General features: G+C 63.0%; 96 protein-coding genes, 2 pseudogenes and 1 riboswitch (2 of these 99 only partly in view). Of the genes and pseudogenes, 58 read left to right on the top strand and 40 right to left on the bottom strand.

From position 1 onward, the window contains the following. The 5 genes from FJV77_RS15590 to ugpC form a co-directional block, all read left to right on the top strand. Window positions 1-159 carry the final stretch of an ABC transporter substrate-binding protein gene (locus tag FJV77_RS15590; RefSeq protein WP_142867676.1) on the top strand. 1,197 nt of this gene lie to the left of the window's left edge, so 159 of the gene's 1,356 nt are visible here — the last part of the coding sequence; its start codon lies off the left edge, out of view; it ends in the stop codon at window positions 157-159. Between the two features lie 218 nt (window positions 160-377). Further along, window positions 378-1,391, top strand: a complete 1,014-nt coding sequence (locus FJV77_RS15585) for a sugar ABC transporter permease (protein ID WP_142867675.1) — start codon at window positions 378-380, stop codon at window positions 1,389-1,391. Between the two features lies 1 nt (window position 1,392). Beyond that, entirely contained in the window at window positions 1,393-2,547 is a 1,155-nt protein-coding gene (locus FJV77_RS15580; protein WP_142867674.1) for a carbohydrate ABC transporter permease, read from the top strand. A gap of 5 nt (window positions 2,548-2,552) precedes the next feature. Continuing rightward, window positions 2,553-4,214, top strand: coding sequence for an alpha-glucosidase family protein (locus FJV77_RS15575; protein ID WP_142867673.1), 1,662 nt, complete (start codon window positions 2,553-2,555; stop codon window positions 4,212-4,214). Window positions 4,215-4,279: 65 nt separating this feature from the next. Next, window positions 4,280-5,392, top strand: a complete 1,113-nt coding sequence (gene ugpC, locus FJV77_RS15570) for a sn-glycerol-3-phosphate ABC transporter ATP-binding protein UgpC (protein ID WP_142867672.1) — start codon at window positions 4,280-4,282, stop codon at window positions 5,390-5,392. A 195-nt stretch (window positions 5,393-5,587) separates the two neighbouring features. On the opposite strand, the gene FJV77_RS15565 is transcribed toward ugpC, so the two are convergent. From FJV77_RS15565 to FJV77_RS15555, 3 genes are all read right to left on the bottom strand, one after another. Continuing rightward, the gene (locus FJV77_RS15565) at window positions 5,588-5,827 is read right to left on the bottom strand and encodes a DUF680 domain-containing protein (protein WP_142867671.1); all 240 of its coding nucleotides are present in this window, start codon (window positions 5,825-5,827) and stop codon (window positions 5,588-5,590) included. A 116-nt stretch (window positions 5,828-5,943) separates the two neighbouring features. Then, a complete protein-coding gene (locus FJV77_RS15560; RefSeq protein ID WP_142867670.1) occupies window positions 5,944-6,147 on the bottom strand; it encodes a DUF680 domain-containing protein in 204 nt (67 codons plus the stop codon). Between the two features lie 67 nt (window positions 6,148-6,214). Then, a complete protein-coding gene (locus tag FJV77_RS15555) occupies window positions 6,215-6,421 on the bottom strand; it encodes a DUF680 domain-containing protein (RefSeq protein ID WP_142867669.1) in 207 nt (68 codons plus the stop codon). A 502-nt stretch (window positions 6,422-6,923) separates the two neighbouring features. After that, window positions 6,924-7,127: riboswitch (cobalamin riboswitch) on the top strand. A 115-nt stretch (window positions 7,128-7,242) separates the two neighbouring features. Between FJV77_RS15555 and FJV77_RS15550 the strand changes: the two genes are divergently transcribed. Together FJV77_RS15550 and FJV77_RS15545 are read left to right on the top strand one after the other, a co-directional pair. Further along, a complete protein-coding gene (locus FJV77_RS15550; protein ID WP_142867668.1) occupies window positions 7,243-8,490 on the top strand; it encodes an aromatic ring-hydroxylating dioxygenase subunit alpha in 1,248 nt (415 codons plus the stop codon). A gap of 79 nt (window positions 8,491-8,569) precedes the next feature. Next, entirely contained in the window at window positions 8,570-9,670 is a 1,101-nt protein-coding gene (locus FJV77_RS15545) for a hybrid-cluster NAD(P)-dependent oxidoreductase (protein WP_142867687.1), read from the top strand. A 14-nt stretch (window positions 9,671-9,684) separates the two neighbouring features. On the opposite strand, the gene FJV77_RS15540 is transcribed toward FJV77_RS15545, so the two are convergent. From FJV77_RS15540 to FJV77_RS15515, 6 genes are all read right to left on the bottom strand, one after another. Next, window positions 9,685-10,422: an FAD-binding oxidoreductase gene (locus FJV77_RS15540; protein WP_142867667.1), complete on the bottom strand. Its 738-nt coding sequence runs from the start codon at window positions 10,420-10,422 to the stop codon at window positions 9,685-9,687. Further along, a complete protein-coding gene (locus FJV77_RS15535; RefSeq protein WP_142867666.1) occupies window positions 10,419-11,030 on the bottom strand; it encodes a molybdopterin-dependent oxidoreductase in 612 nt (203 codons plus the stop codon). Before FJV77_RS15535 ends, FJV77_RS15540 begins: the two co-directional genes overlap by 4 nt. A gap of 135 nt (window positions 11,031-11,165) precedes the next feature. Beyond that, entirely contained in the window at window positions 11,166-12,698 is a 1,533-nt protein-coding gene (locus FJV77_RS15530; protein ID WP_142867665.1) for a DegQ family serine endoprotease, read from the bottom strand. Window positions 12,699-12,907: 209 nt separating this feature from the next. Continuing rightward, window positions 12,908-13,672 (bottom strand): MBL fold metallo-hydrolase, encoded by a 765-nt coding sequence (locus FJV77_RS15525; protein WP_142867664.1) that lies wholly within the window; start codon window positions 13,670-13,672, stop codon window positions 12,908-12,910. Beyond that, on the bottom strand, window positions 13,672-14,838 hold the full coding sequence (locus FJV77_RS15520) for a diphosphate--fructose-6-phosphate 1-phosphotransferase (RefSeq protein ID WP_142867663.1): 1,167 nt from the start codon (window positions 14,836-14,838) through the stop codon (window positions 13,672-13,674). The genes FJV77_RS15525 and FJV77_RS15520 overlap by 1 nt, the downstream gene beginning before the upstream one ends. Before the next feature lie 163 nt (window positions 14,839-15,001). Beyond that, window positions 15,002-15,769: a L,D-transpeptidase gene (locus FJV77_RS15515; protein ID WP_142867662.1), complete on the bottom strand. Its 768-nt coding sequence runs from the start codon at window positions 15,767-15,769 to the stop codon at window positions 15,002-15,004. A 227-nt stretch (window positions 15,770-15,996) separates the two neighbouring features. Here FJV77_RS15515 and FJV77_RS15510 point away from each other — a divergent pair, with 227 nt between their 5' ends. Then, complete coding sequence (locus tag FJV77_RS15510; protein ID WP_142867661.1) at window positions 15,997-16,620, top strand: LysE family translocator; 624 nt, start codon at window positions 15,997-15,999, stop codon at window positions 16,618-16,620. A gap of 51 nt (window positions 16,621-16,671) precedes the next feature. Here the strand turns inward: FJV77_RS15510 and FJV77_RS15505 are convergent. Next, window positions 16,672-19,457 (bottom strand): annotated as a pseudogene (locus tag FJV77_RS15505) (autotransporter outer membrane beta-barrel domain-containing protein). Between the two features lie 227 nt (window positions 19,458-19,684). On the opposite strand from FJV77_RS15505, the gene FJV77_RS15500 reads away from it, so the two are divergent. Continuing rightward, entirely contained in the window at window positions 19,685-21,007 is a 1,323-nt protein-coding gene (locus FJV77_RS15500) for a tetratricopeptide repeat protein (RefSeq protein WP_142867660.1), read from the top strand. An 82-nt stretch (window positions 21,008-21,089) separates the two neighbouring features. Then, entirely contained in the window at window positions 21,090-22,544 is a 1,455-nt protein-coding gene (xylB, locus tag FJV77_RS15495; RefSeq protein WP_142867659.1) for a xylulokinase, read from the top strand. A gap of 197 nt (window positions 22,545-22,741) precedes the next feature. Here the strand turns inward: xylB and FJV77_RS15485 are convergent, their stop codons facing one another. Beyond that, window positions 22,742-23,104: a nuclear transport factor 2 family protein gene (locus FJV77_RS15485; RefSeq protein ID WP_142867658.1), complete on the bottom strand. Its 363-nt coding sequence runs from the start codon at window positions 23,102-23,104 to the stop codon at window positions 22,742-22,744. A gap of 113 nt (window positions 23,105-23,217) precedes the next feature. Between FJV77_RS15485 and xylA the strand changes: the two genes are divergently transcribed. The 3 genes from xylA (at window position 23,218) to FJV77_RS15470 (ending at window position 26,264) form a co-directional block, all read left to right on the top strand. Beyond that, the gene (gene xylA / locus FJV77_RS15480; protein WP_142867657.1) at window positions 23,218-24,543 is read left to right on the top strand and encodes a xylose isomerase; all 1,326 of its coding nucleotides are present in this window, start codon (window positions 23,218-23,220) and stop codon (window positions 24,541-24,543) included. A 389-nt stretch (window positions 24,544-24,932) separates the two neighbouring features. Then, complete coding sequence (locus FJV77_RS15475; RefSeq protein ID WP_142867656.1) at window positions 24,933-25,691, top strand: SDR family NAD(P)-dependent oxidoreductase; 759 nt, start codon at window positions 24,933-24,935, stop codon at window positions 25,689-25,691. Window positions 25,692-26,060: 369 nt separating this feature from the next. After that, entirely contained in the window at window positions 26,061-26,264 is a 204-nt protein-coding gene (locus FJV77_RS15470) for a hypothetical protein (RefSeq protein ID WP_142867655.1), read from the top strand. 60 nt (window positions 26,265-26,324) lie between these two features. Here FJV77_RS15470 and FJV77_RS15465 read toward each other — a convergent pair whose 3' ends face one another. After that, window positions 26,325-27,305, bottom strand: coding sequence for a GlxA family transcriptional regulator (locus FJV77_RS15465; protein WP_142867654.1), 981 nt, complete (start codon window positions 27,303-27,305; stop codon window positions 26,325-26,327). A 135-nt stretch (window positions 27,306-27,440) separates the two neighbouring features. Between FJV77_RS15465 and FJV77_RS15460 the strand changes: the two genes are divergently transcribed. From FJV77_RS15460 to FJV77_RS15420, 9 genes are all read left to right on the top strand, one after another. Then, a complete protein-coding gene (locus FJV77_RS15460) occupies window positions 27,441-28,364 on the top strand; it encodes a 3-keto-5-aminohexanoate cleavage protein (RefSeq protein ID WP_142867653.1) in 924 nt (307 codons plus the stop codon). Window positions 28,365-28,378: 14 nt separating this feature from the next. Further along, window positions 28,379-29,008 carry an HD domain-containing protein gene (locus tag FJV77_RS15455; RefSeq protein WP_142867652.1) on the top strand — a complete coding sequence of 210 codons (630 nt, stop codon included), beginning with the start codon at window positions 28,379-28,381 and terminating at the stop codon, window positions 29,006-29,008. Next, window positions 29,005-30,108 carry a carnitine 3-dehydrogenase gene (locus FJV77_RS15450; RefSeq protein ID WP_142867651.1) on the top strand — a complete coding sequence of 368 codons (1,104 nt, stop codon included), beginning with the start codon at window positions 29,005-29,007 and terminating at the stop codon, window positions 30,106-30,108. Before FJV77_RS15455 ends, FJV77_RS15450 begins: the two co-directional genes overlap by 4 nt. Before the next feature lie 4 nt (window positions 30,109-30,112). Further along, a complete protein-coding gene (locus FJV77_RS15445; protein WP_112565613.1) occupies window positions 30,113-31,276 on the top strand; it encodes an acyl-CoA dehydrogenase in 1,164 nt (387 codons plus the stop codon). Window positions 31,277-31,340: 64 nt separating this feature from the next. Next, window positions 31,341-33,419 (top strand): acetate--CoA ligase family protein, encoded by a 2,079-nt coding sequence (locus tag FJV77_RS15440; protein WP_142867650.1) that lies wholly within the window; start codon window positions 31,341-31,343, stop codon window positions 33,417-33,419. Beyond that, a complete protein-coding gene (locus FJV77_RS15435; RefSeq protein WP_142867649.1) occupies window positions 33,412-34,194 on the top strand; it encodes a carnitinyl-CoA dehydratase in 783 nt (260 codons plus the stop codon). The genes FJV77_RS15440 and FJV77_RS15435 overlap by 8 nt, the downstream gene beginning before the upstream one ends. A 116-nt stretch (window positions 34,195-34,310) precedes the next feature. After that, entirely contained in the window at window positions 34,311-35,246 is a 936-nt protein-coding gene (locus FJV77_RS15430) for an alpha/beta hydrolase (protein WP_142867648.1), read from the top strand. Between the two features lie 426 nt (window positions 35,247-35,672). Continuing rightward, entirely contained in the window at window positions 35,673-37,610 is a 1,938-nt protein-coding gene (locus FJV77_RS15425) for a hypothetical protein (RefSeq protein ID WP_246691271.1), read from the top strand. 10 nt (window positions 37,611-37,620) lie between these two features. Beyond that, the gene (locus FJV77_RS15420) at window positions 37,621-41,466 is read left to right on the top strand and encodes a DUF11 domain-containing protein (RefSeq protein WP_142867646.1); all 3,846 of its coding nucleotides are present in this window, start codon (window positions 37,621-37,623) and stop codon (window positions 41,464-41,466) included. Window positions 41,467-41,573: 107 nt separating this feature from the next. Here FJV77_RS15420 and FJV77_RS15415 read toward each other — a convergent pair whose 3' ends face one another. Beyond that, the gene (locus tag FJV77_RS15415; protein WP_142867645.1) at window positions 41,574-42,128 is read right to left on the bottom strand and encodes a dihydrofolate reductase family protein; all 555 of its coding nucleotides are present in this window, start codon (window positions 42,126-42,128) and stop codon (window positions 41,574-41,576) included. A gap of 193 nt (window positions 42,129-42,321) precedes the next feature. On the opposite strand from FJV77_RS15415, the gene FJV77_RS15410 reads away from it, so the two are divergent. The 4 genes from FJV77_RS15410 (at window position 42,322) to FJV77_RS15395 (ending at window position 47,930) form a co-directional block, all read left to right on the top strand. After that, window positions 42,322-44,280 (top strand): hypothetical protein, encoded by a 1,959-nt coding sequence (locus FJV77_RS15410; protein ID WP_142867644.1) that lies wholly within the window; start codon window positions 42,322-42,324, stop codon window positions 44,278-44,280. Between the two features lie 141 nt (window positions 44,281-44,421). Beyond that, on the top strand, window positions 44,422-45,099 hold the full coding sequence (gene rpe, locus FJV77_RS15405; RefSeq protein WP_142867643.1) for a ribulose-phosphate 3-epimerase: 678 nt from the start codon (window positions 44,422-44,424) through the stop codon (window positions 45,097-45,099). A gap of 493 nt (window positions 45,100-45,592) precedes the next feature. Continuing rightward, complete coding sequence (locus tag FJV77_RS15400) at window positions 45,593-46,324, top strand: GntR family transcriptional regulator (RefSeq protein WP_142867642.1); 732 nt, start codon at window positions 45,593-45,595, stop codon at window positions 46,322-46,324. A 91-nt stretch (window positions 46,325-46,415) separates the two neighbouring features. Then, entirely contained in the window at window positions 46,416-47,930 is a 1,515-nt protein-coding gene (locus FJV77_RS15395) for a malonyl-CoA synthase (RefSeq protein WP_142867641.1), read from the top strand. Window positions 47,931-47,997: 67 nt separating this feature from the next. On the opposite strand, the gene FJV77_RS15390 is transcribed toward FJV77_RS15395, so the two are convergent. The 6 genes from FJV77_RS15390 to FJV77_RS15365 form a co-directional block, all read right to left on the bottom strand. Beyond that, window positions 47,998-50,049: an ABC transporter ATP-binding protein/permease gene (locus FJV77_RS15390; RefSeq protein WP_142867640.1), complete on the bottom strand. Its 2,052-nt coding sequence runs from the start codon at window positions 50,047-50,049 to the stop codon at window positions 47,998-48,000. 66 nt (window positions 50,050-50,115) lie between these two features. Then, window positions 50,116-51,228, bottom strand: coding sequence for an NAD(P)/FAD-dependent oxidoreductase (locus FJV77_RS15385; protein ID WP_142867639.1), 1,113 nt, complete (start codon window positions 51,226-51,228; stop codon window positions 50,116-50,118). Window positions 51,229-51,237: 9 nt separating this feature from the next. Continuing rightward, entirely contained in the window at window positions 51,238-52,413 is a 1,176-nt protein-coding gene (gene nagA / locus FJV77_RS15380) for an N-acetylglucosamine-6-phosphate deacetylase (protein WP_142867638.1), read from the bottom strand. Then, a complete protein-coding gene (locus tag FJV77_RS15375) occupies window positions 52,410-53,441 on the bottom strand; it encodes an SIS domain-containing protein (RefSeq protein ID WP_142867637.1) in 1,032 nt (343 codons plus the stop codon). The genes nagA and FJV77_RS15375 overlap by 4 nt, the downstream gene beginning before the upstream one ends. Continuing rightward, window positions 53,438-54,220 (bottom strand): GntR family transcriptional regulator, encoded by a 783-nt coding sequence (locus tag FJV77_RS15370; protein WP_142867636.1) that lies wholly within the window; start codon window positions 54,218-54,220, stop codon window positions 53,438-53,440. Before FJV77_RS15370 ends, FJV77_RS15375 begins: the two co-directional genes overlap by 4 nt. Beyond that, a complete protein-coding gene (locus FJV77_RS15365; RefSeq protein ID WP_142867635.1) occupies window positions 54,217-55,095 on the bottom strand; it encodes an N-acetylglucosamine kinase in 879 nt (292 codons plus the stop codon). The genes FJV77_RS15370 and FJV77_RS15365 overlap by 4 nt, the downstream gene beginning before the upstream one ends. Before the next feature lie 198 nt (window positions 55,096-55,293). On the opposite strand from FJV77_RS15365, the gene FJV77_RS15360 reads away from it, so the two are divergent. The 7 genes from FJV77_RS15360 (at window position 55,294) to FJV77_RS15330 (ending at window position 62,072) form a co-directional block, all read left to right on the top strand. Beyond that, complete coding sequence (locus tag FJV77_RS15360) at window positions 55,294-56,250, top strand: N-acetylmuramic acid 6-phosphate etherase (protein WP_142867634.1); 957 nt, start codon at window positions 55,294-55,296, stop codon at window positions 56,248-56,250. Between the two features lie 2 nt (window positions 56,251-56,252). Further along, on the top strand, window positions 56,253-57,512 hold the full coding sequence (locus FJV77_RS15355; RefSeq protein ID WP_142867633.1) for an ABC transporter substrate-binding protein: 1,260 nt from the start codon (window positions 56,253-56,255) through the stop codon (window positions 57,510-57,512). Between the two features lie 227 nt (window positions 57,513-57,739). Next, window positions 57,740-58,669 carry a sugar ABC transporter permease gene (locus FJV77_RS15350; RefSeq protein ID WP_112561217.1) on the top strand — a complete coding sequence of 310 codons (930 nt, stop codon included), beginning with the start codon at window positions 57,740-57,742 and terminating at the stop codon, window positions 58,667-58,669. Window positions 58,670-58,679: 10 nt separating this feature from the next. After that, window positions 58,680-59,519, top strand: coding sequence for a carbohydrate ABC transporter permease (locus FJV77_RS15345; protein WP_142867632.1), 840 nt, complete (start codon window positions 58,680-58,682; stop codon window positions 59,517-59,519). After that, window positions 59,516-59,983: a DUF4304 domain-containing protein gene (locus FJV77_RS15340; protein ID WP_142867631.1), complete on the top strand. Its 468-nt coding sequence runs from the start codon at window positions 59,516-59,518 to the stop codon at window positions 59,981-59,983. Before FJV77_RS15345 ends, FJV77_RS15340 begins: the two co-directional genes overlap by 4 nt. Before the next feature lies 1 nt (window position 59,984). Then, on the top strand, window positions 59,985-61,040 hold the full coding sequence (locus FJV77_RS15335) for a Gfo/Idh/MocA family oxidoreductase (RefSeq protein WP_142867630.1): 1,056 nt from the start codon (window positions 59,985-59,987) through the stop codon (window positions 61,038-61,040). Between the two features lie 33 nt (window positions 61,041-61,073). Then, window positions 61,074-62,072, top strand: coding sequence for an ABC transporter ATP-binding protein (locus tag FJV77_RS15330; protein ID WP_142867629.1), 999 nt, complete (start codon window positions 61,074-61,076; stop codon window positions 62,070-62,072). A gap of 26 nt (window positions 62,073-62,098) precedes the next feature. Here the strand turns inward: FJV77_RS15330 and FJV77_RS15325 are convergent, their stop codons facing one another. The 5 genes from FJV77_RS15325 to FJV77_RS15305 are packed head-to-tail and all read right to left on the bottom strand — an operon-like array spanning window position 62,099 to window position 66,955. Further along, complete coding sequence (locus FJV77_RS15325; RefSeq protein WP_142867628.1) at window positions 62,099-62,992, bottom strand: ROK family protein; 894 nt, start codon at window positions 62,990-62,992, stop codon at window positions 62,099-62,101. After that, the gene (locus tag FJV77_RS15320; RefSeq protein ID WP_142867627.1) at window positions 62,989-63,792 is read right to left on the bottom strand and encodes an alpha/beta hydrolase; all 804 of its coding nucleotides are present in this window, start codon (window positions 63,790-63,792) and stop codon (window positions 62,989-62,991) included. Before FJV77_RS15320 ends, FJV77_RS15325 begins: the two co-directional genes overlap by 4 nt. After that, entirely contained in the window at window positions 63,789-64,625 is an 837-nt protein-coding gene (locus FJV77_RS15315; protein ID WP_142867626.1) for a sugar phosphate isomerase/epimerase, read from the bottom strand. The genes FJV77_RS15320 and FJV77_RS15315 overlap by 4 nt, the downstream gene beginning before the upstream one ends. Then, the gene (locus tag FJV77_RS15310) at window positions 64,625-65,704 is read right to left on the bottom strand and encodes a Gfo/Idh/MocA family oxidoreductase (RefSeq protein ID WP_142867625.1); all 1,080 of its coding nucleotides are present in this window, start codon (window positions 65,702-65,704) and stop codon (window positions 64,625-64,627) included. The genes FJV77_RS15315 and FJV77_RS15310 overlap by 1 nt, the downstream gene beginning before the upstream one ends. Before the next feature lie 15 nt (window positions 65,705-65,719). After that, window positions 65,720-66,955, bottom strand: a complete 1,236-nt coding sequence (locus FJV77_RS15305; RefSeq protein ID WP_142867624.1) for an ROK family transcriptional regulator — start codon at window positions 66,953-66,955, stop codon at window positions 65,720-65,722. A gap of 499 nt (window positions 66,956-67,454) precedes the next feature. On the opposite strand from FJV77_RS15305, the gene FJV77_RS15295 reads away from it, so the two are divergent. From FJV77_RS15295 to FJV77_RS15285, 3 genes are all read left to right on the top strand, one after another. After that, window positions 67,455-67,940, top strand: a complete 486-nt coding sequence (locus FJV77_RS15295; RefSeq protein ID WP_142867623.1) for a hypothetical protein — start codon at window positions 67,455-67,457, stop codon at window positions 67,938-67,940. Window positions 67,941-68,107: 167 nt separating this feature from the next. Then, window positions 68,108-69,547, top strand: coding sequence for an aldehyde dehydrogenase family protein (locus FJV77_RS15290; protein ID WP_142867622.1), 1,440 nt, complete (start codon window positions 68,108-68,110; stop codon window positions 69,545-69,547). A 15-nt stretch (window positions 69,548-69,562) separates the two neighbouring features. Next, window positions 69,563-70,144 carry a DUF1349 domain-containing protein gene (locus FJV77_RS15285; protein ID WP_142867621.1) on the top strand — a complete coding sequence of 194 codons (582 nt, stop codon included), beginning with the start codon at window positions 69,563-69,565 and terminating at the stop codon, window positions 70,142-70,144. A gap of 21 nt (window positions 70,145-70,165) precedes the next feature. Here FJV77_RS15285 and FJV77_RS15280 read toward each other — a convergent pair whose 3' ends face one another. Beyond that, a complete protein-coding gene (locus FJV77_RS15280; protein ID WP_142867620.1) occupies window positions 70,166-70,558 on the bottom strand; it encodes a nuclear transport factor 2 family protein in 393 nt (130 codons plus the stop codon). 112 nt (window positions 70,559-70,670) lie between these two features. Between FJV77_RS15280 and FJV77_RS15275 the strand changes: the two genes are divergently transcribed. Further along, window positions 70,671-71,606 (top strand): LysR family transcriptional regulator, encoded by a 936-nt coding sequence (locus FJV77_RS15275; RefSeq protein WP_142867619.1) that lies wholly within the window; start codon window positions 70,671-70,673, stop codon window positions 71,604-71,606. Here FJV77_RS15275 and FJV77_RS15270 read toward each other — a convergent pair. Further along, window positions 71,603-72,382: a LuxR C-terminal-related transcriptional regulator gene (locus FJV77_RS15270; RefSeq protein ID WP_142867618.1), complete on the bottom strand. Its 780-nt coding sequence runs from the start codon at window positions 72,380-72,382 to the stop codon at window positions 71,603-71,605. The genes FJV77_RS15275 and FJV77_RS15270 overlap by 4 nt on opposite strands. A gap of 110 nt (window positions 72,383-72,492) precedes the next feature. Here FJV77_RS15270 and FJV77_RS15265 point away from each other — a divergent pair, with 110 nt between their 5' ends. The 5 genes from FJV77_RS15265 to FJV77_RS15245 all read left to right on the top strand — a co-directional run bounded on the left by FJV77_RS15265 (window position 72,493) and on the right by FJV77_RS15245 (window position 79,840). Further along, entirely contained in the window at window positions 72,493-74,634 is a 2,142-nt protein-coding gene (locus FJV77_RS15265; protein WP_142867617.1) for a hydantoinase/oxoprolinase family protein, read from the top strand. Between the two features lie 14 nt (window positions 74,635-74,648). Continuing rightward, window positions 74,649-76,853, top strand: a complete 2,205-nt coding sequence (locus FJV77_RS15260) for a hydantoinase B/oxoprolinase family protein (RefSeq protein ID WP_142867616.1) — start codon at window positions 74,649-74,651, stop codon at window positions 76,851-76,853. Beyond that, on the top strand, window positions 76,850-77,335 hold the full coding sequence (locus FJV77_RS15255; protein ID WP_142867615.1) for an acetone carboxylase subunit gamma: 486 nt from the start codon (window positions 76,850-76,852) through the stop codon (window positions 77,333-77,335). Before FJV77_RS15260 ends, FJV77_RS15255 begins: the two co-directional genes overlap by 4 nt. A gap of 96 nt (window positions 77,336-77,431) precedes the next feature. Further along, window positions 77,432-78,259, top strand: a complete 828-nt coding sequence (locus FJV77_RS15250; protein ID WP_142867614.1) for an SDR family NAD(P)-dependent oxidoreductase — start codon at window positions 77,432-77,434, stop codon at window positions 78,257-78,259. A gap of 297 nt (window positions 78,260-78,556) precedes the next feature. After that, window positions 78,557-79,840, top strand: coding sequence for an O-antigen ligase (locus FJV77_RS15245; protein ID WP_142867686.1), 1,284 nt, complete (start codon window positions 78,557-78,559; stop codon window positions 79,838-79,840). Between the two features lie 107 nt (window positions 79,841-79,947). On the opposite strand, the gene FJV77_RS15240 is transcribed toward FJV77_RS15245, so the two are convergent. From FJV77_RS15240 to FJV77_RS15230, 3 genes are all read right to left on the bottom strand, one after another. Further along, window positions 79,948-81,039 (bottom strand): acyltransferase, encoded by a 1,092-nt coding sequence (locus tag FJV77_RS15240; RefSeq protein WP_142867613.1) that lies wholly within the window; start codon window positions 81,037-81,039, stop codon window positions 79,948-79,950. Window positions 81,040-81,155: 116 nt separating this feature from the next. Next, window positions 81,156-82,376 (bottom strand): polysaccharide biosynthesis/export family protein, encoded by a 1,221-nt coding sequence (locus FJV77_RS15235; protein WP_185970332.1) that lies wholly within the window; start codon window positions 82,374-82,376, stop codon window positions 81,156-81,158. A gap of 206 nt (window positions 82,377-82,582) precedes the next feature. Beyond that, window positions 82,583-83,260, bottom strand: a complete 678-nt coding sequence (locus FJV77_RS15230; protein WP_112560555.1) for a sugar transferase — start codon at window positions 83,258-83,260, stop codon at window positions 82,583-82,585. Between the two features lie 606 nt (window positions 83,261-83,866). Here FJV77_RS15230 and FJV77_RS15225 point away from each other — a divergent pair. Further along, window positions 83,867-84,139 (top strand): exopolysaccharide production repressor exox, encoded by a 273-nt coding sequence (locus tag FJV77_RS15225; RefSeq protein WP_142867611.1) that lies wholly within the window; start codon window positions 83,867-83,869, stop codon window positions 84,137-84,139. A 54-nt stretch (window positions 84,140-84,193) separates the two neighbouring features. Here the strand turns inward: FJV77_RS15225 and FJV77_RS15220 are convergent, their stop codons facing one another. The 6 genes from FJV77_RS15220 to FJV77_RS15195 all read right to left on the bottom strand — a co-directional run bounded on the left by FJV77_RS15220 (window position 84,194) and on the right by FJV77_RS15195 (window position 90,032). Continuing rightward, entirely contained in the window at window positions 84,194-86,029 is a 1,836-nt protein-coding gene (locus tag FJV77_RS15220) for an ABC transporter ATP-binding protein (protein WP_142867610.1), read from the bottom strand. 5 nt (window positions 86,030-86,034) lie between these two features. After that, window positions 86,035-87,012, bottom strand: coding sequence for a serine kinase (locus tag FJV77_RS15215; protein ID WP_142867609.1), 978 nt, complete (start codon window positions 87,010-87,012; stop codon window positions 86,035-86,037). Continuing rightward, the gene (locus FJV77_RS15210) at window positions 87,009-88,928 is read right to left on the bottom strand and encodes a lasso peptide isopeptide bond-forming cyclase (RefSeq protein ID WP_142867608.1); all 1,920 of its coding nucleotides are present in this window, start codon (window positions 88,926-88,928) and stop codon (window positions 87,009-87,011) included. Before FJV77_RS15210 ends, FJV77_RS15215 begins: the two co-directional genes overlap by 4 nt. A gap of 3 nt (window positions 88,929-88,931) precedes the next feature. Further along, the gene (locus FJV77_RS15205) at window positions 88,932-89,306 is read right to left on the bottom strand and encodes a lasso peptide biosynthesis B2 protein (RefSeq protein ID WP_246691270.1); all 375 of its coding nucleotides are present in this window, start codon (window positions 89,304-89,306) and stop codon (window positions 88,932-88,934) included. A gap of 127 nt (window positions 89,307-89,433) precedes the next feature. Beyond that, a complete protein-coding gene (locus FJV77_RS15200; protein WP_142867606.1) occupies window positions 89,434-89,733 on the bottom strand; it encodes a PqqD family protein in 300 nt (99 codons plus the stop codon). 146 nt (window positions 89,734-89,879) lie between these two features. Continuing rightward, window positions 89,880-90,032 (bottom strand): lasso RiPP family leader peptide-containing protein, encoded by a 153-nt coding sequence (locus FJV77_RS15195; protein WP_023684233.1) that lies wholly within the window; start codon window positions 90,030-90,032, stop codon window positions 89,880-89,882. Between the two features lie 514 nt (window positions 90,033-90,546). Between FJV77_RS15195 and FJV77_RS15190 the strand changes: the two genes are divergently transcribed. The 9 genes from FJV77_RS15190 to FJV77_RS15150 all read left to right on the top strand — a co-directional run bounded on the left by FJV77_RS15190 (window position 90,547) and on the right by FJV77_RS15150 (window position 101,205). Next, entirely contained in the window at window positions 90,547-91,674 is a 1,128-nt protein-coding gene (locus FJV77_RS15190) for a nucleotidyltransferase family protein (protein WP_142867605.1), read from the top strand. Window positions 91,675-91,831: 157 nt separating this feature from the next. After that, window positions 91,832-92,848: a glycosyltransferase family 2 protein gene (locus FJV77_RS15185; RefSeq protein ID WP_185970326.1), complete on the top strand. Its 1,017-nt coding sequence runs from the start codon at window positions 91,832-91,834 to the stop codon at window positions 92,846-92,848. A 127-nt stretch (window positions 92,849-92,975) separates the two neighbouring features. Continuing rightward, complete coding sequence (locus tag FJV77_RS15180; protein ID WP_142867684.1) at window positions 92,976-93,371, top strand: hypothetical protein; 396 nt, start codon at window positions 92,976-92,978, stop codon at window positions 93,369-93,371. A 123-nt stretch (window positions 93,372-93,494) separates the two neighbouring features. Beyond that, complete coding sequence (locus FJV77_RS15175; RefSeq protein WP_142867604.1) at window positions 93,495-94,376, top strand: family 16 glycosylhydrolase; 882 nt, start codon at window positions 93,495-93,497, stop codon at window positions 94,374-94,376. 55 nt (window positions 94,377-94,431) lie between these two features. Continuing rightward, the gene (locus FJV77_RS15170; RefSeq protein WP_142867603.1) at window positions 94,432-95,763 is read left to right on the top strand and encodes a UDP-glucose/GDP-mannose dehydrogenase family protein; all 1,332 of its coding nucleotides are present in this window, start codon (window positions 94,432-94,434) and stop codon (window positions 95,761-95,763) included. A gap of 31 nt (window positions 95,764-95,794) precedes the next feature. Beyond that, on the top strand, window positions 95,795-96,874 hold the full coding sequence (locus FJV77_RS15165; protein ID WP_142867602.1) for a glycosyltransferase: 1,080 nt from the start codon (window positions 95,795-95,797) through the stop codon (window positions 96,872-96,874). Window positions 96,875-97,112: 238 nt separating this feature from the next. Then, window positions 97,113-98,354, top strand: a complete 1,242-nt coding sequence (locus FJV77_RS15160) for a glycosyltransferase (RefSeq protein ID WP_142867601.1) — start codon at window positions 97,113-97,115, stop codon at window positions 98,352-98,354. A 56-nt stretch (window positions 98,355-98,410) separates the two neighbouring features. Continuing rightward, window positions 98,411-99,745: a glycosyltransferase gene (locus tag FJV77_RS15155; protein ID WP_246691269.1), complete on the top strand. Its 1,335-nt coding sequence runs from the start codon at window positions 98,411-98,413 to the stop codon at window positions 99,743-99,745. After that, window positions 99,742-101,205 carry a lipopolysaccharide biosynthesis protein gene (locus FJV77_RS15150; protein WP_142867600.1) on the top strand — a complete coding sequence of 488 codons (1,464 nt, stop codon included), beginning with the start codon at window positions 99,742-99,744 and terminating at the stop codon, window positions 101,203-101,205. The genes FJV77_RS15155 and FJV77_RS15150 overlap by 4 nt, the downstream gene beginning before the upstream one ends. Before the next feature lie 225 nt (window positions 101,206-101,430). Here FJV77_RS15150 and FJV77_RS15145 read toward each other — a convergent pair. From FJV77_RS15145 to FJV77_RS15135, 3 genes and pseudogenes are all read right to left on the bottom strand, one after another. Beyond that, window positions 101,431-102,483, bottom strand: a pseudogene (locus FJV77_RS15145) (polysaccharide pyruvyl transferase family protein); the annotation flags it as partial. A 330-nt stretch (window positions 102,484-102,813) separates the two neighbouring features. Further along, window positions 102,814-103,608, bottom strand: a complete 795-nt coding sequence (locus FJV77_RS15140) for a family 16 glycosylhydrolase (protein WP_142867599.1) — start codon at window positions 103,606-103,608, stop codon at window positions 102,814-102,816. A gap of 282 nt (window positions 103,609-103,890) precedes the next feature. After that, entirely contained in the window at window positions 103,891-105,177 is a 1,287-nt protein-coding gene (locus tag FJV77_RS15135) for a glycosyltransferase family 4 protein (protein WP_142867598.1), read from the bottom strand. A gap of 484 nt (window positions 105,178-105,661) precedes the next feature. Between FJV77_RS15135 and FJV77_RS15130 the strand changes: the two genes are divergently transcribed. From FJV77_RS15130 to FJV77_RS15105, 6 genes are all read left to right on the top strand, one after another. Continuing rightward, window positions 105,662-106,834 (top strand): glycosyltransferase, encoded by a 1,173-nt coding sequence (locus FJV77_RS15130; protein WP_142867597.1) that lies wholly within the window; start codon window positions 105,662-105,664, stop codon window positions 106,832-106,834. Between the two features lie 44 nt (window positions 106,835-106,878). Continuing rightward, window positions 106,879-107,877 (top strand): glycosyltransferase family 2 protein, encoded by a 999-nt coding sequence (locus FJV77_RS15125; protein ID WP_142867596.1) that lies wholly within the window; start codon window positions 106,879-106,881, stop codon window positions 107,875-107,877. Beyond that, window positions 107,874-108,824, top strand: coding sequence for a glycosyltransferase family 2 protein (locus FJV77_RS15120; RefSeq protein WP_142867595.1), 951 nt, complete (start codon window positions 107,874-107,876; stop codon window positions 108,822-108,824). Before FJV77_RS15125 ends, FJV77_RS15120 begins: the two co-directional genes overlap by 4 nt. After that, window positions 108,814-109,764 (top strand): glycosyltransferase family 2 protein, encoded by a 951-nt coding sequence (locus FJV77_RS15115; RefSeq protein WP_246691268.1) that lies wholly within the window; start codon window positions 108,814-108,816, stop codon window positions 109,762-109,764. The genes FJV77_RS15120 and FJV77_RS15115 overlap by 11 nt, the downstream gene beginning before the upstream one ends. A 143-nt stretch (window positions 109,765-109,907) precedes the next feature. After that, window positions 109,908-110,804 carry a UTP--glucose-1-phosphate uridylyltransferase GalU gene (gene galU, locus FJV77_RS15110; protein ID WP_142867593.1) on the top strand — a complete coding sequence of 299 codons (897 nt, stop codon included), beginning with the start codon at window positions 109,908-109,910 and terminating at the stop codon, window positions 110,802-110,804. A 183-nt stretch (window positions 110,805-110,987) separates the two neighbouring features. Further along, entirely contained in the window at window positions 110,988-113,366 is a 2,379-nt protein-coding gene (locus FJV77_RS15105; RefSeq protein WP_142867592.1) for a polysaccharide biosynthesis tyrosine autokinase, read from the top strand. 71 nt (window positions 113,367-113,437) lie between these two features. Here FJV77_RS15105 and FJV77_RS15100 read toward each other — a convergent pair whose 3' ends face one another. Together FJV77_RS15100 and FJV77_RS15095 are read right to left on the bottom strand one after the other, a co-directional pair. Continuing rightward, complete coding sequence (locus FJV77_RS15100) at window positions 113,438-114,145, bottom strand: metallophosphoesterase family protein (protein WP_185970325.1); 708 nt, start codon at window positions 114,143-114,145, stop codon at window positions 113,438-113,440. Between the two features lie 288 nt (window positions 114,146-114,433). Beyond that, window positions 114,434-115,343, bottom strand: partial view of a propionyl-CoA synthetase gene (locus FJV77_RS15095; RefSeq protein ID WP_142867590.1) — the final stretch only. It continues 992 nt past the right edge of the window; 910 of the gene's 1,902 nt are visible here — the last part of the coding sequence; its start codon lies beyond the right edge, outside the window; it ends in the stop codon at window positions 114,434-114,436.

The following is a 115,343-nucleotide window of genomic DNA, read 5'->3' as shown; positions in this document are numbered from 1 at the left end:
CTGGCCAACGCTTCGACCTTCCGTTTCGACGGCTCGGACTTGATGCCGGGCAAGATCGGCGCCGGCGCCTTCTGGACCGGCATGATCGACCTGGTCGGCGGCAAGTCGGCGCAGGATGTCGCCACCGACATCCAGAAGAGCTGGGACGCGATCAAGTAATCAGCCGCCACGTAATCACGGCGAGTCAGCAGCCGCTCAGGCTGCAGTTTTTAGGACGTCCTCCACAGACTGGATCCGGGCCTTGTTGGCCCGGATCCGACCGGCGCCGTACGCCGGACCGATTTGCGTTCGTTCGTTCCGAATAACTTAAATCGACGCATCGCCACATCGCCAGGGCTGTTCAAGGCCCGGCCGATCATGCGCAGGGAGAGGGACCCATGGCGGCTCAGATCTTATCGGCCATTTTTGTCATCATCATCGGCGTCGGCGGCTGCGTCGCCTATTTCTGGGGCGCCAACAAGCTGGTTGACCTGATATTCCCGTCGCGCGGCGTCGCCGGGGCTGCGGCCATCGACAATCTGCGCCGGCAAGGGCTGGTCCGTCCGTGGCTGTTCGTCGGCCCAGCGATGATCATCCTCACCGTCTATCTGATCTACCCGGTGGTGGCGACGCTCTGGCTGTCCTTCCTCGACCGCGGCGGCCAGCATCTTGTCGGCTTCGCCAACTATGAATGGGCGTTCGGCGACCGCGAGTTTCGCAACTCGATCCTCAACAACATCATCTGGCTGGCAGTGGTGCCGGCGGCCTGTACCTTCCTCGGGCTGATCATCGCCGTGCTCACCGACAAGATCTGGTGGGGCACGATAGCCAAGAGCCTGATCTTCCTGCCGCTGGCGATTTCCTTCGTCGGCGCCAGCGTGATCTGGAAATTCATCTACGAATATCGCGGCGAGGGCCAGACGCAGATCGGCCTGCTCAACGCCATCATCCAGTATTTCGGCGGCCAGCCGCAGGTCTGGATATCGCTGCCGTTCTGGAACAATTTCTTCCTGATGATCATCCTGATCTGGATCCAGACCGGCTTTGCCATGGTCATCCTGTCTTCGGCGCTACGCGGCATCCCCGAGGAGACACTCGAAGCCGCGGTCATCGACGGCGCCAATCCGTTCCAGATCTTCTGGAAGATCATGGTACCGCAGATCTGGGGCACCATTGCCGTGGTCTGGACGACGATCACCATCCTGGTGCTGAAAGTGTTCGACATCGTGCTGACCATGACCAACGGCCAGTGGAACAGCCAGGTGCTGGCCAATCTGATGTTCGACTGGATGTTCCGCGGCGGCGGCGATTTCGGCCGCGGCGCAACAATAGCCATCATCATCATGATAGCGGTCATCCCGATCATGGTCTGGAACATTCGCCAGGCGAACAAAGAGACGGGAGGACATTGAGATGGCCGTCGCGACCGGAAAATCCTTTGCCAGCCGTTTCGGCGTCCACATCGCCGTGCTCATCTTCGTCGCCATCTGGACCGTGCCGACGCTCGGCATCCTTGCCTCGTCGCTGCGCGACAAGGACCAGATCATCGCCTCGGGCTGGTGGAATTCCTTCTCCAGTTCCACCCAGACTGAAGCCGGCCGGTTGCCGCCGGCGTCGGCGCAGGTCGAGAAGGACGGCAAATTCGTGCTTGCCGGCAACATCTTTGGCGACGCTGCCGCCCGCAACATCAGCGCTTTCGGCGTCAAGTCGGCGGCACCGACGCAATATCCGGCCGGCACGACTGCCGATCTCGGCGACGGAGTCACGCTGCAGCTCAATGCCGACGGGACTTTCGTCATGTCGTCGCCGAAAGCCTTTGAGGGCGACCGTGGCCAGCGCGTCTATTATGCCTCGTCGGCGCCGCCGAAATTCACCACCGACAATTACAACACGGTGCTGTTTTCGGAAGGCATCGGCCGCTCGTTTATGAACTCGCTGACCGTCACCATTCCGTCGACCGTCATCCCGATCCTGATCGCGGCGTTTGCCGCCTATGCGCTGGCCTGGATGCGCTTTCCCGGCCGCGCGCTGCTGATCGCGGTCATCATCGGCCTGCTGGTTGTGCCGCTGCAGATGTCGCTGATCCCGTTGCTCAAACTCTACAACGGCGTCGGCACTTTCTTCGGCGTGCCGTCGAAAACCTATCTCGGTATCTGGCTGGCGCATACCGGCTTCGGCCTGCCCTTCGCCATCTATCTCTTGCGCAGCTATATTGCCGGTCTGCCGCGAGAGATCATGGAATCGGCGCGCATCGACGGCGCCAGCGATTTCGAGATCTTCGTCAAGATCGTGCTGCCGCTGTCGTTCCCGGTGCTGGCCTCCTTCGCCATCTTCCAGTTCCTGTGGGTGTGGAACGATTTGTTGGTGGCGATGGTTTTCCTCGGTACCGAGGGCGATCAGATCGTGCTGACCGCCAAGCTCAATGCGCTGCTCGGTTCGCGCGGCGGCGACTGGGAGATCCTGACGACATCGGCCTTCGTCACCATCATCGTTCCGCTGATCGTGTTCTTCTCGCTACAGCGCTATTTCGTCCGCGGGCTGCTGGCCGGCTCGGTCAAAGGAGGTTGAGACTGATGCAATCCGCTTTGAAGGCGACTTCGAAACCCGATCTCGCCGTCGATCGCGACTGGTGGCGGGGCGCGGTGATCTACCAGATCTATCCGCGCTCCTACCAGGACTCCAATGGCGACGGCATAGGCGACCTCAAGGGCATAATCCGCAGGCTGCCCTACATCGCCTCGCTGGGTGTCGATGCCATCTGGATTTCGCCCTTCTTTAAGTCGCCGATGAAGGATTTCGGCTACGACGTCTCGGACTATTGCGACGTCGACCCGATGTTCGGCACGCTCGCCGATTTCGATGCGCTGGTGGCGGAAGCCCATCACCTCGGTCTCAAGGTGATGATCGACGAAGTGCTGTCGCACACGGCCGACATCCATCCATGGTTCAAGGAAAGCCGCAGCAACCGCAGCAACCCGAAGGCTGACTGGTATGTCTGGGCCGACGCCCGGCCGGACGGCACGCCGCCCAACAACTGGCTGTCGATCTTCGGCGGCTCAGCCTGGCAGTGGGACACAAGTCGCCAGCAATATTATCTGCATAACTTCCTGTCCGAGCAGCCGGACCTCAACTTCCACAACAGGCAAGTCCAGGACGCGTTGCTCGACGTCACCCGCTTCTGGCTGGAGCGCGGCGTTGACGGCTTCCGCCTCGACACCATCAATTTCTACTTCCACAGCCAGGGACTGGAAAACAACCCGCCGCTGCCGCCGGAAGAGCGCAACGACCAGACCGCACCGGCGGTCAATCCCTACAACTACCAGGACCATATCTACGACAAGAGCCGGCCGGAGAACCTCGCCTTCCTCGAACGGTTCCGGGCGCTGCTCGACGAATATCCGGCAACCGCCGCCGTCGGCGAAGTCGGCGATTCGCAGCGCGGGCTGGAAGTGGTCGCCGCCTACACGGCCGGCGGCAAGCGCGTCCATATGTGCTATTCCTTCGACTTCCTGGCACCGGAAAAGATCAGCGCCGCCAAGGTGCGTCAGGTGCTGGAAGCCTTCGGCAAGGTCGCCAGCGACGGCTGGTCATGCTGGGCCTTCTCCAACCATGACGTGATGCGTCCGGCTTCGCGCTGGGCTGCCGATGAGGCCGATCCGGCCGCCTATCTCAAGGTGATCTCGGCGCTGTTGATGTCGCTGCGCGGTTCGGTCTGCCTCTATCAGGGCGAGGAGCTTGGGCTGGACGAAGCCGAGCTTAAGTTCGAGGATCTGCAGGACCCCTACGGCATCCGCTTCTGGCCCGAATTCAAGGGTCGCGACGGCTGCCGCACGCCGATGGTGTGGGATGCGACAGCCAGCAATGCCGGCTTTTCGACGGCCAAACCGTGGCTGCCGGTGCCGGGCAAGCATTTGTCGCAAGCGGTCAATGTTCAGCAGGGCGACGCCGCCTCGCTGCTCGAGCACTACCGGCGCTTTCTCGGCTTCCGCCGTCAGCATCCGGCGCTGGCCAAAGGCGACATCGAGTTCATCGAAAGCGAAGGCGACACCGTCGCCTTCACCCGCCGCGAGGGCAATGAGCAAATCGTCTGCGTCTTCAATTTGGGCAGCAGGCCGGCCGAGGTCGATCTCGGCCAGGCGCTGCAGCCATTGGCCGGGCACGGTTTTTCGGGACAATCCGGCACAGGTTCGATCCGCCTCGGCGGCTACGGCGCCTGGTTCGGGCGCATCGATTGAGTTTTGACGAAACGGAATTTCTTGAGGAAATCTGGGTTCTCTAGGGAAATCACTGGGAGGAAATCATGGCCGATGTCACGCTGAGACAAGTGAAGAAATCATACGGCAACCTGCACATTCTCCATGGCATCGACCTCGACATAAAGTCGGGCGAGTTCATCGTCTTCGTCGGTCCGTCGGGCTGCGGCAAGTCGACCTTGCTGCGGTCCATCGCCGGGCTTGAGGAAATCACCTCCGGTGACCTCAAGATCGCCGGCGAGGTGGTGAACGATGTGCCGCCCTCGAAGCGCGGCATCGCCATGGTGTTCCAGTCCTATGCGCTCTATCCGCACATGACCGTCTACGACAACATGGCCTTTTCGATGAAGATCGGCAAGGAAAGCAAGGCCGAGATCGACAAGCGGGTGCGGCAGGCCGCGGAAATCCTGCAGCTGACCAAATATCTCGACCGTCTGCCCAAGGCGATGTCGGGCGGCCAGCGCCAGCGCGTCGCCATCGGCCGCGCCATCGTGCGCAACCCGAAAGTGTTCCTGTTCGACGAGCCGCTGTCGAACCTCGACGCCGCACTGCGCGTCGCCACCCGCATCGAGATCGCCAAGCTCAAGGAATCGATGCCCAACACGACGATGATCTACGTCACCCACGACCAGGTCGAGGCGATGACACTGGCCGACCGCATCGTGGTGCTGAAGGACGGCCATATCGAACAGGTCGGCACGCCGATGGACCTCTACAAGAAGCCCGGCAATCTGTTCGTCGCCCAGTTCATCGGCTCGCCGGCCATGAATATCTTGCCAGCGACAATCGACAAGACAGGCGATCCGACCATCGTCAGCCATGTCGGCGGCCGCAAGGCGACGGTGCCGATTGCGACGCCGGCGTCCGCCAAGGGCGCGGCGGTCAGCTTCGGCGTGCGGCCGGAGGATCTGTCGGTCGCCACCGGCACGGAATATCTTTTCGAGGGCGTGGTGGACTATGTCGAGCAGCTCGGCGAGGTCCAGCTGGTCTATGTCGACATCGGCCGCGCCGACCTGCCGCTGGTGACCAAGCTGCCCGGCAATGTCGAGGTCAAGCGCGGGGCAAAGCTGCGGCTGACCGCGGACGCCGGCGACCTGCACATCTTCGACGCCGACGGGCATTCCTTCTCGCTCAAGCCGGTGGAAGTGAAGGCGGCCTGAGATCGGCGCGTCGTATCGATAAAAAAAGAGCGGCGGGCCAGGCCCGCCGCTCTTTTTTCAAACTTCGGCTGTTAGAGCAATTCCAGGAAAAGTGTGAGCGGTTTTCCCGGGAAAAGCGCGCAGCGCTTTCCCTTGGGAATTGCGAAAAACAAATAGCTAGAGCGGTTCGCCGTTTCTGTGAAACGGTGAAACGTTCTAGCGATTGCCGAAGAGGTTCCGGTCGCTGCCTTGCGGGGCGGGCTTCTGTACGTCGCCCGACGAGTTCAACAGCTTGTAAACCGGCGAGCTGGTGTTCGGCACCGACGACGTCCGGGTGTTGTCGACGTTGACGGTCGCCTGGTTGTCGACGGCGCCAGAGCCGACATTGTCGTTGCGGGCATAAGCACTGCCTGCGGCAACCAAAAGCGCAGCGGCAGCAAGAGCAATCTTCTTCATTTCAGGTCTCCTGAGTTTCATCATGCGGCAAAGCGGCTGTCCGCCGCTCTGTGTTTTTGTTCGATGTTCGACTGGGATCGTTGTTTTAAAACCCTGAGGTCGGATCCCGATCGGCCTTAGCGGCCGAAGAGGTTGCGGTCGGCGCCCTGTGCAGGGGCCTGAGCAGCCGAATCCGACTTCACAACCGAAGCCGTGTGGCCACTGTCGGTCGACGTAACCGCAGGCTGGTTGGCGCCGTTCGAACCATAGTTGTCACTGGCGGCGAAAGCGCTGCCGGAAACGGCCAGAACGGCGGCGGCAGCAAGGATGATCTTTTTCATTTTAAATACTCCTGAATTTTTTGAGATCCCAAGAGCGGCGAGCTGGCCGCTCTTCGTTTGGTCGGGATCAGCGATTGCCGAAGAGGTTGCGGTCGCTGCCCTGAACGAGGGGCTGCTTGTCAGCGGGCGCCGACTTCTGAATGGAAGCCGTATACGAGCTGTCAACCGCGGCAGCGGGCTGGTTCGCACCATTGGAACCATAATTGTCGCTACCAGCGAAGGCGCTGCCAGTGATGGCCAAAACGGCCGCGGCAGTAAGGATGATCTTTTTCATTTTTAGTACTCCAGTTTTGCTGTCCGTCTAGCGGCGTGTGGTGGGAGCAATTCGCGTCGTTCGGACCGCCCCGATGTGGGAAAGCCATAGGCTTGTTTCCAATCACGAAGTTGTTCCAGCTGGGCCATGATTTCACCCCTTGTAATTTTCATAAGCATGCCTATCATCTTATTTTGTTTAAATAATACAAAGGCTTATGTAACAATACCATCCGGCTCACCGAGTGTGTCCGGGCGTCAGCGTTCACACCGTCCTGCACGCATTGTCAACAGAAACGAACCGTTCGGTTCGATTTTAGAAACTGCTAATAGTCACTTTTCGATACCGTTGACGTGTTTTTCCTTAATCGGCAGTCTGAGTCGAGGTGATTTGCGATGGCCGCGATCCGTCCCCGAAAACAACGCCGTCGGCCCCACGATCATCGGCCGCTGCGTTCGTCGCGCGTGTCGCGCCGCATGGAGGCGATGTCGCTTTCATGCCGATGTCGCGATCGCTGCCGTGATTAGATGCTTCCATCTCAGGTGCCGCTTCGTGACGACGCAGCGGAGAATTGGGAAGCCGGTCAGAATCCGGCGCTGCCCCCGCAACGGTGGTGGAGTTCAAGTCGCAACGGGAGACCACTGGGCAAGAAGCCTGGGAAGGTGTCGCGATGGTCCGCAAGGACAACTCCAGAGCCCGGAAACCAGCCCGAGATGCTTGAACTCGACTGATCGCGGTGGGCGGTCAAGAGGTGGATAGCGCATGCCCGGCTGTTGCCGGCCTGCGGCCGATCCTTCCTCCATCACCACCAAGTTCAGTCCTTAAACCACGAGGACAGAACTATGGATGCGCGCAACGACATGCTGAGGCTCTTGAACGGCCGCAAGCAAGGCTTTTCGCTCGAACAGCCCTTCTACACCGACCCGGACTATTTCAAGGTCGACATGGAGCTGATCTGGTATCGCGACTGGCTGTTCATCGGCCATGATTGCGAACTGCCGAAGCCCGGCAGCTACATCACCGTGCAGATCGGCGACTATCCGGTGGTGCTCGTTCGCGACCAGAAGGGCAACATCAACGCCTTTCACAATTCCTGCCGGCATCGCGGCAGCCGCGTCTGCAATACCGAGAAAGGCACGGCGGCAAAGCTGGTCTGCCCCTATCACCAGTGGACCTACGAGCTGGATGGCCGACTGCTGTTTGCCCGCCAGATGGCCGAGGGTTTCGACAAGAGCCAGTTCGGCCTGAAGCCGGTCGCCTGCGAAAGTGTGGCCGGTTACATCTTCATCTGCCTCGCGAAAGAACCCGCAGACTTCGCGCCGATGCGGGCCATGATCGAACCGTACCTCAAGCCGCACCAGCTGAATGAAGCCAAGGTCGCCTTCGAGTCGACGATCATCGAGAAGGGCAACTGGAAGCTGGTCTGGGAAAACAATCGCGAGTGCTACCACTGCGCCGGCAATCATCCCGAGCTGTGCAAGACATTCCCGGAAGCGCCGACCGTGACCGGCGTGCAGGGCGCCGACAGCGACCCGGAGATGCTGTCGCACTGGGCAAAATGCGAAGCGGCGGGCCTGCCGAGCAAGTTCCGCATCGATCCGGCCGGACAGTACCGCGCCACCCGCGCGCCGCTTTTACGCGACGCCGTCAGCTACACGATGACGGGAAAGCGCGCGGTGACGAAGAACCTCTCCGACACCGTGTCCGCCGACCGCATCGGCACCTTGATGCACTACCACTATCCGACGACCTGGAACCACATCCTCATCGACCATGCAGTGACCTTCCGGGTGCTGCCGATCAGCGCCACGGAGACTGCGGTGACGACCAAGTGGCTGGTGCACAAGGATGCTGTCGAGGGCGTCGACTACAACCTTGAAGAGCTCACGCATGTCTGGACCGAAACCAATGACCAGGACCGCCGCATCGTCGAGGAAAATGCCTTCGGCATCCTGTCGCCGGCCTATGAGCCAGGCCCCTATTCGGAGTTGCACGAGGGTGGCGTGATCCAGTTCGTCGAATGGTACGCGGCCTTCATCGGCCCGCGCCTCGCCGAAGGCGGCCGGCCGGCGCTGCGCAGCGTCGCGTGAGCTCATGTCGCCCAAAAGTGTATCGCGGTTTTGGGATCACGACATGAGCAGAGCAAAAAGGACTTGAGGGATGAATGCGATGACGGATCTTGGGCTCTATCGCCATCTCGACCAGATGGCGCCGTGGAACGACAGGCTGCAGGTGCTGGAAGTGATCGGCGTCAGCGACGAGGCGCCGGACGTCAAGACCTTCACCTTCCGCTCCGATAACCAGACCTGGTTCCGCTACAAGCCGGGCCAGTTCGTGACGCTGGAGCTGCCGACACCGGACGGGCCGCAGATGCGCACCTATACGCTGTCGTCCTCGCCGTCGCGGCCGTTTTCGATTGCGGTGACGGTGAAGGCGCAGGCCGGCAGCATCGGCACACGCTGGATGTTCGATCATCTGCTGCCCGGTTCGCACGTCAAGGCCTATGGGCCGGCCGGCGACTTCTCGTTGCACAGCCACCCCGCAGCCAAATATCTGTTCATTTCTGCCGGCTCCGGCGTGACGCCGATGATGTCGATGCTGCGCTGGCTCAACGACTGTGCGCCATGGACAGATGTCGGCTTCGTCAATTGCGCGCGGCGTGCGGAAGAGATCATCTTCCGCAAGGAACTCGAACTGCTCGGCGGTCATATGCCCGGCCTGTCGCTCGGCTTCATGATCGAGGAGCGGTCGAGCCGCGAAGGCTGGTACGGCCATATGGGCCGTATCGACGCGATCCGGCTGCCGCTGCTGGCGCCCGATTTCCGCGAGCGCGAGATCTTTTGCTGCGGCCCCGATCCGTTCATGCGCGCAGTGCGCGGCATGCTGGATGCCACCGGCTTCGATATGACGAAATATCATCAGGAGAGCTTTGCCGCGCCCGCGGTGGAGGAAATCCCGGCGCCGTTTGCCTCACCCGCTGAAGACGGCACTGCTGTCCCTGTCGAAGCCGTCACGCCGATCCGCTTCTCGCTTTCGGAGGTCGACGCCGACTGCGTCGCCGGCCAGACCGTGCTGCAGACGGCGCGCAGCTCGGGCGTGCGGATACCAGCCGCCTGCGAGTTCGGCCTGTGCGGCACCTGCAAGGTGAAGAAGGTCTCCGGCGCTGTCGAGATGAGCCACAATGGCGGCATCCTCGACCACGAGATCGATGACGGCTTCATCCTTGCCTGCTGCTCGAAACCGCTGTCGGCGCTCGAAATCGAGGCCTGAGCGGCGCCGCCCGTTCAGACGCCGTAGCGCTCGGTGCGGATGATGTCCGCTGATATGCCGGCGTCGATCAGCGCCTGGGCGGCCGCCGACACGAAGGCGTTCGAGCCGCAGACGAAGGCGAGCGCCGGCGGTTGCGGCAGCCGCGCGAGCGCCTGCATGACCATTGCCGTGTCGATGCGCCTTGAATAATCGGACGGGCGGTGTGGGGCCTCGCGGGTCAGCGTCAGCACCAGGTCGAAACCGTCACGGCGATCGTCGAGACCGATCAGCTCGTCGCGGAAGATCACCTCGTCCCAGACCCGCACCGAAAACATCAGCGCGACCGGCGCCACGGATTTGCGCAAGGTCCGGTGACGCACCATCGCCATCAGCGGCACCACGCCGGAGCCGCCGCCGACCAGAAGCAGTGGCCCGCCATCGCTGTCGGACCAGACGAAATGCCCGCCAAGCGGCCCGCGCAGCTCGATCTCGTCGCCGACCACCGCCACCTCGTGGAAAAAGGGCGACACTTCACCGTCGTCGAGTTTTTCGATCGCCAGCTCGATCGTGACGCTCTCCGGCGCCGAGGCGATAGAATAGGAACGGCGCGCCTGATAGCCGTCAGGCGCCGTCAGCCTGACGTCGACATGCTGTCCGGCGCGATAGGCGAAAGGCCGCGACAGCGCGAAGAAGAAACTGGTGACGCGTGGCGTGCGCTTTTCGATCCGGGTGATTTTCGCCGTCTGCCAGGGAGATTGCGGCGCTTCGCTCATGGATCGCCGCTATAGCGCTGCTCGCGCCACGGGTCGCCATAGATATGATAGCCGCGCAATTCCCAGAAGCCCGGCTCGTCGCGCTCGGTGAACTGCAGGCCGTTCAGCCATTTGGCCGACTTCCAGAAATAAAGATGCGGCACCAGAAGCCGCGCCGGACCGCCATGGTCGGGCGTGATCGGCTTGCCTTCATAAAGCAGCGCCACCATCGCCTTGCCGGTGGTGAGATCCTTTGCCGGCACGTTGGTGGTGTAGCCGTCATATCCATGCGCCAGCAGGAAGCCGGTCGGCGCTTCGATGCCGGCATCGGCGAGGATGTCGTCGACCAGCATGCCTTGCCATGCCGTATCGAACTTGGTCCAGGCGGTGACGCAATGGATGTCGCGCGTCATCTTGGTCAAGGGCAGCGCGTTGAACTCGGCCCAGTTCCATTTCTTGATCGGGCGCGGCCCGTGCTTGAGTGTGAACGACCAGTCCTCGGTGCGCACCCGCGGCGTCGGTCCCGCCGACAGGACCGGAAAACCCTGTTCGAGATACTGCCCGGGCGGGATGCGCGCGTCGGTCTCGGCTGGAGGCTTTCGACCGGAGGAAAAACCGCGGGTGACCATCTCGGACTATCCGTTTGCAGCAGGCCATTACCGACCCTGCCGCAGTGTTCTCGAAGATGTGCTAGCGGGCAACAGGAATCTTGGGCGGCGCGGCAGGCCCACCAGGATCACCCCGGCGGCCTGCCGCATCGTGCCTCAGCCGGCGGCGAAGGGCACGGCGACGAAGATCTGCGCGTCGCCACGGTCGACCAGAAGCAGCACCGACTTCCGGCCCGACCTGCCGGCCTCGGCGATCGCCTGGTTGGCCTGCCTTGCGTTGCGCACCGGAGACTGGTCGACGGCGACGATGACATCGCCCGGCTGCAGGCCGGCATTGGAAGCCGCCTTGTCTGGATTGACGCGCTCGACCACGGCGCCGCGCTGGTTGGCCGCCAGGTTCAGCTCCTCGCGTATATCGGGCGTCAGATCGGTCAGGCCGAGGCCGAGCGATGGCACGCGAAGCGCCTGGCCGGCCGAGGGTTTTTGATTGTCGCCCTCGGTCGAGGCCGACTTCACATCGTCGCTGTTGCGGCCGACATCGGCGGATATCTGCACCGTCTTGCCGCCGCGCCAGACATCGAGCGTTTCCTTCGCGCCGGGCGCGACATCGGCGACGGCGCGCGACAGATCCTTGGGATCCTTGATCGGATCGCCGGCGAAGCTGGTGATGACGTCGCCGGTCTTGATCCCGGCCTTCGCCGCCGGCGATCCCTCGGTGACCTCTGAAACCAGCGCGCCGCCGGGATGGTCGAGGCCGACAGCGCCGGCCACATCCGGCGTCACCGGCTGGATCTGCACGCCGAGATAGCCGTACTGGATGTTGCCGCCCTTCATAAGCTTGGCGACGACTTTTTGCGCCTGGTCCGAGGGAATGGCGAAGCCGACGCCGACGCTGCCGCCGTTCGGTGAAAAGATCGCCGTGTTGATGCCGACGACATTGCCACTGACATCGACCAGCGGGCCGCCGGAATTGCCGTGGTTGATCGGCGCGTCGATCTGGATGAAGTCGTCGAACGGGCCGCTGTTGAGGTCGCGACCGCGTGCCGAGACGATGCCCGCGGTGACCGTGGTGCCGATGCCGAACGGATTGCCGAAGGCGAGTATCTGGTCGCCCGCCATGAGCTTGTCGGAATCGCCCCATTTGACGGTCGGCAAAGGCTTGCCGGACTTGACCTTGAGCACCGCGAGGTCGTTCTTGGCGTCGCGGCCGACCAACGTGGCGGGAAGCTCGGTGCCGTCGTCGAGCGTTACCTTGATCGACGTGGCGCCGTCGACGACATGGTTGTTGGTCACGATGGTGCCGTCGGCGCCGACGATGAAGCCGGAGCCGAGTGCCTCAGCGCGCTGTGCCTGTTGCTGCGGCGACGTTTTCGGCATGGGTATGCCCTGATCGCCAAAGAACTGCCGGAATTGCTCGTCGAAAGGCGAGCCGCCGCCGTCGAAGGGAGACTCCTCGCCCATGGTTTGCGGCGGTGCCTTCATCACCGTGGTGACCGTCACTACCGCCGGCTTGTCGGTCGCCACGATCGGCGCGAAGGAGCCGTTGGGCACCGTTATGCCGGCAACAGGGGTCTGGGTCGTCGCAACGGCGTTGCTAGCACTTTCAGCAAGAGACATGACGAAGGGGGATATGATCAGCGCAGCGCCCAGCAAGGCCGCGACGCGATGTCTGCGAAGGATGTCTGACATGGTCGTTTGTCCGGGCGAGAGATGATCCGGCGCCGTGGCCGTTCGCGGGGAAACAGCCATCCGGCGTGTCGACGGTCGCGGTTGCCCGTCTCGCCTGGCATGGCAGCGGCCCAGATCGACAGCCCTGCATTTAGGGCAGAGATCGGTCCGATTTAGGGTTTTTGCGCTATCTTACGAAGATTTAATACCGGGGCTGCGCCTGGCCAAGATCAAACCCCGCCGGTCCGCCTGAGATAGGCGGTGGCAATCTCGCGCATGCGCTTGCCGTCGAAGCTCGGCCCATGGCCGCCATGGCCGAGGCGGACAGGCAGGTCGATCAGCCGCTGCATGGTACGGCGATAATCGGGCCTGGAGGAATCCGGCAGGTCGTCGATCAGCATGGAATCGTAGATGGCGTCGCCGGCAAAGAACAGGCCGTCGACCTCATCGAACAGCGCGATCGAATCCGGCGAATGGCCGGGCAGATGCAGCACGCGGAATTGCCGGTCGCCAAGATCAACTATGTCGCCTTCGGCCAGTGTGCGCGTCAGCGGCGCCGGCGGGATCTTGTAATCGGCCGCCGCCCAGCCCGGCGCCGGCAGTTTCGAAACTGCGCCGTCGAGGTTGGTGAACATGTAAGCGTAGGTAACCGCCTCATCCATGGTGCTGAAGGTCGGGGCACTTTGGATCGGCCCGAGCCGCAGTGGGAATTCGTGCAGCGAGCCGACATGGTCGAGATGGATGTGGGTGGCGACGACGATAAGCGGCTTGCCCTCGGGCGTGTCGATCTGCGGCGCCAGCGGGCAAATCCCCATGCCGGTGTCGACCAGCAGGTCGGCGTCGCGGCCTTTGAAGTGCCAGATGTTGGCGCGCACGAAATCATGCACAAACGGTTCGGTCAGCATCGTTGTACTGGCATCGATGACGGTCTTGCCGAACCAGTCGCCGACGACACGTTCGCCACCAAAACGGGCGCCGCCAAAACGGTCGCCCATCAGACGAAGGGCTTTCCGACCTTGTATTTTTCCGGCACCAGCCGCTTGAGATAGGCCATGCCCGCTTCCGACAGCTGGTTGACATCCGGCTTCATGAAATCGTCGGGCATATGGCGCGTCTTGCCGGCGACGTTTTTCAGCGGCACCTTCTTCAGCACGGTTTTGGTGCCGTCATATTGCAGCGCCACCGAACCGCCGCCTTCTCCAGCGACGGCAACCGCGAAGGCGCCGGCATCGAAGGCCTCTTGCGCGTCCACGGCGCTGATCGCGCCGATATAGCCGCGCGGCATGTAGCCCAATGCGTCGACCCGCGCACGCTTGCCCGGCAGGCCTTCGGCCAGTGCCCGCTCGAGGGCGGCCGGCAGGTCACTGCCCGACAGCTTGACGTTGCCATGCGCGTCGCGCTCGAGCTTCTCCGGCGGCACCAAGCTTTCGACCAGCGCCTTGCCGTCGGCGGTGCTGACGCCTTCGGAGACAGCGACGATGCAGCGCTTGTGGCGGTCGAGCGAGGCGCGCACGTCCTCGATGAAGCCGGCGGCTGAAAATGGCCGTTCCGGCACGTAGACGAGATGCGGGCCGCTGTCGGGATCGAGCTGCCATGCAGCTGCGGCGGCGGTAAGGAAGCCGGCATGGCGGCCCATGACGATGCCGACATAGATGCCGGGCAGGGCGCGGAAATCGAGATCGACCGACAGGAAGGCGCCGGCAACGAATTCGGCCGCCGAGATGAAGCCCGGCGTGTGGTCGTTCTCCTCGAGATCATTGTCGATGGTCTTTGGCGCATGCACGAAGGCGATGCTGCCACCGGCGGCATCGGTCAGGATCTGCTGCGTGCCCGACGTGTCGTTGCCGCCGATATAGATGAAGGCGTCGGCGCCAGCCTTCTTGAGGCCGTTGAGTATGACCTCGCAATAGGCGGCGTCCGGCTTGTCGCGCGTCGAGCCGAGGGCGGCACTCGGCGTTCCGGCGATCAGTCGCAGACGGTCCTCGGGGATGGCGGAGAGGTCGACATAATTGCCGTCACGAATGCCGCGCACGCCGTGGATGGAGCCCAGCACCTTGGCGCCGGGATGGCGCTTGCGGATCTCCAGCGTGGCGCCGACGACCGTCTGGTTGATGACGGCGGTCGGGCCGCCGCCCTGTGCGATGACAAACGTTCCAGCCATGCTTGATGTCTCCCGGCGTGATGGTTTTCAAGGCACCTTGGCCTGTCTTGCCGCATCGCGCAACGGGAGTACAGCAGCATGATCCCGAAAAGTGGAAACCGGTTTTCGGATAAGGTCATGCTCTAACAAGAAGATCGAGCGGCGCCAAACCGCCGCAGAAGGATCAGACGACGACGACCGGGTTCTTCTTGGAAACGCGGCTGTAGAGGTCGATGATGTCCTGGTTGATCAGGCGCACGCAGCCCGACGACATCGCCTGGCCGATGCTCGCCCATTCGGGCGAACCGTGGATGCGATAGCCGGTGTCCTTGCCGTCCTGGTAGATGTAAAGCGCACGCGCGCCGAGCGGATTGGTGAGGCCACCGGGCTGGCCGTTCTGCCACTTCACCAGTTCCGGCTTGCGCTGGATCATTTCCGGCGGCGGCGTCCACACTGGCCATTCCTTGCCGTACTGGATGTTGGCGCGGCCGGACCAGCGGAAGCCGTCCTTGCCGATGCCAACGCCGTAGCGGATGGCGTCGCCGCCCTCCTGCACGAGATAGAGCTTACGCTCCTGCAGATGGACGACAATGGTGCCGGGCGCTTCGCCGGTCTCGTTGACGACGATCTGCCGGCGGAACTCCGGCTTCACCTTGTGATATGGCACGGCCGGCACTTCAAAACCGCCATCGGTAAGAGCGGCGTACATGACGTCGGGGCCGGTGATGTTCTTGTCGACACTGATCGCCGGGCGGATCGGCCGCACCGAGCCGGTGACGGTGTCGTCCAGCTGCAGCTGCGGCAGTTCGAGCGTCGAGGTGCTGCAGCCGGCCATGCCGAGCAGCGCCATGGCGCCGGCGCCCGACAGGACGAAGCGGCGGGAATAACGATGTTCGGTTTCGATTGCGTCGCCATTTGCAGGCGGCGTCAGATTCTGCGGCAACTCACGCATGCACCCAAACCCTACGCTGTCGGCGGGAAACACGGTCCGGCCGGATTTGAGGCAGTTTCGCCAAACATGGTTGAAAAAGGGTGAAGGTCTTCAGGCTTGCCTTAACCCTATACCCTGTATGCCAACGTCGCCGCGCGAAACGGCAGGCCGCGCATTTTTTGAGATGGCTCTTTACATTCCCGCGCACCGGAGGATTTATCCTTTTCTTTGCGCTCAAGGAGACAAAGATGTCGTTCGAAAACTGGGCCGCCTTCGCCGCCGCCTCCACCGTTCTGCTCGTCATTCCCGGTCCGACCATTCTTCTGGTCGTGTCATACGCGTTGGGGCAGGGATGGCGCACTGCGCTGCCGATGGCCGTCGGCGTGGCGCTGGGCGACTTCACCGCCATGACATTGTCGATGCTCGGCATCGGCGCCCTGCTGGCCGCATCGGCGAGCGTGTTCACCATCCTGAAGCTGATCGGCGCCTGCTATCTGATCTATCTCGGCATAAAACTGTTTCGCGCCGGCGGCGCGCTGAAAGCCGAACCGCACACCGACGCCGTGTCGGCGGCCAAGATGATGGCGCATGCCTGGCTGGTCACCGCGCTCAACCCGAAAAGCATCACCTTCTTCGTCGCCTTCCTGCCGCAGTTCCTCAACCGCGACGCCGATTTCTGGCCGCAGATGCTGATCTTCGAGGCGACCTTCCTGGCGCTCGCCTTCGCCAATGCCTTCGGCTACGCGCTGATCGCGGCACGTGCCCGCAATGTCGTGCGCAACCCCAAGGCGATCCGCATCTTCAATCGCACCGGCGGCACGCTGCTGGTCGGCGCGGGGATTGCCACGGTGGCGATGCGTTCCGGGAATTAGGCTCTCTTTCTAACATGATCCCGAAAACCCGTTTCGGGGTCATGTTAGACCTCACCACTTGACGCTGAAGCCTAGATTGCCTTCCAGCACGCGCCGTTTGTCGCCGCCGAGATTGGTCGTGTAGTCGCCGGTGGCGAAGAGGCTGACCTTGTCGGTCACCTTGGCGACCACGCCACCGCCGAATTCCAGCGACGTCGACTTGCCTTCCGTCGAGATATCGGTTGCGCCGAAATTGACGTGGTTGGTGCCGCCGAAGTCGTGCCAGAGATTGGCCTTGAGGTAAGGCTGCAGCGCGATGCCGTTCAGTACCGTCTCGCCCTGCAGCCGCAACCCCAGCCTGCCGCTCACTTGATCGTCGAGGTCGAAGGAGACCGACGAGAACCGGTCCTTGGCGTCGTCAAGCGACAGATGCTGCCAGACCAGTTGCGCCTGCGGTTCCAACGTCCAGCCTTGCGCCAGCGCTATGGGATAGCCGCCCTCCAGGGAAGCCGTGATGCCGGTTCCGTCGATGTCGATGCCGATGTCGCGCGACGACGTTGCCGAGCCGCTGAAGAAAGTCGCCATGAGCACGCCGTCGAGATACCAGCCGCCTTGGCCGATGCGCGTCCAGTAAGCGCCGACATTGGTGCCGCCGAGATCGATCCCGCCGACGGAAAGGCTGTCCTGACCCAGCGCCTGGCCGTGCACATCGCCATTCATGCTGCCATAGCCGATAAACAGGCCGGCGCGATCGACGCTGCCTGACGCGGTCTCGCGTCCGAACACATCGAAACCGGCCTGCAAGCCGAACAACGTGCCGTAAAGGACGGGGACACCGTTCCCGACCAGGCCATTTTGGTGTCCTGGCCGAAAATGCGGCCCCAAACCGGCGACATCTCGGCGTTCGACAGCAGGCTCTGTTCGCCGCGCCGTTCGTGGAAGGTGCCGAGCATGCTCATCGTCAGGTGCTCGGCCACCGGAGGCAAGGCCGAATAGACCGGCACCTCGATGCGGTAAAGCAGGATTTCCTCACCCGGCGCCGGGGTCGGCAAATCGGGCACGTCTGTCGGAACCGGGGGCGGCGGTGGCGGTGGATCGGCCGGCGGCGCCTCGACCGGCGGCGGCGGTGGTTCGGGTTCCGGATCATTTGCCTGCACCGGCGGCGTCGGATCGGTTGGCGGATTGTTGATATCGCCATCGCTCGGCACCGGCACCGGCGGCAATTCTGACGGCGGTGGCGGCGGTTCGGTTTGCGGAGACTCCGGCTGAAGTGCCGGCGATGGCTCATTTCCCGACGGTGCCGCCGCCGGCGATGTCGGGGTGATCAGCGTCGAGCGCAGATACCAGTTCTCGTCGCTGCCGGCGCTGACGCCGCCCTTGAACAGATAGTACTCGAAGGCGCCGGCGGCGACCGGCGCGTCGAGGGCGAAGGCGGTGGCGCTCGACGTGGCGCCGTTGATCGCCTGGATCACCATGATGCCGTCGGCGTTGGTCTCGGCGCCTGCGCCACCCGCATTGATCACCGCGATGCCGGTGGAACCAGAGGCTGTTCCCCCGGACAGTACGAGCCGGTCGGAAGCGGAAGAATCATCGCCAAGCTCGGTCTGGATCAGCAACAGGCCGCCGAGCCCGGTGTAGTTACCGGAGATCGTCAGCCGATCGGTGGCGCCAGTGCTGCCATTGGTCAGGTCGATGCGGCCGGCATTGACGACTTCGGCCAATTGTCCAGATGTAAAGGCCTGGATCGCGGCACTGAAGCCGCCACCATAAAGCGTGCTCGCCTGGTCGACGCTGAGCGAGCCGGTGCCTGTGCCACTGTCGCCGAGCACGAGATTGCCATCCAGCGTCAGTTCGGTGTCGTCGGTGGCGTTGATGGTTTCCCAATTTTGAACCCGGCTGATGCCGTCCAGCTTGACGTTGTCGAAGGTGAGCGTGTCGGCGCCGGCACCACCGGTGATCGCATCGGTGCCGCCCAGATTGGCGTTGGTGAGGTTGCTGAGCTTGGCGGTGTCGTTGTCTCCGCCGAGATCGACGGCGCCGTAGATGATGCCGCCGCCGTCCCAGACGAAACTGTCGGCGCCGAAACTCATCAGCACGTCGCCGCCGACCGTGCCGCCGGTCACCGTGACGCTGTCAGTACCGCCGCTGACGCTGATGTTGCCGCCGATGGTGCCGCCCGAGAGAATGATCGTGTCGTTGCCGAAGCCGGTGACAAGGTTGCGGTCGATGGTGCCGCCGGACATGTCGAAGTAATTGTCGTCGAGCTTCATGTTGACGCGACCGATGCGGCCGCCGGTCATCACAGCATGGTCGCCGTCGTCGAAGAAATCGACGATGCGGCCACCGCTCATGAAGAAGGTATCGAGTGCGTCGCCCTGGTTCAGAGAACCCACCTGCCCACCGCTCATGTTGAAATCGTCGATGCCGGCGCCCTGCTGGACATTGCCGGCGACGGTGCCGCCGCCGATGGTGAAGAAATCCGTGCCGCCGCCCTGGTCGACGCCGCCGGTGATGGTGCCGGACTGCATGTCGATGCGGTCGATGCCGGTGCCGAAGGTGACGCTGCCGCTGATCTGCCCGGTGCCGGCGGTGGGGAAGGTCAGCGTGTTGTCACCGCTGGTGTCGGTGAGGCTGCCGCCTGAATCGCCGCTGTCGCAGATGTAGGCGGTATTTCCGGCCGGTGGGACCAGCGCGCAGGCGGCAAAGGCCGTAGAATTGGGCAGCAACGTCAGCGCCGTAGTTGAGAGAATGCTAATTAACCATGGATGCGGCTGACGCAGCTTTCGCGGCGGCAAAGCAACTGTTCCCTCCGTAGCCTGCGAACAACTGTCCGCAGACCTGTTCTTCAGGTGCCGCATCGCGTCCCTCTCGATTCGCGATTTCAGGCTCCCCGCCCGGCGCCGCAATGAAGACACAATCCGCCAGATTTTACAAAGCCTATTCTGTGCCTCATGGTTGATGAACTGCGAAACTAGTTGAACTGGACTCCAGTATTGATTGGTCCAGACTTCGCTTGGCGCGCCCGTCGCCGATGCTCTAGGATCGGCCGCGCAGCTGGAACTTTATGATCACCGGAGGGCCGGGCATGGCAGTCAGGGATGCATTCGGCCTGACCTTATCGGGCGCGACAGAGACCGGCTTCACGCCTTACAGCCAGGCCGTCCGCGAATTGCAATGCTTCATCGGCGACCCCGTCGCTTCCGTCGATCGCGCCATTGCGGCCGACCCGGGCTTCGTCATGGCGCATGTGTTCAAGGGCTATCTGTTCGGCCTTGCCACCGAGCGCGAGGCAACGGCGGTGGCCAAGGCTTGCCATGAAACGGCGCTGCCGCTTGCCGCGACCGCGCGCGAGCGGGCGCATGTCGCGGCCCTTGGCCATCTCGCCGCCGGCCGCTGGCACGAGGCCTCGCGCTTGCTCGAAGATATCGCCATCGATTTCCCGCTCGACGCGGTGGCGCTGCAGACCGGGCATCAGGTCGACTTCTTCACCGGCAACGCCCGCATGCTGCGCGACCGCATCGGCCGCGCGCTGCCATCCTGGCAAAAGGACATGCCTGGATACCACGCCATTCTCGGCATGCAGGCATTCGGGCTGGAAGAAATGGGCGACTATGTCAGAGCCGAAAGTTTTGGCCGGCAGGCTGTCGACATCGAGCCGCGCGACGGCTGGGCGCAGCATGCTGTCGCCCATGTCATGGAGATGCAAAGCCGGCAAAGGGACGGCATCGCCTGGATGCGCGCCAATCCCGAGGCGTGGACGAAAGAGAGTTTCCTGCAGGTGCACAACTGGTGGCACCTGGCGCTGTTCCACTACGATCTCGGGGAGATCGAAGAGGTGTTGGCCCTGTATGACGGGCCGATCTACGGCGCGCCGTCGACGATGGCGCTCAATATGGTCGATGCCTCGGCGATCCTGTGGCGGCTTTATCTCGGCGGCGTCGATGTCGGCGACCGCTGGATAGCGCTCGCCGCCAACTGGCCCAAGGTCGGTGCCGGCAATTACGCCTTCAACGACGCCCATGCCATGATGGCCTTCGTCGGCGCCGGGCTCGAAGCGCCAGCCAAGACCTTGCTCGGGGCGCAGCGCGAGGCGATGCGCAGCAGCGACGACAACGGTGCCTTCACCAGGGATGTTGGCCATCCGTTGACACTGGCGATCAAGGCTTTTGGCGAGGGCGACTACAACGAGGCGGTGCGCCTGATCCGGCCGATTCGCCCGATTGCTCATCGCTTCGGCGGCAGCCATGCCCAGCGCGACGTGATCGACCTGACGCTGATCGAGGCGGCGTTGCGCGCCGGCGACACAGCATTGGCACGGGCGCTGACGGCTGAGCGTCAGCTGGCTCGGCCGGACAGCCCGCTGTCGGCGCTGTTTTCTCGACGGGCCGCCAATTTGTCAGAGAATTGACCCGCAGCGGATCTTGTTTTAAAAACTGGCCAAGCCAGATTTTTTCGAGACCCGAAAAAATTAATGGCAGTGGGAGGAATGCATGTATCTCGGCCTCGATCTCGGTACGTCGGGCGTCAAGGCGCTGTTGATCGATGCCGGGCAAACCGTCATCGGCTCCGGCCATGCTTCACTTGACGTATCGCGGCCACATCCCGGCTGGTCCGAGCAGAATCCGGCCGACTGGGTCCGAGCCTGCGAGACCGCTATTGCCGAGCTGAAATCAGCGCATCCGAAGGAGCTTGCCGCCGTCAAAGGCATCGGCCTCTCCGGCCACATGCACGGCGCAACCTTGCTCGACGCCGGCGGCCAGGTGCTACGCCCCTGCATATTGTGGAACGATACGCGCAGCCATGCCGAGGCGGCCGCGCTCGATGCCGACCAGCGCTTCCGCAAGCTGACCGGCAACATCGTCTTCCCCGGCTTCACCGCGCCAAAACTCGCCTGGGTCAAGAACAACGAGCCGGTTGTCTTCGCCAAGGTGGCGAAGGTGCTGCTGCCCAAGGATTTCCTGCGGTTCTGGCTGACCGGCGAGCATATGTCGGAAATGTCCGACTCGGCCGGCACCTCATGGCTAGATGTCGGCAAGCGGCGCTGGTCGCCGGAACTGCTTGCCGCTACCTCGCTCGACGAGAAGCAGATGCCATCGCTGGTCGAAGGCACTGAAAAGGCTGGCGCCTTGCGCGCCGATCTCGCCTCCAAATGGGGCGTCCAGGCTGGCATCCCGATTGCCGGTGGCGCCGGCGACAATGCGGCATCGGCCTGCGGCATGGGCACGGTCGGCGCCGGCCATGCCTTCGTTTCGCTGGGCACTTCCGGCGTGCTGTTTGCCGCCAACGCGTCCTATCTGCCCAACCCGGCAAGTGCTGTCCACACTTTCTGCCACGCGCTGCCCAACACCTGGCACCAGATGGGTGTCATTCTGTCGGCGACGGATTCGTTGAACTGGCTGTCGGAGATATCGGGCAAGAAGGCCGGCGAATTGACCGCCGAACTCGGCGAGGCGCTGAAGGCGCCAAGCGGTGTGTCGTTCCTGCCTTACCTCTCGGGTGAGCGCACGCCCTACAATGATTCCGCCATCCGCGGGTCCTTCACCGGGCTGGCGCATGAATCGAGCCGTGCGGTGCTGACGCAGGCCGTGCTTGAAGGTGTCGCCTTCGCCTTCCGTGACAGTCTCGAAGCGCTGAAGACAGCCGGCACGATCTTGACCAGAGTGACGGCGATCGGCGGCGGCTCGCGCTCGCGCTACTGGCTGAAGGCGATCGCCACTGCGCTGCAGGTGCCGGTGGATCTCCCGGCAGATGGCGATTTCGGCGCCGCCTTTGGTGCGGCAAGGCTTGGACTGATTGCGGCGACGGGGGCGGATCCGCTGGCTGTTTGCACGGCACCGAGGACCGATGCGACGATCGAACCGGATGCCGCGCTTGGTGGGGCGTATGCCGATGCCTATCAGCGTTACAGGGCGCTTTATCCCGCGATAAAGGACGTGATCGCGTGAGTCAGTGCGAGGCACCCCCCTCTGCCCTGCCGGGCATCTCCCCCTCAAGGGGGGAGATCAGCAGCTCCTTCGCCGCCGGCTACCTGTCAGCCTTGGCGATTGGCGAAGTCATAAACGACAGCCAATCTCCCCCCTTGAGGGGGAGATGGCCGGCAGGCCAGAGGGGGGTGCCTCGCACCGTCCTGGCCCAGGTACCCTCACTGCGCCGGAACCTTGTCCAGAAACCCAGTGACGCTCTTCAGCCGCCCGTTCTCGATAACTCCGATATCAGTGCCTTCGATAACCGACGGCACCCCCTCCGGGCCGAGATTCCACGAGAACCGGATTTTGTCGCCGAACCCGTCCGGTGTGCCCTTCAGCGAGAACCGGAAGCCGGCAAAGCGCTGCTGCACGCCATCGATGAGTGCGGCCACACCCGCATGGCCTTCGCCCTGCATCAGCGGATCGCGGTAGCTGACGTCTTCGGTGAACGTTGCCTTGAGCAGTTCGGCGCGGCGATCCGCATCGGCCTCGTTCCAGGCGGTGATGTAGTTTTGAGCGATCGTGTTGAGGTCGGTCATGGTCTGTCTCCTTCGTTGAGTGGCTTTGACACGAGCCTTTTCACCCCTTGGCAGAACGAAACCAATTACGCCTGAGGTAATCAGGGCGAACTATTCGAGAGAGGACAGAAATCATGAGCAGCGGATTTTTCGGCGACATCAAAGCAATCAAGTATGAAGGGCCGGATTCGACCAATCCGCTGGCCTACCGGTTCTACAACCCGGACGAGGTCGTCGCCGGTAAGCGGCTGGAAGATCATCTGCGCTTCGCCGTCGCCTACTGGCATTCCTTTGCCTGGCCGGGCGGCGATCCGTTCGGCGGCCAGACCTTCGACCGTCCCTGGTTCCCCAAGGCGGGCGGCGTCGACACCATGGAACTGGCGAAGCTCAAGGCCGATGTGGCCTTCGAGATGTTCTCGCTGCTTGGTGCGCCATATTTCTGCTTCCACGACGCGGATGTGCGCCCGGAAGGCAAGGACTTCTCCGAAAGTGCAGCCCGGCTTGACGAGATCGCCGACTATTTTGCGGCCAAGATGAAGAAGACCGGTGTCAAGCTGCTCTGGGGTACGGCGAACCTCTTCTCCAACCGCCGCTTCATGTCGGGCGCCGCCACCAATCCCGATCCGGATGTCTTTGCCTATGCGGCGGCGACAGTGAAAAGCTGCATCGACGTCACCAAGCGGCTGAAGGGCGAGAACTACGTGCTGTGGGGCGGGCGCGAAGGCTATGAGACGCTGCTCAACACCGACCTTGCCCGTGAGCAGGAACAGGCCGGGCGCTTCCTCAGCCTCGTCGTCGACTACAAGCACAAGATCGGCTTCAAGGGCACGATCCTGATCGAGCCGAAGCCGCAGGAGCCGACCAAGCACCAGTACGACTACGACGTTGCCACGGTCTACGGCTTCCTCAAGCGCTTCGGCCTGGAGAAGGAAGTAAAACTCAACATCGAGCAGGGCCACGCCATCCTGGCCGGCCATTCCTTCGAGCACGAACTGGCGCTGGCCAATGCGCTCGGCGTCTTCGGTTCGATCGACATGAACCGCAACGACTACCAGTCGGGCTGGGATACCGACCAGTTCCCCAACAATGTGCCGGAGATGGCGCTGGCCTATTATCAGGTCCTGCAGGCCGGCGGCTTCAAGACCGGCGGCACCAATTTCGACGCCAAGCTGCGCCGCCAATCGCTCGATCCGCAGGATCTCCTGATCGGCCATATCGGTGGCATGGATTCTTGCGCACGCGGCCTCAAGGCAGCCGCCCGCATGGTCGAGGACAAGGCGCTGTCCGGTCCGCTCGCCGAACGCTATGCCGGCTGGAATTCGGCCGAGGCCAAGGCGATGCTGTCGGGCAAGCGCACGCTGGAAGACATCGCCGAGCGTGTGGTCAAGAAGAAGATCGAGCCGCAGCCGCGCTCTGGCCGCCAGGAACTGCTCGAAAACATCGTCAACCGCTACGTCTGAGACCTGGTACCCTGGACCGGCATAAGCCGCGCGTGGCCGAAAGCCGCGGCGGCTGGCCTCTGCCAGTCAGCCGTTCCCAAGTGCGTGGAGACGACGATGGCGGAGATCACGGTGCGCAGGGCGCTGGGAAGCGATATCCCGGTCTGAAGCAGGTCCTGCAGGAGACGTTTGCCCGGCCATCTCGCATACTTGGGCCTGTGGTCTCATCCTGGTCGAATGAAGTCTGAGGAGAAAGCTTCCGGCAGCAGAGCGGGCACCCCTGAGCGGCCGGCTTGGGCATTTCGAGAACGCAAAGCGGCGCGGAATGTTGCAGAGCAAATCTTCGCAGCACGGTCGCCAAAGTGCGTGGTAAGACCGCGACGGCTCAACCAGCGGAGTCTGATTTGACCATGCCTTCTTCTACCACCAAGCGTGCGCTGATCACCGGGGCGGGTGCTGCTGACGGCATCGGCATTGCCATTGCGCGGCAGCTCGGCCTTGCCGGTCACGCCGTTTTCCTGAACGGTGCCAGCGCGCGTGTACTCGATCGTGCCGCCGAGCTTTGCGCCGAAGGCATAAATGCCAAAGCCGCAGTCGCGGATCTCACCATCGCAGCCGAAGTTGCGCGGCTGCGGGCTGATGTCGGCGCTGTCGACATCCTGGTCAACAATGCCGGCATGGGTTCGCTGGCATCGCCCTCGGCCGATAAGGCGTTTCTCGCCATGACCGAGGCCGACTGGGACCAAGGGATCGACGTCAGCCTGAAGACCGTATTCCTGGTCACCCGCGCGTTTTTGCCGGCGATGGTAGAGGCAGGCTATGGGCGCATCGTCAATGTGGCGTCGGTTACCGGGCCGCTGGTGTCTTTCGAAGGCACATCAGCCTATTCCGCCGCCAAGGCCGGCATGGTCGGCCTGACGCGCACGCTGGCGCTCGAAGTGGCAAAAAGCGGCGTGACGGTCAATGCCGTGGCCCCCGGCTGGATCGAAACGGGCTCGTCGAGCGCAATGGAGCGGCAAGCCGGCCTGCACACGCCACCGGGGCGGGCCGGGCGACCGCACGAGGTTGCCGCAGCGGTGGTGTTCCTGGCATCGGAAGGCGCGAGCTACGTCAACGGCGCCCTGCTGGTGGTCGACGGCGGCAACAGCCTTCAGGAGCGCAAGGGCTGACTCCGAAACGACCGGTCGTTCACCATCGGTAGCGGGTTACGGAAAGCATTGGAAATAGCATCGCCAACGCATTCGCCGAGCGCGTCGTCAAGAAGAAGATCGAGCCGCAGCCAAAGTACGGCCGCCAAGCGTATCTGGAGAACATCGTCAACCGCTACGTCTGAGGCGCAAAGCCGATTCGTAGTGCCCAAGGCGGCTGGGTAAACATTCCGGCCGCTCTGGAATGGGGTTTGCGCAAGACCCTATTCGCCGACAAGCTTTTGCCTCGCACCGCCCATCAATGACCTCGCTCTTGCCTTCAAACTGCCGTCACGTATCTCGTATAAGAGGTCCGTTGTGGCGGGTGAAAAGGAAGGAGGCGAACCGATAATGCAACACGAACGCGAAATCGACGCCCTGCTCTCATCCGGCGAGACCGGATCGATCATCGACCGGCTGATGGCGCTGCCGCGGCCGATCGACAATCTGAAAAACGAATGGGATCGCGCTGTCAGCAGCCGATTTGAAGTCCGGCTGGCGAGGCAGATGCGCTCGCAGATAGACGCCGGTGGCGATCGCCAGAACGCCGCCTGATCTCTCTTGTCTGTGCATGTCGTTATCCCAAAACCGCTACACACCTTTGGGCGACATGCATCAACCTCGGCGAAGCCGCACCGGCGCTTCGCCGAACGCTCTTGAAAACGCTCTGGAAAATGCCGCGGCGGACGAGAACCCCGTCCGCCCGGCAATGTCCGCCATGGCGATTCGCGTGTCGACAACCAGCCGCCGCGCCGCGCCCAGCCGCAGCCTGAGATAGTAGGCGCCGGGCGTCTCGCCGATCGACTTGCGAAAAATGCTTTCCAGCGTCCGTGCCGTCACCCCGGCGCGCTTTGCCACCGCGTCGATGGTCAGCGGCTGGTCGACATGCGATTCCATCAGCCTGATGGCCTGCGCCAGCCGCGGGTCGTAGCCATCGAGCCGGCCGAGCGAGACCAGCGGCTGTGCGTCGGTCGCGGCGCGGGCCTGGTCGTAGATGAAGACGCTGGCGACATCGAGCGCCACGGCCATGCCGAGCCGCGTGCGGATCAGATGCAGCATCAGGTCGAAGGTCGGCGACGCCCCGCCGGAGGTGAACACCGGCCCGTCGATGACATAGCGGTCCGGACGCACATCAACGCCGGGAAAGGCCGAGGAGAAATCCTCCATGTCCTCCCAGTGCGTTGTGGCGCTGCGCCCTTCCAGCAGACCGGCGCGCGCCACCAGCCAGGTGCCGGCCTCGACGCCACCGCAGGCGCGGGCGGCCCGAGCCGCGCGGCGCAGGCCTGACAATAGTGCCGATGTCGCGTAATTCTGGGTGCCGAAGCCGGCGACGACGACAAGCACGTCGGTAGGCTCGGCCGCATCGAAGCGGCCGCTGACCGCCACGGGCAGGCCGCAAGTGGTGACCGGCGCCTCGCCGGTGACCGAAACCAGTTTGAAGTCGAACAGAGTCTCGGCGGAAATGCGGTTGGCGGCGCGCAGCGGGTCGACGGCCGATGCGACGCACATGATCGACGAGCCGGAAAACACCAGCAGCGTCACCTTGAGCGGCGAGCGTTCCGAGCGAAAGATGGTCGGCTTTTCGCTTTTGATCATGGAAGCTTCGTAAATCGCAAAACAGTTCCCCGCAAGTCGGATCATTGTTGGGCTGTTCTTGTGCATGTCGTTATCCAAAACCGCTTTCCCACTTTTGGGCGACATGCACGGCTGATGGATTGGGAGGAGAGTTCCATGCCGCTCGCGATGAACCGTGAGGTCTTCATTACCTGTGCCGTGACCGGATCCGGCGGCTCGCAGGACCGCTCGCCGCATGTGCCGCGCTCGCCCAGGCAGATTGCCGATTCGGCCATCGACGCGGCCAAGGCGGGTGCTGCCATCGTCCACTGCCATGTCCGCGACCCCGAGACCGGCAAGCCGCGCCGCGATGTCCATCTTTACCGCGAGGTGACCGAGCGCATCCGCGATGCGAATGTCGATGTGGTGCTCAACCTCACCGCCGGCATGGGCGGCGATATGGTGTTCGGCTCGCCCGAAGCGCCGTTGCCGCTCAATGAAAAAGGCACCGACATGGGCGGCGCCACCAACCGCATGGAACATGTGCGCCAGTGCCTGCCGGAAATCTGCACGCTCGATTGCGGCACCATGAACTTCGCCGAAGCCGACTATGTCATGACCAACACGCCCGGCATGCTGCGCGCCATGGGCGGCATGATGACGGCACTCGGCGTCAAGCCGGAGATCGAGGCCTTCGATACCGGCCACCTCTGGTTCGCCAAGCAGCTGGTTGAGGAAAAGGTGCTGAACCCCGATGCGCTGGTGCAGCTCTGCATGGGCGTGCCGTGGGGTGCGCCGGACGACCTGAACACCTTCATGGCGATGGTCAACAATGTGCCGTCGACCTGGAACTGGTCGGCCTTCGCCATCGGCCGCAACCAGATGGCCTATGCGGCAGCGGCCGTGCTGGCAGGCGGCAATGTCCGCGTTGGTCTCGAAGACAATCTCTGGCTCGACAAGGGCGTGCTGGCCACCAATGCGCAGCTGGTCGAGCGCGCAGCCAGCATCGTCACCAATCTCGGCGCCAGGATCCTTGGGCCGGAGGAAGTGCGCAAGAAGCTCAACCTCACCAAGCGGGCGCCGATCGCAGCCGCGGCATAGTGCGGGAGCGGGCCATGGCTACCGTCAAATTCACCGCGATGAAGGATGGCGACAAGGACGACTACGAGTTCCTGACCGCCCATGAAATCGACTATGCCGCCAGGACCGGCGAGCGCCTGCTCGACGCGCTGGTGCAGCTCGACGAGGGTCTGTCCGGCTACAAGATCACCCGTCTTGGCCATTCGCTGCAGGCAGCGACGCGCGCCTGGCGCGACGGCGCCGACACCGACTGGATCGCCTGCGCGCTGCTGCACGACATCGGCGATATCTACGCGCCCTACAATCATGACGAATATGCCGCGTCGATCCTGAAACCTTTCGTGCGCGAGCAATGCACCTGGGTGGTGGAAAAGCACGGCGACTTCCAGCGCCTCTATTATGCCCACCATCTCGGCGGCAACCGCCATGCCCGCGACCGTTTCGCCGGCCATATGTATTTCCACGATTGCGACCAGTTCTGCGAACGTTGGGACCAGTCGAGTTTCGACCCCGATTACGAGACGCTGCCGATCGAATTCTTCCGGCCCTTCGTGCTCGAAGTCTTTGCCCGCAAGGCCTACGACCCATCCGTCATTCGTGCCGGCGAGCGCGTGCCCCTCATCGACCTGAAAACAGCCAAGACAAGAACCGGAGCCTCACCATGAGCATCATCAACAAGGCGGCCGCCATCGGCGGTGGTGTCATCGGCGCCGGCTGGGTGGCGCGGCTGCTGCTCAACGGCATCGACGTGTCGATCTTCGATCCCGATCCGGAAGCGTCGCGCAAGGTCTCGGAAGTGATGAAGGGCGCGCGCCGCGCCTACAAGCAGATGGTTCCCGGCGGCCTGCCCAGGGAAGGCAGGCTGACCTTCGCCAAGACCATCGCCGAGGCGGTGGCCGATGCCGATTTCATCCAGGAGAGTGTGCCGGAACGGCTCGACCTGAAACACCGTGTGCTGGCCGAAATCGATCTTTATGCGCCCGCCAACGCAATCGTCGGCTCGTCGACCTCCGGCATCAAGCCGACCGACATGCAGGTGGCGATGAAGAAGCATCCGGAGCGGCTGGTTGTCGGACATCCCTTCAACCCCGTCTATCTCCTGCCGCTGGTCGAGATCGTCGGCGGCGAGCAGACGTTCCCCGAGGCGATCGAGGTTGCCAAGGAGATCTATGCCTCGATCGGCATGAAGCCGGTGGTGATCCGCAAGGAGATCGAGGCCTTTGTCGGCGACCGTCTGCTGGAAGCGGCGTGGCGCGAGGCGCTGTGGCTGATCAAGGATGGCATCTGCACGGTCGAGGAACTCGACGACATCATGCGCTACGGCTTTGGCCTGCGCTGGGCGCAGATGGGCATGTTCCAGGTCTATCGCGTCGCCGGCGGCGAGGCCGGCATGCGCCACTTCATGGCGCAGTTCGGGCCGTGCCTGAAATGGCCGTGGACCAAGCTGATGGATGTGCCGGAATTCAATGACGAACTGGTCGATCTGATCGCCACCCAGTCGGACGACCAGGCACATGGCCTGTCGATCCGTGAACTGGAAAAGATCCGCGACGACAATCTGGTCGCCATCATGGATGCGCTGTCGAAGCAGAACAAAGGCAAGGGCTGGGGTGCCGGCGCGCTGCACAAGGACTACACCAAACAGTTGGCCAAACTGGCGGCGAAGAAGCCGGTGGCTTCCAAGGCGGCCGAAAAGGCCAAGGCGTTAAAGCCGGTGAAGAAAGCGGAAAAGCCGAAGAAAAAGACAGGCAAGAAGAAGGGCTGAGACGATGGATTTCGGGCTTTCGGAGGAACAGAAGCTCATTGTCGAGACGACGCGCGCCTTCGTCGAGAATGAGCTTTACCCGCATGAACGCGAGGTCGAGCGCACCGGCGTGCTGCGCCGCGAGCTGATCGAGGAGATCAAGGTCAAGGCGATCGAGGCCGGGCTCTATGCCGCCAACATGCCGGCCGATGTCGGTGGCGCCGGCCTCGATACGGTGACCTGGCTGCTCTACGAAAAGGAACTCGGCCGGGCCAATTACGCGCTGCACTGGACCTGCGTGGCGCGCCCCTCCAACATCCTTCTGGCCGGCACGCCGGAACAGCGCGAAAAATACCTGTTCCCTTGCATCCGTGGCGAAAAGTGGGACTGCCTGGCGATGACCGAGCCCGGCGCCGGCTCCGACCTGCGCGGCATGAAGGCGACTGCCGTGCAGGATGGTGACGACTGGGTGCTCAACGGCACCAAGCATTTTATCAGCCATGCCGACCTTGCCGACTTTGCCATCGTCTTCATGGCTTCGGGCGAGGAGGAAACCGCGCGCGGCAAGCGCAAGAAGATCACCGCCTTCTTCGTCGACAAGGGCACCAAGGGGTTCACGGTGCGCGACGGCTACCGCAACGTCTCGCATCGCGGCTACACCAACGCCATCCTCGAATTCGACGATTGCCGGCTGCCGGCGAGCCAGGTTCTGGGCGAGGTGCACAAGGGCTTCGAGGTCGCCAATTCCTGGCTCGGCGCCACCCGCCTGCAGGTTGGCGCCACCTGCCTCGGCCGCGCCGAGCGGGCGCTTGGCCATGCCATCGAGTATTCCGCGCAGCGCCAGCAGTTCGGCCAGCAGATCGGCAAATTCCAGGGCGTGTCATTCAAGCTCGCCGACATGGCGACGGAACTGAAGGCTGCGGACCTGATGGTGTTCGAAGCCGGCTGGAAGTACGATCAGGGTACTGTCACCGATCAGGACATGGCCATGGCCAAGCTGAAGGCTACCGAAATGCTCGCCTTTGTTGCCGACGAAGCAATCCAGATCCATGGCGGCATGGGGCTGATGGACGACCTGCCGCTGGAGCGCATCTGGCGCGATGCGCGCGTCGAGCGCATCTGGGAAGGCACATCGGAGATTCAGCGACATATTATTTCGCGGGCGCTGCTGCGTCCGTTCGGCGCTTAGAGCATGATGGCCAAAACCAGGATCCGGTTTTGGAAGAGATCGCGCTCAAAACGAAAAGATGACCATGCATAAACTCGAACGTCTCCTGCGCCCAAAATCCATCGCCGTTTTTGGCGGGGCGCAGGCCGCTGCCGTCGTCGCGCAATCGATCAAGATGGGCTTTGCCGGCGAGATCTGGCCGGTGCATCCGACCAAGGACGAGGTTGCCGGTCGCAAGGCCTATCGTTCTGTTGCAGACCTTCCCGGTGCGCCCGACGCTGCCTTTGTCGGCGTCAACCGGCATTTGACCATCGAGGTGGTCAAGGCGCTGGCCGAACGTGGCGCCGGCGGCGCCGTCTGCTTTGCCGCCGGTTTTCTCGAGACCGAGGCTTATGATGACGATGGCGAGCGGCTGCAGGCCGAACTGGTCGCAGCTGCCGGCCAGATGCCGATCATCGGCCCGAACTGCTATGGGCTGATCAACTATGCCGACGGCGCGTTGCTGTGGCCCGACCAGCATGGCGGCATCAGGCTGCCCGAAGGCGCAAAGGGCGTCGCCATCATCACCCAGTCGTCCAATATCGCCATCAACATGACGATGCAGAAGCGCGGCCTGCCGATCGCTTTCCTGATGACCGCCGGCAACCAGGCGCAGACCGGCCTGTCCGAAATGGCGCTCGGCCTGATCGAGGACGAGCGCGTGACGTCGCTCGGCCTGCACATCGAGGCCTTCGATTCGGTAGCCGGCTTCGAGCGGCTGGCCGCGCGAGCCCGCGACCTGAAGAAGCCGATCATCGCCATGAAGGTCGGCCGCTCCGAGCAGGCACGGCAGGCGACCGTTTCGCACACCGCCTCACTCGCCGGCTCGGATGCGGCCTCGGGCGCCTTCCTGCGGCGGCTCGGCATTGCGCGTGTCGATTCCATCCCCGCCTTCATCGAGGCGCTGAAGCTGCTGCATGTCACCGGGCCGCTGCCCGGCTACCGGCTGTCGTCGATGAGCTGTTCGGGCGGCGAAGCCTCGGTGATGGCCGACAGCGCCGAGGGCCGCTGGGTCAACTTCCCGGAGCTCACCAGCAAGCATCGCGCCCATGTCAAATCGACGCTGGGGCCGCTGGTCGCTGTCGCCAACCCGTTGGACTACCACACCTTCATCTGGAACAACGAGCCGGCGATGACCGCCACCTTCACCGCCATGGTGTCGGGCGGTTTCGACCTCAACATGCTGGTGCTCGACTTTCCGCGCCCCGATCGTTGCTCGGTCACCGACTGGTGGGCGACGCTGCGCGCCTTCGAATCGGCGCTGAAGACCAACAAGGCGCATGGCGCGATCGTCTCGTCGCTGCCGGAGAACCTGCCGGAGGAATACACCGCCGAGCTGATGGCGCGCGGCATGGTGCCGTTGTTCGGCATCTCCGAAGCCATGGACGCCGCAGGCGCAGCAGCCTTCATCGGCTGGGCCTGGGCCGAGCCGCAGGCGCAGCCGATCGACACGTCAGCTGCCGGCGCTGCCGAAGGCGGCCATGTGACGCCTGACGAGGCCGAAGCCAAGGAGCGGCTGATCAAGGCAGGCCTGCCGGTGCCGAAGGGCGAACGCGCCGCCAACGCGGTCGACGCCGTCATCTCGTCGATGGCGCTCGGCTTCCCGGTGGCGCTGAAGGCGCTCGGCGTCACCCACAAGTCGGAAGTCGGCGCTGTCAGGCTGAACCTGAGGGATGCCGAATCCGTCAGCACAGCGGCGCATGATCTCCTGCCCCTCGGCACCGGCCTCTATGTCGAGCGCATGGTGCGCGACGGCGTCGCCGAACTGATCGTCGGCTTCACCCGCGACCCGATGTTCGGCGCTGTCATGACGCTGGGCACCGGCGGCGTGCTGGTAGAGCTGTTGCGCGACAGCGTCACGCTGATGCTGCCGGCGACGCGCGACGATATCGAGGCGGCGTTGCGCCGCCTGAAGCTGTTCCCGCTGCTCGAGGGCTATCGTGGCCGGCCGAAAGCCGATGTCGCGGCCGCCATCGAGGCGATCGCCGGCATTGCCGACTTCGTGCAGAAGAACGCCGGCGACATCGAGGAACTCGACATCAACCCGCTGATCGTCTGCGCCGAGGGCAAGGGTGCCTGGATCGCCGACGCGCTGCTGGTGCTGGGAGACAAGAAGAATGTCTGACGTCATTTCGACCCGCCGCGAGGGCACTATCCTCGAGGTCACGCTCGACCGGCCGAAGGCCAATGCCATTGACCTCAAGACCTCGCGGCTGATGGGCGAAACGTTCAAGGCGTTCCGCGACGATCCGGAACTGCGGGTCGCCATCGTCAAGACCGCCGGCGACAAGTTCTTCAGCGCCGGCTGGGATTTGAAGGCCGCTGCCGGCGGCGACGCGGTCGATGGCGACTATGGCGTCGGCGGTTTCGCCGGCCTGCAGGAGTTGCGCGACATGAACAAGCCGGTCATCGCCTGCGTCAACGGCATGGCGGTAGGCGGCGGCTTCGAGCTGGCGCTATCCTGCGACCTCATCTACGCCTCCGACCATTCCTCCTTCGCATTGCCCGAGATCCGCGCCGGTACGCTGGCCGACGCTGCGACAATCAAGCTGCCGAAGCGCATTCCCTACCATGTCGCCATGGACCTTCTGCTCACCGGCCGCTGGATGGATGTCGCCGAAGCGCATCGCTGGGGCCTGGTCAACGAAGTGCTGCCCAAGGACAAGCTCGAAGACCGCGTCTGGGAGATCGCAAGGCTGCTGGCCAGCGGGCCGCCGCTGGTGTTCGCCGCGATCAAGCAGACGGCGAGGGTGGCCGAAGCGCTGACCTTCCAGGACGCGATGAACCGCGTCACCCGCCGGCAATTGGCGACCGTCGATGCGCTGTATGGGTCAGACGACAATATGGAAGGTTTTCGCGCATTCGCCGAGAAGCGCGAGCCGGTGTGGAAGGGGAAGTAACCTCTTTACCCTCCCCTCGATGGAGAGGGTCGGACCGAAGGTCCGGGGTGGGGTGATGCACCGCCACCCGCCGTTTCGCGGCGACCTCCCCCGTCATGGGGAGGTAAAGGAGCAGCATGACCGACTACAAAACCCTCATCGACGCCGAGACCTGGGCCTTCATCGAGCGGACCAATTCCTATTATCCGCCGGACACGATCGACTACACCATTGCCCAGCAGCGGGCTATTTATGACCGGATGTGCCGCGAGTTCTTTGCCGGCTATCCCGATGGCGTGACGGCGGAAACGAGCATCATTGCCCCTCACGATATCCCGATCCGCATCTATCGCAGCGCTACCCCGAACAAGGCGGCAATGGTGCTCTACATCCATGGCGGCGGCTTCATCCTCGGCGGGCTCGACAGCCATGACGATGTCTGCGCCGAATTGTGCGCCCGTACGGGCTTCGAGGTGGTCTCCGTCGACTACCGGCTGGCGCCGGAGCATCTGCATCCGGCCGCCTTCGACGACGCGATGAGCGCCTTCGAATGGACGGCCGCGACCTATAAATGTCCCGTCCTGCTCTGCGGCGACAGCGCAGGCGGCAATCTCTGCGCCGCCGTCAGCCACGCGACGCGCGGCCACGCGAAGAGACCGGCCGGCCAGGTGCTGATCTATCCCGGCCTCGGCGGCGATCGCTCGAAGGGCTCCTATCTCACGCATGCCGAGGCGCCAATGCTGACCGTGCGCGACCTCGAATTCTACAAGAATATCCGCACCGGCGGCGTCGATGGAACCGGTGACATCACCCTGTTCCCGCTGGCCGACGCGGACTTCACCAACCTGCCACCAACCGTGCTGATCACCGCCGAGTGCGACCCGCTGTCGTCAGACGGCGAGGCCTATCGCGATCGCGTCCTCGCCGCAGGCGGCCGCGCCACCTGGTTCGAGGAGCCGGGGCTGGTGCATGGTTATCTCCGGGCCAGACACACGGTCGGCCGGGCGCGTGCGAGCTTCAGCCGGATCGTCGAGGCGGTCTCGGTGCTTGGAAAGGGCGACTGGGCCTGGTGATCATTCGCCGACAATCTGCCTGAAAAATAAAGTCGTTCGCCCCTATGTGAAATGGCAAACAGTCCCGGCCGCCGTTTTCGATGAACCTTTCCGCTCTCGCCTGCGACTGACGCTCAGGCGCCCGCATTGTGCGGGGCCGGAAAGGATGCCCCCATGACCACGACCCAAGAGGCTCCACGGTCTCCGGGACCAACGCAAGCTCAGCGCGACCACCGCCTTCGGGATGGGGTCGATGCGCTGGGCTTTCGGCTGATTCCGTTGACCCTGCGTAGGAGCAGGCGTATCGTGAGGATGAGGAAAGCAGACAATTCGATCAGGGACGAACGTGACGGAACGCCGCGCCTTGCCCTGATTCGCGCGGACGGACCGGACGTTCCTCCCGAAAACTTCGGGGGGAGTTTTATGTCCTGCGATCGCGGCACGTCCATGCCATCTCCAAGCGGCGGTTTGCGCCGTTCGCTCCATCCGGCCGCCGGTTTGCTTGCGCTGGTGCTGAGCGCCACGCTCTGGCTGGGCACAGTTGCCCGGGCGCAGGAAACCCAGATCATCTATCCCGGCTCGATGGCGGTGACCGGATTCTCCGGCACCGTCATTCCCAATTTCGAAGAAGGGCTGCCGCCCGGGGTCGACCCGGTCGACGAAACCTTCATCGATACGACGCGCGCCACCTTGCGCGTCTTCGACGTTTCGGCGCTGGGCGGACCGGCCTCCGGCCAGCTCGTCTATACGCCACCGCCTTTCGAGGTGACGGCCGAACAGATCGGCCAGGTGTTCGCCATCACCTATGATGACGGCGTGCGCGACGGCGTCCCGTCCGGTATCCCCAACCTCTATGCCGGCGCCACCTCGCTGCACGGCATCCGCATCGTCACCCCCGACGAAGATTCCGACGGCCGGCCCGAGCGGCAGCGCCGTGGCACGGCGGGCGCCGTCTTCATGGACGGCCAGTTCGGCACCGAAAACGGTGGTGGTCCCGGCACGATCTGGAAGATCGACGGCATTACCGGCTCTGTCTCCAAATTTGCCGACATCGACACCAACAGCGGTCCCGGCATCGGCGACATCACATTCGACGGCAATCATCGCGAGTTCTTCGCCAGCGACCTAGACACCGGCCTCATCCACCGCCTCGACGCCAATGGCACGTTGATCGATACATTCGACCACGGCGTTGCCGGACGGCCGGCGCATGGGCTTGCACCGGTCGCCGACGACGGAGCGGTGATGGACATTCAGGGCGCCGCCTTCGATAGCGAAGACCCCGATACCTGGGGCTACACGCAGGATGAACGCCGCGTCTGGGCGGTCGCCTATCATGGCGGCCGGGTCTACTACTCGGTCGGTGAAGAGGCCGAGATCTGGTCGGTGGGCATTGCCCGCGACGGCAGCTTTGCCGGCGATCCGCGCTGGGAGCTGACGGTCAAGGCCGACAAGGATTACGCCGTCACCGATATCGCCTTCGACAACCAGGGCTTCATGTACCTGGCGCAGCGCGGTCCGGTGGAAAACCGATACGATTACAGCCAGTTCGCCGATTCCGGCAAAGGCGAGGTCATCCGCTACTGGCGTGAAAACCCCGACGATCCGGCAACGGAATCCGAATGGGTGGAAGAGCCGCAGGAATATGCGGTCGGCTTCCCGCAAGGCAACCGGCAGTCGGCCGGCGGCCTCGACCTGCAATATGGCTACGACGCCGAAGGCAATCTCAACACAGGCGTGTGCACCGACACGCTGGTCAACACCGGCGACAAACTGCGCGACAACCCGACACTGGCCGAACAGCTCGCCGCCGGCGGGCCGCTTGCCGTGCACGGCGTGCAGATCACGCCGACGCCGCTGGTCAAGCCGGCCAACGTGCCGCCCTTCGGCTCCTGGTTCGTCGATTTCGACGGCTATTTCGAAGACCCCGAAGTGGAAGGCCATGTCGGCGACGTCGAGGTCTGGCACCCCTGCGAAGGCCGTGCCGGCTACTATGAAGAGATCCCCGGCGGTTACCTGCCGCCCTTCTATCCGCCTGATTTCCCACCGCCCGGCGATCTGCCGCCGTGCATCGATGTCGAGGATGTCCAGTTCTACTGCACGCCTCGCGGCCTCCAGGCCGACCTCTATCTCCATGACCATGCCGGCTTCGGCGGCGATTCGATCAAGGCCCAGTCCAGGACGCCAGGCGTCGGGGTGACATCACCTCAGTCGCATGCTCCCGGCAAGCCTTACACGATCGACATCACCGGCCATTCTCCGGGCGACAGAGTCGATGTTGGACTTTGCTTCTACAGGCAGTCCGACAAGGACAAGGGTGGCTACTACCCTTGCTGCAAGATGACTTTGCCGCTCAGAACCCCAGCCGTCAGCTGCGAACGTTGAGGAGGGGAAGATGAAAAATCTCATGCTTTCCCCGACCGCGACGAGCTCGCAATCAACCGTCATGGAGACCATCATGAAACCCCTGTCATACGCCAGGCGCGGTGCGCGCTGGCTGATGGCGGCCGGTATCGCGGTCGCCATGTTCACCCCTGTGGCAAGCCACGCCGAAGACGCCGTCCCGATCACTCCGGAACTGCGGCTCGACCTCGACAATTCGAAAATCGTCACTCCGAGGCCGGAACGGGTCGTGCCGTTCTTCACCAAGAAAGGCACACAGAGAGGCTGCGACTATGTCGTCTACTCCCTGAGCTTCGGCCTGCGCGGCGATGCGCAAAGCTTTGCCGACCCGGGCATGATTGCCCTGTTGAAGAAGCTCAAGATCGAGTTCAAGGACCAGCTTCCGCACGGCCTGTCGATCGTCAGCGCTCACGTGTCGGGCGACGGCACGGACGCTGCGGGCGGCTCGCTGCCCGGCGTTTCGATCAGCACCTCGGCCGATCCGAACGATACGGCAACCGTGTCTGATTTCCGGCTCTCCGCCGCCGATCTCGACGGCGCGGGCGCTGCCAATGAACGCGTCATCAACTTCCAGATCACCGCCAAGATCGACCATGCGGCGTTTCCGTCGCCGGCGGTCATCGACAATCAGGGCCTGATCAAGGTGACAAACGGAGCCGGCACCGGGACCATCATCCCGTCGCAGGATCCGGGCAAGCCAGACGATGGCGACTACAAGACCGGCGTGAAGACCTCGATCCGGATCGACCTCACCAACTGCGACAGGCGGCCTCCGCCTCCCGACCGGGAATGCTTCAAGGTGGAGCGCGGCACGGTCGATTGCGTACCGGGCGGCGGCGCCTTCATCTACCACATGCCGGTCGGCCCGGAGATGGGCGGCAAGTGGGTGCAGGTGTCGACGACGACCCCCGGCATCACCATCATCCCCGACACCCAGCTGGTGCCGGCGGGCGGCGGCGTGCTCAACTGGAAGATCGTCGGCGCATCGCCCGGCGACGTCATCCACCTCATCGTCACCGGCATCGAGACCTATGCCGGCCCGAAGGAGGGTTGGGGCCTATGCTGCACGCAGACGATCGACATCGTCATCCCGCGTGACCTCAGATGTCCACCCAAGGACAAGGAACCCGACCTCAAGGTCGAGAAACGCGCCGACGTGACGCGTTGCACGATGGGCGGCGGCTGCGACTTCACCATCCGGGTCACCAATGTCGGCGACGGGCCGTATCACGGCAAGATCGTGCTCGACGAGGTGACGCTGCCGGCCGGCTCGACGCTGGATTCAGGACCCAATCCGCCCTGGGTCTGCGTGCCCGGCGTGACCCCGATGACTTGCACCTACCCGGTGACCACGCTCAATCCCGGCGCCTCTGTCGACCTCAAGCTCGGCTTCAAGCCGGCCGGAGGCTGGCAAGGCAGCGCGCTGCGCAACTGCGCCACCTACAACTACGGCGCCAGCGGCAAGCCGCTGTTCGGCAGCCAGCAGAACGATCGCGGCTGCGCCTCGATCCCGATCTGCCGGCGTGGCGATCGCAACCCGGACTGCCGGCCGCCGGTCGACAAGAAGGTCGACCTGATCCTGAAGAAGCGTGCCCGCATTCCGGTCTGTACGCCCGACGGCATCTGCTACTTCGTGATCGACATCATCAACAATGGCAGCGTCCCCTATAATGGGCCGCTGACGGTCATCGACAATTACCCGGGCGGCGCGCCGGCCTCTTCGACCTTCGGCCCGTCTCCGCCCTGGACATGCGGACCGAACGGCCCCGGCCAGTTCCGCTGCGACAATGCCGGCATCGTGCTGATGCCGGGCGCCTCGACGCCGATCGTCGTCAAGGCGGTGATGCCGGCCGGCTACCAGTCGGACTCGGTGGAAAACTGCGCGGCGCTGAAGCCTGTCCCCGGTGAGGTCGACCTCACCAACAACAAGGCTTGCGCCAAGGAACGCTTCCGGCATCCCAATGGCGGCAAGCCAACCTTGCGCATAACCAAGGTGTGCAACGGCTCGCTGGCCGGTGCCGCGGTGGTTTCCTGCCGCATCACCGTCATCAGTGTCGGCACCGCAGCCCCCACCGGTCCGGTACGGGTTAGCGACGCCGCCACGCTGATATCGGGCGGCGCGCCGGTCCAGATTCAGACCGTCACCCCTGACGGCGCGGAATGGGCCTGCGGCGCGGTTCCGGCCAACGCGCTGTCATGCCAGATTCCCGGCGCCGTGATGACGCCCGGAACCAGCCGGCACTTCGACGTGACGGTCTCGGCCAATGGCGCGTTCGAGAACTGCGCACGCGGCTCGTACGGCCCGGCTCCGGGAGACGACGTCGTCTACCCGTTCGGCCAGGCCTGCGCCAAGGGCGGCGGCACCTCCGCCATCAGCGTCAAGAAGACCGGCGATGCCGAGTGCCAGCCGGGACAGCCCTGCTCGTTCGAGATCACCATCACCAATGACGGCCAGACCCCATTCTCGGGTCCGGTCCGCATCGGCGATGCGATCGGTGTGGACGGGCTCGGCCGCCTGGAAGGCGTTGCGATCACCTCGATCGAACCGCCCTTCGGCTGCTCGCCGGAACCGACGACGCTGCCTCTGTCTTGCATCGCCAACCTGACGCTCGGCGCCGGGGAAAGCCACGTGCACACTGTCACCGTGGTCCTTCCCGACGACGGCCGACTGGCCAATCTGCAGGGCAGTGTCAGCGGCCAGAACTGCGTCGGCGTCTTGTCACCCGATACCAGGGTGCAAGGCGGCGATGTGCTGCCCGGCGATCTGACCAACATCCAGGGCGATCGCGGCAAGGCCTATGCGTGCCATCCCTTCACCATCAAACGCGAGGTGAAGAAAGAGTGCTCGCCGGGCTTTGTGATGAACGACGCCGGCCGGTGCGTGTGTCCGGAAGGCACCACCTTCCGCAACGGCCAGTGCTCGCCCGACGGTGGCGTCATCATCGAGCCAAAGCCAAGGCCCTGCGTGCTGCTCAAGGGCCAGATCCGCACCGAGGACGGACGCTGTGTCTGCCCACGCGGAACCGAGCTCGAGAACGGCGCCTGCGTCAAGATCGACAAGCCGGGCTGCACCATCCCCGGCTCGGTCCCGACGTCGGACGGCAATGGCTGCTACTGCCCGGACGGCACGCATCTCGACCGACAGGCAAATGCCTGCGTGCGCGACAAGCAGAAGCCCGAGCAGTGCACGATACGCGGTCAGGTTCATGACGCCGACGGTGATTGTGTCTGCCCGCGTGGCACCGAGGTGCGCAATGGAGCCTGCCGGCCGATCCGGCCGAAGCCAGAGCAGTGCACCATCCGCGGCCAGGTTCATGACGCGGATGGCGATTGTGTCTGCCCGCGCGGGACCGAGGTGCGCAATGGAGCCTGCCGCCCGATCCGGCCGAAGCCCGAGCAGTGCACCATCCGCGGTCAGGTCCATGACGCCAATGGCGATTGCGTCTGCCCGCGGGGAACCGAGGTGCGGGACGGTGCCTGCCGGCAGAAGCGGCCTGTGCAGGAGCAGTGCGACATACGCGGCCAGGTCCACAACAAGCGCGGCGAGTGCGTCTGCCCGCGCGGCACCCAGGTGATCGACGGCGCATGCCGCAAGCCGAGGCCGGAAGAATGTGCCCCGGGCTCGGTGATGATCAACGGCCAGTGCCAACCGATCAGGCGGCGCTGCCCGGAAGGCACGGTTGGGCGGTATCCGAACTGTCGGGCCATCCGGCAACAGCCATCGCTCGATCCGAGCCTGTTGCTCAATCCGGGGATCCTTCAGCAGTTCGTGCCGAACCGCACGCAGCAGCCGCAGGTACAGCCGCAGAGGGATCCGACGGCCAACTTCAAGCCGTAGGCTCTGGATACGAGCCAGAAATAGAACCCCCGCCGGAGCGATCCGGCGGGGGTTTTTCTTTCAGGCGGCAGAGTTGTCGATGCTCACACACTGCCCCGGGCCGAATCTCAACTGGCGGGCGTGTAGCGCAGCAGCGTCACACCCTGGGCAAGGCTTTGCGTGCCGAGCGGCTGCAAGGTCAGCGACAGGCCGGACTGGAAGTACGGCTTGCCGCCGCCCAGCACGACCGGCTGCATGTAGAGCCGGAACTCGTCGATCAAGCCCGCGCGCGCGAATTGTGCGGCAAGGCCGGCGCCGCTGACGGAGATTTCGCCCTCCGTCTGCGATTTGATCTGGTTTGCAACGGTTTCGACATCGCCACTCATCAGCCGGGCATTGGGGCCGACGTCGCGAAGCGTCGTCGAAAACACAATCTTCGGTGTCGTCTGCCAGGCCATGGCAAAATCCCGCTCGACCTCTCGCCCGGTTTTGCGCTCCGGACTGTCCCAGAAGCGCATCGCCTCATACATCCGGCGTCCGCAGAGCGCGATCGCGGTCCGCCGCATCTCGTCGTTGAAATGCCGATGCAGTTCTTCCTCGGGCACCGGCAAGCCGATGTCGCCGGACGGTCCTTCGATAAAGCCGTCCAGCGAGGTCAGCATGGAATAGACGATCTTTCCCACGTGTACCTCCGTTCGATGCCTATAGGCTATATATCTGATTGCGATTTGCAATCAGATTTCAAAAAGCGAACGGACTCAAGCGGATCACCCGGGAAGGCCAACACTCGGACCAGCAATTATGTTCTGTCGCTGTGAACCTTAGCTCCGGCTGGGATGACCCACTCCTGAAAGGAACACTTTCAGGAGAGAGAAAATGTCTTCAACCCGTTACATCTTTCGCAACACGGCGACCGCTGTTGCCTTGATCGCAGCCGCGCTCGCCAGCACGTCAGCCCTTGCCGAACAGGCCAACATCAAGTCGATGTCCTTCGACACGCAGAGCGCCAACACCACGCTCCACGTCGTTTCGAGCGACAAGCAGAAATGGGACACGCTGAAGAGCGGTACAGTCCAGTTCTGGGGCCACATGAAGATCGATACACGCTGGCCCGGCTACGTTCAGGATGTCGGTGTCGCACTCGGCATCTGCGGACCCAGCCAGTGCGGCCCGTTTCCACCGATCTGGAGCGCGGCTCCAGTCAGCCGTGACTACGACCACCAGGAAAACTTCGCCTTTGATCCGTCCACTTTACCCCTGTCGTCGGGCACCGGCATCGCCATCGTGCCCTATGGCGACCAGATCATCGCCAAGTGCAACCAGCACCTGCAGGCTGACGGTCCGACGAAATCCTATTCGTTCAGCCACACGTTCGATGCCAGCTTCACGGCGCTTACCGACAAGGCACTCGACATGGGCAATGCCGTTGCCGAAACCCAGCAGGGCAGCTGGCCCTATCCGCTTTTCGACTCGAATTACGCCGCGCACGGCACCTTCCAGGTGCAGGTTGTCTGCGACCCGGTGATCAAGCCCAATGTCCAGGACATGAGTGCCGATTTCGGCGAGTTCGAGGTCGAGAACGTCAAGCTGTTCCTGACCACCTACCAGTCGAACCAACCGGGCTCGACACCTGGCACGATCTGTCCCTCGCTGAAGGTCACCAGCCGGGCCCAGGCCAACCAGGCCGGGCCGGTCTCGATGCGCATCTGGCGACAGAAGGACGGCGGACCGATCACCTCCGAGTTCAAGCAGGCGTGGGCATCGTACGACGCGAGCAAGAACGGTTATTACACCAACTATGAGAAGTGGGAGAACGTCGGCGCCACGGCCTATTTCCAGTACAAGACCGAAATCGTCGGCAATGGACCGTTCGAACCCTTCGACGGCTGGAAGGACATCACCGTCCATTGCACCGGTGCCGGCGGCGGTGGTTTCACCGACACACCGCAGGCCGATCCCGACAACCCGCCGGCAAAGGCCGACTGGCAAGGCGAAGTGGTCGTTTCCGACAGCGCAGGAGCGAGAAAACTCTGCCCTCGCAAAGGTCAGGTCGCATTCGAAGTGAGCCGCGGCGAGCCCGGTGCGTTTCACTACCGGATCGGCTGTTCGAACGGCGCCTTCTTCACCGGCACTGCGGTCGCCTTCAACGATGGCGGCGTCTTCAAGGCCAGCGCCGCACATGACCTCAGCATCGTCAGGACCCGCTCGATCCAGTGCACCCTGCAAGAGATCAAGCAGAACGGCTCCATCGCCAGCGTCGATACCGACAAGGAGGATTTCACCTGCATAAAGCGCACCTCCGAACCGGAGGCCGACGATCTCGTCTCGAGCACACGGCCGGACTTCGGCAAGCCGAGACTGCCGCCGGTCATCGTCGATCCCGGCCGCAAATGCCTGCCCAGCCAGACATTGCTGCGCGGCAGATGCATCGACAAGCCGATCGTTGCGGCGTGCAAGAGCACCGAAAAGCTTGTCAACGGCAGGTGTATCGGTGTCAGCATCCACTGTCTCCCAGGCTATCGTCAGGTCGGCTTGGAATGCGTGAGGAACCCTGTCGTCGCCGACCAATGCAGGCGCGACGAATTGCGCATCAACGGCAAATGCGTGCGCAAGCCTCCCGTCGTCATCGACTGCAAACGCGGCTACCACCTGGTTGGCAAGGCATGCGTCAAGGACGCCATCATCACCACTGGCTGCCGGACAACCGAAAAGCTGGTGCGTGGACATTGCGTGCCGAAGCCGCCCGTCAAGACGTTCAATTTGCAGAGATTGAAGCAAGGCAGCGGCAAGCTGTTTGCGTCGGGATTGGCCAAACCACGGCGTCACGTGAACTGAAATTTGGCGCTACAGACCTGGAGAGGCGGCCCTTGGCCGCCTCTTTGCTTGTGCGCAGAGAGCGTATTAACGCCGGATTCCTGTCGACAAGCAGCGCCGGGACCATTAGGGCGGAAGCGGGTTCAACAACAGGAAGCGGACATGGCCGGGAAGACCCTGATCGCGCCATCGGTGCTGGCGTCGGATTTCTCGAAGCTCGGCGACGAGGTCGAGGCGGTGGCCGCGGCCGGCGCCGACTGGATCCATCTCGACGTCATGGACGGGCATTTCGTGCCCAACATCACCTTCGGCCCGCCGGTGATCAAGGCCATCCGCAACCGCACCAAGGCTTTCTTCGACTGCCATCTGATGATTGCGCCGGCCGATCCCTATCTGGCCGCCTTTGCCGATGCCGGCTGCGACGGCATGACCGTGCATGCCGAGGCCGGACCGCATCTCGACCGTTCGTTGCAGACCATCAAGGGTCTCGGCAAGAAGGCTGGCGTGTCGCTCAATCCGGCGACTCCGGAAAGCGCGATCGAATATGTGCTCGACCGGCTCGACCTGATCCTGATCATGACCGTCAATCCGGGCTTTGGCGGCCAGGCCTTCATCCCGGCCATGGTCGACAAGGTCAAGCGGGTCAAGGCGCTGATTGGCAACCGGCCGATCCGCATCGAGATCGACGGCGGCGTGTCGCCGGAGACAGCTCCCCTGGTCACATCAGCCGGCGCCGACGTGCTGGTGGCGGGCGCCGCCGTCTTCAAGGGCGGCAGCGTCGAAGCCTACCGGGCCAATATAGAAGCCATCCGAACCGCAGCCGACCGGGCTGCCGGCTGACATCGGTTTCAGCAAAATCCCGACAGCTCTGACCTCTTGGCTTGATCTTTCAGCCGGCGAGATGTTCCGGAACGCGGTCGACTGGCGGCAGTCGCCGGGACTGACCGTCGCGGCGAGCGACGCGATCACAGCATCTGGCACTACATCTGGCAGGCAAAATCTAGCGGCTGAACGCCGAAGGGCGTCTTCATTGCGGGAGGGACCAGTTCGGCAATCTGACGTGCGTTAAGAAAAAATTACCCGTGTTCCTGATCTCACAACCATGTCGCGAAGACGCGAGTCGCAAAATAGCACAAAGTTTCTTCACAACAGCAAGTTTTTCACGATATTCGTTACTTCTCCACAGTAAGATGCGCACAACCTTCCTCTTTAAGTCGAATATCGGGATCTTTCGCTTGAGGCATGGATGCCTTACGAGGTAGAGTAGATTCGCAAGGGAATCGTTTGCTTCGCGAGCGGGCTGACGGAGCATGGGAGAGCGATAGGAGTCATATTGACCTACGGATCTGCCGATATGAGCGAAGGCGCGGGGGCCAAAAGCACACTCGCCAGCACGGTCTATCAACAGCTTCGCGACGATCTCCTGCGCGGCGTTTTTGAAAGTGAAAGCAAGCTGCGGGTCGAATGGGTGGTCTCCCGTTACGGCGCCGGCGCCTCGCCGGTTCGCGAGGCTCTCAACCGGCTTGCTTCGGAAGGCCTGCTTGGCCGGCACGACCAGCGCGGCTTCTTCATCATGCCGGTCAGTGCCCCGGAACTCGAGGAATTGACGCGCACCCGCTGCTGGCTCGAAGAGCGGGCGCTGCGTGAATCCATTGCCAACCGCACCGGCGAATGGGAAGAGCAACTGGTGCTGGCCTTACATCGGCTGGCGCGCGCGCAGCGCCGTTTGCCGGAGGATCCGTCCTCGAATAATCCGGAGTGGGAAAAGCTGCATCGCGCCTTCCATCGGGCACTGATCGCAGGCTGTCGGTCGCACTGGCTGACCGGCTTTTGCGACCAGCTTTCCGATCAGGCCTCCCGCTACCGGCTGATCTCCCAGGACGGGCCCGAGCGCGACGATATCGGCGAGCATCGCCTGATTGCCGAGCGCACCGTGGATGGCGATGCCGATGGCGCCGTCGAAGCGCTGCTCAACCACTACCGTTTGACGGCGGCCATGTGCATGGAGCGCTTCAACGAGAGCGGCGATCTCGGGGTAAGCAAGGCGTTGCGCGGCCGCAGATAGCAACACTTGCGGTTTTCGATCCGAAATCCGCTTGCAGCGGTGTTCCGAAAAGCGGTTGTTTTTTTTCGAGGCCATGCGCTAGGGAAGACGCATGAGCAATCACCTGTTCGATGCCTTCCGCGACCGCATGCCCGCGCCTGGGCGCGCCTTGATGGAGACCGATGACGGGCGTTCGATCCGCTACGGCGACATGCTGTCGGGGTCGGCGCAATTGGCGCAGGCGCTGAAGCATTTGGGCGTCGAGCCGGGCGATCGCGTCGCGGTGCAGGTTGAAAAAAGCCCCGAATGCATTTTCCTTTATCTGGCCTGCCTGCGCGCCGGTGCGGTCTTCCTGCCGCTCAACACCGCCTACACGTTGACGGAGCTCGGCTATTTCTTCGGCGATGCCGAGCCGCGGCTGGTCGTCTGCGACCCGGCGCGGGCCGGCGATATCGCGCCGCTGGCAAAGACTTCGGGCGCAGTTACCGCCACACTCGGCCGAAACGGTGAAGGCTCGCTGACCGAACTGGCCGCGCAACAGCCCATGGATTTCAACGATATGGCGCGCGGGCCGGACGACCTCGCGGCGATCCTCTACACATCGGGCACGACGGGCCGTTCGAAGGGCGCCATGCTCAGCCACGAAAACCTGGCCTCCAACGCGCGCGTGCTGGTCGAGCAATGGCGCTTCACGGAGGAAGACGTGCTGATCCATGCGCTGCCGATCTTCCACACGCATGGCCTGTTCGTCGCTACCAACGTCGCCCTGATGGCCGGCGCCTCGATGCTGTTCGAGCAGAAATTCGACGCCAGCCGCATCGTCTCGCTTCTGCCGCGCGCCACGGTGCTGATGGGCGTGCCAACCTTCTATACCAGGCTCTTGCTGCAACAGGGACTCGACGCGCGGGCAGCGAAGAATATCCGCCTGTTCGTTTCCGGCTCGGCGCCCCTGCTCTCAGAAACGCACAAGGCCTGGCGCGAACTGACCGGCCACGCGATCCTCGAGCGCTACGGCATGACCGAGACCAACATGAACACCTCGAACCCTTATGAGGGCGAGCGCCGCGCTGGCACGGTCGGCTTCCCGCTCCCCGGCGTTTCGCTGCGCATCGCCGATCCCGACAGTGGTGCTGCGCTAGCTCAGGGTGAGGTCGGCATGATCGAGGTGAAGGGGCCGAATGTCTTTTCCGGCTACTGGCGCATGCCGGAGAAAACCAAGGCGGAATTCCGCGCCGACGGCTTCTTCATCACCGGCGATCTCGGCCTTATCGATGCCGACGGCTACGTCCACATTGTCGGGCGCGGCAAGGACCTGATCATTTCCGGCGGCTACAACATCTATCCGAAGGAGATCGAGAGCGAGATCGACGCGCTGGCCGGAGTCGCGGAAAGTGCGGTCATTGGTCTTGCCCATCCCGATTTCGGCGAAGGCGTCACCGCTGTCGTGGTTCGGGAGCCTGCCTCGCAGATTACCGGGGCCGAGATCGTTGGCGCCATTGCCGGCCAGCTGGCGAAATACAAGCACCCGAAGCAGGTCATCTTCGTCGATGAATTGCCGCGCAACACGATGGGCAAGGTGCAAAAGAACCTGCTGCGCGACACCTACAAGGGCCTCTACGGCCGTTAAGAAGCCGGCTAATCACTTCTCTTCAGGCACTCCACTGTCACCGGTTCGCGGTTCGGTAGTGCCGTCCTTACCTGCGCGGCTTTGGGGTGCCGGAACCCCATAGGGCGCGGTTCAGCAGGCTGCGTTTGCGCTTGCGCGGGATGAGGTCGACATCGCTGACGAGCTTGGCGCCGCCCTCACGCCTTTCCAGGGTGATCTTGCGGCTGTGGAAGGCTTCGAGCTCAGCGCGGTGCGCCACGCTGATGATGGTGACATCAGGCAGTTCGCCGATCACCGTCTTCATCATCGCGTCCTGGCTCTTCTCGTCGAGCGCCGAAGTCGCTTCATCCAGCACCACGATATCGGGGCGATGCAGCAGCAGGCGCGCGAAGGCGAGGCGTTGCTTTTCGCCACCCGACAGCGTCTGGTCCCATGGCGCGTCTTCCCTGATCCTGTCGGTGAGATAGCCAAGCCCCACCTTGTCGAGGGCAGCCTTGATCTGCTTGATCGTCCACTTGTCCGCCGCCGCGGGATAGGCGACCGCGCGGCGAAGCGTGCCGGTGGGGATATAGGGGCGTTGCGGCAGCATGAACAGGCGCCTGTCGGCGTGGAAATTGACGCTGCCGCCGCCCCATGGCCACAGGCCCGCGACTGCCCGCACTAACGTCGACTTGCCTGAACCAGATTCGCCAGCCACCAGCACCCGCTCGCCCGGCTCGATCGCGACCTCGGTTTCCTTGACCACGGAGGTGCCGTCGTCGAGTGTCACGGAAAGATTGTCGAGGCTGAGGATGGCGCCGTCTTCGGTTTCGCCCCGGTTGATGCGTCCGAGCGCATCGCTCTGCTCGGCGCGCTCGAGCCCGTCGAGCGACATCATCAGCGAGGCAATGCGCCGCGCGGAGGCGTTCCAGTCGGCGAGACGCGGATAGTTGTCGACCAGCCAGCCGAACGCGCCTTGCACGATGCCAAAGGCAGACGCCGCCTGCATCACCTCGCCAAGCGTCATCGAGCCTTCGAGGAATTTTGGCGCGCACAGCAGGATCGGCACGACCGGCGCAAACAGGCTCGATCCCTGCGACACCGCCGCCGTGCGCATGTGCTGTCCGGTCAGCAGCGCCCATTGCCTCAGCACATGGCCGAAATTCCTGTCAATGCCGCCGCGCTCCTCCTCCTCGCCGCCCAGCAAGGCGATGCTCTCGCCGTTTTCGCGCACGCGCGTCAGTGTGTAGCGCAGTTCGGCCTCCGCCTGGTTCTTCCGCTCGGAGAGCTGGACGAAATTGCGGCCGATGACCACCATCGAGGTCGAGGTGATGGCGGCATAGATGATCGCAGTGATGACCAGGAAGCCGGGAATGGTGATGCTCTCGCCGCCGATCGGCAGGGTGAGCGCGCCGCCGATGGTCCACAGCACGACAATGAAGGTCGAGGCCGACAGGAACGCGTTGAGGACGCCGGCGATGAAATCGACCGGCGACTCGGTGGCGATGCGCAGATCCTCGGTCATGCGGGCCTCGGGGTTCTGGTGGTCGCCGCCCACGAGGTTCAGCTGGTAGTAGCGGCCGTTTGCCAGCCAGCGCGCGACGACCCCGGTGGTCAGCCAGGAACGCCAGCGGCGCTGGATCGTCATGCGCAGGTAGACCTGCGCGACGACAAGGCTGCCGCTGCAGATCACCAGCGGCACGAATACGGCGCTGAGGAAATAGACTGTGCGGGCGTTGCGCTGCTCGAGGGCATCGAACATCGAGCGGTTCCAGACATTGATGCCATACTGGAAACCGATGTTGGTGCAGATCAGCAGCAGCACTCCGATCGTGAATGGCCAGGCGAGCCGGTCGCCGCGCCGGCTCCAGTAGCCGCGCGCGCTGATCCAGAAACGCCGCAGCAGGTATTTCTTGCGCGCCTGCTCGGCCTCTTGGGGCGTCAGCTGCGGATCGGGTTCGATAGCTTCCGGCGGCGGTCCCGCCTGGCCGTCGACCTCCGGCGCTGCGTCGGCGGGCGTTGGCTTCTTTTCGCGCGGCGTCTCCTCGCCCGTTCGTCGGTCGTGCGGCTTTTGTCGTGATGGCTTTTCCCGGCGCGACTTCGGGGCATCGCTCGGTCTGATGCCGTCGGTCGGTTTCGATTTGGGTTTCGCCTCGGACATACGCCCCGACAACGGCCTCAAAATCAAAAGGTTTCATAGCTTGAGACGACAACGGCCGCAGCCCTGTCATTTCAGGCTGAGCAGCTCCACAACATGGTCGGCGATTGCCAGGCTCGCCGTCAGGCCGGGGCTCTCGATGCCGAACAGATTGACGATCGGCCCAGCGCCGTGCTCGGCCGGGCCCTGGATGACGAAATCTGCCGCCGGCTGGCCTGGACCGGACAGTTTTGGCCTGACGCCGGCATAGGCGGGCTGCAATGCGCCATCGGCAAGGCCAGGCCAGTAGCGCCGGATCTCCTCGTAGAAGGCGGCGCTTCGGCCGGGATCGACGGTATAGTCGACGCGATCGATCCATTCGACATCAGGGCCAAAGCGCGCGCTGCCGCCGAGGTCGAGGGTCAGGTGAACGCCAAGACCGCCATGGTCTGGCACCGGATAGATCAGCCGCGAAAAGGCCGAGCGGCCGGACAGCGCGAAATAATTGCCGCGCGCCAGCCATAGCGGCGGAACGAGGTCTGGCGGGAAGCCTTCGATTCGTCTGGCCAATGCCTGGGCGTCGAGGCCGGCGGCGTTGATGAAGGCACCGGCCTTGAGACGGAACCCCTCACCATCGGCGTCACGCGTGTCGATCCGGATGCCGTCGGCTTCGATGGCCGCGCCGGTAACAGTCGTGAGCAGCGCGAAGGATACGCCAGCCGCTTCCGCGTCGCCACGCAGCGACAGCATCAGCGCCTGGCTGTCGACGATGGCGGTCGACGGTGACAGCAACGCGCCGGCGCATGTCAGCGCCGGTTCCAGGCTTCCGGCTTCGCTGCGGGTCAGGAAGGCGAGATCGTCGACACCACAGGTTCGCGCATTGGCTTCGATCGCCTGCAGCCTGTCCAACTGGTCGGGTTCGACGGCAACAATCAGCTTGCCGGTGCGCCGATGAGCGACGCCGTGTTCGCGGCAGTAGGCATAGAGACGCTCGCGCCCCTCGACGCAGAGCCGGGCCTTCAGACTGCCCGGCGCATAGTGGAGCCCGGCATGGATGACTTCCGAATTGCGCGAACTGGTGCCCGTGCCGATGGCTGCGGCCTTCTCGACCACCAGCACCTCACGGCCCGACAGCGCCAGCGCACGGGCAATGGCGAGGCCGACCACACCCGCCCCGGCAACAACGCAATCGACATCATGCATGGATGGACTTTAGCGCCGACTGTCCGCGCCTGCAAAAGCCCTGTTGCCGCCGATCCATACGCCCTTGACGTCGAGATCGTCCGACAGGGCGACGATATCGGCCGCGGTGCCGTTGGCGAAGCGGCCAAGCCGGTGCGCCTGGCCGACCGCTTGCGCCGGATAGAGCGAGGCCATCCGCAAGGCCTCCGACAGGTCCAGCCCGATAATCCTGTGCACATAGCGGACGGCCGAGATCATATCGAGATCGGCGCCGGCCAGCGTGCCGTCGGCCAGCCGCAGGCTGCCGTCCTTGCGATAGATGATGCGGCCGTTGAGGGTGAACGAGGTCATGTCGGTTCCGATCGTCGCCATGGCGTCGGTGACCAGCACGATCCTGCCCGGTCCCTGCTTGGCGCGCAGCGCGATCGCCATGGTGGCTGGATCGACATGGATGCCGTCGGCGATGATGCCGGCTGAGAGGCCGCCAATGTCGATGGCCGCGCCCGCCAGCCCCGGCTCGCGGTTGCCGATCTGGCTCATGGCGTTGAACAGGTGGGTGACCACGCTGGCGCCGGCTTCTGCGAAGGCTTTGGCCGTGGCGTAGCCGGTGTCGGAATGGCCGAGGCTGACGACGATGCCGGCCTTGGCGAGGGCGGCGACGCGGACAGGTTCGACGGATTCGGGCGCGATCGTCGTCAGCAGCACCGGCAGGTTTTTGCGCGCCGCGATCAGGGCCGCCTGGTCGGCATCCGTCATCGGCCGGATCAGCGCCGGGTCATGCGCACCCTTGCGGGCGACGGAGAGATGCGGGCCTTCGAGGTGCAGGCCGAGAAAGCCCGGCAGCTTCTGCCGTGCCGCTTCAGCGCCGGCGGCAATGGCCGCGGCGGTGATCTCCGGCGTATCGGTAATCAGCGTCGCCAGCAGCGCCGTGGTGCCGAACGGCGCATGCGCCCGGCAGATGGTTGCGAGCGAGGCGACATCGGGATGGTCGTTGAGCATCACGCCGCCGCCGCCATTGACCTGCAGGTCGACGAAGCCCGGCGCAAGCATGCCGCCGCCGGTGTCGATCCGGGCAACGCCTGACGGAACAGCGCCGACAGGATGAATGCCTTCGACCGCATCGCCCTGCACGACAAGGGCGGCATTGTCGTGCCAGTCGTCGCCGTCGAAGATGCGGGCGCCAGTCAGGGCAAAACGGTCGCTCATACGGTTTCCGTCACCTTGCGCAGATTGCGCGGTACATCCGGATCGAGGCCGCGATGGCGGGCGAAGGCCTCGACGAAGCCGTAGAAGGACACGATCAGCGTCAGCGGGTCGGTCAAGGGATGACCGGTGGCGACATGCGGCAGCTGTGCGGCGCTCTTGGCTTTATCCGAGGTTACAAAAACGGCGGCACCCTTGCCGGCAAGGTTGTCGGCGGCCTCGGCCACCGACGGCTCGGAGGCGTCGCGGGCGGCCAGCGCCAGCACCGGGAAGCCCGGCCCGACCAATGCCAGCGGGCCGTGCATGACTTCGGCCGCACTATAGGCCTCGGCGTGCATGCCGCAGGTCTCCTTGAACTTCAGCGCCGCCTCATTGGCCATCGCCGCGGACGGGCCGCGGCCGAGAATGAACAGCGATTGCGGCGTCTCCAGCGCGCCGGCCAGCGCCATCCAGTCGCAGGCGATCGCCTTGCTGAAATGTTCGGGCAGGCGGGCGAGGGCGGCCAGCAGCTTGTCGTCGCCGGTGCAATGCGCCATCAGCGCCAGCCCGGCCACCGCTGAATTGACGAAGGTTTTCGTCGCCGCAACGCTGCGCTCCGGCCCGGCCAGAATGTCGATGGCAAAATCCGAGGCCCGTGCCAGCGGCGAATCGGCGGTGTTGGTGATGGCGACGGTGAGTGATCCGCCGGCCCTGGCCGTCTCGGCCATGGCGACGATATCAGGGCTCTTGCCCGATTGCGAGATGGCCAGGCAAGCCGACCCGGCAAGCTTGAGTTTGGCGCCGTAGATCGAGGCGATCGACGGGCCGACCGAGGCGACGGCCAGACCAGCGGTCAGTTCGACGGCATATTTCATGAAGGTGGCGGCATGGTCGGACGAGCCGCGCGCGACGGTAACGACGAAGCTCGGATCGCGTTCGCGAATGCCGCGTCCGGCCTCGGTCAGCACCGCCGCCGAGCCGTCGAGCAGGCGCGCCACGGCTTGCGGGATTTCGTCGATCTCGCGCCGCATATGGGTGGTGTTGGGGATCATGGTCGGCCCTCTTCGCTCGGCCCTGTCAGCCGCAGTTCGGCGACGAAATCATAAGCGTCGCCCCGGTAGATGGAACGGGTGAATTCGATCACCTTGCCGCTCGCCAGATAGGAAATGCGTTCAATGTGCAGGCCGGCAATGCCCGGCGGCACTTCGAGCAGGCGCGCATCGGCGTCGCCGAGATTGGCGGCGGAAATGCGTTGCACCGCCCGCACCGGCCTGTTGCCGGTCAATTCCAGCGCCGCGTAGAGAGAAGAGCCTATCCCTGCCGGATCGGGCAGCGCGCTGGCCGATAGCGAGGCGCGTTCGATGGCCAGCGGCGTGTCGTTGGCAATGCGCAGACGCGACACCCGCGCCACCAGTTCGTTCGACGAAAGGCCGAGCACCATCATCTCGTCGGGCGAGGGCGCATAGAGGCCGCGATCGAGCCAGGCCGAACGCACCGCCATGCCGCGCCGGGCCATGTCCTCGGTGAAGGAGGTGAGCCTCGACAGCGACTGCTCGACGCGCTCCATGCGCGGCGCCACGAAGGTGCCGGAACCATGGCGTTGCACGAGGATGCCGCCCTTGACCAGATCCTGTACCGCCTTGCGCACGGTGACGCGCGAAATATCGGCCTTGGTCGCGATGTCGCGCTCCGACGGCAGCGCGTCGCCCGGCCCGATCAGGCCGCGATTGACGGCGTCCTCAATGCTTTTCCTGAGCTGGAGATAGAGCGGCGCGCCGCTCTGCGACGACTGCTTCAGCGTGGCGAAGATCTGGTCGGCGGCCTCGCTCATCGCGCCGCCTCCGCTCTGGCGAAGATGCGAGCTGCCATCTGCACGGCACCGCCCAGCGCATCGTCGAGCGGCGCCTTCAGCAGCGCCTGGTAGCGTTGGGAAAGGCGCGGCGTATAGAGCGGCGCCAGCCCGCCGAGCAAGCAGAGCGGTGCGCCATCAGAAAGGCCGAGCGCGCCAAGCGACGCCTCGACATCGGCGACAGCTTTGTCGACGATCCAGTTGGCGACCGCATCGCCCTTTTCGGCATGCTCGAACACTTTGGGTGCGAAGCCGCCGAAATCACCCGGCTTGGCGTTGGTGGTGAACTCGACCACGTCTTCGGGATTGTTGCGGAAGGTGGCCATCATGCTGTCGGTCAAGGGCGAGCCCGGGCGGACGCCGTCATGGGCGAGCAGCGTCTGTTCCAGCAAATCGCGGCCGATGCGGGCGCCGCTGCCCTGGTCGCCGACCTGGAACCCCCAGCCGCCAATGGCGCGCGATGTGCCGCCCTTGCGCGCCATATAGGCGGTGCCGGTGCCGAGGATGGCCATGGCGCCGTCGCCCGAACCGACAGCGCCTTCGAGCGCGATCTCGGCGTCGGTCTCGACGCGGCTGACGCTGAACGGCAAGATTGCTTCGAGCTGCTGCCGATAGGTGCCGACATTGGCGCCGGCAAGGCCAAGAATGGCTGGTGTCTGCGGGATCAGGTCCGGGTCTTGCCCGGCGGCGATGAAGGCCTGCCGTGCTGCATCGACGATGTGGGTCCTGGCGCCGGTGAGATCGGTGCGGATGTTGGCCGCGCCGCTTTTGGCACGGCCAATGACAGCGCCATCGCCTGTCGCAAGGGCTGCCCTGCAGCTGGTGCCGCCGCCATCGATACCGAGCACGAAATTCACGCGATTTCTCCTCGGGGCGGATAATACCAATAAAATACCAATAGCCAAGGATTAATTTCCGTTTCAAAAAGATTAAGGCGTATTTTATTGAAAAAACTAGACATTTCGTTGGCTCGGCGATTTCTGACGCCCAAATCCGTTAATGCGTGTGGACAAGTGGTATTTTTTTGGTATTGTTCCTTCATCGGAGGGACAGGGATGGCCGAACTGCGCACCGAAGCGCTTCACAGGAATGCCGAGGGACTGGACATCCAGGCCCCGGACACCATCCTTTCTTCTTTGGTCAATGCACAGATCGAGGCCGCCAAGGCAGTCCGCGACGCCATTCCTGCCATCGCTGCCGCAGCCGAGATCGTCGCCGGGCGGCTGAATGGCGGCGGCAAGCTCGCCTATGCGGCGGCCGGCAGCTCCGGCCTGATGGCGCTGGCCGACGCGCTGGAATTGCCCGGCACTTTCGGCATCAAGCGCGAGCGCATCGTCATCCTGATTGCCGGTGGCGACGAGGCCTTCAAGACGCTGCCCGGCGGGCCGGAAGACGACACCGACGAAGCCTCGGCGGCGGTCGCCGGCGCCGGCATCGGCAAGAGCGACTGCCTGATCGCCATTTCGGCCAGCGGCTCGACGCCCTATGCGGTGCAGGCGCTGAAGGATGCACGCAGCCGGGGTGCCGCGACCATTGCCATCGCCAACAACAAGGACACGCCGCTGCTCAAGCTGGCCGACGTTGCCATCCTGCTGGAAACACCACCGGAGGTGATTGCCGGCTCGACGCGCATGGGCGCCGGCACCGCGCAGAAGATCGCGCTCAACATGCTGTCGACGCTGACCGCAATTCATCTCGGCCATGTCCATGACGGCTACATGGTCAACCTCACCGCCGACAACATCAAGCTGCGCGACCGCGCGGCACGCATCGTCGCCGCCATCAGCGGCCTGGACAGGCAAGATGCCGCGCGCCTGCTCGAAGCGAGCGGCGGCGTTGTCAAGACAGCCATTCTGCTCGCCGCCGGCGCTGCCAACGCCGATGTGGCCGAGAAGATACTGGAAGGGACCGGCCAGAAGCTCAGGCCAGCCCTTTCCGCGATTGAGGGGAACAAGGGCGCGAAGGCCCCTGTTCTCAAAACCGAACCTGAAAAAGGTCAACAGGGAGACTAAGCATGACAAGGAAACTACTGACGGCACTGCTTCTCGGCACCAGCATTCTCGGCACCGCCGGGTTGGCTCACGCCGCTGACGTTACCCTCAATATCGAAAGCTGGCGCGGCGACGACCTCACCATCTGGAAGGACAAGCTGATCCCGGCCTTCGAAGCGAAGAACCCCGGCATCAAGGTGGTGTTCGCACCCTCGGCGCCGACCGAATATGACGCCGCACTCGGCGCCAAGCTCGCTGCCGGCTCGGCTGGCGACCTGATCACCTGCCGCCCGTTCGACAAGTCGCTCGAACTGTTCAAGAAGGGCAACCTCGCCGACCTGTCGGCGCTGCCCGGCATGGAAAACTTCTCGCCCGTCGCCAAGGCTGCCTGGCAGACCGACGACGGCAAGTCGAGCTTCTGCGTGCCGATGGCCTCGGTCATCCACGGCTTCATCTACAACAAGGACGCCTTCGACAAGCTCGGCATCAAGGTGCCGACGACGCGTGACGAGTTCTTCGCCGCGCTCGACAAGATCAAGGCCGACGGCACCTACATCCCGATGGCGATGGGCACCAAGGATCTCTGGGAAGCCGCGACCATGGGCTATCAGAATATCGGCCCGAACTACTGGAAAGGCGAAGACGGCCGCGCAGCCCTCATCAAGGGCGAGCAGAAGCTGACCGACGCCGACTGGGTCGCACCCTACGCCGAACTGGCCAAGTGGAAGCCCTATCTCGGCGACGGCTTCGAAGCCCAGACCTACCCGGACAGCCAGAACCTGTTCACCCTCGGCCGCGCCGCCATCTACCCGGCCGGCTCGTGGGAGATCGGCCTGTTCAACACCCAGGCGCAGTTCAAGATGGGCGCCTTCCCGCCGCCGGTCGAGAAGGCCGGCGACACCTGCTACATCTCCGACCATACCGATATCGGCATGGGCCTGAATGCAGCGTCGAAGAATGCCGATGCGGCCAAGACCTTCCTGTCCTGGGTCGCTTCGCCGGACTTCGCCACCATCTACGCCAACGCATTGCCGGGCTTCTTCAGCCTGAACTCCAGCCCGGTGAAGATGGAAGACCCGCTGGCGCAGGAATTCGTCTCCTGGCGCGACAAGTGCAAGTCGACGATCCGCTCGACCTACCAGATCCTGTCGCGCGGCACGCCGAACCTGGAAAACGAGACGTGGGTTGAATCGGCCAACGTCATCAACGGCACCGATACGCCGGAAGCTGCGGCCAAGAAGCTGCAGGACGGCCTCGACAGCTGGTACAAGCCGGGCAAATAAGACCTCAGACAGACCGGCCGGGCGCGTGCCCGGCCGGCCTTCAATTTACAGATTGCGATTGTCGGCACTGCCTCTCGGCCTTACCCTCTTGTCTTGTGGGGAAGGCTGGCTGACCAGTCGCAGGCCTTCGTCCTGCCCATGCCGGGGCAAGGACATCGGGGCCGTGCATCGAGGCATCATCTGGCATCGACACCCTTTGGAACCGAGAGACGGCGGGGACCGCACTCATGGCCGCAGAAACACGACCGAAACGACCGTTCCGCTGGCATATCGGCGTCTTCCTGGCGCCGGCGCTGCTGGTCTATACGGCGATCATGATCCTGCCGCTGGCCGGCACGCTGCAACTGTCGCTGTTCCGCAACATCGAACAGCACCAGGTCTTCGTCGGCTTTGACAATTTCCGCACCTTGTTCGGCGACCCCAACTGGTCGGTCAATTTCTGGAATGCGCTGCGCAACAATGTCTGGTTCTTCATCATCCACATGCTGGTACAGAACCCGATCGGCGTCATGCTGGCGGCATTGCTGTCCAGCCCGAGACTGAGGTTCGCCGCCTTCTACCGCACGGCGATCTTCGTGCCGACCATCCTGTCCTTCGTCATTGTCGGCTTCGCCTGGAAGCTGATCTTGTCGCCGCTGTGGGGCGTGGCGCCGCATCTCATGGACCTGGTCGGCCTGAAAAGCTTCTTCACGCCATGGCTCGGCAAGGAACAATATGCGCTGACCGCGCTCAGCCTGATCTCGGTGTGGCAGTTCATCGGCATCCCGATGATGCTGATTTACGCCGCGCTGCTGTCGATCCCCGAAGAGGTGATCGAAGCCGCCGAATGCGACGGCATTACCGGCATGTCGCAGTTCTGGAAGATCAAGCTGCCGCTGATCCTGCCGTCGATCGGCATCATCTCGATCCTGACCTTCGTCGGCAATTTCAACGCCTTCGACCTGATCTACACCGCGCAAGGGGCGCTGGCCGGGCCGAACTATTCGACCGATATTCTAGGCACTTTCCTCTACCGTGCCTTCTTCGGCTTCCAACTGCAGGTCGGCGATCCCAATATGGGTGCGGCGATCGCCACGATGATGTTCCTGATCATCCTCGGCGGCGTCTGCGTCTACCTGTTCCTCGTCCAGACGCGCCTGCGTCGCTACCAGTTCTGAGGAGCGAGAGATGAGCCTGGCCACCCGTTCCCTGCCCCGCACCATCGGCGCCCACGCGATCCTGTTGACCTATACGGTGATCGCGCTGTTCCCGGTGATCCTGGTCATCGTGAACTCGTTCAAATCGCGCGCCGGCATCTTCAGCGAGCCGCTGACGCCGCCGACGCCGAAGACCTTCGACCTGATCGGCTACAACACGGTGATCGGCCAGGGCGACTTCATCCACTATTTCCAGAACAGTCTCGTCGTCACCGTGGCCTCACTGTTCTTCGTGCTTCTGTTCGGCGCCATGGCGGCGTTCGCGCTGTCGGAATACCGCTTTCGCGGCAACACGCTGATGGGGCTTTATCTCGCGCTCGGCATCATGATCCCGATCCGGCTCGGCACCGTCGCCATCCTGCAATTGATGGTGGCGAGCGGGCTGGTCAACACGCTGACGGCGCTGATCCTGGTCTACACGGCGCAAGGCCTGCCACTGGCCGTCTTCATCCTGTCGGAATTCATGAAACAGGTGTCCGACGATCTGAAGAATGCCGGCCGCATCGACGGCCTGTCGGAATACACGATCTTCTTCCGGCTGGTGCTGCCGCTGGTCCGGCCATCCATGGCGACGGTCGCCGTCTTCACCATGATCCCGATCTGGAACGATCTGTGGTTCCCGCTGATCCTGGCGCCATCGGAAGAGACCAAGACGGTAACGCTCGGCGCCCAGCTGTTCCTCGGCCAGTTCGTCACCAACTGGAATGCCATCCTGGCAGCGCTCTCGTTGGCGATCATGCCGGTGCTGATCCTCTACGTCATCTTCTCGCGGCAGCTGATCCGCGGCATCACTTCCGGAGCCGTCAAGTGAGCGACGGGCAGGACATTGTCGTACAGGCCCTTGTCGAGACAGCGAGCCGCTATGGATTTCGCGGCCTTCGCGCCAAAAATTTCTATCGAGAATGGCCGGAGACGATCTGTGTGCTGAATCTTCAGAAGTCTTCCTGGGGGCCACAGTTCTATATCAACGCCGCTGTCTGGTTTACGCGGCTTGGGCCGGAGCGCCGGCCGAAGGAATACAAGTGCCACATTCGTTGGCGCGTCGATTCGATGATGCGAGACGAACAGTCGAAGGCGTTCGCGCGGGCGCTTGACCTCGAGCATCCCTTGCCTGCCGATCAGAGGCATTCGCTGATCACGACTGGCGTCAATACTTACGGCTTTGGGCTCTTGGCGCGTTGCGACAGCGAACTGGCTGCTCTTCAGGTCGCGGAAGAATGCGGGCCGCACGTCATGGTGGCTCTCGCAGCCCGTAGTCAAGAAAAGGCGAATTGAAATGGCTCAACCTCTTCGCGTCGTTGTCGCCGGCCTCGGCAATATGGGCCGCAGTCATGCGCTGGCCTATCACACCAATCCGGGGTTTGAGATCGCGGCGCTGATCAACCGTTCCGACGTGCCGCTGCCGGACGGGCTTGCCGGCTATGGCATCCGGCGCTCCTTCGACGAGGTGCTGCGCGACGAAAAACCCGATGTCGCCTGCATCGCCACCTATTCGGACAGCCATGCCGACTATGCGGTGAAGGCATTCGAGGCCGGCTGCCATGTCTTCGTCGAAAAGCCGCTGGCGACGACGGTGGCCGACGCCAAGCGCGTCGTCGCGGCGGCCAAGGCCAACGGCAAAAAGCTGGTGATTGGCTACATCCTGCGCCATCACCCGTCCTGGGTCCGGCTGATCGCCGAGGCGCGCAAGCTGGGCGGCCCTTACGTGTTCCGCATGAACCTCAACCAGCAGTCGTCAGGCCCGACCTGGCAGACGCACAAGCAGTTGATGCAGACGACATCGCCGATCGTCGATTGCGGCGTGCACTATCTCGACGTGATGCTGCAGATCACCGAGGCCAAGCCGGTCGAGGTGCGCGGGATGGGACTGCGGTTGACCGAAGAGATCGCGCCGACCATGTACAATTACGGCCACCTGCAGGTGCTGTTCGACGACGGTTCGGTCGGCTGGTACGAGGCCGCCTGGGGGCCGATGATCTCGGAAACGGCCTTCTTCGTGAAGGACGTGATTTCGCCCAATGGCTGCGTGTCGATCGTCATGAAAGAGGGCGTGAAGTCTGACGACATCGACACCCACACCAAGACCTCTACCATTCGCCTGCACAGTGCCGCGACCGGGGCGGACGGCAAATTCGCCAGGCCGGACGAGATGCTGTCGATGGAAGGCGAACCCGGCCATCAGGATCTCTGCGACCTCGAACAGGCCTTCGTGCTGAAGGCGATCCGGGAAGACATCGACCTGACCCGCCACATGGACGATGCGGTGAAGTCGCTCGCCGTCTGCCTTGCCGCCGATGAGAGCGTGCGCAGCGGCGCCCCAATTAAACTCTAGGTAGAGTCAAACTCTAACGACAGGAACGAAGCCGTGGGTTCGCTGGTAATCGAGAATGTGAAGAAGGCCTTCGGGCCGGTCGAGGTGCTGAAGGGCATCAACCTCGAAGTGACCGACGGCGAATTCGTCGTCTTCGTCGGCCCGTCGGGCTGTGGCAAGTCGACCTTGCTGCGGGTCATTGCCGGGTTGGAGGATTCGACCTCGGGCCGGGTGGTGATCGACGGCGCGGATGTTTCGGCCACGCCGCCGGCAAAACGCGGCATCGCCATGGTATTCCAGACCTACGCGCTCTACCCGCATCTGACAGTGAAGAACAATATGGGCCTCGGCCTCAAGCAGGCCGGCACGCCCGCCCCGGAGATCGATCGTCGCATCGGCATCGCCTCGTCGATGCTGTCGCTGGAACCTTATCTCGAGCGGCGGCCGGCGGAGCTGTCGGGGGGCCAGCGCCAGCGTGTCGCCATCGGGCGCGCCGTGGTGCGCGAACCAAAACTGTTTCTGTTCGACGAGCCGCTGTCGAACCTCGATGCAGCACTTCGTGTCAACACGCGGCTGGAGATCGCGCAACTGCATCGCCGGCTAAAGGCGACGATGATCTACGTCACCCACGACCAGGTCGAGGCGATGACGCTGGCCGACAAGATCGTCGTGCTCAATGCTGGCCGTATCGAGCAGATCGGCGGCCCGATGGAGCTCTACAATTCGCCGGCAAATGAATTTGTCGCCGGCTTCATCGGCTCACCGAAGATGAACTTCATCGATGGCGCGCGGCTGGGTGAGACGGCCAAGACCATCGGCGTGCGGCCGGAGCATCTGACGGTCGATGCGAAGTCCGGCGCCTGGAAGGGAACGGTGGTGCACGCCGAACATCTCGGCGCCGACACCAATCTTTATCTCGACTGTGAGAAGGCCGGGCTGATCACGGTGCGTATTTTCGGCGTCTACGACGCGGAGCCGGGTGCGACGCTCCATGCGACGCCGGAGCCGGGGAAGACGTATCGGTTCGGGGCGGACGGGATGACGATCAAGTAATCCGCTACAGACAGTAACCCGGGCGGTTACACCGCGCCGAGCAGCATCGCTCCGTGGATGGCCGCCTGCCAGCCCAGGGCCGCCCAGCGTATGTCCAAAGGCTGGACAACAAGCGAATGCGGCAGGCTGTCGGCGATCCGCTGCTTGAGCGTCTGACGGGGATAGGACTTCATGTCGACGATGCCGCCGCCGATCAGGATCGTCTGCGGGGAAAACAGGGCGGCTGCCGTTGCGATCGTCACCGCCTGCTGCCACACGATCTCGTCGAGCCATTCGCGCAACGACGGCGGCTGCCCGGTCGCCGAAAAAAGATCGGCCACCGGGATATCGTAATCCGCCGCGAGGTCGACCAGCGTCGCCCCCGAGGCGTAGGTTTCGACCCGGTTTGGCGGTCCGTTCTCGTCAGGCCGGTAGATCGGCATATGGCCGATTTCGAGCGCCCAGCCGCCACCCCTGAAAATGCCGTCCTTGCCGAGATAGGCCGCACCGATGCCGGTGCCGAGATAGACCGCCAGCACCTCCTTTTGCCGCTTCACCGCGCCGGCAACGCTTTCGCCCAGCAATTGCAGCACGACGTCGCGTTCGAGCCGGACGGGAACGCCGAGACGCGAAGCCAGTTCGGTGCCCAGCCGGATACCGTTCAGTTCGGGAATGTTGGCCGTGTGCAGCACCGTGTCGAAATCGCGGCCGATGAAGCCAGGCACGGTCGCAACGACCCGCGCGGGCTTGAAGCCGGCATCGCGGCAGGCCGCGGTGACCGCATCGGCCAACCCCGCCACGGGCGCGCCCTGGCGCAGCTGCGCCGTCGGGTAGGTGCGGGCAAACTCCACCGGGATGCCATGGTCGGCAAAGCCAACCTTGACCGACGTGCCGCCGATCTCGACCACGGCGATCGTGTCATCCGTCGTTTTGTCGGTCATAAGAGCGCTTCCAGGAACTCCGAAAGACAGGCGCGGAATTCCCGCCGGTAGGCTTCGCGATCCTGCGATTTGGCGGTGATGGTGCAAAGCCGGGCCGACGGTATGAGCCCGGCCAGCGCCTGCGCGTCGGCCAGTCGGTGGACGAGGTCATGGTCATGGCCGATGACCAGGGTCGGAACAGTGATTGCACGGATGTCGGCCTCGCTGACGCCGGGACCATCGCCCGCGATTGCCACCAGCAGCCTGCCGAACAGAACCGGGTCCGGGCGAGTGAAGAAGCCTTGCAGGCTGCTGAGATTGTCCGGCGCCAGCCTCGCCAGTTCCGCGGCCGTGGTGCTGTCATCAAACAGACGCCTGGCATGCTCGGGCGAATGGCGCATCAAGAGATCGCCGACCACGGCATAGGGCTTCATATTGGCCGGTGCAGCCTGGGACACCCAGGCAGGCCGTGCCAGCACCAGCGCGCGCACGCGAGCCGGCCTGTGCACCGCCAGACGCAGCGCCAGCGCGGCGCCCATCGAGATGCCGCCGACGACAGCCGGACCGATGCCGATAGCCTCGGCCAGCGCTTCGACGTCCTCGGCAAACGTCGCAATCGAAAGTCGCTCGACCGGCCCATAGCCGGATCCACCCTGACCCCGGCATTCCAGCGTCACACGCCGTGTCTGCGGCAGGTCGGGAAACACGTCGGCGACCTGCGCAGCATCGCCCCCCAGCCCATGCTGGAAGACGACGGGAAGGCCGGCGCCGACATCCCGGTAGGCAAGATCGGCGCCGTCGCGGCTGAAAGTCTTCTTCACGCTCTGTCGCTCTCTTCAAGCACGCTGCGCAGAAAAGCGCCGACACCGGGCGCCTCGGCCTCCGTCAGACCATGCGTGATCAACGGACCGTCGAAGCCGGCGGCTCTCAGACGGCCGATGAAATGCGGGAAATCGACAACGCCCTGTCCAGCCGCGGCAAAACTGCCGTCCGCATACCGGTCCTTGGCGTGGGCCATGCCGATTTCTGCGGCCAGCAGACCGACGGCCTCGTCGATCAGACGATGACGCTCGGCTTTGTCGGCCACTTCGAACAGATTTGCCGGGTCGAGCACGATGCGCAGGCGCGCGCTGTTCGTCTCGTCGAGCAGACGCCGCGCGGCCCGCGCGCTGGAGACGACATTGGCGAGTTCAGGCTCGATGCCAAGCTCGATGTCGAAGCGGTCGGCAATCGCGATCGCCGCCTCCATCTCCGTGCGAAGATCGCTCCAGGCCGCCTCGGAGCCATTGTCGGGATGCCAGCGCCACTGATCCTCAGCATCCCTGGTGCCGGTGCAGAGCGTAATCAGGCGCGTGCCAATATCGGCGCATGAGGCGGCGAGCACCTCAAGCCGGGCAAGACCTGACACACGAACCAAGCGGTCCGGGTGGATCATGTTGTAGGTTCCCGAAACCGCTGCAATCGAAACGCTGGTCTCGCCGCTCGCCACAGCGACGGACCGGGCCGCGCCGGGCTCGATGCTGTCCGGCATCGACGGCAGGCCAAGGCAGGCCATGTTGAACTGCGCCGCCACGTAGCCGGCATCCGCGACCGCGCGTAGCACCGGCACGGCGCCGGTGGCAGTGAAGGTCTTGGCGAAAATCCCAAGCTGCATCAGACGACCCCGTCGACGTCGGCGAGGTTGACGGCGCGGCCGCCGGCAGCGGCGGAGCGGGCGATGGCCGCCATTCCCCTGACGGATGCGATGCCGTCGTCGATGCCGGCGCCGACCATGGGCGCGCCATTCAGCACGACATCGGCGAAGCCTTCGAGCTGGCGGCGGTAGAAGTGACCGTCCGCGCCAAGCGTGCGATGCCAGCTGCCATCGGCCTCGCGGAAAATGTCGACCTCGCTGCTCTTGTAGTACCAGGGGTTATAGGTCTTAGCGAGAACGCTGCCGTTCTGGCCGTAGATCTGGAACCCTTCGTGCCAGTCCATACGCACAGCCACGGTCAGGTCGAGATGGCCGATCGAACCGTCGGCGAAGATGGTGGTGACGAACCAGCAATAGGCGCCGTAGCGCTCGGTGAGCCGCGCTTCGACAGCCTCGATCGGGCCATGCAGATGACGGGCGGTGTCGAGGAGATGGCTGCCATGCGCCAGCATGTAGTACTGACGCAGATCCGCCTTGGGATTGACGGAAGGCTTGCGCGCCTTGGCGCTGGTGATGATGAGCGGCTGCACCGCATTGGTCATCGGGTAGCGGTGGGTGCTGTCGCAATACCAGCCTTTGAACGCCAGCCGCTCGCCCATCTCGTCGTCGACGAAGGCCTTTGCCGCCTGGATGCCTGGATCGAAGCGCTTCATATGGCCGACCTGGAGCACCTTGCCGCTCTTGTCGACCGCGGCCCGCAAGCCTTCGACTTCCTCGACCGAAACACCCAGCGGCTTTTCGCAAAGCACATGCTTGCCGGCATCCAGCGCAAGTTCCGCGGCCTTCACGTGGAACGTGTCCGATGTCGCGATGATGACGGCATCGAGGTCGGGATCGGCCAGCATCTGGCCATAATCGGCATAGGATTTTTCGGGCGCGAAAGTGGCCGCCATCCTGTCGCGCAGATCGTCGGCGACATCGCAGATGGCATAGAGATCGGCATTGCGCGCCTTGGTGCAGGATTCGAAATGCGCCGCCTGCGCAATCGGGCCGCAGCCGAGTACGCCGACACGCAGCCGCTTTTCGTCTTTGCGAGGCATGGAATTCTCTCCTGATTAGCGCGCGGCGAGGCCGCGAAGTTGAAATTGTGGATCGCCCGACAAAGCTGCCTGGTGCAGCAGGCAGGCAGCGCCCAGTGCCGGACCCTCGGCGCCGACGCGCGCCAGTTCGACCGTGGGAACCGGATAACCTTCGGCCAGGAAGTCCAGCAGGAAAGCTTCCACCTGCTCGGCGACAAAAGGATAGATTGCATTGACCGAGCCGGAGAGGATGATGCGTTCCGGCTGCAAGGTGCAGGCGAGCGTCGCCAAGCCGCGGCCGAACCAGAGCGCCCAGTCGCGCGCCGTGGCGACGGCCGCCGGATCGCCGCTGGCAAGCGCTGCGACAAACTCATCCACGCCGGCGCGCCGCCCGCTTATGTGGAGGTAGCGAGCGAGCAAAGCATCCTTGCCGACATAGGATTCCAGCCGGCCTGGGCGCTTGGCATCGAAGACAAAGCCTTCGTCGCCAATGCGCAGATGACCGATTTCGCCGGCGCCGCCGAGCCGGCCGCGATGCAGTCTGCCGGCATTGATGATGCCGCCGCCAACGCCGTTCTCGATCAGGATGACCAGGGCATCCTCGTCGTCCTTTCCTGGCTGCGCACCGTATGTTTCGGCCACCGCGACGGCGTTGGCATCGTTTTCCAGCAGGATCGGAAAATCGTCGCCAAAGGCATTACCCAGCAGCTCGGCCAGGTTGACCCCGTGCCAGCCAAGGATGGTGGCATGGTATGAAATGCCGTCGGCGGCGGGGAAGCCAGGCACGGCGACATTCAGCCCGTATGGACGCGCACCCTCAGGCAACTGCGAACGGATCTCGGCAACGAGTTCCCTAATGATGGCGACTGCGGCTTCAGGCGTGCTGCCCGGGCCGGCAAAGGCTCTCGAGGCGCTGGCACGCAGCGCGCCGGCAAGGTCGACAGCCACCGTCGCGATCCAGTTCACGCCGATATAGGCGCCAAGGAAGAAGCCGCCATTGCCGTCGATCTCGACCAAGATTCCGGGGCGGCCGACGCGGCCCTCGCCGTCTTGCTCGTCATCAGCTTCATCCGACCGCTCACGCGCCAGACCGGCTTCGGTCAGGCCGAGCACCAGAGCGCCGGTGGTCGACCGGGTCAGGCCGAGATCGCGTGCGAGCGCTGCCCGGCTCAACGCGCCGGCACGAAACAGCGCTGCAAGGGCTCGCGTTTCATTCGGCCGAAGATCGGTCGACACCAGCACGTTTTCCTTCTCAATTTGTATGGAAAACATACTAATTGGTTTTCATGCCGGTTTGAAAGGGCCAAAATAGGACGTCACGCAACAAAACATTTATCGGTCCAAGCCCAATGGCCTGAGTTTCAAACGACAATTTGCGTTAACAACTTACAAATCTGCCGCTGCTCACCGCCGGCCTCAGCCACTACAATATCGGCCAGCGTCCTTATGACATGGTCTTCGAGACATCGTGGCGCTGGACAGACTGAGCAAGGGCGGCACGGTCGAACCGTTCATCAAGATCGGCACCGAAGTCTGCACACCGGAAGACGCGCTGACGACCTGCGGCAAGGTCGCCAACTGATCAGGCCTCCCAGGCCTGTCCTCCGGCCGTATCGGCCGGGGGCTTCGAGGGCAGGCTTGTCAGTTGACCTGGCTCGCTTCGACCGGTGAAGGTCGGAACGCTCAGCAAAGCTGACGCGCAATTTTTGACCGTGCGCTAAAATCGTTCCTCGTGATTCGGCCCCTATCGGGCCTCAACGCAAGGAACGGCATGAGCAAGGCCCTCAGTACATTCGCATTGGTTGCAGTATTCACCGCATTGCTCATGGCGCTCAGCCTGGCGGTGGCCAGGCATGGCTATCCCTATGGCGCAATTGGGGTCCGGCGGCTGGACGGCATTGCCGATGCCGGCTCGTTCCTGCCGCTCGCCGCCGTCTACTTCTTCAGCGCCATGCTGATGATGATCCTGCCGATCCGAGCTGCCGGCATTGTGCTCACCCATGCGGCGGACGCGCTGTTCTGGGCGGTGATCGCCCTGTTCGCCACCATTGTCGGTTGCCTCGTCGCCCGCTGGGCCTTCGGCCAAAGCAGCGTGCTGTGGGCACTGGTCAACTGGCGCTTCCTGTTCGCCGCGGCAATCGTCGGCAGTCATTTCACCATGAACGAGCTGCGCCGCAATATCCTGCTGAGAAGCCTGTTCTTCGTCATCTTCGCAGCGGCGACGCTGGCCTGCCTGTTCTGGTCTTTTCCGACCTGACAAAGGCCCGCTTCATATCGTCCATTTTGAGGTCGCGGCTTTCGCAGCCGCGTGGCATCGGCTATCCAGTCGCCAGCGTCACTTCGCCCCTCACAGTGTCGTCATTTGTCTGATAAATGGTTCAGACATACGGCACCGCCAGTGAACAATTACAAGGAAACCGCGACATGACCCTGTTCCGCAAGAATCTGATCGATGGCGAGTGGGTCGGCGAAGCCGGCTCGCGCAACATCAACCCGTCCGACACCGGCGATGTCGTTGGCGAATATGCCTCGGCCGGCGCCGAACAGGCCAAGCAGGCGATTGCAGCCGCGAAAGCCGCCTTCCCGGCCTGGTCGCGCTCGGCGCCGCTCGCCCGTCACAGCGTGCTGAAAAAGGCCTCGGACGAGATCATGGCGCGCAAGGATGAGATCGGCCGTTCGCTGTCGCGCGAAGAGGGCAAGACGCTGGCCGAGGGCATTGGCGAGACCATCCGCGCCGCCCAGATCTTCGATTTCTTCGCCGGCGAGACGCTGCGCCTGTCAGGCGAGTTGGTTCCCAGCGTGCGTCCGGGCGTCGGCGTCGAGATCACCCGTGAAGCCGTCGGCGTCGTCGGCATCATCACGCCGTGGAATTTCCCGATCGCCATTCCCACCTGGAAGATCGCCCCGGCGCTCGCCCACGGCAACACCATCGTCTTCAAGCCGGCCGAACTCGTCCCCGAAAGCGCTTGGACCATTGTTGATATCCTGCACCGCGCCGGCCTGCCGAAAGGCGTGCTCAATCTGGTCATGGGCAAGGGCTCGGTGGTCGGCCAGGCCATGCTCGACAGCCCCGACCTCAACGCCATCACCTTCACCGGTTCGGTCGGCACCGGAAAACGCGTCGCTGCAGCAAGTGTCGAACACATGCGCAAATTCCAGCTCGAAATGGGCGGCAAGAACCCGCTGGTCGTGCTGGATGACGCCGACCTCGCCATAGCGGTCGATTGCGCCATCAACGGCGCCTATTTCTCGACCGGCCAGCGCTGCACGGCCTCGTCGCGCCTGGTGGTGACCGAAGGCATTCACGACCGCTTCGTCGCCGCGCTCAAGGAGCGCCTGGACAAACTCGTCATCGGCGATGCGCTCGACGCCAAGACCCAGATCGGACCGGTCGTCGATGCGAGCCAGCTGAAGCAGGACGAGGACTATATCGCCATCGGCAGTCAGGAAGGCGCCAAGCTCGCTTTCGGCGGCGAGCGGCTCGATCGCGAAACACCCGGCTTTTATCTCAGGCCGGCGCTGTTCACCGAGAGCACCAACGCCATGCGCATTTCGCGCGAGGAAATCTTCGGGCCGGTCGCCAACGTCATCCGCGTCAAGGACTATGACGAAGCGCTGGCGGTGGCCAATGACACGCCCTTTGGCCTGACCTCTGGCATCTGCACATCGAGCCTCAAGCACGCCACGCATTTCCGGCGCAATTCCGAAGCCGGCATGGTGATGGTCAATCTGCCGACCGCCGGCGTCGATTTCCACGTTCCATTCGGCGGCCGCAAGGGTTCGAGCTACGGTCCGCGCGAGCAGGGCCGCTACGCCGCGGAGTTCTACACCACGGTGAAGACAGCCTATACATTTGCCGGCTAATCGGTGGGTGAACCGATGACATCGGCAAAAGAGGGCCTGACCTGGCTCAACCCGCCGGCGCATCATGTGTTCGGTGACGACACGGTTCATGTACGCACCGGCAAGGAAACCGATTTCTGGCGCGAGACCTTTTACGGCTTCTGGCGCGACAATGGTCATTTCCTCTATCGCCCGGTCGAGGGTGACTTCAGCGCCGAAGTCACCGTCAAGGGCGATTACAAGGTGCTTTACGACCAGGCCGGGCTGATGCTGCGGCTGAGCGAAACGCACTGGGTCAAGGCCGGCATCGAATACACCGACGGGCTGGCCTATTTTTCCGTTGTCGTCACCAACGACACCTCCGACTGGTCGCTGGTCAGCATCCCCAACGATCCGAATGGGGTGCGCATCCGTCTGACCCGCCACGCCGAGGCGATCCGCATCCAGTATCTGGATGCGACCGACGGCCACTGGAAACCGGTGCGGCTTGCCTATTTCCCGATCTCAAAAAGCGTCGATGTCGGCATGATGTGCTGTTCGCCGCAGCGCGAGGGGTTTGAGGTCACCTTCTCCGATTTCACGGTCGGTCCACCGATTTCCCGGCAATTGCACGACTGACGGCGATTTCGATCGAATCGATCAGCGAAGTGGTTCGGCGTTGAACACCTTCTGGACGATTTGCCAGCGGCCGTTGAGGAAGAAGCACGACAGCAGGTCAGTCACCTCACGCGGAGGGATTCGAAGGCTGATCTTGAGCAGCGCCATGTCGCGCACCAGGTTGATCGAGAGAATCTGGTCTTTGCGCTCGGCACCGGCTTCTCGCGGGGGCTTCAGCATCCGAACGGTATCCAGCCAGGCGGCGACGGGGGTCACGACGACGGTGTCGTTTTCGCCTCTCCGCGTAACAAAAGCCGCCTCGTGGAAGATGGAAGCAAACTTGTCGGCATCCATGTCATGGGCGGCATCGAAGTAGGTTTGAGCCAGAGCGGCCAACTTATCTATTCCCGGCAATTGGATGTCTGACGTGGTCATGATGGTTCCCTTCAGGTCTGGCGATGCGCTTGCTATAAGGGTTTCCCAAGCCGCGTTTAACCGGCGCGGCCTTACCAGCCTTATTAGCTGAGCTACTCAATCATGGGTGATTATGGACCCTGTCCTTCCGTCTGCTGGCGATTTCAATCAGCTCCGCGCCTTTGTGGCCGTGGCGGGCTCGCTCAATTTCAGTCGCGCTGCGGAGAAGCTCGGTGTGTCGTCTTCGGCCCTGAGCCAGATGGTCCGCGGGCTCGAGGAGCGCGTCGGCGTCAGCCTGTTCAATCGGACCACGCGAAGCGTCTCCCTGACCGAGGCAGGCGCCAAACTTTTCGCGCGCGTGAAGCCCGCCGTCGATCAACTCGGCGAGGCGTTGGGTGAAACAAGCGAAAGCCGAGCCCACCCCGCCGGGACAGTGCGGATGCACTGCTTTCACACGGCCGCCAGCCTCTATTTGACGCCCATATTGCGGGCATTCAGCGATGCCTATCCGCAGGTGGTGCTGGACGTCACGCTCGACGACACCGTGGTGGACATCGTCGCTGAGGGCTATGACGTTGCCATTCGGCTCGGAGAGGTCATCGACAAGGATCTGATCGCGGTGAAGCTCGGTCCCGAACTGCGACAAACCGCCGTCGCCTCACCCGACTATCTCGCGCGACGCGGAACACCTGCGCACCCGCGCGACCTGCTCGCCCATAGCTGCATCGGCTGGCGATGGCCTGGCCAGACGACCCCGTACAAATGGGAGTTCATGGCGGACGGCAAGTGGTTCGAGGTCGCCGTGGAAGGGCCTGTCATCTCGAGCCGGAAGGACTTTGGCGTGCAGGCGGCGGTCGACGGGCTCGGCATCGCCTTCGCGAGCGAGCAGCTGATCGATGCGCATATCGCCGAAGGGCGCCTCGTCCCGCTGCTCGAGGCCTGGTCGGCGCCCTTTCCCGGCTATTATCTGTGCTATCCAGCGCAGCGGCAGATGGCGCCTGCGCTCCGCGCGCTCATCGACACTATCCGTCGGGGGACGCGGGGTCAGTCAGAGGCAACCAGTCCCTAACCGTCCGCCCGGTGCTGGAAGAACTGCAAGAACAGCTCCCGTTCCGTCGTGATGTCGAGCTTGTCGTAGATGCGGCGACGATGGTTCTTCACCGTGCCGACGGTGATGCCGAGCCGCTCGGCGATGTTGGCGGTTGGATGTCCCGCCAGGATCAGCTGCACGAGTTCACGTTCGCGCAGCGAAAGCTCCGGCCACAGGCTCGTCGGGATGGTCGGCTTCTGCTGCGGCGAGGCGCCGGGGCCGGTCGGCGCCGAGGTGCGGGAGAACTCAGTTCCACGCGCCTTGATGTCGAGCGCATGCAGGGCTTCGAACACCGGCAGCCGCTCATCCAACAGTGCGATCTCGCTGTCCTTGAACGATGTGGTCGAGCGGTCGAGGAAAATGCCAAGGCACCAGTCGCCGCCATCGGCAAGCATAATCCCGACCTCGTCGCTGATCTCCGACTGCGCCAGGAAACCGGCTATGTACTGCCCGCGCTTGGCCTCGTCATCGGCAAGCCGCTTCAGCGGCATGATTCCGAGCCTCCGCTCACGCCGCCACGAGGCATAGAAGGGGTCGAAGACATAGTAATTGTCGAGATAGCGCCGGACCATTTCGTCCGAGAAGCGCCGGTGCTTGATGAACTCCGGCGTTTGCGTCGCCGAATAACGCGTCACGGTGACCAAGTCGTGCTCGATGTCCGCGCCGATCAGGTCGATCAGGCAGTCGACATGCCTGTCCGTACCGGTGGCGGCGATCGCTTTTGCCAGCGGCCCCCAGATAGTGCTCATGCGCATGCCCTGTTCTCGGCGATGTCAGCCGCGCGGTCATTGTGTCTTTAGGCATATGGCGCGATCCGGCACCGAACCTCTAGCTTGCGGTCATTCTCGAAGAGGGAAGGCGACCCGTGGACCAGATCACTACCAACCCCATCGTCATCGGCATCGACGCCGGCGGCACCATGACCGACACCATCCTTGTCGATCAGGACGGCCACTTCAAGATCGGCAAATCCGCGACCACGCCTAATAACGAGGCCGAGGGCTTCCTGGCCTCGGCCGAAGACGCGGCCGATGCCTGGGGCATCTCGCTGGAGGCGCTCTTTTCAGGCGTCAACGTCGTGCTCTATTCCGGCACCGGAATGCTCAACACGCTGCTGTCGCGCACCGGCCGCAAGCTTGGCCTGATCACCACCAAGGGCCTGGAGGACATGATCCTGATGGGCCGCGGCCTGCAGGCCTGGGCGGATTATTCCTATGCCGACCGCCTGCATGCGGTCACCCACCACCACCCCGATCCGCTGGTGCCGCGCCGCCGCACCCATGGCGTGACCGAGCGCATCGACCAGTTCGGCGACATCGTGCTGCCGCTCTACGAGCATGAAGTCACTGCCGCCGCGAAAAAATTGATCGCCGACAAGGTCGAGGCGATCTGCATCATGACCATCTTCTCGCACGTCAATCCCGTGCACGAAAAGCGCATCGCCGAGATCTGCCGCGAGGAAGTGCAGAAGGCCGGCGCCGACATCCTCGTCTACACCAGCCACGAAGTCCGTCCGGTCATTCGCGAACAGTCGCGGCTGAACTCGGTTCTGATCGAGGCCTACGCCACGTCGCGTGGCCGCAAGCAGCTCAAGGGCATCGAGGACGTCTCGAAGAAATACGGCTTCAAATACGGCGTGCAGACGCTGCTGTCCTTCGGCGGCCTGACCTCGATCAACCATCCGCGCCTGCACGAAACCATGATCTCCGGCCCGATCGGCGGCATTCTGGGCGCCGCCTATGTCGGCAAGCTAATCGGCAACGACTCGCTGATCTGCTCGGATATGGGCGGCACCTCATTCGACATGGGCGTCATTTCGCGCGGCCAGACCCGGATCGAGAACGAACCGCTGATGGACCGTTTCAAGCTCAACGTGCCGACGCTGCATCTCGACACGATCGGCGCCGGCGCCGGCATGATCCTCAAGGTCGACCCGCTGACCAAGAAGGTCTCGCTCGGGCCGGAAAGCGCCGGCTCCGATCCCGGCCCGATCTGCTTCGCCAAGGGTGGCACCGAACCCACCATCGCCGATTGCGATGCTATCCTCGGCCGCCTCAACCCGTATTATTTCTTGGGCGGCAAGGTCGTGCTGCAGGTCGAGAAGGCGCGCAAGGCCTTCGAGGAAAAGTGCTCCAGCATCCTTGGCGTCGGCGTCGACGAGGCGGCCGAAGGCATGATCGACATGCTGGAAGCCGACGCCAACAACGCACTGCGCCGCGTCATTTCCGGCCAGGGCATCCATCCTTCCGAATTCACCCTGCTGTCCTATGGCGGCTCTGGCCCGCTGCACTTGGCCGGCTGTTCCAGGGGCATCGGCTTCAAGGACATCATCACCTTCCAGTTCGCCGCCGCCTTCTCGGCCTTCGGCTGCACCACCGCCGATTTCATGCGCCGCCACTCGGTGTCGACGCAGCACGACATCGGCGCGCGGGCAAGCGATGACGAACTGCTCGCCTTCGGCAAGAAGGTCACCAATGTCTGGAACGATCTGACCAAGGCGGCGGTCGATGAAATGATCGAGGACGGCCACGCACGCGACAAGATCAAGACCGTGCCGTTCCTCATGATGCGCTACACCGGCCAGCTCGAGGATGTCGAAGTCATGGCACCCTTGGCCGCGGTCAATTCGGCCGACGACATGCGCAAGGTCATCGACGAGTTCGAGGCGGTCTATGCCAAGGTCAACCATCGCGTGTCGCGCTATGGCGAAGCCGGCTTCACCATCACCGAGCTCGGGCTGATCGCCACCGCCGACAAGGTCAAGCCGGTACTGCTCAAGCGCCCGCTCGGCAAGTCGGATCCAGCATCCGCCCACAAGGGCGTGCGTGAAGCCTATATTGGCGGCCGCTGGCACAAGGCCAATCTCTACGAGATGGACCTGCTGCTGCCCGGCCACGAGGTCATCGGCCCGGCCATCATCGAACACCCGGCGACAACGCTCGTCGTTCACCCGCAAGACCGTGTCCATGTCGATGAATGGACGCTGCTGCACTACACCCACGCTTGAGAAGGGCGAACGCCATGCTGGACAAACCCGCCTCCGCCCTGCGCCTCCGCGAACGGCTGATCGAATCCGAACGGCTGATGGAAGAGACCGGCTGCTATGACGGCATCACGGAACTCCATCTGCGCAACCAGGATCCGCTGAAATTCGAGACTCTGCACACCAAGCTGCGCGCCTATTGCGTCTCGGCACGCGAAATGGCCCGCCGCATCTCGGCCTCGCCCGGCGTACGCGAGGTCGGCGAGATGGTGGTGGCCATCTATACGCCCGAGGGCGACGCCATCGCGCTGTCCAACGGCATCATGGTGCATGTCCATACGATGAGCCGTTTCATCAAATGGATGATCAAGAACAATTACGAGGAAAACCCGCAGATCCGCGAAGGCGACATCTTCGCCAACAACGACGCCTTCATCGGCACCGTGCAGGTGCCTGATGTCATGGACGTGGTGCCGATCTTCCATGAAGGCACGCTGGTCGGCTGGGCCGGTGCGGTTTGCCACGAGTTGGAGGCTGGCGGCATCACGCCTGGCGGCGACGTCTGTCTCGCACAGGAACGCTTCACTGAAGGCCTGTTCGTCTGCGCCGAGAAAATCGGCGAGAATGACGAAATTCGCCGCGACTATGTCATCCGCTGCGAGCGCAATCTCAGGATGCCGATCTATTGGGTGCTCGACGAGAAGGCCAAGGTCGCCTCCTGCATCGACATGCGCGAAAGCGTCAAGCAGCTGATCTCGGAGATCGGCCTCGACTACTGGATGAAGGTGTCGAAGGAGTTCATCGAGGAAGGCCGCCGCGCCCAACTCGCCCGCACCCGGCAGCTCACCGTTCCCGGCATCTATCGCGGCCACACTTTCTATGGCCACGTCACCGCCGGCAAGCCCGGCTTCCAGCTGCTCGGCGATCCTGACTGGCTCTACAACATCCCGATCGAGATGGAGATCACCACCGACGGCAAGATCACCATGGACTTCGAGGGCACCCAGCCCTGGGGCTACCATTCGATGAACTGCACGCCGGCCGGCATGGATGGCGGCATGTTCGTCACTTTGACCCAGCACATGAATTTCGAAGGCCTGGTCAATGATGGCGCCTGGATGGCGACCGAGCTGAAACTGCCGCATGGCACCTGGACCAACCCCGACAACGAGATGGTGGCGACCGCCACCTCATGGGCGCTGCTGCTGCCGGCCTATGGTGTGTTCCAGCGGCTGTTGTCGCGCGGCTTCGTCGCCCGCGGTTTCGTCGAGGAAGCTTTCGTCGGCCAGGTCAACAGCCCGATGATCGAGATGGGCGGCGAAAGCCAGTACGGCACGCCATTCGGCATGGCGCATTTCGAATGCGCCGCCGCCGGCTCCGGCGCGCTGGCCATCGCCGATGGCCTTGACACCGCCTATGTCGGCTGGAATCCGGAATCCGACATGGGCAACATCGAGGTCTGGGAACAGTCCATGCCGATGGTCTATATCGGCCGCTCGATCGTCCCCAATTCGGGCGGCGCCGGCAAATATCGCGGCGGCTGTTCCTTCGTCTCGACCTGGCTGATCAACAAGACCTCGCATCTGCGGCTCCACACCTCCGAGCACTCCTCGCGCGTGTTCGACAATGGCGGCATGTGCGGCGGCTATCCGGCGCCGACCTGCCAGAAGCATCGCGCCGTGCGCAATTCCAACATCCATGAACTGGCGGCCAAAGGCGAACCGCTGGCGCATGCGCCCGGCATCGACCCGCATGTCTCCGACTATGAGAAGAACATCGGCGGCGACCATGTTTTGGTCGAGGGCCCCTACATCACCTTGCCGCACAAGTCCGGTGACATCTTCAGCCATTCCTACAATGGCGGTGGCGGTTACGGCGACGCGCTGGAGCGCGATCCGATCAAGAGTGCATGGGATGTCGAGAACGGCTACCTCACCCGCGAAGCGGCGACCCAGGTTTTCGGCATCGTGCTGAAGGACGACGCCGACGGCTATCCCCTTGCCGATATCGATGCCACCGTCGAACGCCGCGCCGCCATGCGCAAGCAGCGTCTGGCCAAGGCAATACCGGTTTCGGACTGGATCGACGCCGAGCGAAGCCGCGTCGAGAAGGCCGACTTCGCGCCGGAAGTGAAGAAAATGTATGCCAGCGCGATCAAGCTTTCGTCGCGCTTCACCAAAGATTTCAGTGAGTTTTGGACCGTCGACGCCAAATCGATCTTCATGCCGGGAGCAAAGCCATGACCTCGTACAGCAAGGAAGTCCTCGGCGATCTGGCCGCCGGCAAGCTGCCCTGGCCGCAGACAAGGCGCATCATGAGCGCTTACAAGGATGATGACCGCTTCTTCAAGATGGTCGCCGTCTATCAGGACCGTGTCGCCTGGAAGGACCCGATCCTGCTGCCGGTCTCGGATCACCTCTTCATCTGCCAGAGCGGCGATGAGCGGATCACCCGCTGCGAATGCGGCCACTCCTTCGGCGACTACCGCAAGAACTGGAAGCTCAAGGCCGCGATCATCGTGCGCAACACCGAGGAGGCGCTGCGCGAAATCTACCCCAACAGCGATATCCCCGATCCGCAGTGGATGGAAATCCGCGAATTCATCTGCCCGGAATGCGGCACCATGCACGAGGTCGAGGCGGCGGCGCCCGGCTATCCCATTGTTCACGATTTCGAGCCGGATCTAGAAGGCTTCTATCGCGAATGGCTGGGCAAACCGCTCTAGTGATGTCGTGGCCGGCGCCCCAGGCAAGGTAGCGCTTGTTGCCGGGCTGGGTCTAAGACTATCGCATCAGATTTCGGCGTCGGAGATCCATTGCCTATGACAGACCTTTCCGGCCACAGCGCGATCGTCACCGGCGGGTTTTCGGGCATGGGCTTCGCCATTGCCACGGCACTGGCTGAGGCCGGCGCCAATGTCGCCGTCGGCTCCTACATCGCGCCCGCCGGCGCGGACAGATCCGATGCCGCCTACTATCCGGGCGCCGATGAGATCGAGCGTGTGCGCTCAGCCCTGTCGGCTCATGGCACCAAGGTTCACGCTGCTCATCTCGATGTCCGCGACAGCGAGGTGACCAACCGGTTTGCGGCCGACGCCGAATCCGCCATCGGTCCCGCCGACATACTGGTGAATGCTGCCGGCACCACTGCCGAGCAGCCGGTCTGCGGCCATTCCGACGCGCTGTGGGACAAGATTGTCGACACCAACCTGACCGGCGCCTTCCGCGCCACCCGCGCGGTCCTGCCCGGCATGATCGAGCGCGGCTGGGGCCGCATCGTCAACATCGGCTCGACGGCGGCCACCATCGGCTGGAAGGACAATCCGGCCTATTGCGCCTCCAAGGCCGGCCTTCTCGGCCTCACCCGCTGCGTGGCGCTGGAAGGGGCGGCACATGGCGTCACCTGCGTCATGATCAGCCCGACCTGGGTCGAGACCGAACTGATGCGCCGCAACGTGGCACAGGTCGTCGAGCGCGAGGGCAAGGGCCGAACCGCCGAGGAAGCGATGGCAGAGATCGCCAAAGGCAATCCGCAGCAGCGCATGCTGCAGCCGCAGGAGATCGCGGCCCTGGCCGTCTTCCTGTGCTCGGACCTCGCCCAGGGCATCACCATGGAAAATATCCAGGTCACCGGCGGAGCGTTGTGGTAGCGGCCTGATCTTGCGCGAAGCCGCATTCGCGCCATCTGGCTGTTGCATGATCGTTCTGGCCGGCGCACTTGCCCCGTGACAACTTTTCCATTGAGTGACAGGCGATACAGGTTATATTGCACTGCACAATGGATGCCCGTAGATCGGGCTCCGGCAAAGGTAGCGGTCGCGTGCGGCCGCCGGCGGGCGTCGCGATCGAGGCCCGACGCGGAAAGGCCGGTTCATGGGCGCTTATGCGTGGCTGAAAGGCGGCGTGCCCAATTGAAAGGCGGCATGAATGAGAAATCCGGTACGGATATGAAGATTCCGAAATCCATTCTGATCGATCCGGAAGGCAACAAGGCCTATGCCGCCTTCGCCGTTGCCGTGTCGGTCTTTGCCTTCGCCTATTCCACCAATTTCGGCAAGATACTGATCCTTGCCTATTATCTGGTGTGGCTGCCGCTGCTGTTCGTCGACTACCGGCGCTTCACGCGCGATCTCTCCAGCACCTGGCTGCCGCTTGTCTTCGTGGCCTATATCTGCCTCTCGGTCTTCTGGTCGCAAGCGGCCGGCACCAGTGCGCGGGCAGGGCTGCAATATTTCTCGCACATCCTGTGCGCCTACGTCGCCGCGCGCACCATAAGCGTGCGCACGCTGGTGCTGGGCTCGCTGATCGGCATCTTCGTCGTGCTGCTTTATTCGCTGAAAGTCGGCGGCTATGCGCTCGACACCATCGACGGCACCACCAATTTCGTCGGCGCCTTCGGCTCCAAGAACCAGGTCGGCTTCTTCGCCTCGCTGGGCATCTTCTTTTGCCTTGCCTTTCTCGTCTTTTACCGGCGCAACTGGATGAGTTTCGTCTGGACCACGCCGATCATGCTGTTGTCGGTCTACATGCTGGCGATTGCCCATTCGGCGACCTCGGTCGCTTCGCTGCCGGCGGTGATCGGCATCGTTGCCTTGCTCACCATGAGCAAAATCCTGTCGCGCGCCTATCGGCGCGTCATGTTTGTCGTAGGCGCCGTCGCGCTTGTCACGGGTGTGGTGGCCGCGCTCAACCTCGGCCTGCTCGACTTCGTGCTCGGCATCTTCGGCAAGGATTCGACGCTGACCGGCCGCACCTATCTCTGGGAACAGGGCTGGCTGGCGGCGCAGCAGCATCCAGTGCTCGGCTATGGCTACGCCGCCTACTGGATACAGGGTTTTGCCGATCCGGAACGGCTCTGGGCGGAGTTCTACATCTCGACCCGCACCGGCTTCCATTTCCACAACACCTATATCGAGACGTTGGTGGAGCTTGGCTTCATCGGCATGATCATACTGGCGCTGATCATCCTGCGCTCCTTCTGGGGCCATGTCTCGAAAGTGGTGTTCGGCGATTGGAGTGCCGATTCGGTGGTACTTGCCGGGGCGGTCGGCTTGATGCTGATCCGCTCCTTCTTCGAGGTCGAAATCCTCGGCCCCTATTTCACGGCCTCGTTCATCGTCTATTACGGCCTGTTCAAGCTGCGCCCGGTGCCGGTTGTCCGGGCAAGGCGGGCCTACGTTCCCGTGCAGGATGAGAAGGCCGCCGGCGGCCGCATGCCGGCACGCGTATAAGAGCAATTCCAGGAAAAGTGTGTGCGGTTTTCCGTCCGGAATTGCGTGAAAACAAAGAGATAAGAGCGGTTCGCCGTTTCCGTGAAACGATGAACCGCTCTGACAGATCAGGCGACGGCCCGCTTGCGCTGCATCAACCGCTGCAGGAAGCGGCGCAACGGTTCGTCATAGATGCGCGTGGCGATGTCGGCGATGACGATGACCGCAATCGCCATGACGATGCCGAACCAGGGATGATGCGCGAACGGATCGATCGAGGCGGCCTTGCCTGCGCCGGCGATGATCATCAGCATCGGCGTGTGGATGATGTAGATCGGGTAGGAAATCCGCCCGAGCCAGCCATAGAGGCCTGACAGGCGGGGTGCCGTCGGCGCTATGGCACCGATCACCACCAGGGCCGGGAAGATGAAGATGATGCAGGCGAGATCGTAGGCGATGCGCGCCCCGCCGGCCGGCGCGATGGCGAAGACGACAAGCGTCAGCGCGATCGCCGCCTCGACCCACCAGCCGCGCCGCAGCAAGCCGAGGCCGCCTTGATAGCGCGCCATGGATCGGCAAAGCAGCACGCCGAGAAAGAATGAGAAAAAGACGCGCGGCATCCCGCTGATGATGGTCTTGCCAGTCATGCCGAAGTCGAGCGTGCCGGCAACGATCGAGGCGACCAGCAGCAGCGCCAGGCTGACGGCGATGAGGACTGTCAGCACGCGCTTCGACAGCAGGAAAAAAACAGCGACATAGGCGATGTTGACGATCAGTTCGAAGAACAGCGACCACGACGCGGGATTGAGCGGAAAGATCGTGTGATAGGCATCGCTGACCAGCGGGATGAAGAACATGCCGGTCGTCAGCATAGTGCCGATCTCCGAGAGGGGCATGTATTCCGTTGGGATCAGCCGATTCTTGACCAGCAAATAGAAGAAGCCGAGCAACGTGCCGGCGAGGTAAAGCGGGTAGAGGCGGATCAGGCGGATCGCGACGAACGTGCCGAAGCCCATGCCGTTTTCGATCTTGCGGTCATAAGCATGCGCGATGACGAAACCGCTGAGCAGGAAGAACAGATCGACCGCGAGATAGCTCGACGGCAGCACCTTGCCGGCGGCCAGGAACGGCGAGAAATGGTAGAGCATCACGCTGATCGCCGCCACGCCGCGGATGGCGTCGAGATTGAGGTAGACATGGCGCGGGGCGGCGGGCTGCATTGTATGCCTTCAAGCGGTCCAGATAGAATTGCTCGCCCGCGCCTGGGCGCGAACGAGCCGAAATTGTTCCTCCCGCCTCCGCCGTGCCGGTCTCACGGAACGAGCCCTGCGCGAAACTACTGGCTGGCCGTCGGCGCCAGCTTCACCTTGATGACGTCGCCCGGCAGCACCGGCGTGTCTTCCTTGGCCTCGATCTCGCTCGTCTTGCCATCGGCAACGCGCACCAGCGAATAGAGAAACGTCGGCTCCTCACCGCTTGTGATGGCGGCGGTCGTGGCGGGATCCGATGCCTGGGCTATCAGGCCTTTCTGCATGCCCGCCCTGAGCCCCGCCTCGTTCAGGTCGGCTTCGACCTGCTGGCGGCTGGAGGCAAGGTTCGAATTCAAGGTGTTCTGGGCATCAATGGCATCCTGCGACGCCTTGCTGATCGACTGCTTGGCGGTCAGGATGGCCGTCTCGTAGTCGAGAATCTGGCCTTGCAGATTGGCGACGGACTGCTCCGAGCTCAGTACGCGCGTGTTGACGACCAGCCCCTTCTGCACCAGCGGGCTGATACTTTCGAGCTGTTGCTTGGCCAGTTCGACCTGCCGCTGCTGGTTGGCGATCTTCTTCTGAAGCGCTTCGATTTCGCCCTGCAGGACACCCTTCAACTCGTCGAGCGACTGCAGCTTCAGCTTCAGCGCCTTCTGATCGGCCGTCAGGATCTGCATCTCGTCGGCGACGATGGCCGGCAAGCGCGGATCGCCCTCGACCTCCTTCGGCGCCTCGAAACTAGCCTTGCCGGCGAGATCGGCATCGATGCGGGCACGCTTGACGATCAGCCGCACGCGCTGGTCGTCATAGATATCGAAATTGCCCTTGGCGGTGACCAGGTCCTTGCCGATCTGCGGGCCATAGTCGGCGTTGCGCCGGATCCCACCGGCGATGCTGACCGCCTTGAGCACGGTCAGATCGGGCACATAGGGAAACTGGCCGGGCGACTGGATCTCGCCCGAGATGTAGAACGGCCGGAACTGCACCATTTCCACCGAGGCTTCCGGCTTGTCCGACAGGGCAAGCTTGCGCTGCAAGGCGACGCTGATGGCGGCCGCAACCTCCGACGTGGTCTTGCCGGCGGCCGGCAATTCACCGACGAACGGCACCGACAAATTGCCGGCCGGGCCGACCGAATATTCGCCGTTCACCGCCGACCAGTCACGGAACGTGCCTTCGACGGTCTGCCATTCGGCGACGCGGATGTGGAGCTTGTCCTGCGAGCCGAGCCGGTACTCGTCGGCCATGGCCGGAACCGTGAGCGACAGAGCGAGGCACGTGGCGACGAGCCGTGCTGGCCGCATCGGGCCGGCAAGGCGAAAATACGCTGATATGTCTGTTTTCAACTGAGCGTTTCCGATCCGTTTTGGCCCCATCCGCCCGATAGGCCTGCTGCCGAGTGCCGGTTGAGCATCGCGGCTGCAATGCAAGGCCGGCCCATCGCCGAATGGCTTTGGACCGGATTGGCTTCGGGCCGGAACCGGCCCGATTGCTGACCAGTTGCGGTCGGTCAGTAGGAACCGCGCGACATCCACACCGCAGGCACGGTCTTGAGGATGATGCGAACGTCTTCGAACAGCGACCAGTTCTCGACATAGTGACGGTCGAACGCGACGCGGCTGTCATAGGAGACATCGTTGCGTCCGCTGACCTGCCAGAGCCCGGTCAGGCCCGGCCGCGACTTCAAATAGTAGACCGCGGCGCTGCCATAGATCTCAAGCTCGTCGCGCACCACGGGACGAGGCCCGACAAGGCTCATGTCGCCCTGCAGGATGTTGATGATCTGCGGCAGCTCATCGAGGCTGAGCTTGCGCAGAACGGCGCCGACGCGGGTTACGCGCGGATCGTTCTTCAGCTTGCGGGTCGCGATCCATTCGGCATTGGCTTCCGGGTTGGCCGCGAGATAAGCGGTCAGCACGCGTTCGCCGTCTTCGACCATGGTGCGGAACTTGAGGCAGGGGAAAATCCGCCCGCCGCGTCCGATTCGCTTGTGTCCGTAGAAGATCGAGCCACCGTCGGAAAGCTTGACCAGAAGGGCCACCATCAGGAACAGCGGGCTGAGCGCCACCAGGCCGACAAGTGAACCGAAAATATCGAAACTGCGCTTTAGCAGCCCGCCGATCGGTGGCGGAAAATCTACGCCGACCTGCGAAAATGCCGCATTGGCCGACTTGGCAACGTCCCTCATGCAAAAGCTCCATACGTTGAACGGATGGTTTATGTCACGATACCAAAAAAATGCTGCAGCGCAACACACAATTTCCTATACGAGTGAAATAGTCACGTCATGAATTGACTAAATAATAAACGCGCCCTGCCCAAATTTTGCCCTTTATGGCAAGTTTGTGACGAATAATTAGCAACGTGAGGAAATGTATCGCCTTTTTTCGACCAATTTTGGGCGAATCGTCCTTCATCGCAGAGGGAACGGCTTTAACTCGGTTTCGAATCACTCGTTTTGCCAAATTAATCAAATAAAATACTAATCAACATTATAGATTCTACTCAAGTAGAAATCGTTTGACGAGTAGGCCACCACCCCTGCGTGTGCGCCGCAGCATGGCAGAGTCTAACGGGTTGGCAGACCGAAAATTATCGCCGGTTGCCCTTGCCGTCAGTTTCGCGCCTTAATAGAGTCGCAAATTATTTCTGTTAGAGTCTGGATGGGTTGGGAAGGCCGGAAGCAACCGGCCGAAAAAGAGCAGCTGAATAAGCTCGCATGGCGAATGGGGAGATACTCGGGTGGGTAAGTCATCGCTTTTGCATGCTCGGGCCGGTTGACGGGCCGCCGACCATGTCATTACCAAAATTCGTCATCGGAATGGTTTTCGCCCTCGCGATCGTGGTCGCGTGGTCGTACTTCGACGGCGCGTCGCTCTCCACAACGGTGCTTCGCGTCATTGGCTGTGCTGTCCTCATCCAGATCGGGTATTTCCTGCTGGTCTATGTGATGATCGCCAAGAGCGCGCCGACATCGGCTGACAGGGCTCGCGACGCCGAACGAAGCCTCGGCGCTGAAAAGGCGGCTGAAGGCGAAAAGCTCTCGGCCAGGCGCAGCGTGCATTGAACATAGCCGAGGGCGGCGCATACGCCGGCCTCGGATCATCTTTCAGCGAACGCTCTAGCCTGCTTCGGCCGGCTCGGGTTTTGATTGCTCGCCTGAAAGCATCCTCGACAGGCGGCTGCCGGCCTTCGCCTTCAACCTCTGATATTGCCCGACTTCGACGATCCGGCCGGTTTCGATCGCAACCACCCAGTCGGCGAAGGCGATCATCGACGGCCTGTGCGCGATGGTCAGGATCGTCATCGATCCGCGCAAGCCGTCGATCGATTTGGCGATCAGAGACTGGTTCTGCCAGTCGAGCGCGCTGGTCGCCTCGTCGAGAATGAGCAGCAAGGGCTTGCGCAGCAACGCGCGCGCCAGTGCAATGCGCTGGCGTTCGCCGCCCGAGAGCCGCACGCCACGGTCGCCGACCACCGTGTCGAGCCGCAGTTCCAGCTTTTCGACAAAGTCAGAGCCATGCGCGGCGCGAAGTGCAGTCCACAGCTCTTCGTCACTGGCTTGCGGCGCGGCGAGCCGTAGATTGGCGGCGATCGTGTCGTGGAGCAGGAACACATCCTGCGGCACATAGGCCACCTGATCGCGCCAGTGCCGCCGGTTGGCAGCACTGATCTCGACGCCGTCGGCCAGGATCTTGCCTTCGCTGGGTTCCAGCAGGCCGAGCAGCATGTCGGCAAGCGTGCTCTTGCCCGAGCCTGACGGGCCGATCAGTGCCGTTACCTTGCCGGCGGGAAGACCGAAGGTGATGTCGCTTACCACCGGCTTGCCGCCGGCCTCATAGGCAAAGGAAACATTGCGGATGTTGAGCCCGATATCCAGCGACAGCTTGGCATCGGATTCGAGGTTCGCAGGCTCGCGCTCGGCGTCGAAACGCGCCTGCATGTCACGCATCGAGGCATAGGCGGGCAGATTGATCAGCACTTGCTGCGCTTGCATCTGCATATCCATGAAGCGCGGCGCAATGCGCATGAACACCAGCAGCAGCACGACGATCTCGGCCAGCGAGAGGTTGAAGCGAACCAGGGCGACGTAGATGAACAGGCTAAGCCCGACGACGCTGGCGACCTGGAACAAAGCGGTGCCGATGGTGCTGTTGCGCACATAGTTGATGTTGTCGGCCTTCATCTTCTCCAGTGTCGCGCGAAGCTGCGCGTAATAGGTCTCCTCGACATTCAGGCTCTTGGCCACCTTGATGCCGCCGAGGAACTCCGAGACCGTGCGGTACTGCTCCTGACGATTGGTGGTCAAAACCCGGCCGAAAGCGCTGGCTCGCGCGCGAAACGGCTGCAGAGCCAGGAACGTAACGATGCCGACGACGATGGCGAAGGCCGTCATGACAGGCGAAATGAACAGCGAAACCACGAGATAGCCTGCCAGAAGCACAGCGATCTGCACCAGCATCAACAGCGAGAAGGCGGCTGACTGCACGCGGTCGATGTCGCCGGTCAGCGCATGGTCGAGGTCGGAACTGCGCATGCGCGCAAAAATGCCCCACCGCGCTTTGCCGATGCTCTCGAACAGGTTCATGCGCAGGCGGTTGATGAAGTCGAGCAGCAGCCGCGCCATGTAGACGGATTTGTAGCGATTGAACGCTGCTTGCAGCGCGACAAGCCCGACCAGCAGGCAAAGCACTGTCGTCAATTGCAGCGTCCCGTCCGGCGCCAGCCAGCGCACGAAGTCGTTGTTCGGCAGCCTGACGGCGAAATTCTGCTCGGGCCGCCCGACCAGATGCAGCAGCGGTACCAGAAGCAGGATCGAGATGCCTTCGGTCAGGCTTCCCAGGATCAGGAACAGCAATGCCGTCAGGGTCCTGCGCCCGCCAATCCGGGCCATGGCGGCGCCGAACCCGGCGACATCAAGGTAAAACGACGGTTGCAAGATCTTCGATGCCGACATGTTGCTCACCGCGGCCCGTTGTTGGCGGCCAGATCGTTTTCGATCAGGGCGACGGCTTCGTCTAGGCGGTCGAGCCCGGTCGGTACCTCAAGGCGGCAGACGCCGATCTGGCTGGCCAAGGCGGCGCATTGGCGAAGATGCGTCGCGGCAAAATCGCCGACCAGGGCCGGGCGGCCGAACCGCGTCACATAGGAGAATTTGATGATAGCCGGCAGGGCGCTCATGTTCGGCAGCGGCGCAATCGCTGCCTTTTTGCCGCGCTCGAGGATGTAGATCCGCGTTGCCGGCACCATCTCGCTTGAAAATCCGCCACGCAGGCGATGCTGCATCTTGTCGATCGCCGCATGCACCTGCGGGCGTATCTCTGCTTGCCGGATGGGAAATGCTGCGGCGGCATCGGCGGCGAGCTTCAACTGCGGAAAGCCCGGAACGATCATCGGCTGTTCGGTGAGATCGAGCGCCACGACATCGTCGGTCAGCAAGCGATGGCCGGCGCGGATCATTGCGCTTGCCGTCGTCGATTTCCCGGCGCCCTTGTCGCCCATGAAAACAGCGCTCTTGCCGCCGACGGCAATGGCGCTGGCATGCAGGATGAGCAGGCCGCGCTGGTGCAGGAGCAGCGCCATGACCGGGCCGAGCAGCGGAAACGCCAGCAGCGCATCGTCGACATCAGGCGCCGGCTCGACCTCGATGCGGCAGGCATCGGTGATCAGGAAGGCGCCGACGGTCTGCCATGCCAGATATTGCTGCCGCGGCTCGAAGCGAAAAGCGGTTCCGGTCTGGGGTGAAGGTTTTGGCAAGTCGATTGGGCCGACCGTGATCAGGACGTCGACAGGAGCTGGCGCGCTCGGCTCCAACTCTGGCAACTCGATCTGCGAAGCGATCGTCAGGCCATAAGCCTTGTAGAAATGTCGCGCGCGACCTTTGGGATGACCGGCATCGCGGTTCGGACCGGCGGCGAATGGCATGTTGGCCGGCATCATGCGTGGCTCTCGCGCAATTGCACCTGCCTTAGCCACAGCGACAGCGCGATCGAGCGCCAGACATACTGGACATCGGGTAATGTGGCGGCCTCGGGTTGGCTGGAAATGCGGCCATAGGCAGCGGTCACTTCGGGCAAGTTGACGTAAGGGGCAATCAGCGCCGCATCCGCTACCAGCACCTTGTCGAGGAGATCGCGGTGATTGCCGAGCATGCCTTTGACCAAATTGGAGGTGAAATCGATCTTGTCGCGCCGCCACTGCACCGCCGGCGGCAGAATTCCTTCCATGGCGCGCCGCAGCACCGAACGGCCAAAGCCCTGGTTCAGCTTTTCAGCACCCGGCAGCGCCAGGCAGAACTCGACCAGCGGCTTGTCCCAGAAGGGGTAGCGCGGCTCGACGCCGAAATTGGCGGCGGCCTTGTCGAGTACCTCGAAAGCGTGCGGCACCATCCCGTTCGACAGCAGCCAGCGATGGGTCAAGGTCTCGCTGGCGCTGACCGCGGGCGGCATATAGCCGGCCCGGCGGAACCGCTCGACAAGGTCGGTGCGCATCGCCAGATCCGGATTGATCAGGCCGCGCCAGCTCGTCGCCGGCCGGCCAGTGGGACGGCGTCGCAATTTGCTCAGCGCGCGGTTCGCGAACCGCCTGATTTTTGCGATGCGCCAGGCCGGCCCGTAAAGGGTGAGGAAATGATAGTAGAGGCCGAGCATGCCGTCGCCATAAGTGTTGGAGGCGCTGCGCAATTCCCGCCACAGCTCCATCCATTTGCCGGCATCGGCAAGTTCGTGCAGATGGCCGTGGCCCTGCGAAACCACCTCGTCGCCCCCATGGCCGTCCAGCAGCACCTTCATGCCCTTGGCGCCGGCGGTTCTGTAGATGTCGCGGGTCAGCGACAGGCCAGGCGCCAGGAACGTTTCTCCCTGCTCTTCCAGGATGCGCTCGAACTCGGCGAAGGGCGCATAGTTGCCGACGGAAATCAGTGTGCCGTCGACCTTCTGCTGCGCCAGCACCGCCTCGATGAAAGGCCGCTCGTCCATCGGCGAACCCTTTTCGAACACCAGCGAAAAGGTCGGCAGCCTCGGCTTTCGCTGCGCGGCATTCTGCATGCCGGCCACGCAGGCGATCGAGGAGGAATCGAGCCCTCCGCTCAGCATCGCGCCGACGGCCGGCGTGCCGCGCATGCGGTTGCGGACCGATTGCAAAAACAGATGGCGGAATTCCTCGGCCGCGTCCGCGCACATCGGCCTTGGTGATGGCTCGATCTGCCAGTAGCGGCGCACCACTACCTGATTGCCGGTCACGGTCAGGCTGTGGCGCGCCGGCAGGCGGAAAATGTCGGCGTAGGCTGTTGACTGCGGATCGTCGGGCAGCCCAGCGAGAAATCCGGAAATCTGGTGTTCGCTGATGCGCATGTCGACGCCGCCGACATCGAGGATCGGCCCGATCTCCGAGGCAAAGACGAAGCGCCGGTCGCTCGAATGGTAGTAGAAGGGTTTGACGCCGAAATGGTCGCGCACGCAAAACAGCTGCTGGCGCTCGCCATCCCAGATGGCGAAGGCGAAGTCGCCTTGCAGATGTTCGGGGCAGGCTTCGCCCCAGTGCAGATAGGCGCGCATCAACAGCACGGCGTCGGCAACCGAACTGTCCCTGATGCCGAGCCTGGCCAGCAATTCGTCGCGATTGTCCAACCGGCAGTCGGCCGTGATCGCGAGCTTGCCGCCGGCCATCGTCAGCGGGCCGGGGCCGGCTTCATCGGTGGTGTTGAGCCATGCGTGGCCAAGAACGACGCTTGCGTCCATCCACCACGAACTGCCGTCAGGCGCGCGATGCTGCATGCGGGCAAGCATGCGCTGGATGTCAGCCGCAGCGGCCGGCTTGCCTTCCTGCCTGAGCAGAATTCCGGCGACGCCGCTCATCGGTCACTGACCGTGATCGACGAGATGGGTAAACCTGCCAAGCGAGCCGCCAAGCACGATGTGGTCGCCGCTCACCAGCCAGGCATGCGCCTTCAATTCAGTGCCGGTATCGCGCTCGATGCCGATGCGGATCTTCGAAGCGTTACCCTGGCGGGCAAGCAAATACTGGCCGGAAAGCGCCTGGGTGAGGCAGCTTGCGCCCGGCACCAGCCGCGCCGCGGCCGCAACGCCCCAGGCGACGCGCCTGAGATCGCCGATCCCGGCCGGCGCGCTCGCATCGAGCCGCGTCACCACGCGGCGCACTCTGTTGTAGGAAAGCAGTGTCAGTCCCAGCCGGACCGCGACGACCACCGCGAGGCAGTGGGCGAGAAAGAGCATCTCCGGCCCGCTCAGCGAGAGAACCCTGGAGCAATTCCAGGGAAAGTGTGCGCGGTTTTCCCGTCTGGAATTGCGTGAAAACAAAGAGATAGAGCGGTTCGCCGTTTCTGTGAAACGGTGAAACGCTCTAGACCAGTTCCTCATCATGGAGCCTCGCAAGCCCGGCGTCCGCCAGGCCTTTCAACAATCCGTTGACATCGGCCTTGCAGCGTTCGGGCTCGACATTGTAGCGCTCGAGCACGGCGCTGCGGATTTCCACGATCGGCTTCGGCTCCTGGATCAGTTCCCAGATATAGGCCCCGACGCTGTTCAGGCTGTAATAGATGTTGGACCGCATATCGAGCAGCGCCAGGCCGTTGCCGAATTCGCAGGCAACCGCATCCTTGCTCGCGCTGACCCGATCATGCTCCGAGGGGTTCCAGTCCATCCTAAACCTCGCTCACACGCCACTGCTCACCACACCAACGCTTCGGCAATTCCAGACAGGCGCAAGAGCCGGGGCCTGAGCCCCGACTCTCCTTAGTGCGCTCTGTTTCAGAGTCCGGACTTTGTCACCCCAACGAGAAGAGAGTCTCAGGAGAAGGTGAGTTCGCCGACCGGCGTATGTGCCGGAAAAGAGGCGTCGAGTGCCGTGGTGCCGCTGCCGCCTTGCGTGATGGTCTCGATCGAGCCGTGGACCGTCAGGCTTGGGGTTTCGTACTCATGCTTTTCAACATTCTGTTCCATTTTACTCTCCAATTCTGGACTGGAAGCGGCCTGTCGATTGCCGGCAGCGATCTATTGCTGCACCGCAATAGCTGCATAGCAGCATTTATGAGTCAAGTCTGATTTACCCGCCGTTAATCAATTCTCGGTTGCGACCGCCTTCAATGGTGATCCAAACGCTTGCATCTGCACTCTAGCCGCGCATCCCAAGTGAATTCAACAATATATCCGTGGCGATTAATTAAGCAGCTGATTTAATTGCACTAAATTTTCCACTTGGAGTGGCCGCCTGTTAGGCTCGAGTGAAGCCGCACGGAAATTGCTGCAGGCGTGCCGTCGGCCGATCCGATTTCGGCGACGCCTGTGCTGCGTTGCACAATTTTTCCGCTAAACGCTGTGGTTGTGATAAAACTGGCCTCGAAGGAAAAACTGGACGCGGCAGCTGAATTTGGCGATGCTTTGCTTCGCACGTGCAATATAACGTGCCTCACAAAATAACGCGCCTCAAAAAATTTTTGCGGAGATGCTGCAGCATATGGCCTTGCAGGAAGGGACCTTCGAGAGGTTGCGCGCCGCCGGCTGCGCCGACGAAGTGGCCTATGTGCAGGCGTGCCTGCGGCTGTTCTTCAACCCGCAGGCGAGCGCCAGCACTGCGCCTGCACCGGCCATCTCCGTTGCCGATGTCTGCGACATCGCGCGGCTGAACAAGGTCGCGACCTTTGTGCTGAAGGCGCTGTCGCGCCCACCCGTGGGCGAGACCCCGCCTGGGCTGCTCGAGTGGCTCGACACCTACCGCCGGCGCACGATCGCGATGAACTCGTCCGGCATCATGGATTCGATGGCCATCGACCAGGCGCTGCGCGACAGCAAGATCGATTTCGTCTTCCTGAAGGGACCGTTCCAGCAGCAGCTGCTTTATGGCGACCATTTCATGAAGCCGTCCGGCGATGTCGACATATTGGTGTCGCCAGCCGGCTTCTTCAAAGCCCGCGATGCGCTGCGCTCGATCGGCTACGAGGTCGCCGGCAAGTCCCGCTCCGTCTGGTGGGTGCGGTTTTTGGGCGAACAGCATATGGTTCGCAGCCAGGGTCCGAACTTGTCCACCGTCGATCTCCACTACCGGCTGCAGCAGCCGGGATCGCCAAGCCCACGCGACACGGACGGCTTTCTGCGCCGCAAGCGCGCGCTTGCGATCGCCGGCTCCAGCGTACCGTTCATCTCGGCTTGCGACACCCTGCTCTTGTCCTGCATCAGTGTCGCCAAGGCGCTGTTCAACCGCGAGCCATGCGCGGGCTATGTCTGCGACATCAGGGCCGCGGCCGGCCGCCTGAGCGAGCCCGAGCAGCAGAATGTGCTCGACTATGCCGCCCGGCAGGGGCTGGCCGACACGCTGCTCCTGGGCTTGCGCGCCGCCGACGTGCTGCTTGGCGGCGCCGGCACGCTGCTGTCGGATCGGGCGACGCGGATCTTGTCACGCATCGGCAATGAAGACCTGTTCCACATGGTCATCGCGCCGTGGCTGTCGTCGCTGAAGTGGCCGCAACGGCGCACCGTTTTGTGGGAACTGTGCGGCCGCGAACCGGTCCGCTACCTGAGCGAGGCCGGTTGGGCCGCGTCCGCCGATCTCAGCCGGCGGATTTTCGAACGCCCGGATGGCCGGTGATGATGGCTATCGCAGAACGGCAGCAGGTAGAGACGGTTCCGTCCCGGTTGGGTGGCGACGGATCATGGGAGGATGGGTTGGGCTCCCCGTCAGTGGACAGGAGGCAAGCCAAGGGCGGGGAAGTCAGCAACCATCTGTGCAATCGAAAGGCATCCCCATGACAGTACCCCAGGTGTGCGTGATCATCGCGGCACGCAACGCAGCCCGGACCATTCCCGCGGCCATTGCGTCTGCGCTGCGCGAGCCGGAGGTGGCGGAAGTCGTCGTCGTCGACGATGCCTCCACCGATGACACCGCGAAAATCGCCGGCGAGGCCGATGATGGCAGCGGCAGGCTTTCGATCATCCGCCTCGACGTCAACCATGGCCCGTCCTTTGCCCGCAATGCCGCCATTGCCGGCTCCAAATCGCCCTTCATCAGCATTCTCGATGCCGACGACTTCTTCCTCGAGGGCCGGTTCCGCCAGCTGTTTGCCAGCATCGACTGGGATTTTGCCGCCGACAACATCATGCTGATCCGCGACGATACGGCGACCGATGTTTCCAAGATCGTCGCCCCGGCCTTTTCGGCGGATCCGGAGTTCCTCGACTTCGAGCGTTTCATCGAAGGCAACATCTCCAGCCGGCGCGTCCAGCGCGGTGAACTCGGCTTTCTCAAGCCGGTGATATCAAGGGCTTTCCTCGACAGGCACGGCCTGCGCTACGATGAAAACCTGCGTCTGGGCGAAGACTATGAACTCTATGCACGCGCCTTTGCCCTCGGCGCGCGGTTCAAGGTCATCCGGTCCTGCGGCTACGGCGCGATCGTGCGCGCCGATTCGCTGAGCGGCCGGCACAAGACGCAGGATCTGAAGCGCCTGGCTGATGCCGACCTGGCGCTTCTCAAGATCGACAGCCTGCCGGAAGGCTCCAAGGCCGTGCTGCGCAAGCACGAGCGGCATGTGCGCGACAAATACCGGCTGCGCAATTTCCTCGATGTGAAGGCCGAGCGCGGCATGGCGTCGGCCGCCGCCTATGCGCTGGCCAGCCAGTCGAACCTCATTCCCATCGTTTGCGGTGTGGCCTCGGACAAGCTGGATGCGTTGTTTCGTCACGTTGGTTTGTCACCGAGACAGCAGCCGGTCCCGCCTTTGCGGTACCTGATGGCGGGGACCAGCCCGCCTCTGGGCAAGTAGGCCTGTCCGGTCTGCTTCAACGGGCACGGATGTTGAAAAAATTGCCTTTGTGAAACTCGGAGGTTGCCTACGCGCTCCGACGATGGCACTGTATGTTGCGGTGCAGCAATCTTGGGAGGCCAACCGAATGGCTTCAATTTTCGGCTTCAGGTCCAGGGACCCGGCCCGGGACAAGCAGACCGATCTGGCGCGCTTCGACCGTCTGGCAAAGCTGCTGGATCAGATCACGGCCGAGATCGCGGCCGAGAAAACCGGGCTGGAGAATCGCTATCGGTCGAAGTCCACCAACGCGGCCTTCCTGGTCGAGTCGATGGAGAACGGTTCAACGTCGGCAAGCAAGCGGTCTGAGGTCGGCGAATTGACGAAATCGATCCTGAACTGCGAGCAGCGCATCGCCGAATTGGCGCGCCAGACCAGCCGGATGAAGGAACTGCGTCATTCACTCGACGCGATTGTCGACGAGAATGCCCTGGGTCGTGATTCTCAGGCCGAATACGTCAAATCCGCAGGCCGGCCCGGCTAAAGCCGGTTCATACGAGGCACAAACGAGAAAGTTCGAGGGGACGGAGGATCGGGATCGGCCCGTTGGGATGTGGGCCAGTCGGTGACTTTGGGTTGGGGCGGAACAGCACAAAGGTGAATTGATATGAACGTCGATCCGAAGACGACCCCCATCGTGGCAGTCGATGCCATGATTTCGGCGCAGCCAAATCGGCCATTGCGTCTTCTGTCCGTTGGTGCGCTTCTGCTGGCGGCAGCCGCAGTTCTGCTCGGCGCCGCGCAGCCCTCCCGTGCCCAGGACGCCTCGCCGGAGATGAAAAGCGCACCATCCTTCGTCGACGATTTCAAGAGTTTCGATCGCTCGCGCTGGTTTGTCTCCGACGGCTGGTCGAACGGCAACCACCAGAACTGTACCTGGTCGAAGAGCCTGGTCAAACTTTCCGACAACATGCTGACGCTCGGCTTCGAAAAGCGCAAACTGAAGGACCGCGAGTTCGCCTGCGCCGAGATCCAGACCAAGCAGCGCTTTGGCTACGGAACCTATGAAGCGCGGATGAAGACGGACACCGGTTCCGGCCTCAACGCCGCTTTCTTCACATATATCGGCCCCGCCGACAAACAGCCCTGGTACGAGATCGACTTCGAGGTCCTGACCAAGGACACGTCGAAGGTGCAGGTCAACAGCTACATCGCCGGCAAACCGAAGAACGAGAAGCTGGCCGAAGTCGAAGGTGGCACCGACAAGGGCTTCAACGACTATGCCTTCATCTGGGAAAAGGACCGGCTGCGCTGGTACGTCAACGGCAAGCTGGTCCAGGAAGTGACCAATCCCGAGCAATTGCCGACCCATTCGCAGAAGATATTCTTCAGCCTTTGGGGCAGCGACACGCTGACCAATTGGATGGGCGCGTTTTCGGATCCCGGCCGCCAGGTGTCGATGCAGGTGCAACGCGTCGCCTTCACCGCGCTCGGCCAGCCGTGCCAGTTTCCGGAATCGCTTGCATGTAGTGTAAGCAGCATAAAGTAGATCTGAACCGGCTCGGCCATATCAGGCCAAAGGGCGTGAACAGGAATTAACCCGAATGAATTTGACGGTCTTTGGAATTGGCTATGTCGGTCTCGTGCAGGCCGCGGTGTTGGCGGAAGTCGGGCACCAGGTGGTGTGCGTCGATGTCGACGAAAAGAAAGTCGAGCGGCTCAACCAGGGCTTCGTGCCGATTTTCGAGCCGGGCCTGGAGGCCTTGGTCAAGGAGAACCACGCCGCCGGCCGCATCAAGTTCACCACCGATGCCGTCGCCGCCGTCAAGCATGGCGAGATCCAGATGATCGCGGTCGGCACGCCGCCCGGCGAGGACGGCTCGGCCGACCTCAAATATGTGCTGGCGGTGGCCGAGACCATCGGCCGCGAGATGGACAGCCCCAAGATCGTGGTCGGCAAGTCGACAGTGCCGGTCGGCACCTGTGAAAAGGTCAAGGCCAAAATCGCCGAGACGCTGAAGGCGCGCGGCCGCCAGGATCTGGCTTTCGACGTCGCCTCCAATCCGGAATTCCTCAAGGAAGGCTCCGCCGTCGCCGACTGCATGAAGCCCGACCGCATCATCGTCGGTACCAACAGCGAGGACACCGAGGCGGTGATGCGCGAGCTTTATGCGCCGTTCAACCGCAACCACGAGAAGATGATCGTGATGGACGTGCGCAGCGCCGAATTCACGAAGTACGCCGCCAACTGCATGTTGGCGACCAAGATCTCCTTCATGAACGAGATGGCCAATCTGGCCGAGCAGCTCGGCGCCGACATCGAGGAGGTGCGCAAGGGCATCGGCTCGGATCCGCGCATCGGCTACCACTTCATCTATCCCGGCCTCGGCTATGGCGGCTCGTGCTTCCCCAAGGATGTCCGCGCCCTTATCAAGACCGCCGAAGGCGTCAAGTTCGACGCCAAGCTGCTGCGCGCCGTCGAGGAGCGCAATAACGAGCAGAAGTCGGTACTGTTCGACAAGGTGCACCGCTATTTCAAGGGCAATCTCAAGGGCAAGACCTTCGCGCTCTGGGGCCTGGCCTTCAAGCCCAACACCGACGACATGCGCGAGGCGCCGGCGCGCGTCCTGATGGAAGCGCTGTGGAAAGCCGGCGCCAATGTGCAGGCTTATGACCCCGAAGCGATGCAGGAATGCCAGGCCATCTACGGCCTGCGCGACGATCTGCTTCTGTGCGGCACCAAGGAGGCAGCACTGCGCGGCGCCGACGCGTTGCTGATCGCCACCGAGTGGAAGAATTTCCGCGCCCCGTCCTTCGACGCGGTCAAGGATGCGCTGACCACGGCGGTCATCTTCGACGGCCGCAACCTCTACGATCCCAAGGTCATCGCCCGCCACGGCATCGAGTATTTCTCGATCGGCAGGATGGCCGCGTGAGGGCAGGGCGGCACAACGAGGAGCTAGGTTCATGAAAGTTCTGTTTGCAGGCGGCACCGGCTACACGCCGCAGTTCAGCGGCGGCGTTCAGTCGAGCACCCACCACCTAGTCGAACAATTGCGTGAGAACGGTCACGAGGCATCCGTGCTGGCAGCTTTGTTCGGCGACGGCATGTTCGGCTTCAGGGCGCGCGCCAAGATGAAGCTCCTTCGCCAGCGCGCGGTCATCGACAATTTCCCGGGCTATCCGGTGGTGCGGGCGTGGTTTCCCTGGGAAGCGGCGGGCTTCGCCGTCGAAAAGTTGAGGCCGGATGTCGCGGTCGTGCAGTGCCACAATTCGGTTCCGATCGGCAAGGCATTGCAGGCCAAAGGCGTGCCTGTCGTTGTCTACCTCAGGAACGTCGAATTCCATGAACTGGCCGGTGACCTGCGCGAACTGCATTCAGCACTCTATATCGCCAATTCCGAGTTCACCGCGCGCGCCTACAAGGCAAAATTCGATATCGATTCGACGGTTATTCCCCCGACCATCAATCCCGCGTTCTACAGCACACCGACGACCGGTGAATTTGTCACCCTCATCAATCCCTATGAGGAAAAAGGCTTCGATCTTGCGGTGCGCCTTGCCGCCGCCTGTCCCGAGATCCCGTTCCTGTTCGTCGAAAGCTGGAAGCTCGACGACGATCACCGGGCCCGGATCGAAGCAACAATCTCTCCCCTCCAAAACGTCAAGCTGGAAGGCCGCACCAGCGACATGAAGACGGTCTACGGCCGCACGAAAATCCTGCTTGCGCCCAGCAAATGGGAAGAGGCCTGGGGCCGGGTGGCGTCGGAAGCGCATTGCAGCGGCATTCCTGTGGTCGGCTCGCGGCGCGGCGGGCTGCCGGAAGCGATCGGCTCCGGTGGCGTGGTGCTGGACTACGACGCCCCGCTCGCCGACTGGGTCGCAGCGGTCAGACGGCTGTGGAGCGATGAGGCCGAGTACAAGCGGCTGTCAGCGGCAGCACGTCAGTTTTCGGAGCGGCCGCAAATGAACCCAGACCGTCAGTTTGCCACGTTCATGGGCGTGCTCGACAGCGCAAGGCGTCTCGGCCTGGAGCGCGCAGCCTAAACGCGACCCGTTGGAATTCATCTGACACGCTGCGGCGCCGGGCGATGGCAGTCGCGCAAGGTTCCATGAGCCAGTTCCAAGCGTCGCGTGCCGATCCTTCCTGATCACTTTTGATTGCTGCAGTGCAATATTTTTGTGGCACCGCAACAATCAACGTGTATTCTGCCTGTCTACATTAGGGCTTGTGCGATATGGACCGCTTGGGGGTCCGGGCAAGCCCCAACCTTATGGGCGGGTCATGCGCGTGGGCTTTGTCGTCGGCGAATTCCCCCTCCTTTCGGAAACCTTCGTCGCAGACCAGATGGCTGGGCTGCTGGCGCGGGGCTTCGACGTGGAGGTCGTATGCGACAGGACGAAAGGTGACGACCGAATCGACCGGCAAAGCGAGCCGATGGCGACGCTGGTCGCCAGAACTCAACATTGGTGGCGATGGGCCGCGGGACTCAGCAAATTCGTGCGGCGGCTGCCGCCGCGCCTGCGACACAAGGCTTCGACCGCTCTTGATATTGTTTTTGTACGCCGCCTGAACCGCTGTGACGTGATTGTCGCTCACTTCGGACAGAACGGCGAGAGAGCAGCCACGCTGAAGAAATGGAAGGTTCTCAAACCACCGGTCATAACCATCTTCCACGGCGCGGACGTGGCGATTCCGGCGCGGCAGGCAGTGCTCTCGACGCAATACGCTGGACTGATCAAGCATGGGACCCTGAACCTGCCCGTCAACAATTACTTCCGCACGATGCTGCTGGAAGCCGGCCTGTCCCAGGCGAGCACGACGGTCCATCATATGGGAATTGATTCCCTCGAAATCGGCTATCGCTGGGAATCGTGGGAAGGCATCCAATTGGTCGTGACGACGGTTTGCCGCCTGGTCGAAAAGAAAGGCGTCGAGTTCGCCTTGCGCGCCCTGGCCTCCCTGAAGGCCTCCCATCCTGAGATAGACTGGCGCTACGACATTATCGGCGACGGCCCACTGCGGATGGATCTGGAGAAGCTGGCGCTGGAACTGGGTTTGACCGGGCGCGTAACATTCCTCGGCAGTCTCCCTCACGCGGAGGTGAAACAACGGCTTCGCAAGGCGCATCTCTTCCTGCTTCCGAGTATCACCGCCAATGACGGCGACATGGAAGGCATTCCGGTCGCGCTCATGGAAGCGATGGCCGCCGGGTTGATTGCGGTCAGCACGTATCATTCGGGAATCCCGGAGCTCATCGAGGATCGTGAGACAGGATTGCTTGCACCCGAGCGAGACGTTTCACTGCTTGCCGGCAAGCTTGCCTGGGCCGCGGAGCATCCGGCGGAATGCGAGCGTATTGCGCTTGCCGCACGCCGCAAGGTCGAGGAGGACTTCAACGCAGATACTCTGAACGAACGTTTTGCGCAGATCGTTATCCAGCTGGCCGCGCAAGGCTTTGCATCTGAACCTGCCAGGCATGTCGGCGTTGCCGAGGGCTTGGCGGATCCTTCATCTGCCGGCTGACGCCGCCCTTGAGGGATTGATCGGCAGAGACGCCAAATCGAACGAATCTTGCTACGTTGCACCAAAAATGTTGCAGTGCAGCAAGACCTGTACTAACGTCTGCGCGGGTGGGCCAAACAGCGGTCGAATTTCATGCTGCATGTCTTGTGCCTCGCGCACGACGTTTTCCGCCCGGCTGTCGCCAGGGGCACACCAGCTCCCCGCACGGGCGCATTCTGCCGATGAAGATTTGCTTCGTAGTCGACAAGTTTCCCTCATTGTCCGAGACTTTCGTTCTCGACCAGATAGCCGGGTGCCTTGAGCGCGGCATGGAAGTCGGTGTCGTTTGCAACGAAACGTCCTTCGGCAAGGACCGCAATATCGACGATCCGCGCTGGCAGGCGCTGCCAGGAAAAGTCGTATGCTGGTGGGGCGGTCTGGGTCGCTATCGCCCGCTGCTCAGGAAGTGGTCCGGCAGGTTCTGGGACAAGCTCTCGACGGCCATCGACATTGCTCACGCTCGAAAATTGCAGGGCGCCGACGTCATCGTCGCCCATTTTGGCAACAACGGCATGCGCGTGGCGCGCGCCATCAAGCGCGGCAGGATTTCCGCTCCCCTGGTGACGATATTTCACGGCCGCGATGTCGGCGAGCCGCTGCATGACAATACGCTCGCACGCTACAAAATCGTGTTCGAAAAGGGCGTTCTTCAACTGCCGGTAAACGCATTTTTCCGCGATGCCTTGATTGAGGTCGGTGCATCGCCCGAGCAGGTTGTGGTTCATCATATGGGGGTGCGGCCAAATGAGATCGACTACCAATGGCGCTCGTGGGAGCAGGCCACGCTCTCTTTCATCTCGGTCTGCCGCCTGACCGAAAAGAAGGGCATCGAATATGCGCTTCGCGCGCTTGCCGGCCTGCCGCGGCGCGACTGGGTCTATTCGGTGATCGGCGGCGGCGAACTTCTTGAGGAGTTGAAGGCGATCGCCGCAAATCTCGGTATCGCCGACAGGGTGAGTTTTCTTGGGTCCCGGCCGCACAGCGAAGTCAAGCAGCGTCTGCGCGATGCGCATGTGTTCCTGCTGCCCAGCGTCGGCGCGCGCGATGGCGATCTGGAAGGCATTCCGGTTTCGCTGATGGAAGCGATGGCCGCCGGCCTGACGGTGGTCAGCACATATCATTCCGGGATTCCCGAACTGATCGATGATCACAAGACGGGTTTTCTCGTGCCTGAGCGGGATGTTGCGGCGCTGACCGGCAAACTTGCCTGGATCGCTGAGAACCCAAAGCCGTGTGAAGAGATCGCCCTCGCTGCGCGCAAGAAGATCGAGGCGGAGTTCAACTCCGATCTGCTGAACCAACATTTCGTGGAAATCGCCATGCAGCTTGGCGAAGCGAGGTCGCTTGCATGAACGCCAATCCGCCCCCCCAATTCGGTCGTGTCGCCCTGCGCGGCGGGCTGGTTACCATCGGCGCCCAGGGCTTCAAGATGGCGATCCAGTTTCTCTCCGTCATCGTGCTCGCCCGTCTGCTCGTTCCCGAGGATTTCGGTCTGGTGGCTTCCGTCGGGCCGATCGTGGCCTTTGTCGGACTGCTTCAGAATCTGGGCCTGCAGCAGGCTGTGGTGCAGCGCAAGGACATCACCAACCAGCAACTCAACCAGGTGTTCTGGATCAGCGCGCTCGTCGGGCTGGGCAGTGCCGTGGTGGTGGCCGGCCTGGCGCCTGCCGTCGCCGCGTTCTACGGCGATCAACGCATGTCCGGCATCACCCTTGGCTCCGCCCTGCCGCTGCTTCTCGGCAGTCTGGCCGCGGTGCCGCTGGCGTTGATGAATCGCCACCTGCAGTTCGGCCAGCTCGCCCTGAACGACGTGATAAGCGCCGCCGCCGGACTTCTGGCCGCCGCGATCGCGGCCTATGCGGGGCTCGGCTACTGGTCGCTGGTCATCGGCCCGGCGGTTTCGGCGGTTGTCGCCCTGGCCGCCGCCTGGCGGGTAGCGCGATGGACGCCGTTGCGGCCGGATCTGAAAGTCGACGCCGACATATTGTCGTTCGGCGCCAACCTGACCGGCTTCAACCTCGCCAACTTCTTCTCGCGCAATCTCGACAACATTCTCATCGGAAAATATTCCGGTGCGATCGAGCTCGGCTATTACGACCGCGCCTACAAGCTCCTGCTGTTCCCGCTGCAGAACATCAACCAGCCGCTGACGCGCGTGATGGTGCCGCTGCTCAGCCGCATCCACGACGACAAGGCCCGCTTTCGCGATATCTATGTGCGCACCAACTGGATGCTGGCGGCCGTTACCATGCCTGGCATCGCCGCGCTGACGCTGACCTCCGATCAGATCGTCGGCCTTCTCTTCGGCGCGGGCTGGGCGCCGGTCGCGCCGATCTTTGCCTGGCTGGGCATCGCCAGCCTGGTCCAGTCCGTTTCAAGCACGACGGGGTGGATATTCATCTGTCAGGGCAAGACGAAGACCATGTTCCACTGGGGCATCTATTCGTCGCTGACGACCGTCGCCGCCTTCGTCGTCGGCCTGCATTGGGGCGCCGTCGGCGTTGCCGCGGCCTATGCCATCAGTGGTTACGTGCTGCGCGTTCCCGTGCTCGCGGTACTGGTCCATCGCGTCGGTCCGGTGACCGCCGCCGACTTCCTGCTTATGCAGGGGCTTTTCATCGCCTCGTCCCTGCTTGCCTGGTTCTTGTACCTGTGGTTGCCGGCGTCTCTGACCGGCCAGTCAGACCTGCTCGCGGTCTTTCTTGCGCTTGCTCTCAACTACGGCATCGGTCTCGTTTTCATGCTTGCCGTCCCGCAATCGCGACGCGCTTTGTTCACCACCCTGTCCAACGCCGCGCGCAACATCCGCTGAGCGGCCGCCGATCAGCGGCGCCAGCAGGCTTGTGGCCGACATTGCCGAAGCGTGTTCTTCAAGCACGGCCTGAAGGCTTGTGTTGCGATAGCGGTCGAGATTTCCCGCAAACCGGCCGAGCTTTTCGCGCGCCTCTGCGGGCGTCACGGTGTCGATGTCGAGCAGCACATCGTCGACACCTATGCGCTTGGCCACTTCCTTGGTCTTGAACTCATAGGCGATCGGCAGCACCGGCGTGCCGACGCAAAGCGACATGATCATCATGTGCATGCGCGTCGCGACGACGAAGTCGAAGCCCTTGACCAGCGCCATCAACTGGTCCGGCGTGTGGAACGCAGCGTCGACGGTCACATGCCTGGCGATCTCAGGATCGAGCTCGGCGACGATCGCCCGCGCGGTCTTGGAATCGTCATGGGCATATTCAGGCACGCCCTGACACGTGGAGACGAAGGTCACCTCCTTGCCAAGGTCCCTGACAAGAATGGTGGCGATCTCGCGGATCGAATCGAGATAGCGGCGCATGCCGCCTTCACCGTCGCTGACGTAGTTCCAGTGGCGCACGGAAATGGCGACGCGGCCAGTCGGCGCCGGCGGCTGGCTGGAAGCGAGTGACTTGCCGATCCTGTCGGTATCGGCCAGGGCGAATACGGCATCGGCCACCACGTGGCACTTGCCGAGGTCCTTCACCAGATCCTGGATATGGGTCCGCGACCGTTCGTCGCGCAGCAGGATGAGCGGGCTGCGGTCAAAGATCGGGCCAAGCTCCTGGCGATTGTAACTTTTGTTGAACGGGCCGAGGGATTGCGTGAAGAAGACCGGATCCTTGCCAAATATGGCATCGAGCCGGAACTGATTGAGGCGTCGTTCGAGATTGTAGTTCTCGACGAGATAAGTTCCCCCTGTCGTGACCACAATGTCCGCGTCGGCGTAGATATCGAGACCGCGCCGGTCGTTCTGGCTGAAAATAGTGCCAAGCGCGCTGCTGTTGCCAAACCAGCGCAAAGCCTGGAGTACAAGCCGATTGTAGATCGGCTTGAGCCGGTCCTTCAGCCCGCTGCCATTCTTGTATCGGAACAGGGATTCCGACAGCAGCTTGTGAAATTCGAGATCCGGATAATCCTTCTTCGGATAGAGCCTTTCCGCAACCTCGGGCTGGCTGTCGAACACGGCGAACCGCAAATTGCCCGGCACGATCGTCTTGAGAATGTGGCGGATCGCCAGCAGAATCGCCGCATCTCCGGTATTCAGGCAGACTGTGTTTTCGACGACGATCTTCATGGAATTACCTCATTTCGTCAGCAGGTCCCGCGGCCAAGCCGGCGGTGCTCAAGACGGGCGTAGTGACCGAAAATGCTGCACGCCAGGACAATCCCGATGCGGTCCGCGTCACGATTTAGGGCGTTGCACCGGGCTGGTGGCCAACGCACGGCTCGAGCGGCGCTCAAGCAGGTCCGAGATTAGCTGATCAATTTTGCACTGCAACAAAAAACGTGCACTTATTGCTACGCCGCACCAAAAATGTTGCGATGCAGCATCAAGTCGTACCGGCACGACCAACCATCTGCTCGATATTCGACATAAGCAGCTTTCGCTGCCGGTTTCTCGCCCTCACGGGCCGATATCGCTTCGCCTGTAACCGTGAAGTGTCATGACCAATCTGTCCGAGGCATCCATTGGTTCCCATTTGCCGGCCCAGCGTGTGTCCATGACAGCGCCTGCCGCAACCCAAAGGTCGAAATATGGCTTCATGGGCTGGTTCGGAAAGGCGCCGTCGGTGGTGTCAGCCGGCGTAACCACAGCAGCTTCCTTCCCATCGATGAAGAAGGCAACGCGTTTCCCGGCCTCATACTCTATGCCAAGGCGGTATCGCTTGCCCGACAGATCCCCAAGCAGGATCCATTTTACCCAAACGCTCTTGTGTTGGTTGTCGACGTCCGCCCAGACGGTGAGCTGCAACCCTTTCGTGCCGACGATCTCAAAATCGATTTCCTCATGGGCTTTGTCGTTGAATGTCCAAAGAGGCGCTGCGATCAACCCTGGCTTCATCGTCGGGAGCGTTACGTCCACTTCCCACTTTGCCGAAGAAGAATCGGATTTTCCGCCGGATATCACCTGCGCGGACGCTTTCTCGCTGACACTAAGCTGGAGTGCACCGTCGACGATTTTGACGTTCGCGGCCTTCCAGTCATAGCCTCCGAGCTTGGGCTCGCTCCATTGCGACGGCACGAAGGGATTGGTGTATTTCCAGAGCTGGAGCTTGACCGCCGACCAGTCGGGAAGCTTGTCGAGGGCAGCGTCCCCGGCTCCTGCCACAACGCTCTCCGCCAGCGCCTGTCCAGCAACCGACTGCACTGCCGTGGAGGCAGCCAGAAGCACCAGGAGTTTTCTGCGTGTGCAATTCATGCATGGCCTCCGTTGGCGCCTTTAACTTTTCGGCGGCGACTTCAAGCCGGCCGTTTGATGCGGCTCTTCGACGTGTATCAGCTTACGTGCCACCTTGATGATTGAGCCGTGCACCAAGGATATGGCAATTTTTCGCCGCACTGCATCAAAAATGTTGCGAAGCAGCAAATTCGCTCTCCTTTGCCCCACCGTCCGGAAATAAACCGCCCCCTTCCGATCGGCGGGCCAATGCGCAACAGCAAAGCAACCGCGGTCGCTACTTTCGGAGCGGTGCCCGGGTGCTCAAGCCGCGGAGGCGGTCGGGATGCGATGGGGTTGCTCCGGTGTATTTTCATTCGGCACAAACGGCGATGATACGGACGGCAAGGATTCAGCCGGCAAGGATTGCGGAGAGGAAACGTCAAGAGCCGGATCGAGTTGCGCCGGATCCGTCGCGCGCTCCAGCGCAACACGATCATAAAGCGCATCGAGAAATGCGCCTGCGGGTTCGGCCGCAAACATGGTTTCCGCCGTCCTGCGGGCTTGGCGCCGTAGCGGCGCCATCAGTTCGGGGTGGCCGATATAGGTCTTCAACCGGTCAATGGCCAGGCAGGCAAGGCGCTCGACTTCATCGCGGAAATATTGGGCAAAATTCGCGTCGCCGCGGAAGTCGTATCCCGGGTTCCACCAATCACCGACCGCGTTCAGCTTCACTGGCAATGAAATCCCGTTGACGCCATCCTCGAGGAATTCCGGAAGAGCGCAGACCCCCGTTCCAAGAACCGGAGTGTGCTCGGACATCGATTCCAGCGCAGAGTACCCAAACGTATCGCCGAACGTGACGAGGATACCGAAATGCGAATTGCGCAGCAATTTTCGCACCGCCTGGTTTGGCAGCACCCCGTGATGTTGGACATTCTTCAGTCCGAGCAGCTTGAGATAGGGGTCGAAGAACCCTGGAGCTGTCGGGTCTGTCCATATGGGACCGCCAACCTGGAGACTGGAAACGATGTTCACCCGGATTGGCAAATTCTGCTCCAACGCCTTTTCCGCGATTTTGACCGCAACACATCCGCCCTTGCGGCCGAAATGGGCACCGACGAATGTCAGCACCAGTTCCGCTGCGGTGTCTTGGGACATCGCATCCTCAACCGGGGGCACGACGATATTCGGGTGACGAACCATCAGCTTTGCGGTCAGGAGGTCTAGCTGCGGATTTCCGGCATGCTGGGCCAGAAAACATCTGCGGGCAAAATGCGATAAGGCGATAATGCGGCGGCAGCCGGGGTTCGTTATCCGCGAGACCAGGTAACGCGCCATAAGTCCGCGTTTGCGAAGCGCGAACTGCCGCGGCAAATGGGATTCGAATGACATGATGTACTTCGAGGAATTGACAGGTATCCGGTTGAACGCATGCACCATGTCAACGGACAGAGCAGGTTCGATCAGCGTCACGCCCTCCAGCTTCGACGAGACCAGGTTGAACGGCAGAAATCGCTGTCGCAGGATCGTATGTCGGGACGCTCGCGGCGTAACGAAACTGGTCGGATACTTGTCGTCATAGACGGCAATACGAAGAGACTTGCCCATACAGCACCCACCCGTCTTAAAACAGTTGGCATCAGGGGTCTTCGCAAGCTAATTTAAAGGTGCAGCAGAGCTGCCATGCATCCATCTTCCCGCACTGCAACAGAATGCATGCGCGGATCCCCAAGCCAATTCAAAAGCCCAACTTCCCTAGGGTGAATTCAACATCATTTTTTGTTGCGGTGCAACACAATATTAGCAATTGGTTTACCACGATCACCGGCATCGGAGTTTTGATGGTCGGCGTGATCGGATCGCGATTTTGCCGCGCACGGGGGCAAAATTGCCCGAAACTGCCGGCTCCGCATGTCGTTCCATTTCTGCGGCTCACCTGTGTAGCCAGTTTTTGCGCGCTACCGACTTCAGGCGATATATTTGTGCGGCGCGGTAGAGGTGGCTAATTTTGCTACGGTGCACCAAAAATGTTGCGATGCAGCAAAAGCTGGGTTAGCATTCCCTTGGGTGGGCCAACAGCGGTCGAGTTTTCATGCTGCATGTCTTGTACCTTGTGCACGACGTTTCCGACCCGGCCGTGCGCCGGCGGATCATAATGCTCAGGGCAGGCGGCGCGCGGGTCACATTGGCCGGCTTCCGTCGGACCACAAATGCTGTTCCCGACGTCGAGGGGCTGCAGCCGATCGACCTTGGCGCGACGCGTGACGGCCGATTCGGCCAGCGCATGGCGGCGGTCGCCAAGGCGGCGCTGTCGATAGGCTCGAAGCTTGGGGCGATGCCGAAGCCCGATCTCATCATCGCGCGCAATCTGGAAATGCTGGCGCTGGCCAGACGTGCCAAGGCTGCCTTTCGCAGCGGCGTGCCGATTGTCTACGAATGCCTCGACATCCACCGCCTGGTGCTGCGCAACGACATGCTGGGCCGGGCGCTGCGCACCGCGGAACGCTATCTCGCCCGCGACGTGAAGCTTCTGGTGACCAGCTCGCCGGCCTTCATCGCCAATTATTTCAAGCCGTTCGGGCAAGTCGCAGCGCCGGTGGAGTTGGTCGAAAACAAATATTTCGAAACCGCGCCGGTCTCCACGGACGATCGCTTGAAGGCCGAAAACCCTGTCGCGCCGCCATGGCGCATCGGCTGGTTCGGCGCGCTGCGCTGCCGCCGCTCGCTGGAGCTGCTGGCCGATTTCACGCGCCGCCAAGGCGGGCGCTTCGAGGTCGTCCTGCGGGGCCGTCCGGCACTCTCGGAATTCCCGGATTTCCACGCTTTTGTCGAAGCCGAGCCCTATCTCTCTTTCCGTGGGCCCTACCGCAACCCGGAAGACATGGCGGCCATCTACGGCGAAGTGCATTTCTCCTGGGCCATCGACTTCTTCGAGGAAGGGCAGAATTCGGAATGGCTGCTGCCCAACCGCCTCTACGAAGGCTGCCGCTTCGGCGCCGTGCCGATCTCGATGGGTGACACCGAGACCGGGCGCTTCCTCAACCAGCAGGACATTGGCGTCCTGCTGTCCGACGCCACGCCGCAGACGCTGGAAACCGCGCTCGGCCGGATGGACCAGAAGCGCTTCGGCAAGGCCAAGGCGCGCGTGCTGGCCCGCAATCCGAGGACATGGAGCTACGACCGCAGCGACTGCCGCGCCTTTGTCGACAGGCTGCGCGGTCTGGCGGCGGTCCCCGGCCCGTTCGTCACCGAGGCATTGGCTTAGGGATGATTGGCGATGGCAAAAATACAGAGCGCGGGAAGGCACCGATGACGCAAACGAAAGTGCTTCCGGCAAGCCTGATCGTTATCCCGTGCCTGAACGAGGCGACGCATATCGGTGCATTGCTCGAGCAGTTGCAGCCAGCCGCTGCAAGGCTCGGCGCCCGCATCGTCGTTGCCGACGGCGGCAGCACCGACGGCACTTTGGCCATTATCGAGGCAGTCGCGGCTAAGGACCCTCAGGTCGTCCTCCTGCACAACCCAAAGCGCATCCAGAGCGCGGCGATCAACCTCGCCGTCGCCAGCTACGGCGCCGGCGCCGAATATCTGATCCGCATCGACGCTCATGGCGGCTATCCCGCCGATTATTGCGACCGGCTGGTCGAGGAGGCGCTGGCCACATCGGCCGATTCGGTCGTCGTCTCGATGCTGACCAGCGGCAGCGGCGCGGTGCAGAAAGCGGTCGCGGCGGCGCAGAATTCCAAGCTTGGCACAGGTGGCTCCAAGCACCGGCACCTCTCGGCCGGTGAATGGGTCGATCACGGCCATCACGCGCTGATCCGGATTTCAGCCTTCACCGCTGTCGGTGGCTATGACGAGACCTTCAGCCACAATGAGGATGCCGAGCTCGACTACCGGCTGCGTCAGGCAGGCTACCGCATCTGGATGAGCGGCAAGACGCAGATGGTCTACTATCCGCGTTCCTCGCTGAAAGGCCTGTATTTCCAATATCTCGGCTATGGCCGCGGCCGCGCCAAGAACGTGCTCAAGCACCGCATGATCCCGAAGGTCCGGCAGATGATCCCGCTGCTGGTGGCGCCGGTCGTTCTTCTCGCGGCATTTTCCTTCATCCACTGGCTGGCGGCGGTGCCGCTGCTGGTCTGGGCCTCGGTCTGTATTGGCTATGGCGTCTGGACCGCGGTTGCCCAGCGCAACCCCAACAATGTCCTGACCGGCATTTCGGCGATGGTCATGCATTTCGGCTGGTCGGTCGGCTTTTGGCTGCAACTGCTCGGGGCGCGCTCGCAGCGCAAGGTGGCGTCATGAGCATGGCCTCGAGGGATCGCCGCATCGATATCTGCGTCTGCACGTTTCGCCGGCCGGAACTGGCCGAAACGCTGCGCTCGCTCGCTGCCATGAACATGCCTGCCGGCTTCGGCATAGGCGTCATTGTCGCCGACAATGACGACGAGCCGACCGCACAGGCGCTGGTGACCGAGCTGGCGCGGGAATTGAAGCTGCTGGTCCGCTACCGGCATGCCCCGGCACGCAACATCTCGGTCGCCCGCAACGCCTGTCTTGACACCAGCACGGCGGATTTTGTCGCCTTCATCGACGATGATGAGACCGCCTCCGCGCAATGGCTTGCCGAGCTGGTCGCCACCGCCGAGACGAGCGGCGCCGAGGCCGTGCTCGGTCCGGTGCGGGCGCTCTACCGCGCGGACGCGCCGGACTGGATGCGCAAGGGCGATTTCCATTCGACCTTGCCGGTCTGGGTGCATGGCGAAATCCGCACCGGCTATACCTGCAACGTGCTGCTCAGAATGGGCGCCGACAGCCTGCGCGACCGGCGTTTTAGCCTGGCGCGCGGCCAAAGCGGCGGCGAGGACACCGAATTCTTCGATCGGATGGTCAGGGACGGTGGCCGCATCGCCTTCGCTCCGGAAGCCTGGGTCGAGGAAGTAGTGCCTTCCGCCCGAGCCGCGTTCGACTGGCTGCGCCGCCGCCGCTTCCGATTCGGCCAGACACATGGCCACCTCATCGGCCAAAATGCCGGTGCTGCCAGACGTGCGAAGGACGTCGGCCTTGCCTCGGCCAAGGCCGCCTACTGTTTCGGCATGGCGGCACTGACGGCGATCAGCCCGGTCCGACGCAACCGCAGCGTGCTGCGCGGCATCATGCATGTCGGCGTCGTCAGCGGCCTGGTCGGTATCAGCGAGATCCGCCAATACGGCCTGCCTTCGCCACAGCAAGGAGGCAAGCGTGCAGCCTGACGTCTCCTTTGTCATCGCCGCCTACAATGCCGCGGCCACGCTTGACCGGGCGATCGTCAGTGCCATGGCCCAGCGCGATGTGAGCGTCGAAATCATCGTCGTCGACGACCAGTCGCGCGACAACACGCTCGACGTCGCAAGAGCCTACCCGCAGGACACCGTCCGCGTCGTCGCATTGCCCGCAAACCGCGGACCGGGCGGCGCCAGGAATGCCGGGCTCGAGCTGGCTTCCGGCCGCTGGGTCGCGGTGCTCGATTCCGACGATGCCGTTCTTCCCGGGCGGCTTTCCGCCATGATCGCGCGGGCGGAAAAGGCAGGCGCTGTCATCGCCGTCGACAACCTCCAGGTGGTACGCGAAGACGGCGTTGCCGAAGCGACGATGTTTCCCGCCGAATATCTGGAAGGCCTGCGTGAGATCACGCTCGCCGACTACATCGCCGGCAACGTCGTTTTCGAATCCACGTTCAATCTTGGCTATCTCAAGCCGATCTTCCAGCGCCGCTTCCTGACCGAAAGCGGGCTCCGCTATGATGAAAATCTGAGCATCGGCGAGGATTACATCCTGCTCGCCAACGCACTGGCCAAGGGCGGCAAATGCGTGGTCGAGCCGACGACCGGCTATATCTACCACATCCGCACAGGCTCGATCTCGCGTGTGCTCGAACTTCACCATGTCGAGGCGATGCGAAAGGCCGATGCGGTCTTCGCGGAGACCAATTCCATGGACGCGGCTGCCGCGGCCGCCTTCGCCAGGCGCGCCCGCAGCCTGCGCAAGGCGGCATCGTTCCTGTCGCTGGTCCAGCACATAAAGGCGCGCTCGCCGTTGAAGGCGATACGCACCGCGCTAAGTGATCCGGCAGCTGTCAGGCATATGTCGATGCCGATCGCCGTCCGGCTGCGGAGGGTTGCGGCACAGTTTGCCGTGGGGACGGGGAGATGAAGCATGCGGGCCAGGGCATGATCCCGAAAGGTGGGAACCGGTTTTCTCGGACAAAACGGTTCCCGTTTTGTCCGGAGATCATGCTCCGACAATGAGTCAGCCGGCGATAGGTAGAAATCGTTTCTCTCAAGAAGGAATACCAGATGCAGAAAGTCAGGAAGGCAGTCATCCCGGTGGCGGGGCTCGGAACACGGTTCCTGCCGGCGACCAAATCGATGCCCAAGGAAATGCTGCCCGTGGTCGACCGGCCCGTCGTCCAATATGCCGTGGACGAGGCCTTCGAAGCCGGCATCGAGCACATTGTGTTCGTCACCGGCCGCAACAAGGCTGTCATCGAGGACTATTTCGACCTGCATCCTGAACTGATCGGAACGCTTGAGCAGACCGGCAAGAAGACCCAGCTGGAGGCGCTCGAAAGCATGCTGCCGGTGGCCGGCGCCACCAGCTTCATCCGCCAGCAGTCGCCACAGGGCCTCGGCCATGCGGTATGGTGCGCACGCGAAGTCATCGGCGACGAGCCGTTTGCGCTCCTGCTTCCCGACATGGTGTCGTTCGGCGGCCGCGGCTGCCTCGCCGAAACCATGGATCTCTACCGGCAGACCGGCGGCAACGTCATCGCCGTCGAGCGCTGCGACCCGTCTGAGACCAGCAAATATGGCATTGTCGGCCGTGGCACTGAGGCCGGCAGCGGCTTCGAGGTGACGGCAATGGTCGAAAAGCCGGCGCCGGCCAATGCGCCGTCGAACTATTATATCAACGGCCGCTACATCCTGCAGCCGGAGATATTCTCACTGCTCGGCAACCAGCAGCGCGGCGCCGGCAACGAAATCCAGCTCACCGACGCCATGGTCCGCCTGTCGAAAAGCCAGTCTTTCTACGCCCAGCCCTTCAACGGCCGCATGTTCGACTGCGGCTCCAAGGAAGGCTTCATCGAGGCCACCATCGCCTTCGCGCTGGCGCGCAACGACATGAAGGGGCCGGTGCTGGAAATGCTGCAGGCGTTCGTGCGGTCGCATGAGCGTCAGGAAGTGGCCGCATAATGCCCATCTTTCGAGGGCATATGCGTTTGGACGATGGCGCAGCTCATGCTTGCGCGCCTGGCCCTTCAGGCCCGGCGCCAGATGGCACGAAGCTTGCGTTGCATATCTCGCCCCCGATCTTCGCAGTTTCGGGCGAGAAGCCCCGTCTCGCTCCGGCGCCTGTAACCTAGAATTGGACCGAAGATGAATTATGCCAGCTTTCCTCTCGACAAGAGGATGCCATTGCCCAACACCGATCAGGAAAAGGGTGAAGACTTCATCGACGTGGAGCGCCTGCTTGGCATGGCGGCGCGGCAGGTCAAGGTGGTGGCGGTCTGCGCCATCATCGGCCTGTTCCTGGGCGTGCTTTATCTGCAGACCACGCCCAAGCAATACATGTCGGTCGCCAGCGTGCTGATCGACGAAGGGCTGAACAAGGTCGTCGATGACATCTCGGCAGCATCCGTCACCATGCAGACCGACGCCGCCCTTCTCAGCCAGATCGAAATCATCAACTCGGCGCGGCTTGCCTCGGTGGTCGTCGACAAGCTGAAGCTTGACCAGAACGCCGAGTTCATGAACCCGCCGCAATCGGCCCTGGCTCAGGGCATCGGCTTCGTGCGCGGCGTGGTCGGCTATTTCCGCTCCAGTTCCGCCGACCAGATTCCCGGCATGGAAAACGTCGATGAAGCGACACGCCAGGCGATGATGCTGACGGCGCGCCATGACTATGCCGTGCTGAAACTGCAGAGCGAGGTGCTGGCACAGCGCACCGGTCGCAGCTATGTGATTGCCATCGGTTACCAATCGACAAATCCGGCGCTCGCAACCGCCATCACCAAGGCCTATGCCGACGCCTATCTCGCCGATCAGCTCAACGCCAGCTTCGACGCCACCGAGCGCGCGGCGGTCTGGCTGCAGGGTCGGCTCACCGAGCTTCGTCAGAACTCGCAGGCGGCGGCGCTCGCGGTCGAGAAGTTCAGGTCCGAGCACGGCCTGGCCGCCAACAGCGACGGCCAGCTGATCAGCGACAAGCAGATCGCCGACCTCACCGCCCAGCTGATCGTCGCACAGGCCGATACGGCGCGCGCCGGCGCCCGCTACCAGCAATACAAGGCCATCGTCGAAAGCGGTTCCGACAACGCCTTCAACGATTCCGCCATATCGAGCGACCAGCCGGCAAGCTCGGTCATTGCAACGCTCAAGACCCGCTATCTCACAGTCTCCAAGCGGCTGCAGGATGTGACGGCCAATTTCGGCGCCGAGCATCCGCAAGCGGTGGCGCTGGCCAAGGAGAAGGCCGATCTGTCGACACAGATTTTCGGCGAGTTGAAGCAGCTGACCGAAAGCTACCGCAACGAATATGAAGTCGCTTTGTCGCGCGAGACATCGCTGAGGCAGAAGATCGCCGACGCCGCCGGCAAGAGCTCCGTCGACAACCAGAGCCAAGTCAAGCTGCGCGAGCTCGACCAGCAGGCGCAGGCGCTGACCACGCTCTACCAGACCTTCCTCGGCCGCTATGAGGAAGCCTCGCAGCAGCAGTCCTTCCCGGTCGGAAAGGTCCGCATTATCTCCGATGCATCAGCACCGCTTTCCGCCTCCAGCCCGCGCACCTCCAGGGTGTTGGCGCTTGCGCTGGTGCTTGGCGTGCTGCTCGGCGCCGGCTTTGGCGGCCTGAACGAGTTCAACGAGCGGTTCTTCAGGACCGGCGAGGACATTCGCGATCGCGTCGGCATCAAATTCCTCGGCTATCTGCCGACGATCGGCGGCCGGCTGAACAAGGACGCCGATGAGGGTGCGGCGGATGCCAAAGCCACCAACACCTTGTCGGCGGCCGAGAAACGGGCGCGCATGCGGGTCAGCGTCGATGCGCCAGCCTCGATGTTTTCCGAAACGCTGCGCAACGCCAAGATCGCCTTCGACGTCGTCATGGAAGGGCAAGGCAGCCGGGTCATCGGTGTGATCTCGATCCTGCCTGGCGAGGGCAAGTCGACGGTCGCCGCCAATCTGGCCGGATTGCTTGCCGCCAACGGTTCGAAAACCCTTTTGATCGACGCCGATCTGCGCAATCCGGGCCTCAGCCGCAACCTCGGCATGGAGGCCGAGCAAGGGCTGATGGAAGCCGTGGTCAACGGCCAGACCTGGCAGTCGGTCGGCAAGGTCGACCGCCAGACCAAGCTGGCGATCATCCCGGCCGTGCTGCGCGGACAATTCTCGCACACCAGCGAACTGCTTTCGTCGGCCGGCATGCGGCGTTTCATCGACAACGCCAAGGAGACGTTCGAGTACATCGTCGTCGACCTGCCGCCGCTCGGCCCAGTGGTCGACGCCAAGGCCTTCGCGCCGCTGGCCGACGGCTTCGTGCTGGTGACCGAATGGGGCCGCACGCCGCGCGCCATGGTGCGCTCGCTGCTGGAGCAGGAGCCTTACATCGCCAACAAGGTCGTCGGCGCCGTGCTCAACAAGGTCGACCTGAAGAAGCTGGCGAAATACGGTTCGCTCGGCGGCTCGGAGAAATTCTTCGACCGCTATTCGACCTATTATCTCGAAAAGTCGGACCTGCGCGCCAAGAAGGCCGCGTGAAGCAAGAGCAATTCCAGGAAAAGTGTGAAACGGTTTTCCCCGCCCTGCCTTTTTCTGGACAGGCTCTGCCCTCAGGAAAAGATCAGCTTGCCGAATTTGTCGGCGATCCTGACGGCGGTCAGCCGGCCGCTGTGAAAGGCGCCGGTGTCGATGTCGAGCCTTCGTCCGTCGAGCCGAGGGATGTCGACCGGCGTGTGCCCGTGCACAACAAAGCGGTCGAGCAGATGGGCGGCCACGAAGAACTCGTCGCGGATGTTGAGCAGATCCTGCTCGTCCTGCGCCACAAGGTCGATGCCCGGCCTGATGCCGGCATGGACGAACACGAATTTCTCCGAACAGAGCAACACCGGCAGGCTGCGCAGGAAGTCGATATGATCGACGGGGATGACCTCCCTTATGCGCCTGTCGACCTCGTCGCTGGATGCATAGAGGCTGCTGAGTCGCTCCGGGTCGACGCCGTAGGAAAACAGCGTCTCACGGCCGCCGACCGCCAGCCAGCGGTCCCGCGACAGATAGCCGTCGAGATAGTTCAGCATCGCCACTTCATGGTTTCCCGCCAGGCAGACGCGCAAAAACCCTTTCGGCGGCGGCGCCAGCAGATGATCAAGCACGCGCGCCGATTGTGGTCCGCGATCGATATAGTCGCCAAGCATGACGATGATCTTGCGCCCGCGAAATTGCAGCCCGTCGAGCGCGATCTTCTCTTCCAGCGACAGCAATTCCTTGTAGCAGCCATGCACGTCGCCGATCGCGTAGACGACGGTATCCTCCATATCCATTTCCAGGCGCTCGCGCGGCGCCGGCCGAGAGGGTCTGGATCGCTGAAACAAGGCCACTGGGCTCGATGCCTGCCGAAAATCGTGTTTCGTTTCCACGGGCGCGCCTTTGTGACGAGCCGCAAACCCGTGGATACATGGCAGGCGTTGGAAATTCCATAACGGCGGCTGCTTTCGCACCGGCCTCAAGGCCTGGCGATCAGGCGGCGTTGGTCGAGCCGCAGCCGGATCCGCAGCTCAGCCGATTACCACCACGCCTCTGTGCCGGCTCGGCCCCCGCAGCGCGAGTGGTCAGATGCCTCGGGCTTTGAGCGCCGCCGTGATCTCGTCGAGGATGACGGGGTCGTCGATGGTCGCCGGCATCGTCCATTCGTCCTTGTCGGCGATCTTTTGCATCGTGCCACGCAGGATCTTGCCGGAGCGCGTCTTGGGCAGCCGCTTGATCGTCACCACCGTCTTGAAGGCGGCGACCGGACCGATCCGTTCGCGCACCAGCCCCACCACCTCGCTTTCGATGGCAGCGGCATCGCGGGCGACGCCGGCATTGAGCACGACGAAGCCGAGCGGTATCTGGCCTTTCATGGCATCGGCGATGCCGATGACGGCGCATTCGGCGACATCGGGATGCGCTGAAAGCACCTCTTCCATGGCGCCGGTCGACAGCCGGTGGCCGGCGACATTGATGATGTCGTCGGTCCGCGCCATGACATAGAGATAGCCGTCCTCGTCGATCATGCCGGCGTCGGCGGTCTTGTAGTAGCCGGGGAACTCCTCGAGATAGGCCTGCCGGAAGCGGGCGTCGGCGTTCCACAGCGTCGGCAGGCAGCCGGCCGGCAGCGGCAGTTTTACCACCACATTGCCAAGTGTGCCGCGCGGCACCTCATGGCCGGCATCGTCGAGCACCCGGATGTCGTAGCCCGGCATGGGCACGCCGGGCGAGCCGTATTTCACTGGCAGCAAGCCAAGGCCCGCCGGGTTGATGGTCATCGGCGAGCCGGTTTCGGTCTGCCACCAATGGTCGACCACCGGCACGTTGAGTTTTTGCTCCGCCCATTTGATGGTTTCGGGGTCGGCGCGCTCGCCGGCGAGGAACAGAGTGCGGAATTTGGACAGATCGTATTTCGCAACGAACTCGCCCTTGGGGTCCTGCCCCTTGATGGCGCGGAAGGCGGTCGGCGCGGTGAACAGAGCCACCACACCG

The sequence above is a fragment of the Mesorhizobium sp. WSM4306 genome (genome assembly GCF_007003975.1).
Lineage (GTDB): Bacteria > Pseudomonadota > Alphaproteobacteria > Rhizobiales > Rhizobiaceae > Mesorhizobium.
The sequence above is the reverse complement of the archived record's forward strand: the minus strand, read 5'-3'. Positions and strand labels throughout refer to the sequence as shown.

Bases quoted from the DNA above. Each gene is read 5' to 3' on its own strand.
- FJV77_RS15585 (WP_142867675.1), top strand. From the start codon at position 378: ATGGCGGCTCAGATCTTATCGGCCATTTTTGTCATCATCATCGGCGTC.
- FJV77_RS15580 (WP_142867674.1), top strand. From the start codon at position 1,393: ATGGCCGTCGCGACCGGAAAATCCTTTGCCAGCCGTTTCGGCGTCCAC.
- FJV77_RS15575 (WP_142867673.1), top strand. From the start codon at position 2,553: ATGCAATCCGCTTTGAAGGCGACTTCGAAACCCGATCTCGCCGTCGAT.
- ugpC (WP_142867672.1), top strand. From the start codon at position 4,280: ATGGCCGATGTCACGCTGAGACAAGTGAAGAAATCATACGGCAACCTG.
- FJV77_RS15565 (WP_142867671.1), bottom strand. From the start codon at position 5,827: ATGAAGAAGATTGCTCTTGCTGCCGCTGCGCTTTTGGTTGCCGCAGGC.
- FJV77_RS15560 (WP_142867670.1), bottom strand. From the start codon at position 6,147: ATGAAAAAGATCATCCTTGCTGCCGCCGCCGTTCTGGCCGTTTCCGGC.
- FJV77_RS15555 (WP_142867669.1), bottom strand. From the start codon at position 6,421: ATGAAAAAGATCATCCTTACTGCCGCGGCCGTTTTGGCCATCACTGGC.
- FJV77_RS15550 (WP_142867668.1), top strand. From the start codon at position 7,243: ATGGATGCGCGCAACGACATGCTGAGGCTCTTGAACGGCCGCAAGCAA.
- FJV77_RS15545 (WP_142867687.1), top strand. From the start codon at position 8,570: ATGACGGATCTTGGGCTCTATCGCCATCTCGACCAGATGGCGCCGTGG.
- FJV77_RS15540 (WP_142867667.1), bottom strand. From the start codon at position 10,422: ATGAGCGAAGCGCCGCAATCTCCCTGGCAGACGGCGAAAATCACCCGG.
- FJV77_RS15535 (WP_142867666.1), bottom strand. From the start codon at position 11,030: ATGGTCACCCGCGGTTTTTCCTCCGGTCGAAAGCCTCCAGCCGAGACC.
- FJV77_RS15530 (WP_142867665.1), bottom strand. From the start codon at position 12,698: ATGTCAGACATCCTTCGCAGACATCGCGTCGCGGCCTTGCTGGGCGCT.
- FJV77_RS15525 (WP_142867664.1), bottom strand. From the start codon at position 13,672: ATGGGCGACCGTTTTGGCGGCGCCCGTTTTGGTGGCGAACGTGTCGTC.
- FJV77_RS15520 (WP_142867663.1), bottom strand. From the start codon at position 14,838: ATGGCTGGAACGTTTGTCATCGCACAGGGCGGCGGCCCGACCGCCGTC.
- FJV77_RS15515 (WP_142867662.1), bottom strand. From the start codon at position 15,769: ATGCGTGAGTTGCCGCAGAATCTGACGCCGCCTGCAAATGGCGACGCA.
- FJV77_RS15510 (WP_142867661.1), top strand. From the start codon at position 15,997: ATGTCGTTCGAAAACTGGGCCGCCTTCGCCGCCGCCTCCACCGTTCTG.
- FJV77_RS15500 (WP_142867660.1), top strand. From the start codon at position 19,685: ATGGCAGTCAGGGATGCATTCGGCCTGACCTTATCGGGCGCGACAGAG.
- xylB (WP_142867659.1), top strand. From the start codon at position 21,090: ATGTATCTCGGCCTCGATCTCGGTACGTCGGGCGTCAAGGCGCTGTTG.
- FJV77_RS15485 (WP_142867658.1), bottom strand. From the start codon at position 23,104: ATGACCGACCTCAACACGATCGCTCAAAACTACATCACCGCCTGGAAC.
- xylA (WP_142867657.1), top strand. From the start codon at position 23,218: ATGAGCAGCGGATTTTTCGGCGACATCAAAGCAATCAAGTATGAAGGG.
- FJV77_RS15475 (WP_142867656.1), top strand. From the start codon at position 24,933: ATGCCTTCTTCTACCACCAAGCGTGCGCTGATCACCGGGGCGGGTGCT.
- FJV77_RS15470 (WP_142867655.1), top strand. From the start codon at position 26,061: ATGCAACACGAACGCGAAATCGACGCCCTGCTCTCATCCGGCGAGACC.
- FJV77_RS15465 (WP_142867654.1), bottom strand. From the start codon at position 27,305: ATGATCAAAAGCGAAAAGCCGACCATCTTTCGCTCGGAACGCTCGCCG.
- FJV77_RS15460 (WP_142867653.1), top strand. From the start codon at position 27,441: ATGCCGCTCGCGATGAACCGTGAGGTCTTCATTACCTGTGCCGTGACC.
- FJV77_RS15455 (WP_142867652.1), top strand. From the start codon at position 28,379: ATGGCTACCGTCAAATTCACCGCGATGAAGGATGGCGACAAGGACGAC.
- FJV77_RS15450 (WP_142867651.1), top strand. From the start codon at position 29,005: ATGAGCATCATCAACAAGGCGGCCGCCATCGGCGGTGGTGTCATCGGC.
- FJV77_RS15445 (WP_112565613.1), top strand. From the start codon at position 30,113: ATGGATTTCGGGCTTTCGGAGGAACAGAAGCTCATTGTCGAGACGACG.
- FJV77_RS15440 (WP_142867650.1), top strand. From the start codon at position 31,341: ATGCATAAACTCGAACGTCTCCTGCGCCCAAAATCCATCGCCGTTTTT.
- FJV77_RS15435 (WP_142867649.1), top strand. From the start codon at position 33,412: ATGTCTGACGTCATTTCGACCCGCCGCGAGGGCACTATCCTCGAGGTC.
- FJV77_RS15430 (WP_142867648.1), top strand. From the start codon at position 34,311: ATGACCGACTACAAAACCCTCATCGACGCCGAGACCTGGGCCTTCATC.
- FJV77_RS15425 (WP_246691271.1), top strand. From the start codon at position 35,673: ATGCCATCTCCAAGCGGCGGTTTGCGCCGTTCGCTCCATCCGGCCGCC.
- FJV77_RS15420 (WP_142867646.1), top strand. From the start codon at position 37,621: ATGAAAAATCTCATGCTTTCCCCGACCGCGACGAGCTCGCAATCAACC.
- FJV77_RS15410 (WP_142867644.1), top strand. From the start codon at position 42,322: ATGTCTTCAACCCGTTACATCTTTCGCAACACGGCGACCGCTGTTGCC.
- rpe (WP_142867643.1), top strand. From the start codon at position 44,422: ATGGCCGGGAAGACCCTGATCGCGCCATCGGTGCTGGCGTCGGATTTC.
- FJV77_RS15395 (WP_142867641.1), top strand. From the start codon at position 46,416: ATGAGCAATCACCTGTTCGATGCCTTCCGCGACCGCATGCCCGCGCCT.
- FJV77_RS15390 (WP_142867640.1), bottom strand. From the start codon at position 50,049: ATGTCCGAGGCGAAACCCAAATCGAAACCGACCGACGGCATCAGACCG.
- FJV77_RS15385 (WP_142867639.1), bottom strand. From the start codon at position 51,228: ATGCATGATGTCGATTGCGTTGTTGCCGGGGCGGGTGTGGTCGGCCTC.
- nagA (WP_142867638.1), bottom strand. From the start codon at position 52,413: ATGAGCGACCGTTTTGCCCTGACTGGCGCCCGCATCTTCGACGGCGAC.
- FJV77_RS15375 (WP_142867637.1), bottom strand. From the start codon at position 53,441: ATGATCCCCAACACCACCCATATGCGGCGCGAGATCGACGAAATCCCG.
- FJV77_RS15370 (WP_142867636.1), bottom strand. From the start codon at position 54,220: ATGAGCGAGGCCGCCGACCAGATCTTCGCCACGCTGAAGCAGTCGTCG.
- FJV77_RS15360 (WP_142867634.1), top strand. From the start codon at position 55,294: ATGGCCGAACTGCGCACCGAAGCGCTTCACAGGAATGCCGAGGGACTG.
- FJV77_RS15355 (WP_142867633.1), top strand. From the start codon at position 56,253: ATGACAAGGAAACTACTGACGGCACTGCTTCTCGGCACCAGCATTCTC.
- FJV77_RS15350 (WP_112561217.1), top strand. From the start codon at position 57,740: ATGGCCGCAGAAACACGACCGAAACGACCGTTCCGCTGGCATATCGGC.
- FJV77_RS15345 (WP_142867632.1), top strand. From the start codon at position 58,680: ATGAGCCTGGCCACCCGTTCCCTGCCCCGCACCATCGGCGCCCACGCG.
- FJV77_RS15335 (WP_142867630.1), top strand. From the start codon at position 59,985: ATGGCTCAACCTCTTCGCGTCGTTGTCGCCGGCCTCGGCAATATGGGC.
- FJV77_RS15325 (WP_142867628.1), bottom strand. From the start codon at position 62,992: ATGACCGACAAAACGACGGATGACACGATCGCCGTGGTCGAGATCGGC.
- FJV77_RS15315 (WP_142867626.1), bottom strand. From the start codon at position 64,625: ATGCAGCTTGGGATTTTCGCCAAGACCTTCACTGCCACCGGCGCCGTG.
- FJV77_RS15310 (WP_142867625.1), bottom strand. From the start codon at position 65,704: ATGCCTCGCAAAGACGAAAAGCGGCTGCGTGTCGGCGTACTCGGCTGC.
- FJV77_RS15305 (WP_142867624.1), bottom strand. From the start codon at position 66,955: ATGTTTTCCATACAAATTGAGAAGGAAAACGTGCTGGTGTCGACCGAT.
- FJV77_RS15295 (WP_142867623.1), top strand. From the start codon at position 67,455: ATGAGCAAGGCCCTCAGTACATTCGCATTGGTTGCAGTATTCACCGCA.
- FJV77_RS15290 (WP_142867622.1), top strand. From the start codon at position 68,108: ATGACCCTGTTCCGCAAGAATCTGATCGATGGCGAGTGGGTCGGCGAA.
- FJV77_RS15285 (WP_142867621.1), top strand. From the start codon at position 69,563: ATGACATCGGCAAAAGAGGGCCTGACCTGGCTCAACCCGCCGGCGCAT.
- FJV77_RS15280 (WP_142867620.1), bottom strand. From the start codon at position 70,558: ATGACCACGTCAGACATCCAATTGCCGGGAATAGATAAGTTGGCCGCT.
- FJV77_RS15275 (WP_142867619.1), top strand. From the start codon at position 70,671: ATGGACCCTGTCCTTCCGTCTGCTGGCGATTTCAATCAGCTCCGCGCC.
- FJV77_RS15270 (WP_142867618.1), bottom strand. From the start codon at position 72,382: ATGCGCATGAGCACTATCTGGGGGCCGCTGGCAAAAGCGATCGCCGCC.
- FJV77_RS15260 (WP_142867616.1), top strand. From the start codon at position 74,649: ATGCTGGACAAACCCGCCTCCGCCCTGCGCCTCCGCGAACGGCTGATC.
- FJV77_RS15255 (WP_142867615.1), top strand. From the start codon at position 76,850: ATGACCTCGTACAGCAAGGAAGTCCTCGGCGATCTGGCCGCCGGCAAG.
- FJV77_RS15250 (WP_142867614.1), top strand. From the start codon at position 77,432: ATGACAGACCTTTCCGGCCACAGCGCGATCGTCACCGGCGGGTTTTCG.
- FJV77_RS15245 (WP_142867686.1), top strand. From the start codon at position 78,557: ATGAAGATTCCGAAATCCATTCTGATCGATCCGGAAGGCAACAAGGCC.
- FJV77_RS15240 (WP_142867613.1), bottom strand. From the start codon at position 81,039: ATGCAGCCCGCCGCCCCGCGCCATGTCTACCTCAATCTCGACGCCATC.
- FJV77_RS15235 (WP_185970332.1), bottom strand. From the start codon at position 82,376: ATGCGGCCAGCACGGCTCGTCGCCACGTGCCTCGCTCTGTCGCTCACG.
- FJV77_RS15230 (WP_112560555.1), bottom strand. From the start codon at position 83,260: ATGAGGGACGTTGCCAAGTCGGCCAATGCGGCATTTTCGCAGGTCGGC.
- FJV77_RS15225 (WP_142867611.1), top strand. From the start codon at position 83,867: ATGTCATTACCAAAATTCGTCATCGGAATGGTTTTCGCCCTCGCGATC.
- FJV77_RS15220 (WP_142867610.1), bottom strand. From the start codon at position 86,029: ATGTCGGCATCGAAGATCTTGCAACCGTCGTTTTACCTTGATGTCGCC.
- FJV77_RS15215 (WP_142867609.1), bottom strand. From the start codon at position 87,012: ATGATGCCGGCCAACATGCCATTCGCCGCCGGTCCGAACCGCGATGCC.
- FJV77_RS15210 (WP_142867608.1), bottom strand. From the start codon at position 88,928: ATGAGCGGCGTCGCCGGAATTCTGCTCAGGCAGGAAGGCAAGCCGGCC.
- FJV77_RS15205 (WP_246691270.1), bottom strand. From the start codon at position 89,306: ATGCTCTTTCTCGCCCACTGCCTCGCGGTGGTCGTCGCGGTCCGGCTG.
- FJV77_RS15200 (WP_142867606.1), bottom strand. From the start codon at position 89,733: ATGGACTGGAACCCCTCGGAGCATGATCGGGTCAGCGCGAGCAAGGAT.
- FJV77_RS15195 (WP_023684233.1), bottom strand. From the start codon at position 90,032: ATGGAACAGAATGTTGAAAAGCATGAGTACGAAACCCCAAGCCTGACG.
- FJV77_RS15190 (WP_142867605.1), top strand. From the start codon at position 90,547: ATGGCCTTGCAGGAAGGGACCTTCGAGAGGTTGCGCGCCGCCGGCTGC.
- FJV77_RS15185 (WP_185970326.1), top strand. From the start codon at position 91,832: ATGACAGTACCCCAGGTGTGCGTGATCATCGCGGCACGCAACGCAGCC.
- FJV77_RS15180 (WP_142867684.1), top strand. From the start codon at position 92,976: ATGGCTTCAATTTTCGGCTTCAGGTCCAGGGACCCGGCCCGGGACAAG.
- FJV77_RS15175 (WP_142867604.1), top strand. From the start codon at position 93,495: ATGAACGTCGATCCGAAGACGACCCCCATCGTGGCAGTCGATGCCATG.
- FJV77_RS15170 (WP_142867603.1), top strand. From the start codon at position 94,432: ATGAATTTGACGGTCTTTGGAATTGGCTATGTCGGTCTCGTGCAGGCC.
- FJV77_RS15165 (WP_142867602.1), top strand. From the start codon at position 95,795: ATGAAAGTTCTGTTTGCAGGCGGCACCGGCTACACGCCGCAGTTCAGC.
- FJV77_RS15160 (WP_142867601.1), top strand. From the start codon at position 97,113: ATGCGCGTGGGCTTTGTCGTCGGCGAATTCCCCCTCCTTTCGGAAACC.
- FJV77_RS15150 (WP_142867600.1), top strand. From the start codon at position 99,742: ATGAACGCCAATCCGCCCCCCCAATTCGGTCGTGTCGCCCTGCGCGGC.
- FJV77_RS15140 (WP_142867599.1), bottom strand. From the start codon at position 103,608: ATGAATTGCACACGCAGAAAACTCCTGGTGCTTCTGGCTGCCTCCACG.
- FJV77_RS15135 (WP_142867598.1), bottom strand. From the start codon at position 105,177: ATGGGCAAGTCTCTTCGTATTGCCGTCTATGACGACAAGTATCCGACC.
- FJV77_RS15130 (WP_142867597.1), top strand. From the start codon at position 105,662: ATGCTGCATGTCTTGTACCTTGTGCACGACGTTTCCGACCCGGCCGTG.
- FJV77_RS15125 (WP_142867596.1), top strand. From the start codon at position 106,879: ATGACGCAAACGAAAGTGCTTCCGGCAAGCCTGATCGTTATCCCGTGC.
- FJV77_RS15120 (WP_142867595.1), top strand. From the start codon at position 107,874: ATGAGCATGGCCTCGAGGGATCGCCGCATCGATATCTGCGTCTGCACG.
- galU (WP_142867593.1), top strand. From the start codon at position 109,908: ATGCAGAAAGTCAGGAAGGCAGTCATCCCGGTGGCGGGGCTCGGAACA.
- FJV77_RS15105 (WP_142867592.1), top strand. From the start codon at position 110,988: ATGAATTATGCCAGCTTTCCTCTCGACAAGAGGATGCCATTGCCCAAC.
- FJV77_RS15100 (WP_185970325.1), bottom strand. From the start codon at position 114,145: ATGGATATGGAGGATACCGTCGTCTACGCGATCGGCGACGTGCATGGC.